76 protein-coding genes and 4 tRNA genes (1 of these 80 running past the window's edge) are annotated in these 90,834 nt (G+C 60.5%); 29 read left to right on the top strand and 51 right to left on the bottom strand.

Annotated features, from left to right (window positions below; all coding sequences use genetic code 11):
• Positions 1–538: 538 nt before the first annotated feature.
• The 4 genes from FEU76_RS14315 to FEU76_RS14300 form a co-directional block, all read right to left on the bottom strand.
• On the bottom strand, positions 539–2,344 hold the full coding sequence (locus FEU76_RS14315) for an acyl-CoA dehydrogenase C-terminal domain-containing protein (RefSeq protein ID WP_144983875.1): 1,806 nt from the start codon (positions 2,342–2,344) through the stop codon (positions 539–541).
• A 229-nt stretch (positions 2,345–2,573) separates the two neighbouring features.
• Positions 2,574–3,341, bottom strand: coding sequence for an SDR family NAD(P)-dependent oxidoreductase (locus tag FEU76_RS14310; protein ID WP_039182638.1), 768 nt, complete (start codon positions 3,339–3,341; stop codon positions 2,574–2,576).
• Between the two features lie 31 nt (positions 3,342–3,372).
• Positions 3,373–5,049 (bottom strand): AMP-binding protein, encoded by a 1,677-nt coding sequence (locus tag FEU76_RS14305; protein WP_144983873.1) that lies wholly within the window; start codon positions 5,047–5,049, stop codon positions 3,373–3,375.
• A gap of 249 nt (positions 5,050–5,298) precedes the next feature.
• On the bottom strand, positions 5,299–5,862 hold the full coding sequence (locus FEU76_RS14300; RefSeq protein WP_016914316.1) for a TetR/AcrR family transcriptional regulator: 564 nt from the start codon (positions 5,860–5,862) through the stop codon (positions 5,299–5,301).
• A 127-nt stretch (positions 5,863–5,989) separates the two neighbouring features.
• Here FEU76_RS14300 and FEU76_RS14295 point away from each other — a divergent pair, with 127 nt between their 5' ends.
• The 5 genes from FEU76_RS14295 (at position 5,990) to FEU76_RS14275 (ending at position 9,891) form a co-directional block, all read left to right on the top strand.
• On the top strand, positions 5,990–7,177 hold the full coding sequence (locus FEU76_RS14295) for an acetyl-CoA C-acyltransferase (RefSeq protein ID WP_144983867.1): 1,188 nt from the start codon (positions 5,990–5,992) through the stop codon (positions 7,175–7,177).
• A gap of 146 nt (positions 7,178–7,323) precedes the next feature.
• The gene (gene arsH, locus FEU76_RS14290) at positions 7,324–8,043 is read left to right on the top strand and encodes an arsenical resistance protein ArsH (RefSeq protein WP_039182627.1); all 720 of its coding nucleotides are present in this window, start codon (positions 7,324–7,326) and stop codon (positions 8,041–8,043) included.
• Between the two features lie 13 nt (positions 8,044–8,056).
• Complete coding sequence (gene arsB, locus FEU76_RS14285; protein WP_144983864.1) at positions 8,057–9,130, top strand: ACR3 family arsenite efflux transporter; 1,074 nt, start codon at positions 8,057–8,059, stop codon at positions 9,128–9,130.
• Positions 9,131–9,143: 13 nt separating this feature from the next.
• Positions 9,144–9,548 carry an arsenate reductase (glutaredoxin) gene (gene arsC, locus FEU76_RS14280; RefSeq protein WP_081138394.1) on the top strand — a complete coding sequence of 135 codons (405 nt, stop codon included), beginning with the start codon at positions 9,144–9,146 and terminating at the stop codon, positions 9,546–9,548.
• Positions 9,549–9,576: 28 nt separating this feature from the next.
• The gene (locus FEU76_RS14275; protein ID WP_026001749.1) at positions 9,577–9,891 is read left to right on the top strand and encodes a CC/Se motif family (seleno)protein; all 315 of its coding nucleotides are present in this window, start codon (positions 9,577–9,579) and stop codon (positions 9,889–9,891) included.
• Here the strand turns inward: FEU76_RS14275 and FEU76_RS14270 are convergent.
• From FEU76_RS14270 to FEU76_RS14230, 9 genes are all read right to left on the bottom strand, one after another.
• The gene (locus FEU76_RS14270; protein ID WP_144983861.1) at positions 9,856–11,007 is read right to left on the bottom strand and encodes an MFS transporter; all 1,152 of its coding nucleotides are present in this window, start codon (positions 11,005–11,007) and stop codon (positions 9,856–9,858) included. The two genes, FEU76_RS14275 and FEU76_RS14270, sit on opposite strands and share 36 nt — an antisense overlap.
• Positions 11,004–12,227 (bottom strand): organoarsenical effux MFS transporter ArsJ, encoded by a 1,224-nt coding sequence (arsJ, locus tag FEU76_RS14265; RefSeq protein ID WP_144983858.1) that lies wholly within the window; start codon positions 12,225–12,227, stop codon positions 11,004–11,006. The genes FEU76_RS14270 and arsJ overlap by 4 nt, the downstream gene beginning before the upstream one ends.
• A complete protein-coding gene (locus tag FEU76_RS14260; protein ID WP_144983855.1) occupies positions 12,220–13,251 on the bottom strand; it encodes an ArsJ-associated glyceraldehyde-3-phosphate dehydrogenase in 1,032 nt (343 codons plus the stop codon). The genes arsJ and FEU76_RS14260 overlap by 8 nt, the downstream gene beginning before the upstream one ends.
• Positions 13,252–13,380: 129 nt before the next feature.
• A complete protein-coding gene (gene pstB, locus FEU76_RS14255; protein ID WP_227408113.1) occupies positions 13,381–14,127 on the bottom strand; it encodes a phosphate ABC transporter ATP-binding protein PstB in 747 nt (248 codons plus the stop codon).
• Positions 14,128–14,217: 90 nt separating this feature from the next.
• Positions 14,218–15,576 (bottom strand): phosphate ABC transporter permease PstA, encoded by a 1,359-nt coding sequence (gene pstA / locus FEU76_RS14250; RefSeq protein ID WP_144983852.1) that lies wholly within the window; start codon positions 15,574–15,576, stop codon positions 14,218–14,220.
• A 6-nt stretch (positions 15,577–15,582) separates the two neighbouring features.
• Positions 15,583–16,962: a phosphate ABC transporter permease subunit PstC gene (gene pstC, locus FEU76_RS14245; protein ID WP_039182613.1), complete on the bottom strand. Its 1,380-nt coding sequence runs from the start codon at positions 16,960–16,962 to the stop codon at positions 15,583–15,585.
• Positions 16,963–17,064: 102 nt separating this feature from the next.
• On the bottom strand, positions 17,065–18,084 hold the full coding sequence (locus FEU76_RS14240) for a substrate-binding domain-containing protein (protein ID WP_039182610.1): 1,020 nt from the start codon (positions 18,082–18,084) through the stop codon (positions 17,065–17,067).
• A gap of 168 nt (positions 18,085–18,252) precedes the next feature.
• Positions 18,253–18,975, bottom strand: coding sequence for a sulfite exporter TauE/SafE family protein (locus tag FEU76_RS14235; RefSeq protein ID WP_039182659.1), 723 nt, complete (start codon positions 18,973–18,975; stop codon positions 18,253–18,255).
• A 32-nt stretch (positions 18,976–19,007) separates the two neighbouring features.
• A complete protein-coding gene (locus tag FEU76_RS14230) occupies positions 19,008–20,183 on the bottom strand; it encodes a multidrug effflux MFS transporter (protein ID WP_144983850.1) in 1,176 nt (391 codons plus the stop codon).
• A gap of 162 nt (positions 20,184–20,345) precedes the next feature.
• Between FEU76_RS14230 and FEU76_RS14225 the strand changes: the two genes are divergently transcribed.
• On the top strand, positions 20,346–22,001 hold the full coding sequence (locus FEU76_RS14225; RefSeq protein WP_144983847.1) for a methyl-accepting chemotaxis protein: 1,656 nt from the start codon (positions 20,346–20,348) through the stop codon (positions 21,999–22,001).
• Between the two features lie 25 nt (positions 22,002–22,026).
• Positions 22,027–22,965 (top strand): transaldolase, encoded by a 939-nt coding sequence (gene tal / locus FEU76_RS14220; RefSeq protein ID WP_144983844.1) that lies wholly within the window; start codon positions 22,027–22,029, stop codon positions 22,963–22,965.
• A gap of 72 nt (positions 22,966–23,037) precedes the next feature.
• Here tal and FEU76_RS14215 read toward each other — a convergent pair whose 3' ends face one another.
• The 8 genes from FEU76_RS14215 to FEU76_RS14180 all read right to left on the bottom strand — a co-directional run bounded on the left by FEU76_RS14215 (position 23,038) and on the right by FEU76_RS14180 (position 34,027).
• On the bottom strand, positions 23,038–23,553 hold the full coding sequence (locus tag FEU76_RS14215; protein WP_039182597.1) for an STAS domain-containing protein: 516 nt from the start codon (positions 23,551–23,553) through the stop codon (positions 23,038–23,040).
• The gene (locus FEU76_RS14210; protein WP_039182594.1) at positions 23,543–24,736 is read right to left on the bottom strand and encodes a PP2C family protein-serine/threonine phosphatase; all 1,194 of its coding nucleotides are present in this window, start codon (positions 24,734–24,736) and stop codon (positions 23,543–23,545) included. The genes FEU76_RS14215 and FEU76_RS14210 overlap by 11 nt, the downstream gene beginning before the upstream one ends.
• Positions 24,737–24,744: 8 nt before the next feature.
• A complete protein-coding gene (locus FEU76_RS14205) occupies positions 24,745–25,575 on the bottom strand; it encodes an MlaA family lipoprotein (RefSeq protein ID WP_039182591.1) in 831 nt (276 codons plus the stop codon).
• A gap of 84 nt (positions 25,576–25,659) precedes the next feature.
• On the bottom strand, positions 25,660–26,784 hold the full coding sequence (locus FEU76_RS14200) for a beta-ketoacyl-ACP synthase III (protein ID WP_039182588.1): 1,125 nt from the start codon (positions 26,782–26,784) through the stop codon (positions 25,660–25,662).
• An 11-nt stretch (positions 26,785–26,795) separates the two neighbouring features.
• Complete coding sequence (gene hrpA, locus FEU76_RS14195; RefSeq protein WP_144983906.1) at positions 26,796–30,827, bottom strand: ATP-dependent RNA helicase HrpA; 4,032 nt, start codon at positions 30,825–30,827, stop codon at positions 26,796–26,798.
• A 94-nt stretch (positions 30,828–30,921) separates the two neighbouring features.
• Positions 30,922–32,592, bottom strand: a complete 1,671-nt coding sequence (locus FEU76_RS14190; protein WP_039182583.1) for an AMP-binding protein — start codon at positions 32,590–32,592, stop codon at positions 30,922–30,924.
• 195 nt (positions 32,593–32,787) lie between these two features.
• On the bottom strand, positions 32,788–33,573 hold the full coding sequence (locus FEU76_RS14185) for a class II glutamine amidotransferase (RefSeq protein ID WP_039182579.1): 786 nt from the start codon (positions 33,571–33,573) through the stop codon (positions 32,788–32,790).
• A 28-nt stretch (positions 33,574–33,601) separates the two neighbouring features.
• Entirely contained in the window at positions 33,602–34,027 is a 426-nt protein-coding gene (locus FEU76_RS14180; protein ID WP_039182577.1) for a hypothetical protein, read from the bottom strand.
• 62 nt (positions 34,028–34,089) lie between these two features.
• Here FEU76_RS14180 and FEU76_RS14175 point away from each other — a divergent pair, with 62 nt between their 5' ends.
• Positions 34,090–36,192: a S9 family peptidase gene (locus FEU76_RS14175; protein ID WP_167385717.1), complete on the top strand. Its 2,103-nt coding sequence runs from the start codon at positions 34,090–34,092 to the stop codon at positions 36,190–36,192.
• On the opposite strand, the gene FEU76_RS14170 is transcribed toward FEU76_RS14175, so the two are convergent.
• The 4 genes from FEU76_RS14170 to FEU76_RS14155 form a co-directional block, all read right to left on the bottom strand.
• The gene (locus tag FEU76_RS14170; RefSeq protein ID WP_144983841.1) at positions 36,152–36,739 is read right to left on the bottom strand and encodes a biliverdin-producing heme oxygenase; all 588 of its coding nucleotides are present in this window, start codon (positions 36,737–36,739) and stop codon (positions 36,152–36,154) included. The genes FEU76_RS14175 and FEU76_RS14170 overlap by 41 nt on opposite strands.
• Positions 36,729–38,213 (bottom strand): GAF domain-containing protein, encoded by a 1,485-nt coding sequence (locus tag FEU76_RS14165; RefSeq protein WP_144983838.1) that lies wholly within the window; start codon positions 38,211–38,213, stop codon positions 36,729–36,731. The genes FEU76_RS14170 and FEU76_RS14165 overlap by 11 nt, the downstream gene beginning before the upstream one ends.
• Entirely contained in the window at positions 38,210–42,760 is a 4,551-nt protein-coding gene (locus FEU76_RS14160; RefSeq protein WP_186299154.1) for an EAL domain-containing protein, read from the bottom strand. Before FEU76_RS14160 ends, FEU76_RS14165 begins: the two co-directional genes overlap by 4 nt.
• A 92-nt stretch (positions 42,761–42,852) precedes the next feature.
• The gene (locus FEU76_RS14155; RefSeq protein WP_186299153.1) at positions 42,853–44,379 is read right to left on the bottom strand and encodes a methyl-accepting chemotaxis protein; all 1,527 of its coding nucleotides are present in this window, start codon (positions 44,377–44,379) and stop codon (positions 42,853–42,855) included.
• Positions 44,380–44,625: 246 nt separating this feature from the next.
• Here FEU76_RS14155 and FEU76_RS14150 point away from each other — a divergent pair, with 246 nt between their 5' ends.
• Together FEU76_RS14150 and FEU76_RS18610 are read left to right on the top strand one after the other, a co-directional pair.
• A complete protein-coding gene (locus tag FEU76_RS14150; protein WP_144983833.1) occupies positions 44,626–47,844 on the top strand; it encodes a putative bifunctional diguanylate cyclase/phosphodiesterase in 3,219 nt (1,072 codons plus the stop codon).
• Between the two features lie 180 nt (positions 47,845–48,024).
• Positions 48,025–48,183 (top strand): hypothetical protein, encoded by a 159-nt coding sequence (locus tag FEU76_RS18610; RefSeq protein ID WP_186299152.1) that lies wholly within the window; start codon positions 48,025–48,027, stop codon positions 48,181–48,183.
• Between the two features lie 59 nt (positions 48,184–48,242).
• On the opposite strand, the gene FEU76_RS14145 is transcribed toward FEU76_RS18610, so the two are convergent.
• Genes FEU76_RS14145 through grxD form a run of 8 tightly spaced genes read right to left on the bottom strand, consistent with a single transcriptional unit; the run spans position 48,243 to position 54,087 of the window.
• Positions 48,243–48,701 carry a YcgN family cysteine cluster protein gene (locus FEU76_RS14145; RefSeq protein ID WP_144983830.1) on the bottom strand — a complete coding sequence of 153 codons (459 nt, stop codon included), beginning with the start codon at positions 48,699–48,701 and terminating at the stop codon, positions 48,243–48,245.
• A 42-nt stretch (positions 48,702–48,743) separates the two neighbouring features.
• A complete protein-coding gene (locus FEU76_RS14140; protein WP_039182559.1) occupies positions 48,744–49,325 on the bottom strand; it encodes an acyl carrier protein phosphodiesterase in 582 nt (193 codons plus the stop codon).
• 10 nt (positions 49,326–49,335) lie between these two features.
• Complete coding sequence (locus FEU76_RS14135) at positions 49,336–49,629, bottom strand: YcgL domain-containing protein (RefSeq protein ID WP_096922690.1); 294 nt, start codon at positions 49,627–49,629, stop codon at positions 49,336–49,338.
• On the bottom strand, positions 49,626–50,759 hold the full coding sequence (gene rnd, locus FEU76_RS14130) for a ribonuclease D (RefSeq protein WP_167385714.1): 1,134 nt from the start codon (positions 50,757–50,759) through the stop codon (positions 49,626–49,628). The genes FEU76_RS14135 and rnd overlap by 4 nt, the downstream gene beginning before the upstream one ends.
• A 51-nt stretch (positions 50,760–50,810) precedes the next feature.
• Positions 50,811–51,416, bottom strand: a complete 606-nt coding sequence (gene recR, locus FEU76_RS14125) for a recombination mediator RecR (protein WP_081138363.1) — start codon at positions 51,414–51,416, stop codon at positions 50,811–50,813.
• A 3-nt stretch (positions 51,417–51,419) separates the two neighbouring features.
• Positions 51,420–51,746, bottom strand: a complete 327-nt coding sequence (locus tag FEU76_RS14120) for a YbaB/EbfC family nucleoid-associated protein (protein ID WP_016914346.1) — start codon at positions 51,744–51,746, stop codon at positions 51,420–51,422.
• A gap of 38 nt (positions 51,747–51,784) precedes the next feature.
• A complete protein-coding gene (dnaX, locus tag FEU76_RS14115; RefSeq protein WP_144983827.1) occupies positions 51,785–53,704 on the bottom strand; it encodes a DNA polymerase III subunit gamma/tau in 1,920 nt (639 codons plus the stop codon).
• A 32-nt stretch (positions 53,705–53,736) separates the two neighbouring features.
• On the bottom strand, positions 53,737–54,087 hold the full coding sequence (gene grxD, locus FEU76_RS14110) for a Grx4 family monothiol glutaredoxin (protein ID WP_039182647.1): 351 nt from the start codon (positions 54,085–54,087) through the stop codon (positions 53,737–53,739).
• Positions 54,088–54,307: 220 nt separating this feature from the next.
• Between grxD and argF the strand changes: the two genes are divergently transcribed.
• Positions 54,308–55,228, top strand: a complete 921-nt coding sequence (gene argF, locus FEU76_RS14105; RefSeq protein WP_039182544.1) for an ornithine carbamoyltransferase — start codon at positions 54,308–54,310, stop codon at positions 55,226–55,228.
• Positions 55,229–55,370: 142 nt separating this feature from the next.
• On the opposite strand, the gene FEU76_RS14100 is transcribed toward argF, so the two are convergent.
• Positions 55,371–55,446: transfer RNA gene (locus tag FEU76_RS14100), tRNA-Ala, on the bottom strand.
• A 173-nt stretch (positions 55,447–55,619) separates the two neighbouring features.
• Here FEU76_RS14100 and uvrY point away from each other — a divergent pair.
• The 7 genes from uvrY to nadB all read left to right on the top strand — a co-directional run bounded on the left by uvrY (position 55,620) and on the right by nadB (position 60,942).
• Positions 55,620–56,270 carry a UvrY/SirA/GacA family response regulator transcription factor gene (gene uvrY, locus FEU76_RS14095; RefSeq protein ID WP_039182542.1) on the top strand — a complete coding sequence of 217 codons (651 nt, stop codon included), beginning with the start codon at positions 55,620–55,622 and terminating at the stop codon, positions 56,268–56,270.
• A 46-nt stretch (positions 56,271–56,316) separates the two neighbouring features.
• Positions 56,317–58,131 carry an excinuclease ABC subunit UvrC gene (gene uvrC, locus FEU76_RS14090; protein WP_144983825.1) on the top strand — a complete coding sequence of 605 codons (1,815 nt, stop codon included), beginning with the start codon at positions 56,317–56,319 and terminating at the stop codon, positions 58,129–58,131.
• Between the two features lie 100 nt (positions 58,132–58,231).
• Complete coding sequence (pgsA, locus tag FEU76_RS14085) at positions 58,232–58,780, top strand: CDP-diacylglycerol--glycerol-3-phosphate 3-phosphatidyltransferase (protein WP_039182535.1); 549 nt, start codon at positions 58,232–58,234, stop codon at positions 58,778–58,780.
• Positions 58,781–58,866: 86 nt separating this feature from the next.
• Positions 58,867–58,941, top strand: a tRNA-Gly gene (locus FEU76_RS14080).
• Positions 58,942–58,967: 26 nt separating this feature from the next.
• Positions 58,968–59,041, top strand: a tRNA-Cys gene (locus FEU76_RS14075).
• Positions 59,042–59,072: 31 nt separating this feature from the next.
• Positions 59,073–59,159 (top strand) — tRNA-Leu (locus FEU76_RS14070).
• A gap of 187 nt (positions 59,160–59,346) precedes the next feature.
• Positions 59,347–60,942: an L-aspartate oxidase gene (gene nadB, locus FEU76_RS14065; RefSeq protein WP_144983822.1), complete on the top strand. Its 1,596-nt coding sequence runs from the start codon at positions 59,347–59,349 to the stop codon at positions 60,940–60,942.
• Here the strand turns inward: nadB and FEU76_RS14060 are convergent.
• Positions 60,939–61,337 carry a hypothetical protein gene (locus FEU76_RS14060; protein ID WP_260851407.1) on the bottom strand — a complete coding sequence of 133 codons (399 nt, stop codon included), beginning with the start codon at positions 61,335–61,337 and terminating at the stop codon, positions 60,939–60,941. The genes nadB and FEU76_RS14060 overlap by 4 nt on opposite strands.
• Positions 61,297–61,590 carry an FAD assembly factor SdhE gene (locus FEU76_RS14055; RefSeq protein ID WP_039182528.1) on the bottom strand — a complete coding sequence of 98 codons (294 nt, stop codon included), beginning with the start codon at positions 61,588–61,590 and terminating at the stop codon, positions 61,297–61,299. Before FEU76_RS14055 ends, FEU76_RS14060 begins: the two co-directional genes overlap by 41 nt.
• Before the next feature lie 165 nt (positions 61,591–61,755).
• Here FEU76_RS14055 and FEU76_RS14050 point away from each other — a divergent pair, with 165 nt between their 5' ends.
• The 3 genes from FEU76_RS14050 (at position 61,756) to lapB (ending at position 63,714) form a co-directional block, all read left to right on the top strand.
• On the top strand, positions 61,756–62,109 hold the full coding sequence (locus FEU76_RS14050) for an integration host factor subunit beta (protein ID WP_254893852.1): 354 nt from the start codon (positions 61,756–61,758) through the stop codon (positions 62,107–62,109).
• A 99-nt stretch (positions 62,110–62,208) separates the two neighbouring features.
• A complete protein-coding gene (locus FEU76_RS14045) occupies positions 62,209–62,514 on the top strand; it encodes a lipopolysaccharide assembly protein LapA domain-containing protein (protein WP_039182525.1) in 306 nt (101 codons plus the stop codon).
• Entirely contained in the window at positions 62,515–63,714 is a 1,200-nt protein-coding gene (gene lapB / locus FEU76_RS14040) for a lipopolysaccharide assembly protein LapB (RefSeq protein WP_144983818.1), read from the top strand.
• 16 nt (positions 63,715–63,730) lie between these two features.
• Here the strand turns inward: lapB and pyrF are convergent, their stop codons facing one another.
• Positions 63,731–64,432 carry an orotidine-5'-phosphate decarboxylase gene (gene pyrF / locus FEU76_RS14035; protein ID WP_144983815.1) on the bottom strand — a complete coding sequence of 234 codons (702 nt, stop codon included), beginning with the start codon at positions 64,430–64,432 and terminating at the stop codon, positions 63,731–63,733.
• Positions 64,433–64,733: 301 nt separating this feature from the next.
• Here pyrF and FEU76_RS14030 point away from each other — a divergent pair, with 301 nt between their 5' ends.
• Complete coding sequence (locus tag FEU76_RS14030; RefSeq protein WP_144983812.1) at positions 64,734–65,018, top strand: ComEA family DNA-binding protein; 285 nt, start codon at positions 64,734–64,736, stop codon at positions 65,016–65,018.
• A 119-nt stretch (positions 65,019–65,137) separates the two neighbouring features.
• On the opposite strand, the gene prpF is transcribed toward FEU76_RS14030, so the two are convergent.
• The 5 genes from prpF to FEU76_RS14005 form a co-directional block, all read right to left on the bottom strand.
• Positions 65,138–66,316, bottom strand: a complete 1,179-nt coding sequence (gene prpF / locus FEU76_RS14025; RefSeq protein WP_144983809.1) for a 2-methylaconitate cis-trans isomerase PrpF — start codon at positions 66,314–66,316, stop codon at positions 65,138–65,140.
• Positions 66,317–66,408: 92 nt separating this feature from the next.
• Positions 66,409–69,051 carry a Fe/S-dependent 2-methylisocitrate dehydratase AcnD gene (acnD, locus tag FEU76_RS14020; protein WP_144983807.1) on the bottom strand — a complete coding sequence of 881 codons (2,643 nt, stop codon included), beginning with the start codon at positions 69,049–69,051 and terminating at the stop codon, positions 66,409–66,411.
• A gap of 32 nt (positions 69,052–69,083) precedes the next feature.
• Positions 69,084–70,211: a bifunctional 2-methylcitrate synthase/citrate synthase gene (prpC, locus tag FEU76_RS14015; RefSeq protein ID WP_096922684.1), complete on the bottom strand. Its 1,128-nt coding sequence runs from the start codon at positions 70,209–70,211 to the stop codon at positions 69,084–69,086.
• 57 nt (positions 70,212–70,268) lie between these two features.
• Positions 70,269–71,171 carry a methylisocitrate lyase gene (gene prpB, locus FEU76_RS14010; protein ID WP_144983804.1) on the bottom strand — a complete coding sequence of 301 codons (903 nt, stop codon included), beginning with the start codon at positions 71,169–71,171 and terminating at the stop codon, positions 70,269–70,271.
• Between the two features lie 4 nt (positions 71,172–71,175).
• Positions 71,176–71,922, bottom strand: a complete 747-nt coding sequence (locus FEU76_RS14005) for a GntR family transcriptional regulator (protein WP_144983801.1) — start codon at positions 71,920–71,922, stop codon at positions 71,176–71,178.
• A gap of 252 nt (positions 71,923–72,174) precedes the next feature.
• Here FEU76_RS14005 and pabB point away from each other — a divergent pair, with 252 nt between their 5' ends.
• Positions 72,175–73,533, top strand: a complete 1,359-nt coding sequence (gene pabB, locus FEU76_RS14000) for an aminodeoxychorismate synthase component I (RefSeq protein ID WP_144983798.1) — start codon at positions 72,175–72,177, stop codon at positions 73,531–73,533.
• A 133-nt stretch (positions 73,534–73,666) separates the two neighbouring features.
• The gene (locus FEU76_RS13995) at positions 73,667–74,287 is read left to right on the top strand and encodes a phosphoadenosine phosphosulfate reductase domain-containing protein (protein ID WP_039182500.1); all 621 of its coding nucleotides are present in this window, start codon (positions 73,667–73,669) and stop codon (positions 74,285–74,287) included.
• Between the two features lie 128 nt (positions 74,288–74,415).
• On the opposite strand, the gene cysB is transcribed toward FEU76_RS13995, so the two are convergent.
• A complete protein-coding gene (cysB, locus tag FEU76_RS13990; protein ID WP_096922681.1) occupies positions 74,416–75,390 on the bottom strand; it encodes an HTH-type transcriptional regulator CysB in 975 nt (324 codons plus the stop codon).
• A 336-nt stretch (positions 75,391–75,726) separates the two neighbouring features.
• Here cysB and trxA point away from each other — a divergent pair, with 336 nt between their 5' ends.
• Entirely contained in the window at positions 75,727–76,050 is a 324-nt protein-coding gene (trxA, locus tag FEU76_RS13985) for a thioredoxin (RefSeq protein WP_016914369.1), read from the top strand.
• Between the two features lie 59 nt (positions 76,051–76,109).
• Here the strand turns inward: trxA and FEU76_RS13980 are convergent, their stop codons facing one another.
• Entirely contained in the window at positions 76,110–77,222 is a 1,113-nt protein-coding gene (locus FEU76_RS13980) for an AI-2E family transporter (RefSeq protein WP_039180972.1), read from the bottom strand.
• 195 nt (positions 77,223–77,417) lie between these two features.
• Here FEU76_RS13980 and FEU76_RS13975 point away from each other — a divergent pair, with 195 nt between their 5' ends.
• The gene (locus FEU76_RS13975) at positions 77,418–78,266 is read left to right on the top strand and encodes an SIMPL domain-containing protein (protein WP_081195683.1); all 849 of its coding nucleotides are present in this window, start codon (positions 77,418–77,420) and stop codon (positions 78,264–78,266) included.
• Here FEU76_RS13975 and serS read toward each other — a convergent pair.
• A complete protein-coding gene (serS, locus tag FEU76_RS13970; RefSeq protein WP_144983795.1) occupies positions 78,208–79,485 on the bottom strand; it encodes a serine--tRNA ligase in 1,278 nt (425 codons plus the stop codon). The two genes, FEU76_RS13975 and serS, sit on opposite strands and share 59 nt — an antisense overlap.
• Before the next feature lie 194 nt (positions 79,486–79,679).
• On the opposite strand from serS, the gene FEU76_RS13965 reads away from it, so the two are divergent.
• Positions 79,680–80,933 carry a dicarboxylate/amino acid:cation symporter gene (locus FEU76_RS13965; RefSeq protein WP_039180974.1) on the top strand — a complete coding sequence of 418 codons (1,254 nt, stop codon included), beginning with the start codon at positions 79,680–79,682 and terminating at the stop codon, positions 80,931–80,933.
• Positions 80,934–81,141: 208 nt separating this feature from the next.
• Positions 81,142–84,237: a D-2-hydroxyglutarate dehydrogenase YdiJ gene (gene ydiJ / locus FEU76_RS13960; protein WP_144983792.1), complete on the top strand. Its 3,096-nt coding sequence runs from the start codon at positions 81,142–81,144 to the stop codon at positions 84,235–84,237.
• A 76-nt stretch (positions 84,238–84,313) separates the two neighbouring features.
• Here the strand turns inward: ydiJ and FEU76_RS13955 are convergent, their stop codons facing one another.
• From FEU76_RS13955 to FEU76_RS13930, 6 genes are all read right to left on the bottom strand, one after another.
• On the bottom strand, positions 84,314–84,880 hold the full coding sequence (locus FEU76_RS13955; protein ID WP_039180979.1) for a phosphoribosyl-AMP cyclohydrolase: 567 nt from the start codon (positions 84,878–84,880) through the stop codon (positions 84,314–84,316).
• A 157-nt stretch (positions 84,881–85,037) separates the two neighbouring features.
• Positions 85,038–85,748 (bottom strand): response regulator transcription factor, encoded by a 711-nt coding sequence (locus tag FEU76_RS13950; RefSeq protein WP_039180981.1) that lies wholly within the window; start codon positions 85,746–85,748, stop codon positions 85,038–85,040.
• Positions 85,749–85,753: 5 nt separating this feature from the next.
• Positions 85,754–87,346, bottom strand: coding sequence for a sensor histidine kinase (locus tag FEU76_RS13945; RefSeq protein WP_144983789.1), 1,593 nt, complete (start codon positions 87,344–87,346; stop codon positions 85,754–85,756).
• Between the two features lie 51 nt (positions 87,347–87,397).
• Entirely contained in the window at positions 87,398–88,201 is an 804-nt protein-coding gene (gene trpC / locus FEU76_RS13940; RefSeq protein WP_144983786.1) for an indole-3-glycerol phosphate synthase TrpC, read from the bottom strand.
• An 8-nt stretch (positions 88,202–88,209) separates the two neighbouring features.
• Positions 88,210–89,229 (bottom strand): anthranilate phosphoribosyltransferase, encoded by a 1,020-nt coding sequence (gene trpD, locus FEU76_RS13935; protein ID WP_039180987.1) that lies wholly within the window; start codon positions 89,227–89,229, stop codon positions 88,210–88,212.
• Between the two features lie 36 nt (positions 89,230–89,265).
• Positions 89,266–89,865, bottom strand: coding sequence for an anthranilate synthase component II (locus FEU76_RS13930; RefSeq protein ID WP_186299151.1), 600 nt, complete (start codon positions 89,863–89,865; stop codon positions 89,266–89,268).
• Between the two features lie 236 nt (positions 89,866–90,101).
• Here FEU76_RS13930 and FEU76_RS13925 point away from each other — a divergent pair, with 236 nt between their 5' ends.
• Positions 90,102–90,834 carry the 5' portion of a metal ABC transporter solute-binding protein, Zn/Mn family gene (locus FEU76_RS13925; protein WP_144983783.1) on the top strand. It continues 185 nt past the right edge of the window, so the window shows 733 of its 918 coding nt (coding positions 1–733); it begins with the start codon at positions 90,102–90,104; the stop codon falls past the right edge of the window.

Below are 90,834 nucleotides of genomic sequence, written 5' to 3'. Positions count from 1 at the left end.
AGGCAACAAAAGCGGATCAAACTTGGCTCAAGGTTCAAACGAATTCACTGCGATACTCCGAAGAGTATCTTGGTGTTCGCTTGCCTTGATATTCGGTGATGATTCACCCTCATCGGCAAGCGCCCACATGAATTACCTGATCAAATTGTTAAAGAGCAATACTACTGTCATCAGTTCGCTGCGACGGGCTCGATGACCTGAACCGTGTTGCCTCAGCGAGGAAGGCGTATTCTACGCATTCCGTAGTGTTTGTCAAGGGCTGTTTTCAGCGAGTGAAGCGAGCGATCAATCCAACCAGCAGATGACGCTAACCTCCTGACAAACCGAAGGTTTTTCAACCTTCTTTACCGCTGGTAACGCTTGGCGTCCCCGGCAGCGGATGCGTACTTTACGGATTCGCTGCCGGGTTGGCAAGGGCTATTTTGAAAAAGTTTTCGTATAGCCGAGATAAAAAAGCGGCAGGCAATGCCCGAGGGCAGACCTGCCGCAAACCACCGATCAGTACCCTGACCAGAGAGTGCCTGGCAAAGGCATGGGCTCAGATCTCGAAGCCCAGGCCAAAATCTTCGCTGGAAATCGCCATCAAGCTACCGGCACCTGCCTGAATCATGGCGGCGTGCGCCTTGGTGCGTGGCAGCAGACGCTGGTAGTAGAAACGCGCCGTATTCAGTTTGGCCGTGTAGAAAGCAGCATCTTCACCCCCCTGTGCACTAGCGGCCTGCTTGGCAGCGCGAGCAAACAGATAGGCGACAGCGACATAGCCGGAGTACATCAGATAATCGACGCTGGCGGCCCCTACTTCTTCACGATCCTGCATGGCCTTCATACCGATACCCATGGTGAGCTCACCCCACTGGGCGTTGAGCTTGGCCAGCGGCTCGATGAATTCCTTGAGCGCAGGGTTGTCGGCTTCGGCCTGGCAGAACTTGTGAATCTCCTTGGTGAAGACTTTGAGGGATTCACCCTGGCTCATCAGCACCTTGCGACCCAGCAGGTCCAGCGCCTGGATACCGGTCGTGCCTTCATAGAGGCGCGTGATACGCGCATCACGTACCAACTGCTCCATGCCCCACTCTTTGATGAAGCCGTGACCGCCAAAAATCTGCACGCCTTCATTGGTACACTCGAAACCCACTTCCGTCAGGAAGGCCTTCACGATCGGCGTCAGCAGGCCAAGCAGGGTCTCGGCACGCTCCTTTTCTTCGCCTGGTGCGCCATGCTCGACCACGTCCAGCATCTGGGCGGTATACAGCACCAGCATGCGCCCGCCTTCGGCAAAAGCTTTTTGGGTCAGCAGCATGCGACGCACGTCGGGATGGACGATGATCGGGTCGGCGGCTTTATCAGGGGCCTGAACACCTGAAAGGCCACGCATCTGCAAACGATCACGGGCATAGCCGAGCGAGTTCTGGAAGCTGGCTTCCATCAGACCAAGCCCCTGGATCCCCACGCCCAGACGGGCCGCATTCATCATGGTGAACATGCAAGCCAAACCCTTGTTCGGCGCGCCTACCAGGTAGCCCGTGGCACCATCGAAGTTCATGACGCACGTTGCGTTGCCGTGAATCCCCATCTTGTGCTCGAGAGAGCCACAGCTGACACCATTGCGCTGCCCAGGATTACCCTCGGCATCGGGCAGGAACTTGGGTACGACGAACAGTGAAATGCCTTTGGAGCCTTCGGGCGCATCCGGCAGCTTGGCCAGCACCAGATGAACGATGTTCTCGGCCAGATTGTGCTCACCGGCAGAAATGAAGATCTTGGTGCCGGTGATCTGATACGCGTCACCCTCTGCAGGAACCGCACGAGTCTTGATCAGCCCGAGATCGGTACCACAATGGGGTTCGGTCAAACACATGGTGCCGGTCCATACGCCTTCGACCAGCTTGGTGAGGTAAGTGGCCTTTTGCGCCTCGGTTCCATGATGACGCAGCGCGTCTGCGGCGCCGTGGGAAAGCCCCGGATACATGCCCCACGCCAGGTTGGTGGCGCAAATCATTTCGGAAAGCATCATGGCCAGCGAATGCGGCAAGCCTTGCCCGCCCTGCTCAGGGTCCGCTGCCAGGCTTGGCCAACCTCCTTCGACATACTGTTGATAGGCTTCCTTGAAACCATGAGGAGCCTTGACCTCACCACCTTCCAGCAGGCAGCCCTCTTCATCACCGCTCTGGTTCAGTGGCAATAGCACGTCACGAGCAAAACGGGCGCCCTCCTCCAGAATCGCTCCGACGACATCGGGAGACGCTTCTTCACCGTTGGGAAGTGCCGCGTAGTGGCTAGGGTAATCAAACATTTCGTTCATCACGAAACGCAGGTCACGCAGAGGGGCTTGATAGCTGGGCATGTCACTTCTCCTAAACGGGGGGCTGAAAGAGCGGGTACTCAACAGGCGCTTTCAAACACATGTTTGAAAATTAGCGCGCACGCCCGACGCCGTCAAGCAGTCGTTTGAATTAAACCGCCAAACCGGCTACAACTTTGGTCTTTACCTTATTAACACCATGTTTTTTAAAATAAAAAAACCTGCCCGAAAAGTACGGGCAGGCTTTCCATCAGAGCTTACTGAGCGCGGATCACTGCATTCTGATACCACCGTCCAGGCGAATCACTTCACCATTGAGCATCGGATTGGTAATTATCTGCTCGGCCAGCAGCGCGAACTCGTCAGGCTTGCCCAAACGCTTGGGAAAAGGCACCGCAGCGGCCAATGCCTGGGCAGCTTCGTCCGGTATCTCGCTCATCATGGGGGTTTCGAATACCCCTGGCGCAATGGCCATGACACGAATGGCGTGACGCGACAGCTCTCTGGCGGCAGGCAAACTCATGCCCACAACCCCTGCCTTGGAGGCACTGTAGGCGCACTGCCCGACTTGCCCATCGAACGCGGCAATCGATGCGGTATTGATAATGATGCCCCGCTCACCCCCTTCGTCTGGCGGATTGCTGGCCATGGCGGCGGCCGCCAGACGCATGACATTGAAGGTACCTACCAGATTGATCTGAATGGTGCGCGCATAACTCTCAAGGTCTGCCGGGTTGCCTTGCCGATCCACCAGCTTGGCCACGCTGACCACGCCCGCACAATGAACCACTCCCGAAAGGCCGCTTTCGCCCCCCAGCGCAACGGCCTTGTTCACCGCCTCCTGCATATCGTCGGCGGAGGTAATGTCGGCGATGCAGGCGTGCGCCTGAGACCCCAGCTGCTCGGCAAGGTCCGCAACACGATCACTCATGTCGCACAGCACCACCTTCCCACCCGCCTTTACCAGTCGTGCTGCCGTTGCCGCCCCTAGCCCCGAGGCCGCCCCGGTAATCAAAAACGTACGATCCTTTACCTGCATGGCACTCTTCCTCTGAATGATGTCCTGTGAATCATGAGCTGTGGCGCACTTGCTCGGCGGCTTGAGCACGCAGTTTGAAGCGCTGAATCTTGCCGCTGGGCGTTTTGGGCAGCTCATCGACGAACTCGATGACCCGAGGAAAAGCGTGGGTAGAGAGCCGCTCGCGTACCTGCTGGCGAATCTCCTCCGCCAGCGCATCGCTAGGCTCGAAGCCATCGCGCAACACGATGTACGACTTGATGACTTCGCCACGAATCTCATCCGGCTGCCCCACGGCGGCGGACTCGGCCACCGCCGGGTGCGTCATGACGCTATTCTCGACATCCGTTGGCCCCACTCGGTAGCCCGCCGTGGTAATGATGTCATCATCACGGCCAGCAAACTGGAACGACCCATCTTCATTACGAATGACCACATCGCCGGTCAGGTAGTAGCCGTTGACGAAGGGGTCTTTCTCCTGCCAGGTATAGCCTTGGAAAAAGTGGGCTGGCGAGCGCTTGATATCCACTGCCAGTACGCCAGGCTCGCCAGGCGGCAGCTCGTTGTATTCGGCGTCGAGAATGGCCAGACGATAGCCCGGCATCGGGACGCCCATGGCCCCCACGTGCTTGGGGTGGTCCAGGGAGTGGTGGTTGTTACAGGTCATGCCCGTTTCTGTCTGGCCATAGTGATCCATCACCGGACAGCCCAATGATTTTTCCACCCAGGTGACCACCTCGGTATTGAGCGGCTCTCCGGCGGAGCTGGCCGCCCGTAGCGTCAGGGTCTGGTGAGCGTCGTCGAACAGGCCAGACGCCTTCATGAGGCGGTAGGCCGTCGGCGCGGCAGCGAAATTGGTGATCTGATGACGCTTCATGAACGCCAGCGCGCCTTCGGCACTGAAGCCCGCTTCGCAAAAGTGTGTCGTTACCCCCAACAGCAGCGGCCCGGCAATGGCGTAATACAGGCCGTAGGCCCAGCCAGGGTCGGCCATGTTCCAGAAACGATCCTCCTCGCGCAGGTCGACCGCCAGCTCCATGTAGAGCGCAAAGGCCGTCATACCCGACAGGGGCACGGCAACGCCTTTGGGCTTGCCGACCGTCCCCGAGGTAAACATCTGCAGGAATGGCTGATCCGGCGACAGCCGGGGCGGGGTATCGCTGATTGACGTATACGTCAATGCCGCCTGCCAATCATGATCCTGGGCATGCTCGCGGGTAGCGCCACCCACGGCCAGCACCGGCGGGCACTGGCTCAGGCCATCGAATTTATAGCGGTTGGCGTGATCGGTTATCACCAGCCTGGTATCTGCCCGCCCCAACCGATAATCGACCGCATCGGGCCCAAACGCGGTAAAGAGCGGCTGGTAGACCGCCCCAATCCGCCAGGTGGCGAGCACGGCCACCAGCAGCGCTGCCGAGCGCGGCAGCATGCAGGCAATGCGGTCACCCTCCCCCAGCCCCTGGCTTTTCAGCCACCCTGCCAGATGCCCACTCTGCTGCTCCAGTTCGGCATAGGTCAGCGTGTGGGTTTGGCCTTGGGTATCCTCATGCACCAGCGCCAGCACATCACCACGGCCCTGGCGTACGTGCCTTCCACAGCAAGCCTCGTAGGCATTCAGGCACCCATCGTGGTGGTCATCCAGCCTGGCGACGACGCTATCTATTGAAAAATCCTCGAGAAATGTCGAATACGCGGGAAGTGAGGTTGCTGCTGATGTCGCTGTCATGACGGCTCTCTTGTGTTGTTGGTCGTGAGCACTCGGACAGGCAGGATTCCACGTAGTATTGGTGTTATTGTCCGTTTACGTTAACGGAAGCCTACCGAATAAACCAACGCTAAAAGCATTTACTCAAGAGCGCAAGCCGCAAGCTACTCGACAGGGTTAGACGTTGGTCGATCAGACAGCGGTTGGAGAAGCCATAGGGGCCTAGAACTGTCGAGAAAAGATCAGCGAGAAAGGAGCATCAAGACAGAATTACCGAGACAGGATCATCGCGACCAGCTCATCGGCCAGGTCGTCCGGGGTGCGCGGGCCATTGGGATCATACCAGCGAACGGTCCAGTTCAAGGCGCCAAGAATAAAACGTGAAACCAGAAAGCGGTCGCCATGAATGAGCCCTGCTGCCAGAGCATCGTCGATCACCTCGACCCACATGGCCTCGTAGGCATCGCGCAAATGGCTCAGGTGAGCGCTGGCCGCTGGGTCCAGGCGACGCCATTCGAACAGCGCTACCACATGGGCATTACGGTCGGCAAACAGCGTGTCGAGGTGCGCGCGCGCCATGGCATGCAATCGCGCCTCTGGCTGATCGGGGCACGCCTGTAGCGCTGCTCTGGCGATGGTCAGTGCGTTCTGCGTGCCCTCCTCGATCACCGCTGCCAGGATTTCCTGCTTGTCCTTGAAGTGATGAAACAGACTGCCAGACTTGATGCCCATTTCCTGGGCCAGCATGCGCACCGTGGTGCGGTCAAAGCCCTCTTGAACGAATAGCTGAGCGGCTAAGCGTGTCAATTCCTTGCGGCGAGGAGAGGCATTCATTACATTCATGTCATTTACACTAGCGCTTGCTTGGTTACCTAGGAGAAGACCACAGCCCCGCCAGCGGGTCAACGCATCGCTAGCCGCTCAGCACGATAATCACAAAAAATCTATCAGGAGATAGGCCATGAGTAACGCTACCGACATCGTCTTTTTATCCGCCACCCGCACTCCCATGGGGGGCATGATGGGCAGCCTTTCCACCTTGAGCGCCCCGGAGCTGGCCGCCGTGGCCATACGCGCCGCCATCGAGCGAGCAGGCATCGACGCTGCGCTCGTCGAAGAGGGCATCATGGGCTGCGTTCTGCCTGGCGGAGTCAAGCAAGGTCCGGCACGCCAGGCCATGCGACAGGCAGGCATTCCCGATGCCAATGGTGCCACGACCATCAACAAACTCTGCGGCTCTGGCATGAAAGCGGCCATGTTGGCCCATGACCTGATCAAGGCAGGCAGTGGAGCAATAGTGCTGGCGGGCGGCATGGAGTCCATGTCGAATGCCCCCCATGTGCTGACCAAGGCACGCGGCGGCTATCGTCTGGGCCACGGTGAGCTGAAAGACCACATGTTTCTCGATGGCCTGGAAGATGCCGAAACCGGCAAGCTGATGGGGGTCTTTGCGCAAGAGGTGGCCACCGAGCGTGGCTACACCCGTGAACGGCTGGACGATTTCGCGATTGCCTCGCTGGAACGGGCCATGGCCGCCACCAACCATGGTGACCTGGATGCCGAGATGGCGCCCGTCACCGTCACGACCCGCCAGGGTGAAACCGTGGTGACCCACGATGAGCAGCCCTTTCAGGCCAAACTGGACAAGATTCGCCAGCTGCGTCCAGCGTTTGCAAAAGATGGCACCATTACCGCCGCAAATGCGAGTTCGATCTCCGACGGTGCCTCGGCGCTGATTTTATCGAGCCATGAAGCAGCACAGCGTCACGGTGTCAAACCGCTGGCCAGAATGCTAGGGCATGCCACCCACTCGCGTCATCCCAGCGAATTTACCATCGCGCCGGTAGGAGCCATCGAGAAGCTGATGAAAAAGCTTGGCTGGGGCGTCAAAGATGTGGACCTGTTCGAGATCAACGAAGCCTTTGCGGTCGTCACGCTGATGGCCATGGATGATCTGGGCCTGCCTCATGAAAAGGTCAACGTGTTTGGCGGCGCCTGTGCCCAGGGGCATCCCATCGGCTCTACCGGCTCACGCATCATCGCCACGCTGATTCATGCCTTGCGCCAGAAAGGCGGCAAACGCGGCATCGCCAGCTTGTGCATTGGTGGCGGTGAAGCAACCGCCGTGGCGGTCGAGCTGATCGACTGATTCACAGCGCGCTTCATGGCGGCAGCAATGAAGCGCGTCCAGCCTGTGGCCCATGGCTGGCAAAATGATGGGTGTTGCCACAAAATATATATGAAAATTCATATATCAATGCCAAAATGAAGGACATCGTTTTAACGGACCTTCACATGGCACACTTCGACACCTTACCCAACCTCGACCCTGCCCTGTTCAAGATTCCCAGCCCGGAATCCCTGGGGTTGACGAGCAACGGCCTCCCTTCCCCCCAAATCCTGCTGCTGTATGGCTCGCTACGCAAACGCTCCTTCAGCCGCCTGGTCGTCGAAGAAGCTGCGCGCCTGCTCGAAGCCATGGGGGCTCAAACACGTATCTATGACCCCAGCGGACTGCCTCTCCCCGATGCCGAGGATGCCAGCCACCCCAAAGTGGAAGAGCTGCGCACGCTGGCCCAGTGGGCGGAAGGCATGGTCTGGTGCTCCCCCGAACGACATGGCGCCATGACCGGCATCATGAAGGCACAGATCGACTGGATTCCTCTGGCATTGGGGGGTGTCAGACCCACCCAAGGCAAGACACTGGCGGTCATGCAGGTGTGCGGTGGTTCCCAGTCGTTCAATACGGTGAATCAGCTGCGTATTCTGGGTCGCTGGATGAGGATGCTGACCATTCCCAACCAATCCTCGGTGCCCAAGGCCTTCATGGAGTTCGATGACGACGACCGCATGAAACCCTCCCCTTTCTATGACCGCATCGTGGACGTCATGGAAGAGCTGATGAAATTCACGCTGCTGACCCGAGAGCGCAGCGACCTGCTGACCGACCGCTATTCCGAGCGCAAGGAGAGTGCCGAAGAGCTCTCCCGACGGGTCAACCAGCGCGCCATTTGAACGAGGAGTGAACATGACACAGCCACAGCCAGCCACCCCCAGCAGCGCCGACATGGGACTTTTCGAGCGCTATTTGTCGCTCTGGGTGGCCATTGCCATCATGGTCGGTATCGCCGTGGGTCAATGGGCGCCCCAGATACCGGAAACCCTGGCGCGCTTTGAATATGCTCAGGTGTCGCTGCCCATCGCCGTGCTGATCTGGGCGATGATTTTCCCGATGATGGCCCAAATCGATTTCAGCGCGGTCGCCGGTGTGCGCCGTCAGCCCAAGGGGCTGACCATCACCACCACGGTCAACTGGCTGATCAAGCCATTCACCATGTTCGCGCTGGCCTGGCTCTTCTTCATGGTGATTTTCCGCCCGTTCATCCCTGAAGCGTTGGCCAACCAGTATCTGGCCGGAGCGATTCTGCTGGGGGCCGCCCCCTGCACGGCCATGGTGTTCGTATGGAGCTACCTGACACGGGGCGACGCGGCTTACACCCTGGTACAGGTAGCGCTGAATGATCTGATCATGTTGTTTGCCTTTGCCCCCATCGTGGTTCTGCTGTTGGGCATCTCGAACATCCAGGTCCCGTGGAACACGGTGCTGCTCTCGGTCGTGCTCTACATCGTCATTCCCCTGGCCGCTGGCTATGTCACTCGCAAAGCGCTGATGGCCAGAAAAGGCGCCGAATGGTACGACAAGGTGTTCATGAAACGCCTGGCCCCGGTCACCCCCATGGGCCTGATCGTCACGCTGGTCTTACTGTTTGCTTTTCAAGGCGATGTCATCCTGAGCAATCCGCTGCATATCGTGCTGATTGCCATTCCGTTGATCATTCAGACCTTTCTTATATTCTTCATCGCCTATGGTTGGGCCAAGGCGTGGCGCGTACCACATAATATCGCCGCACCGGGGGCGATGATTGGTGCCAGCAATTTTTTTGAACTCGCCGTGGCCGCCGCCATCGCGCTGTTTGGCCTGCAGTCTGGAGCAGCCCTGGTCACGGTGGTCGGTGTGCTGGTAGAAGTGCCACTCATGCTGGCCCTGGTGCGTATCGCCAATAAGACCAGCGCGCATTTTCCTGCAGCCCAACCCTCCTGATGAGGACCCCGCCATGATCGTGATCTATCACAACCCTGCGTGTGGCACGTCGCGTAATACGCTGGCCATGATCGAAGCATCGGGAGAAACGCCCCAGGTGATCCACTACCTGGAAACGCCGCCCAGCCGAGAGCGGCTGTTGGCACTGCTGGCCATGATGCAGCTGCCCCCCAGGGCGCTCTTGCGCCAGAAAGGGACGCCTTATGATGAACTGCAGCTCGACGACCCGACGTTGAGCGATGACCAGCTCATCGACGCCATGATGGCTCACCCGCTGCTCATCAACCGGCCCATCGTCAGTACGCCCAAGGGCACGCGATTATGCCGCCCATCCGAGCAGGTATTGGCGCTCCTGGACCACCCTGTTGCACAATTTACCAAGGAAGACGGAGAGACCGTCTACTATCCCCCCACCTAACGGCCCGGCATGGGCAGCCAGGAGCGTCATGCGTCAGGTCATCGAGATGGAGCACCCTGCCGTGGCATTCATCCAGCAGCACGGAGGCGTGGTGACGGTACGCCGTTCACCACGTCATGGCTGCTGTGGCGGGACGGCACATATCGCCGTGGCAGAGCTGGGCGCGCCAAGCGACACATCGGCCTTCGAATATCATCAGTTGCCAGAGGCCGGCCTCTGGATAGAGCCGTCCCTTGCCTGGCAAGGCCTCCGATTACGAGTGGAAGGATGGTGGAAATTCAGGCGGCTGTTCCTGGATGGCGCCCCGTTAACGCCGGGGAGCCGGGATACTCAGCAGCGCTAGCGTGGCTGCCAGCATGAGCAGCGACGTCAGCCATAGCGCGGATGCGCCCCACTGGTCGATCAGCAGCCCAAACAGCAGCGGCGCCAGGGCCTGCAAGGCCCGAGCGGGCATCATGATGAGCCCCTGCCTGCGCCCAAACCCCTGCGGGCCAAACAGTGCCAGGGGCAGCGTCCCCGAGGCAATCGTCATCATGCCGTTACCCGCGCCATGCAGCAACGCAAACCCGGCGGCCGGCATGCCGAAAAACGTCAGCAACCCGGCGCCCACGGGATGCAGCGTGGTAGCGATCCTGCCTGCGAACAAGGGGTGAAAATGGCGCAGCAAAACGAACTCTCCCATGCGCGCCGCCACTTGTGCAGGCCCCACCAGAGCAGCCGCTGCAATCGCCACCGACAGAGAAACGCCACTCTCCTGCAGCAGCCTGGGAAGATGGCCGGCCATGGCCGTGGAGACGAACCAGCCCGCCGCGAACACGTACGCCAGCAGCAGCAGGGTAAAACGCGGGCGTTCAGGCGCCTCAGGCGCAGGGCTCGACGCGCTGGAGAGCGCTCGCTCGGCCTTGGGCAAGCGAGCGTTCAAGGGCATTCCCAACACGACATGGGCCAGCGCCCAGCTGGCGCAGGCAGCACGCCAGCCCCACTCGCTCTCGATGAAGGCAGTGATGGGCCAGCCAAGGGTACTGGCAAATCCTGCCACCAGGGTCACGCCGGTAATCGATGCCCTGGCGTGACTCCCCAGCAGCCGCCCCAGCGTAGCAAAGGCCGCATCGTAAAGACCCAGCGCCATGCCCACGCCCATCAGCAACCATGCCAGCACCAGTGTCACCGCCCCTTGCGCCAGCGCCAGTGCCAACAAGCCCACCGCCATGATGGCGTTCGAGGCCATCAGCACACCGCGCCCGCCCTGGCGATCGATCAAGCGCCCGACGCTGGGGCCCAACATGGCGACCAGCAGCAACGCTGCCGAAAAAGCGCCAAATACCCAGCGAGTGGACAGCCCCAATTCCAGCGCCATGGGCCCCGCCAGAATGGCGGGCAGATAGTAGCTGGATGCCCAGGCAAGGGTCTGGGCACTCCCCAGGGTGAGCGTCAGGCCAGCGCCAGGCGAGCGAATCACGCCACCTGCCTGGGCAGCGCCAGTGCCATGAGCGCGCTGGCAGCCACCAGCGCCGCCGCCACCCACAGGCACGCGCTCAAACCATAGGCCATGTAGAGCCACCCCGAGAGCAACGTGCCGACCAGGCGGCCCATGGCGTTGGCCATGTAGTAGAAGCCTACGTCCATGGACACGCCATCGGCACGGGCATAGTGGACGATCAGATAGCTGTGCCAGCTGGAGTTGACGGCAAATAGCACGCCGAAGGCCAGCAGCCCCACTACCAGCCACCCTACCTGTGCCAGGGGCAGCAGTGCCAGCAGAATGGCGAGCACGGCAAGCGCGGCGGCCCAGCCAGCCGTGAGCATGCGAGCGTCTCCACGGAACAGTGCGGTGAGCCTGGGCGCCTGGGTCTGCACGCCGCCGTAACCAATGATCCAGGCGGCCAACAGCCCTCCCACGGTCCAGTGGCTCCAGCCATGTTGATCATAGAGGAAGACCGGCAAGGCCACGACAAACCACACGTCTCGGGATGCGAACAGGCAGAAGCGCGCCGCCGAAAGCACATTGATGGCGCGAGACTTGGAGAAAATCTCGGAAAACTTTGGCTTGACCTTCTGTTTGCCGAGATCAGCCTTCAACCGCCACAGCGACAGCCCCAGCACGGCACCCAGCATCAGCGCCATGGCCACCACCGCACCGCGAAAGCCGATCAGCGTCAGCAGCACGCCGCCTACAAAAAAGCCCAGCCCTTTCAGGGCATTTTTGGAGCCGGTCAACATCGCTACCCAGCGGTACAAGGCGCTGTTGGCATTGGCGCTATCAGCTGGCACCAGCACTTTCACTGCGCTTTTGGCGCTCATCTTGTTCAAGTCTTTGGCAATCCCCGACAGCGCCTGGGCCGCCATGACCCAAACGACGGTGAGCATCCCGGCAGGCACCATGAGCATGGCAAGCGCCACGATCTGCAGCCCCAGCCCCACGTTCATGGTGCGGTTGAGCCCCAACCAGGCGCCCAACCAGCCGCCCACCAGATTGGTCACCACGCCAAACGCTTCGTAGAACAGAAACAGCATGGCGATTTGCAGCGGCGAATAACCCAACTGGTGGAAGTACATCACCACCAGCATCCGCAGGGCCCCATCGGTGATGGTAAACGCCCAGTAGTTGCCCGTGATCAGCATGTACTGGCGCACTTCGAAAGGCAGTGCGCCGATGCGTGCCCTGAGCGACTCAGCCACGGCGCGCCTGCTCCTTGCCCACCTTCCAGGCCAGCTCTGCGGTGCGGTTGGCATACCCCCACTCATTGTCGTACCAGGCGTAGAGTTTCAGCTGCGTACCATTTACCACCATGGTCGAGAGCGCATCGATGACCGAACTGCGCGGGTCGGTGCGGTAGTCGATAGACACCAGCGGCCGCTCCTCGTAACCCAGAATCCCCTTCAGGGGCCCCTCTGCGGCCATCTTGAGCGCCTGATTGACCTCCTTGACGGTCACCTCGCGCTCGAGCTCGAATACCATATCGGTCAGTGAGGCATTGGCCAGCGGCACGCGAATCGCATGGCCGTTCAGCTTGCCGGTCAGTTCGGGAAAGATGGCGGTGATTGCCTTGGCCGAACCGGTGGTGGTGGGAATCAGGCTCATGCCGCAGGCGCGCGCCCGGCGCAGATCCTTGTGCGGTGCGTCCAGAATCGTCTGGGTATTGGTAATGTCGTGCACCGTGGTCATGGAACCATGACGAATACCGAACGTTTCCAGAATGACCTTGACCACGGGGGCCAGACAGTTGGTGGTGCAGCTGGCCGCAGTGACGATGCGGTGCGTAGCGGGGTCGAACAGATGATCGTTGACGCCCACCACCACGTTGAGCACGCCCTCCTCCTTGACCGGCGCACTGACCACCACACGCTCGACCCCCTGATCCAGATAGGCCTGCAGCTTCTCCGTGGTTTTCATCTTGCCGGAGCATTCGATCACCACATCGCAACCGGACCAGTCACCTTCGGCAATCGTCTTGTGGGCGCTGTAGGCGATGCTACGGCCATCGATGGTGATCGCCTCTGGGGTAGCGTCAATGCCCTTCCCCGGCGCCCACTGGCCATGTACCGAGTCGAACTCCAGCAAATGGGCAAACGTCGCCGCATCGCCGCCCGGGTCGTTGATGCGCACCAGGGTTACCTCGTCGGCAGCGGCTCGCGCCCACAGGCTGCGCAGTGCCAGACGACCAATACGGCCAAACCCGTTGATACCAATGCGTAGTGACATGCTGAATCTCCAGAGTCAAGTGAACCGTCAATATATGAAAAATCATATATGAAAAATCAAAAAAAACCAGCCATCGAACCCGCAGGCGGCCACGCCCCCTGCGGGTAACCCGTGATCAGTACGGCGTGATCACCCGAAACGCCCCGTGATGTAATCGTGGGTACGCTGGTCTTGCGGGTTGGTGAAGATCTGGTCGGTGGTGTCCACCTCCACCAGATCCCCCATGTGGAAGAACGCCGTACGGTCAGCCACGCGTGCGGCCTGCTGCATGTTGTGGGTCACCATGACGATGGTATAGCTCTCGCTGAGCTCATCGATCAGCTGCTCCACCTTGGCCGTCGCGATGGGGTCGAGGGCCGAGCACGGCTCATCCATCAGGATGATGTCCGGGCTGACGGCCACGGTGCGAGCAATGCACAGGCGCTGCTGCTGACCACCCGACAACCCGGTGCCCGGCTGATCCAGACGATCCTTGACCTCTTCCCAGAGCCCGGCACGGCGCAGGCTGCTCTCGACGATGTCGTCCAGCTCGGCCTTGCGCTTTGCCAGACCGTGCAGGCGCGGGCCATAGGCGATGTTTTCATAGATCGACTTGGGGAACGGATTGGGCTTCTGAAACACGATGCCTACCTGGGCACGCAGCAGTACCACATCGCGATCCGGGGCATAGATATCCTTGTCATCCAGGGTGATCTTGCCCTCGACCCGACAGATGTCGATGGTGTCGTTCATGCGGTTCAAGCAGCGCAGAAAGGTGGACTTACCGCAGCCAGAAGGCCCGATGAATGCCAGCACTTCGTTTTCGTACACGTCCAGACTGATACCGTTGATCGCTTGGCTGGCACCGTAAAAGACCTTGACGTCCTGGGCGCTCATCTTGACCTTGTCGGTGGCTTTACTGGTGCGGCTCTCGCCAGCGCCTACGCTCACCAATGGGGATGTCTTGGGCTCTGTTGAAGTATTCACTTACCACCTCGTCTCGAATTTTTTACGCAGCCAGATTGCCAGTGCGTTCAGGCTCAGCATCAACCCCAGCAGTACAATGATGGCCGCTGACGTACGCGCCTCGAAGAAATTGCGCAGCTCGTTACCCTGCCATAGATAGATCTGTACCGGTAGCGCAGCCGACTGCTCCAATGGCGTGCTGGGCACGTTGGACACGAACGCATTCATGCCGATCAGCAGCAGCGGCGCCGTTTCGCCCAGCGCCTGGGCAACGCCCAGAATGGAGCCCGTCAGGATACCCGGCAGTGCCAAGGGCAGCACATGGTGGAAGACCGTCTGCACTTTCGATGCGCCGATCCCCAATGCCGCCTGGCGAATGGAGGGCGGAATCGAGCGCAGCGATGCCCTGGTAGCGATGATGATGGTCGGCAAGGTCATCAGCGTCAGCACCAGCCCGCCCACCAGCGGGGCCGACAGCGGCATGCCCAGATAGCCGATGAAGATGGAAGCCCCCAGCAAGCCGAACACGATGGAGGGCACGGCTGCCAGATTGTTGATATTGATCTCGATGAGATCGGTCAAACGGTTCTTGGGCGCGAACTCTTCCAGATAGATGGCGCTGGCTACACCGATGGGGACCGAAAGCGTGATCACGATCAGCATCATGAACAGCGACCCCATGAAGGCCCCTGCCAGACCCGCCGACGCAGGTGAACTACGCGAGTCGGTGTTGAGGAACAGCGACGTGCTGAAGGAGTTGCGGATGACGTTCTCGTCGTAAAGACGGTCGGCCCATTCACGGGTCTGAGCGCTCAACTGCTGACGTGCATCCGGCAGCGAGCGGTCGATATTGCCCTTGATCCAGACGTCGACGTTGGCCGCCGCCAGCATTTTCACTTTCACGGTCTGGCCCAACAGGGAAGGGTCCTTGATGAACTGCTCACGCAGCGAGAAACGCTCACCCGATGCCACCAGGGCACGCAGATCACGCAGCTGTCGAGGCTCGACCTCGACCCCCAGCGCCTCTTCCATGGCGCGGTCGATCAATGACTGCCAGTTGACCAGTCCTGCCTGGGTCAGCCACGCGGAATAGCGTTCATTGAACGCCGACTGGCTTTCACCGCTGGCGCGCACCGGCTTCTCTTCCAGCTGGATCACTTCGGGGTCGAAGTACACCTCCGGGTAGAGCGTCGCTTGCCAAAACGCCGGCACACCGCGCATCAGAATACTGATGAACAGAATGGCGACCAGGGTCAGGCCGGTCAAAACGGCGGCCAACCCGGCAAAGCGAAAACGCTTTTCCTGACGATGACGTCTTGCCAGCGAGTTTTCGATCGTTGTCAGGCGATGCTGACGGCGCTGTTCAATCGTAATAGACATGGTCGCTTACTCGTATTGCTGGCGGTATTTACGCACCACAACCAGTGCGATGACGTTCAGGCCTAGGGTAATGACGAACAGCGTCAAGCCCAGAGCAAAGGCCACCAGCGACTGTGGGCTGGCAAAATCCATGTCCCCGGTCAACTGGTTGACGATGGTCACGGTGATGGTCGATACCGCCTCGAACGGGTTACCGTGTAGTACCGGGTTATTACCGGCCGCCAACACCACGATCATGGTTTCGCCGATGGCGCGACTGGCCGCCAGCAGAAAGGCACCGACGATACCCGGCAGCGCAGCAGGCAATACCACCTGGCGAATGGTCTCGGACTTGGTTGCCCCCAGCCCCAGCGCACCATCGCGCAGTGACTTGGGCACCTGGGTAATGATGTCGTCAGAGAGTGACGACACGAACGGAATGATCATGATGCCCATCACCAGGCCTGCGGTGAGCGCGCTGGTGGTACGAATATTGATGCCGACCATATCGCCCAGGCTGGAAAGGAAAGGCCCGATGACGATCAAGGCAAAAAAGCCGTACACGATGGTCGGGATACCCGCCAGAATTTCGATGATCGGCTTGGCCACGTTACGCAGCCAGGGGGGCGCGTATTCGGCCATGTAAATCGCCGTCATCAACCCCACGGGGATCGCCACCAGCAAGGCAATGATGCTCACCATCATGGTGCCCCACAGCAGCGGCAACAGGCCAAACTCACCCTGTGCATCGGTTCCCGACGTGCTGAAACGCGGATTCCAGGTCGTGCCCAGGAAGAACTCTGCCGGGCTGATGAAGCTGAAGAACTTCAGCGCTTCGCCCAGCATCGACAACACGATGCCCACCGTGGTGAAAATCGCGATGGCAGAGCAGGAAGCCAGCGCAATGGAGATGACGCGCTCGACATGATTACGCGCCCGCCACTGAGGGGAAATACGGCGCCGGGCAAACACCAGCCCGACCACGGCCACCACGGCCATCAGTGCGATCAGCGTGGTGTTCTGGAAGGTCTGCAGGCGCGCCATGTGTGCGGCCGCGGCCAACTCCTCGGCGCTTCCCCCCCCAGCCACGTTACGTTCATTGGCCAGCGCGGTGATACGCCGTAACAAGGTATTCATTTCACGTTCGCTCATGCCTGCCACCAGCTCGGGAGGCAGTTGCTGAACGACCAGCATGTCAATCAACTGTGGTGCCAACAGCGACCACAATACAAACAGGGCAAGCGCTGGCAGCCCACACCACAGGGCCACCAACGCTCCATAATAACCGGGGCGCGAATGCATTCTGACATCGTGCTCTGCCGCAACCGCGCGACTGCGTGTCAAACCCAAGTGGTAAGCCAAGGCCATTATCACGAGTAGCGTGGCTATCAAGGCAATGTTACTCATTCTCTCTCCGCCCATGATTTCCTACGTTCAAGCGCCAGCACCATTTCCATGATGCCGGCGCAATACCTACCTGATCACCGCTGTGAAGCGATGGCGGCAGTCTTACTCTTCAACGCTTACCACGGTACGGGCCTGGAACTGAGCCAGTGCTTCAGCACGCTCTTCTTCGCTCATCGGGATCAGACCAGCGTCTTCCAGCGGGCTGCCGTAACCAGAGATCATGTCGTTCAGGAAGAACTCGGTGTACTCGGCCAGACCAGGAATCACGTCCAGGTGCTCGCCCTTCACGTAGAAGAACAGCGGACGAGAAACGGGGTATTCGCCAGAACCGATGGTTTCCAGGCTGGGCGTCACGCCATCCACAGTGGCCACTTGCAGGCGGTCACGGTTCTGGTCGTAGAAGCTCAGACCGAAGACGCCAACGGCATCTGCCTGGGCATCCAGACGAGCCAGCGTTTCGGTGTAGTCACCCGCGATCTCGACGATACGGCCATCGCCACGCAGTGAGTTACAGGCATCGCCTTCTACGTTGGCATCGCTTTCACAGCCAGCGTGGATGACTTTCTCTTCGAATACTTCACGGGTGCCGTGGTTGGAAGCCGGAATCACCAGCACGATTTCCTGGTCGGGCAGGCTGCTGTCGATTTCGTTCCAGCGGGTGTAGGGATTGTCGACCAGCTGACCATCTTGTGTGACTTGAGCGGCAGCGGCTTTGAATACGTGCTCAGGCGTCAGAGCGAACTCTTCACGGTCGATACGCGATGCAAACACGATACCGTCGTAGCCGAACATCACTTCGAGGATGTCGTTGACGCCATTTTCGTTACAGTTGGCCACTTCGCCACTGCGGATGGCACGAGAAGAGTTGGCGATGTCGATGGTGTTTTCACCAACGCCCTGACAGAACTGGCGCAGACCGCCACCGGAGCCACCAGAGCCTACCACTGGGGTGTTGAACTGAGAGTAGGTGTTACCAAACTCTTCCGCCACGATGCTGGCAAACGGCAGTACAGTTGAAGAACCTGCAATCTGCACGGTGTCACGAGCAACGGCAGCCGTCGATACGCCGGTAGCCAGTGCGGCAGCAACTACAACACCAAGTGTCTTTTTCGTTACTTTCATCGTCGTGTCCCCTTTGGTTTCATGCCTGGGCTATTCGATTTGAGCCGTTCGGCAATGTTGGCGATTGGCCTTTCACACCGAGGAGTTTGCACAGCGACGATTGCAGAAATATGACAGCGGTAATTTTTTTAGCGAGGAATGTTAACGAAGCGTTGGCCTGGGGCCCTATCACAGCAGCAAGCCCAGCGCCGCCAGCGTACACAGGGCCAATGAACAGCGTTGTAGCAGCACTTTATCCAACCGATGGGCCACCGCATCGGCCAGCGCATTGCCGATCAATACGGCAGGCAGAAACGTCAGCGCCAGCTTGAAATGCCAGATGCTGAGCTGCCCCGCCAGGGCTAGCGTCGCCAGGGTCAGCAGCGAGGTGATGACGAAGAAGGCCGCCAGATTGCCGCGCATGCGATCCGGCGAGAAGCCGTGCATCAACAGCACGATGGGCGGCCCACCAATGGCCGCCACGGTGCCGAAGATGCCCGACAGTACACCGGCCACGAACAGTGTGACGCGATTCACCGGCAAATGAAAACGGCACAGCGTCACGCCTACCGCAAACAGCACGATAGCGGCAATCAGCGTTTCCAGCACGGCCATGGGCGCCGCCAGCAGCAGCCAGATTCCCAGCCCGTTACCCGGCAGCCGCCCCACCAGTGCCACGCTGATCTCGCGCAGATGCACTTCGTGCCAATAGCGCCGCACCATCATCAGTGAAACCGTAAAACCGAACAGCACCAGCACTACCGGCACCAGCCGTGGCTCCAGCATCAGCAACAGCGGTGCCCCGACGACCGCCAGGCCAAACCCCGTAGCACGCTGTACGAAGGCCCCCAGCAGCAGCACGCCGGCACAGGCCAGCCATGTCGCTAGAGAAATTCCCAAGGAGAGCTCCATGGTGAGCGCCAGCCATTCGAGCTCCGCCACGCCTAGACCGCCTGGGTGAGCTTTCTCACCCCGATGTTACCCAGCAGCGCCGCGCCCAGCATGGTCAGCACCATCGGCCAAAGATGCTCTACCTGGAAGAGCCCAACCAGCACACCCGCCAGCGCGCCACAGCTGAACTGAATGCCCCCCAGCAGCGCCGTGGCCGTGGCGCTGATATGGCCGAAATGATCCAGCAGCGACGAGATGGCGTTGGGTGTGATCAGCCCGATCATGCCGGTAAACAGCATCACCAGCGCCACTACGACCGGCAGCGTGGCCAGATCGAAGGCCGTTGCGGCCACCAGTGCCAGCGCGGCACATAGCTGCACCGTCAAGCCAAAGCGCAGGTTCTGCTGGGGTGTGCGCTTGCGCAGCAGGTGGATATTCAGCCGGTTGGAGAGCGCAATCATGACCACGTTGACCCCAAATACCAGCGGGTAAACGCCTGGAGAGAGGGAGAAGTAATCGAGATAAAGAAAGGGCGACGCCGTCACGAAAGCAAACAGACCCGCAAACGAGGCTGCCACGGCGCAAATGTAACCCATGCCCTCTCGGTGGCGCAGCACGCTGGCGTAGTTACCCAGCACCTGACGAGGGGTTGCGGCGGGCAGGCCGGGGTCGCGGGTTTCAGGCAGGCGCGTCCCCAACAGCCAGAGCAAAAAGCCTGCATAGACAGCCAGAAACACAAAGATCAGCCACCAGCCTGCAATATGCAGCAGCAGGCTCCCGACCGCCGGCGCCACCAGCGGTGCCAGCATCATGATCATGGCCATGGTGGACATCACCCTGGCAGCCTCACGCCCGCTGAAACAATCCCGTACGATGGCCGCCGAATTGACCACGCAGGCTCCCCCGCCCAGCGCCTGCACGAACCGCCATGCCAGCAAGGATGTCAGGCTATCGGCGGTGGTGATCATCAAGCTGGCCAGCATGAAGACCACCAGCCCGCTGAGCAGCACAGGTTTGCGCCCCATGCGGTCCGACAGCGGGCCAAAACAGAGCTGCCCCAGCGCAAAGCCGAACAGAAACATGCTGATGGAAAGCTCAGTATGGTGGATGCTGGCATCGATACTTTCCGCCAGCACTCCCATGGCAGGCAGGTAGGCGTCTATTGCAAAAGGGGCCAACGCCGTATTGGCCGCCACCAATAGCGCTACGCGACGCGGATTGAGTTCCATAGATCTCCTTGAAAGCTACGCTGGTTGGCCGCTCGCTGGCCACTTAGATAGGACGCTAATCATACACACAACCCCAGAATCGCGCATCGCCCACTCAGAACTGAAACATTTGCCCATTAAGCTGCCCGTCAAGATTCAAATGACGCTGTCCTGGGGGCCACGATGATACTCAAAAAGCTGGAAAACATTTCGCTACGCAACCTGAGCCTGGCCGCGCTGCTATTGATGGCAGGCTGCCTGCTGATGTTCGCCGCACTGGCCTGGCATATCATGCAGCAGAGCCAGCGTGACCTGGCTTCGCTGGAGCAGGTCAATGTCCAGCAGGCCTCCTCGCTGAATCGGCTGCACATTGCCAGCCTGGAAGGTCTCAATCGCATGGACCGTGCCCTGGAGCGCCAATTGCGTCCGTCGCTCGGGGACCCCATCGCAGCGCTGGAAGCCGTCGAGTATGAATTGAACGAGATGTCCCAGGCGCTTGAAAGCTTCCTGCAGGCCACTCAGGACAGCACCTATTCAGCGTTGCGCGACGCCATTGGTGAGCGCGCCAACCAATTGCTGGCCAGTATGGATGCCCAGCGCAACGCCATTACCACCGGTGACCGCAGCGGCTATCGGCAAATCACCCTGGAAGCCATGAATCATAGCGAGGCCCTGGCAGGCCATGCTCGGGCGTTTTACCAGGTAGCCGATCAGCAGGGTGTCAGCCTGATGCAGGACGCCGAGCAGCGCGCAGGTATGGTGGCCGCTGGGCTGGCGTTGGGCATGGCGGTCTCCCTGGCCCTGATGGGCGCCTTGATCTGGCTGGGCCACTTCCAGTTGCTACAGCCCATCCGCCACTTGATCGGCCACTTTCGTCATATGGCTGAAGGAGACCTGAGTGCCGAGGTTCCGGCCCGTGGCAACAACGAAATCGGCCAGCTCTATGCGGCCCTGGGGGTCATGCAAAACTCCCTGATCGAGACCGTCAAGCAACTGCATGACAACAGCCAGCACGTGTTCCAGAGTGCTCAGCGGCTGGCTCTGGGTAACGAGGACCTGGCCACGCGCACCCATCAGCAAACCACCTCACTGGACAACACGGCCACCAACGTACATACCCTGACCGATAGCGTAGCCCACACCGCCGAGCATGCCCTGAAGGCCAAGGAACTGACCGAACACGCCACGACACAAGCTCAGCAGAGCCACCACACCATGGAAGCCTTTCTGTCGACCATGGAAGAGATCGATGCCCACGCCAAGCAGGTCAATGACATCGTCAACGTCATCAATGGCATTTCGTTCCAGACGAACCTGCTGGCCCTCAACGCGTCGGTGGAAGCGGCCCGTGCGGGCGAACAGGGTCGTGGCTTTGCCGTGGTGGCCGCTGAAGTGCGTTCACTGGCCACCCGCAGCGCAGAAGCTGCCACTCAGATTCGCAGCCTGCTGGCCTCTTCCAATACCAGTATCGAGCGCGGCAACCAGCTTTCCCGAGATGCCAACCAGCAGTTCGAGGAGATGGTCGGCTCGATCTCCACGACTCACCGCCTGATTACCGATATTGCCGAAGCCGCCCACCTGCAGCACCAGAACATCGAAGAGATCAACGAGACCCTGCAGGAGCAGACCCAGGTAACCCAGGCCAATGCGCTTCAGGTGGATGCCACCGCGCAGGACGCCATGTCGCTGGAGTCGGCTGCCGAAGGCATGCGGGAGCAGGCGGCCCGGTTCAGGATCAGCCAGCGGCCGCAGGCCGTCGGCTATCAGTGGCGAGCAGCGGATTCTTCATCATCGTCACCGATCAAGCATACTCAACGCGAGCCAGCCTTGTTAGAGTAACCATGACTCATACAAGGAGCACTGCATGGCCACTAGCCTATTAAGCCAATTGAAAGAGATGACCACCGTGGTGGCCGATACCGGGGATCTGGAAGCCATTCGTCGCTTCCAGCCCGAGGACGCCACCACCAACCCTTCGCTGATTCTTCAGGCGGCCCAGCAGGAGGAGCGCCGCGCTCGCCTGGCCAGTATCGCCAAGGAGAGCACCGACCTGGATGACGCGGTCGATCGGGTGGCAGTGGATATCGGTAGCGAAATCAGCAAGCTGGTTCCCGGTTATGTATCCACCGAGGTCAGCGCGCGTCTCTCTTTCGACAAGGAAGCGACCATCGCCAAGGCTCACTCGCTGATCGAGCGTTATGCCGAGTACGGCGTGGGCCCCGAGCGTATTCTGATCAAGATGGCCTCGACCTGGGAAGGTATTCAGGCCGCTCACCAGCTGGAGCGCGACGGGATTCGTACCAACCTGACCCTGCTGTTCGGCTTTGCCCAGGCCCAAGCCTGCGCCGATGCTGGCGTCACGCTGATCTCGCCTTTCGTGGGGCGGATTCTGGATTGGCACAAGTCGCGTCAGCCTGATGCCGACTTCAGCGGCGCACAGGACCCGGGCGTACAGTCGGTCAAAGGGATTTACGAGTACTACAAAGGCCACGGCTACCCCACCATCGTGATGGGTGCCAGCTTTCGTAACATCGGTGAGATCCAGGCGCTGGCAGGCTGCGACCGCCTGACCATCTCCCCTGCCCTGCTCAAGGAGCTGGACGAGATCGAAGCCGACCTGCCCCGCCAACTCAGCCCCCTAGGCGCCAGCAGCTCACCGGAAGAAGCCTTGGCACAAGCCGATTTTCGCTGGGCAATGAACGAAGACGAGATGGCCACCGACAAGCTGGCCGAAGGGATTCGCAAGTTCATGGCTGACCAGCGCAAGCTGGAAGAGTTGCTGAGCACGCTGAGAAAGGGCTAGGCTACGATTTTTGCGCGCCTGCTCACCAGGCGTCTTTGAACAGCCCTCTGGCGCATCACTGGCCAGAGGGCTTTATTTTGCAGGAGCCCCCTGGGCTTCCAGCATCTCCACCAGCGGCTGAAACTGCTCGCGGTTATGCTCGTTCATGTGCATCAGGATACGGTGCGCTTCCAGAATACGGCCGCGCAGCCCCTCTTCGTCGGCGGGCTCCTCGGGCAGATCTTCCAGTACCGTCTCCAGCGGCGCCGACGGCTGAATCGGTGCCGACATCAGCGTAAAGAAGCGCGCAAAACCCATCACATCCAGCATCTGCCGGACATCCGGATTATCCGCGATGATGGTTGGGGGCTGTTCCAGGCGACCTTTGACGGCCATGGCCACCTTGGCGAGAAAACCCAGCGCCGTCGAGTCGACGTTCGTGGCCTCACGCAGGTCGATCATCACGGCACGCAGGCCTGGCGTTTCCGCTAGACGCTGTGCTTGGGTATCGAGTGTGGCGCAGAGCGTGAGTCTTACATCACCACACAGCTTTAAAACAAAAACACCGGAGTCGAACGCCGCCTTGATGCGGCCCTCTTCAATCAGCATGACCAAATCCGCTCACCATCATGATTGTCAGGTCATCGGGTAAAGCATCGCGGTCCTGGTTCGCCTCATCTTCCTCGTCGCCCCCACTCAGGAGCGAGTTGGTGTTGGCTAGCCGGTCTCGCAGCTGCTCAAGCGTGACACTTTCGCTTACTAGTTGCTCAAGTTCCGTGAGCCGCGTGTCGAGCGTCTTACCCGGCAAGCATTCCAATACACCATCTGAACACAGCCACAACCTGAAGTCGGCTGGCAGCGGACAGCTAAGCGAAGGATACTCCACATCAGGGAAAAGGCCTACAGGCATTCCTTCCCCCGCCAAACGCCTCAGGTTGCCATCCGCCATCAATAGCGGCATGGGAAGCTGGGCGCCGAGCGAATAGTGCAGAGTCTTTTCCTCATGGTCAATAACACCGACAAATAAAGTGGCGTGTTTGCCGATGTCGGTATCCTGAAGTTCACGGTTCAGGGCCGATAACCAGCGGGGCGGCAGCGCCTGAGGGTCCTGGCCGTCCCACTCGTTCAACCAGCGGTTGCAGAGATATTTCAGCAGCACGGTCACGAAGGCCGAGGAGGCCCCGTGGCCGGATACATCGGCAAAATAGAACACGCTGAAGCGGTCGTCGTAGCGCTGGTAGTCGAGAAAATCGCCCGACAGATAGAGCGACGGCGCAAACCAGTAATCGTAATAGACGCCGCTGATCACCTTGGGCCTTGGCGGCAGCAGACGGCGCTGGATATGTCCCCCACTCTGCTGATCCATTCTCAGCAGGGCCAGATGCGTTTCCAGGCTTTCGTTCAGCTCCGCCAGCCGTTGCCGGTCACGATCACGCTCCTGGGCCAGTTGATGCAGCTCGATGGCCTTGCGGATCATCCTGCGCAGCAATTCGGTATGCCTGAGCGGGTGGACGATGTAATCCACCAACCCGGCGTCGATCGCCTTGATCAAATCCGCATCCTGACGGGTATCACTCACGACCAGTGCGGGCAGGCGATGGGCCAGCTGCGACCACTGCTGCCTGGGCACTGCTCTGGCATGGGCAACGATCAGCGCGGTGCCCACCGGCAGATGATCGATATTGTCTGCGGCAAACACCCACATACCATCACAGGTAATCGCCTCGGCCAGCGCATCACGCTCGCTACCGGGCTCATCGATTACCGCGATCAACTGCTTTGCGTGATCCATGTCTAGCCTCAGTCGGCGAAGTCGTCGTCACCAAAGTCGCTATCGTCGAACTCGAAATCGTCCATGGCAAAGGGATCGTCGCCCAGCTCACCATCATTGATCTCGAACTGTCGACGCTGCAAGTAAGCATCGCGAATGAATCGGTAGCGATCCCCACGAATCAGTGACTCCTGATCCAGCAGGCCCGCCCGCAAGTGCACGATATCGAGTGCAGTCAGGCCAGCACGCAGCTGGTGATCGTCCATGTAGGTGATGGGGTGCGCCGCGATATCCAGCGGGAAACCCGACGCATCGCGCAGGGTACGCGGCCCCAGCAGCGGCAACACCAGATAACGTGAATCTTCCCAACCCCATACGGCCAGGGTCTGGCCGAAATCTTCACGCTCGGCGGTGATCTCCATATGCGTCGCGTAATCCAGCAGCCCACCGACCCCTACCGTGGAGTTGATCAGGAAGCGTGACGTGGCCAGCCCCGCATTGGCGGGCTTGCCTTGCAGCAAGCTGTTGATGGCCGTGCGAATTTCCCCCAGGTTCGAGAAAAAATTACCCACGCCAGTCTGCACCGGTTGAGGGGTGATGGTCTTGTATCCCGTGGCCACAGGCTTCAGCGCATAGCGGTCGAGCACGTCATTGAAAGCAAATACGCGCCGATTGAAGCCTTCCCAAGGGTCTTCCGGATGCGCTGACTGCTCAACGACACCCTCTCCGCTCGCGTCGCCGCGCTCCTGGGTAGACGTGCTGGCACATCCACCCATGGTCAACGTGGCCAACAACAGAGCGGGGAGCCAGGGGCGCCACGTCCCAGGCGCCGTGTCTTGCTTGGCAAACAACCTCAGCATGGGGTTTCCTCTTTTCACTTCATCAACGCAACTTCAGGGTGTACAACGCCAACGATTCGCCGCTGACGTACTTATCTCAAGTACTTAGCCTTCCCGGCGAAGGATCACACTTCCCGCGCTGTACCCTGCGCCAAACGAACAGATTACCCCGATATCGCCATCCGACAAGTCTTCGCGATGCAGATGGAAGGCGATGATGGACCCCGCCGAGCTGGTATTGGCATAGCGGTCCAGGATGATCGGTGCCTGCGACACATCGGGCTCCTGGCCCAGCACCTTGCGGGCAATCAGATCGTTCATGTGGCGATTGGCCTGATGCAACCACATACGCGAAAGGTCCTCACCGCTCAACTCCAGGGAGGCCAGGTGCTCGGTGATCAGCTTGGCGACCAGCGGGCAGACTTCCTTGAACACTCGCCTTCCCTCTTGCACGAACAGCTTGTCCAGGGCCAGCGGGTCGCTGTCGGTGACTCGATTGAGAAAACCGGCATTGTTACGAATCGCGTTGGAAAATTGAGTGACCAGGCGTGTCCCCAGAATCGCATAACGCTCCTTGGCCACCGCCACCTCACTGCTTTCCAGTACCATAGCAGTACAAGCATCGCCGAAAATAAAGTGGCTGTCACGGTCTGTAAAATTCAGATGTGCCGAGCAGATCTCCGGATTGACGATCAACGCACGCTTCACCCGCCCCGCGGCAATCGCATTGGCCGCGGTCTCCAGCGCAAACGTGGCGGAGCTGCACGCCACGTTCATGTCAAAGCCGTAGCCCGACGTGCCCAGCGCTTGCTGCACTTCCACGGCCACGGCCGGGTAGGCGCGCTCCAGGTTCGAGCAGGCCACGATGACCAGCTCGATATCCGCCGCCGACACCTTGGCTGACGCCAATGCCTGACGCGCAGCTTCGGTCGCCATCTCACACTGAATCGACGGCTCGTCGTTGGCACGTTGTGGCAGTTTAGGCCGCATTCGCTCAGGGTCAAGAATCCCGGCGGCATCGAGTACGTAACGGCTCTTGATACCCGAGGCCTTCTCGATGAACTCGGTACTCGAATAGGCCAGCGCTGCCCGCTCACCCTGGGCAATGGCCTCGGCATGGCGCGCGTTCTCGCGATCTACCCATGCATTGAAGGCAGCGACCAGCGCTGCATTATCGACCGCGTGTTCCGGCGTATAGAGTCCTGTTCCGGTAATCACTGCCTGTGTCATGCCAACCTCCTTCATTGAATGCCTTGCCCGCGGGTGATCTCTTCCCAACGCTTCTCCAGGCGTTTTGCCGATACCGGCATGTGCGTGCCCAACTGCTGCGCAAACAGCGACACTCTCAATTCCTGTATCCACCAACCGAACGCTACCAGCGTCGGGTCTTCGGCCGCGCCACGGCGCTCGCTCTTGCGCCGTGCGTCAAAGCGCGCTTCGAGGGCTTGGACATCCTGCATCAGCATTTGGTCCCTGCCCCGCTCTCGGGCGGCCTTTTCCAATCGAATCAAGGCGGCTTCCATGTAGCGTGGATACTCCGTGAGCCACTCGTCCGCATCACGAATGAAGCCTGGGTAAACCAGCCGCTGCATCTGCGCACTGACATCGCTATAGACCAGGGCCAGTGCAAAATTAAGTTTCCCTTTCAGAATCTTGCTGACGGCAAGATGGCCTTTCAGCGCCTCTTCGACACGCCCCAGCACGGTCTCGGCATGGGCCACCAGTTGAGGCTGGGTCGTTGCCAGTCGCTCGGCCAGCTCACCGGCAGAACGCGGTAGCGGATGCTGTGCCACGACCTGTGTAAACACCGCCAGCAGCAAATCCTCGACCAGGGCCTGCTTGCTGCCTACCTTGGCGAACAGCAGCGCGCACTTTTCGACCCCAGGTAGCCGTTTGATGGCTTTGACCTGCTCGGGCAGCTTGGCAATGGCCAGCCGCGCCACCCCTTCCTGATGCGCAAACTGCGCCTTGGCGGGATGATCGAACAGGCTGACCTTGAAGTGCCCGCCCTCAGCGACCAAGGCCGGGTAGGCTTCCACGCGAATGCCCGCCTGGGTGGTGACACGAGATTCAGGCAGCGGCGATGCGGGCAGCTCTTCCAGCGTGGGTGCCTGGCTGGCCTGCTCGGCCAGCGCCTGGGCGCCGGCACTGGCGGCTTCCTCGAAGCGCCGCTCCAGGGTACGTACATCACGCCCTTGCCCCAGGGTCTTGCCACCATGATCGACCACCCGCACATTCATGCGCAGGTGGGGCGGCAGCAGGTCGAGGCGCCAGTCGTCGGGGTGAACCCGCGTGCCGGTACGCCGCCGAATGAACTCGCCAAGCGCTTCGGTCAGGGGGCGCTCGTCCGGCACCAGTGTTTCCAGGGCGGCATCGACCCAATCGGGGATAGGCACCACCTGGCGGCGCAGGCTTTTGGGCAGCGACTTGAGTAGCGCAATACACTTCTCGCGCAACAGGCCGGGCACTAGCCAGTCGAGGGCAGTGGCAGGCAGCTGCGGCAGCATCGCCGCGGGCACGGTAAGGGTGACGCCATCGTCCTCGGCATCCGGGTCGAAGTGATAGCTCACCGGATAGGCCACGCCCGCCAGGGTGAGGTGATCCGGGTACTGCGCCTGGGTCACGTCATGGGCATCACGAGCCTTGAGCGCCTCAAGATCGAACTTCAGAAGCTCGGGCTGTTGCTGCTCGGCCTGCTTGCGCCAGTGTTCGAAGCCCTTGCCATTGACGATGTCCGCCGGGATGCGCTCGTCGTAGAAGGCGAACAGGCTCTCTTCGTCCACCAGTATATCGCGCCGTCGGGCACGATCTTCCAGCGCTTCGACCTCTTCGATCAACGCCCGATTATGGGCAAAGAACGCGCCTCGCGTCTGGAATTCGCCTTCGACCAGCGCACGACGAATAAACAGCTCCCGCGACTCCTGGGGTGCAATGGGGCCATAGTGCACCCGGCGCCGCGCAACGATAGGCAGGCCAAACAGGGTCACCTGCTCGAACGCCACCACCTGGGCGCGCTTCATTTCCCAGTGGGGCTCGCTGTAGCTGCTTTTGACCAGATGCTGCGCCTGCGGCTCGATCCACTGGGGGTCGATTTTGGCCACGGTGCGTGCAAACAGCTTGGTGGTTTCGATCAGCTCGAAGGCCATGACCCACTTGGGGCTCTTCTTGGCCAACCCGGAGCCGGGATGGATCATGAATTTGCGGTTGCGAGCGCCCAGGTATTCGCGGTTCTCCAGCAGCGTTCCCAAATTGGACAACAGACCCGACAGCAGCGCCTGGTGCAGCTTGCCAGAAGTTTTACGCCGCGCCTGCTTGGCCTGCTCTTCGCTTTCGTCTTCATCGCGAGGCAGCGGTGGCGGCACCTCGATATCCATGTCACGCAGTAGCTGACGCAGTTGGCGGAACGTATCGTGCCACTCGCGCATGCGCAGATAGTTGATGTAGTGCTCGCGACACCAGCGGCGCAGCTGATTGCCCGAGAGCGCCTCGCGAGCATTCTCGATGCCGTGCCATAGGTTGAGCAAAGCGACGAAGTCGGAATCCGGGTCGTGCCAGCGCTGATGCGCCTGGTCGGCCGCCTGACGCTTGTCGGCAGGCCGCTCTCGCGGGTCCTGAATGGCCAGCGCCGAGACCACCACCAGCACGTCGCGCAGGCTGCCCCGTTCGGCCCCTGCCAGCACCATGCGCGCCAGCCTTGGGTCGATGGGCAGTTTGGCCAGCTTACGGCCCAGCGGGCTCAACTGATGCTTGTCGTCCACCGCACCCAGCTCGAACAGCAGCCGGAAACCATCCTTGATGAAGCGGCCGTCAGGCGGGTCGACAAACGGAAAGTCTTCGATGTGCCCCAGCTTCAGCGCCAGCATGGACAGAATCACCGACGCCAGGTTGGTGCGCTGAATTTCGGGGTCGGTAAACGCCGGGCGAGCCAGAAAGTCGTCTTCATCATATAGCCGAATGCATACCCCTTCGGCCACACGGCCACAGCGCCCCTTGCGCTGGTTGGCGCTGGCCTGGCTGATGGGCTCGATGGGCAGCCGCTGGATCTTGGCACGGTAGCTGTAGCGACTGATACGCACCAGGCCCGGGTCGATGACATAGCGAATTCCCGGTACGGTCAGCGAGGTTTCCGCCACGTTGGTGGCCAGCACGATACGTCGCCCGCGATGGGGGGCGAACACGCGATTTTGCTCTTCGTTGGACAGCCGCGCATAGAGCGGCAAAATGTCGGTGCCTTTCAGGTCGGCACGGCGCAGCGTATCGGCGGTTTCCCGAATGTCACGCTCACCGGGCAGAAACACCAGCACGTCCCGGGGGCCGTGGAGCCAGCCTTTCTGGCGCTCGATGGTCTCGATTTCCTGCACGGCATGAAGAATACCCTCTTGCAGCGTGCGGTCTTCCTCGTCCTCTTCGCTGCGCACCAGCGGGCGATAAAGGACATCCACCGGGTAGGTACGGCCCGAGACTTCGACCACCGGAGCCGGCGCGTCAGGCGTGCCGAAGTGGGCCGCAAAGCGCTCGACGTCGATGGTGGCGGAGGTGATGATCACCTTCAGGTCCGGGCGTTTAGGCAGCAAACGCTTCAGGTAGCCCAGCAGAAAATCGATATTGAGGCTGCGCTCGTGGGCTTCATCGATGATCAGGGTGTCGTAGCGCAACAGCAGCGGGTCGTGCTGGGTTTCGGCCAGCAGAATCCCGTCGGTCATCAGTTTGACCAGCGTCGTGGGCGTGCTCTGGTCATTGAACCGTACCTGATAGCCCACCTGCTCACCCAGTGCCACCTCCAGCTCATCGGCAAGCCTGGATGCCACGCTGCGTGCTGCCAGCCTGCGCGGCTGAGTGTGGCCAATCAGGCCCTGGCGTCCGCGCCCCAGCTCCAGACACATCTTGGGCAACTGGGTGGTTTTACCCGAGCCGGTTTCACCGGCCACGACCACCACCTGGTGCTCCCGAATGGCCGCCAGAATGTCCTCGCGACGCTCGACGACGGGCAGCTCATCGGGGTAGTTCAAGGCAACACGCAAGGCTTCCCGCTGGGCCAGCAGCTGCGTGGCCTTTGCCATGTCGCGGCGCAGCTCGTTGACACCACGGTCGACCGGCTTGTTGTCACGCTGCCGTCGCTTCAAGCCCGACACACGCCGGGCCAGGCGCTCACGGTCGCGAAGCATGACATCACCCAGCGATGCGTCGAGTACCGCCAGCAAAGCAGCAGGATCTTGCGGGGATTCAGTGCGAGAAGAGTGCGTGTCGGTGGTCACGTTAGGCTCGGTTTCCATCTCAGAATAAAACGTCGGCCCACTCATGGAGTGGGCCGACCATTGTACCGCTTTCAATCACGTGACGCCTAACGCCAGCCAATATGGCAATGTATCAGGCCTTGCTGGCTTCCTGGTCGCGCAGCTGGCGACGCAACACTTTACCCACATTGGTCTTGGGCAGCTCATCGCGGAATTCAACGTACTTGGGTACTTTGTAAGCGGTCAGCTCCTTTTTGCACCAGGCGCGCAGCGTCTCGGCATCCAGCTGACTGTTTTTCGACACGACGAAGAGCTTGATGGCTTCGCCGGCGTTTTCATCGGCCACCCCGACGGCAGCCACTTCCAGCACGTCGGGATGCGCGGCCACGACGTCTTCCACTTCGTTGGGATAGACGTTGAAACCGGACACCAGAATCATGTCCTTCTTGCGATCGACGATCTTGATATAGCCATCGTCTTGAAGGATGGCGATGTCACCGGTGTGGAACCAGCCCTGCTCATCGATGGAATTACGCGTTTCGTCTTCACGCTGCCAGTAGCCTTTCATGACCTGAGGCCCTTGCACGCACAGCTCCCCTGGCTCACCAAACGGCACGTCGTTGCCCTCGCTGTCCACCACCTTCACCGCCGTACCTGCCACGGGTTTGCCGATGGTGCCCAGTTGAATGGCGTCGTTGGGGTTGAAGCTGACGATGGGAGAGGTCTCTGTCAGCCCGTAGCCCTCGGCAATCGGGCAGCCGGTGGTCTCTTCCCAGCGCTGAGCGGCTGCCTTGGTCAAGGCCATGCCGCCGGAAATGGTCAGCTTGAGTTTCGAGAAGTCGAGCTGGCGGAAATCATCACGGTTGCACAGGGCATTGAACAGCGTGTTCAAACCAATGAAACCGGTGAACGGCAGCCCTTTCAACTCCTTGACGAAGGCTGGCAAGTCACGAGGATTGGTAATCAGCAGCGAGTGGTTGCCGGTTTCCATCAGGAACAGGCAGTTAACGGTAAACGTGTAGATGTGGTACACCGGCAGCGGCGCAATGACCAGCTCTTCACCGTCGGTCAGATGCTCGCCAATGGCCGAGCGAGCTTGCAACATGTTGGCCACCAGGTTGCGGTGCGTCAGCATTGCCCCTTTGGGCATGCCGGTGGTGCCACCGGTGTACTGCAGCGCGGCCAGATCTTCCTGGGTGCGATCTACCGGGCGATGGGTGAGCGAAGCGCCCTTCTTCAGCGCATCGCGAAAACCAACTGCGCTGGGCAGCGAGTAGGCGGGCACCATTTTCTTGACGTGCTTGACCACGGCATTGATCAGCCAGCGCTTGGGCACGTCATGCAAGTCCCCCAATTGAGTGACCAGCACGTGCTTGATGTCGGTCTTGTCCAGCACCTTCTCGAGCTTGTCGGCCATGTTGGCCAGAATCAGGATGGCCTTGGCGTTTGAGTCCTTGAACTGATGAGCCATTTCACGCTCGGTGTAGAGCGGGTTGGTATTCACCACCACCAGACCAGCACGCAGTGCGCCGAAGACGGCCACCGGGAACTGCAGTACGTTGGGGAGCTGGATGGCGATCCGATCCCCCGGCTCCAGATCGGTTTCATGCTGCAGCCAGGCGGCGAAATCCGCTGACAAGCGGTCCAGGTCGGCAAAGCTGAGCGTCTTGCCCATGCAGGTAAAGGCTGGCTTCTGGGCGAAGCGCTTCACTGCCGAATGGAATACATCGGTGACCGAGTCGTACTGCTCCAACCCTTCAAGCGCTGGGCCGCGTAAAATGGGGGTGCTGGCGTGTTCGCTCATGGGGAATCTCCGCTATCCGTGTCGATGCTGTACCGACCTTGTTATTGTGGCGAGGCTATCAAGTGGTTCATGAACGCCAACGATATACGACGTCCAGCAGACTGTAAAACGAACGATTGAAACTTGCGTTTCAACTTTAGCTTAAAGCCCTTCGACCCTCACCACCGTTCTGGTCATGCCATTTCTTTAGCATAGTCAGGATTTTGGACCATAACGGGCACGGATTTCTCCCCCACGCCATACCAACAGTTCACCTGGCGCCATACGCTGCCAGGCTTCGTTGTGGGTCAGGGGCTCGGTGGCCACCACCGAAACGATATCGTTGGGCGTGGTGTGCTCGACGAAATTGACCGTCATCTCGGCATCCGAGAGCTCCGCCTGCCCAAACGGTGCCCGTCGAGTGATGTGCGCCAGTTTGGTAGAACAGTAGCAATAGAGATAGACACCGTCCGAGAGCAGCAGGTTGAACACCCCCAGCCCGCGCAGCCGTTCGCAGAGCGCATGCAGCCGCTCCCAAAGTGGCTCTGGCGATTCAGGAGGCGAAGGAAAATGGCGCCGCAGCTCGCCCATCAGCCAACAGAAGGCGTGCTCACTGTCGGTACTGCCCACGGGGGTGTAGAGCCCCAGCGGCAGTTGCTGCCAGTCACTCAGTTGACCGTTATGGGCGTAGCACCAGGGCCGCCCCCACATTTCACGAGTAAAAGGGTGCGTATTGGCCAGCCGAACGCCCCCAACGTTGGCCTGACGGATATGGCTGATGACCACGTGCGACTTGATCGGGTAGTCGCATATCAACCGCGCGATAGGCGAATCCACGGAAGGGTGAGGGTCGCGAAACTCGCGATAACCGCCCTCTTCATAGAACGCAATGCCCCAGCCATCGCGGTGGGGCCCCGTACCGCCGCCCCGATGCAGAAAACCCGAAAAGCTGAAGCAGATATCCGTGGGTACATTGGCGCTCATACCCATCAACTCACACATGAAGACGCCTCCCCGGCCAGTTTGGAGATCAACGGATCACCGGCTCACGACGGCGGACAGGCTGAGGCTCTTCGACACTCTGACGGCGTGCAGGGGCTTCTTCGACCGGCATCGGACGCCGCCACCACCACAGCGCAATCCCCACGCAGGCGCCCAGCGCAATGCCCAGAATGGCCCACAGCAGGCCATTGCGCAGGCCACTGGCGCTATGTTCGAAAAACGCCACCGCCGCGACCATGGCCGATGGCGCCCAGCCGGTATAGAACTCACCCTCTTCCACCAGCGGCAAGCGGTAATTGGCCGGCATCCACATGACGCCCGCCACGCCCCAGGTAATGACAAGACGAGGCAGGCGCGGCAACCAGGCCAACGCAAAATAGATGGCCAGCACGACCAGCAGCGAAAGTCCGTAATAACTTAGCCACAGCAGTGACATTGAGTCAGCAAACAGCATAATACCCCTCATGTGGGTGGAAGCACCCGACGTTGATTTCCCGTTATGGTACCTGTCAATTTATGAAAGCACAGCCTGGTATGCACGAAGGCTCGCCCGTAGCACGCTATTATCGCGCCGATGACCCTGAATGGCACTGGTTGGAATCTCGTGACGCACCAGACGTTCAACCTTTTTTAGCCGACGCCAACCAGCAGCATGCCGACTGGTTTCGCCCCTTGGCGCCGCTGGCCGACGCCCTCTACCATTCACACTTGGCACGGCGCGAGCTGGCGGTCAAAAGCCTGGCCACGGTATTGGATCACTTCACCTGCTGGAGCGAAACGGGAGCCGACGACGACTACCCCTGCTGGTGGCGACATCCCAACGGCCAGCCCCAGCGTGCCGAGTGCTTTCTGGATGTGCGCGAGCGTGCCGCAGAGCAGCCGTTCTATGACATGGGGGACATGGCCCTCTCCCCCGACGAGCAGTGGCTGGCCTGGACCGAAGACACCCAAGGGGACGAACGCTACACCCTCTGGCTGAAAGCGTTGCCCAGCGGCACTCCCCGCCAGTTGCTCGAAGACATCGGGCCGTCGGTGTGCTGGGCAGAGGACCAGACAACCCATGGCGCGACGCTGCTGTTTACCCGCTTCGACGACACCCAGCGCCCCGATAGCTTGTGGCGACTGTGGGTAGGGCTCAATAGCGACGCCCAGGTAGACACCGACGCTCAGGCTAGCGCACCGACACTGATCCTGCGTGAAGACGACCCGGAGTTCTGGCTGGGCGTTGGCAAGACCCGTTCGCGTCAATGGCTGATCATCGAGAGCGGCTCGAAAGATACCACGGAGGTCCACGCCCTGCCCGCCCACCAACCCGCCGCGAGCCCAGTATGCCTGCATGGGCGCACGAATGGCGTGGAGGTCAGCATCGACCATCGGCCGGGGGCTTTCTACCGGCTACACAATCAGGCAGGGCCACACTTTGCCCTGGATACGCGTGCCGACACGCTGGAAGATACGGGCTGGAAAAGCCTGCTGCCCCCGCGGGAGGACGCCACGCTGGAAGGGGTAGATGCATTCGCCTGGGGGCTGGTCGTGGCCGAACGCAGTCATCAGGAAGCTCAGGTGCGGTTGAGGCAACTGAGCCTGGCCGAAGATGGCCATACGCTCATCGAAGATCACTACCTGGCGCTACCCGACACGCCTGTCTCGCAGCTTCTGGAGGACATGCCCCACTTCGATGCACGCACGCTCCACCTGCGGGAAGAGTCTTTTACCCACCCTCCCCGCTGGTTTGCGCTGAACCTGGACAGCGGTGAGCGCACGCTACTCAAGCAAGTACCGGTACACGGCAGCCTCTCCCCTGAGCAACTGGTCAGCCGACGGATCTGGGCCACCAGCCACGACGGTGAACAGGTGCCCGTTTCCGTGGTCATGCGTGCCGATCTGGTCGGGCAGCCTCTGCCGACGCTGCTATATGGCTACGGCGCCTATGGCGAAGCGCTCGACCCCTGGTTTTCGATTGCCAGGCTAGAGCTCCTTGAGCGTGGCGTGGCCTTTGCCGTGGCCCACGTACGCGGCGGCGGCGAGCGCGGCGAACCGTGGTACCTGGCAGGCAAGATGGCCAACAAGGAAAACAGCTTTCATGACTTCCTGGCTGCCCGCGAGGCACTGGTGTCCGAGCAGGTCAGCCAGCCTGAACGGATCGTCGCCTGCGGTGCCAGCGCGGGCGGGCTGCTGGTGGGTACCTGCCTGAACCGGGCACCAGAGGCGTTCTGTGCTGCCGTGCTCGACGTGCCCTTTCTGGATGTACTGCGCACCATGCAGAATCCCGAGCTGCCGTTGACCACCGCCGAGTACACCGAATGGGGCAACCCTGAGAGCAACGACGTCCGCGAGCGGATCGCTGGCTACTCTCCCGTGGATAATATTCGCCCTCAGCGCTACCCGGCGCTATGGATCGAGGGCAGCTGGTTCGATACCCGGGTCAGCTATTGGGAGCCCGCCAAGTTCTATGCTCGCGTGACCCAGGCTCAGCAGGGAAGCGCCCCGATTCTGCTGCACACCGACATGACCAGCGGTCACGGCGGCGCCTCCGGCAGATTCAAGGCCTGGCGCGATGCGGCACGCCAGGATGCCTTCATTCTATGGGCGTTGGGTCTCGTGACAAGGCCTGAATAAAGCCCTCGAAGGCCTGCTCGGCCCCTTGGCGCACACAAGGCCAATCGGGTTCCGGGCAGGCCGCTTCTGCCTGGCGCCATAACGCGGCCCAGGTGTCAGCCGCCAGCGGCGTGGCACCAAAAAAGCGACAAGGTACCGAGGAGCCCAACTGTTGGTTCACGCAACGCGCGATCACCTCCCCTCCCAACCGAGACCCTTCCAGCACGTACAGCATGCCCACCATTTCCGCCTCGTTATGCGGTTCAGGGAATCGCCAGCGGGCAGTCAGTGGCTGACCAAGTGCTTGCAGGTCCTGCTCTAGCAGGGCCGCACGCGTCACCAAAGGATAGCGCCAAGACCATTCGCCAAGCGCCGCCGCCAGCGTTTGCTCCAGTCCTGATATCGCCGGGTAAAGGCGGGTCAGTGCCTGCCCATAGACCTCCAGGCTCAGCCTTGGTCGAAGGAGAGGGCTAAGCACAGGGTGATGATCAACGCGCTGGTGAGCCGTACGCGTCGTGTTCTTGAGCCACTGGGCCAACGTCGTGGCAGCGAAGGGCTCACGCGTCATCTTTACCCCACGGCAAGCTCTTGGCCTGCTGAAGCAAGGCACGCAGTTTCAACAGGTAGAGCCGGGTGCTGGAAGACCAGGGGCGGCTGTGGCCTACCCGCTGCTCCACCCACGCTTCGAAGGAGCGGCGGGGCGACACCGTGCTTTGACCATCACGGTAGTCGACGGGCTTGTCCGGATTCCCACCCCAGGTAACTTCGTACAAATGCTCGACACGGCACAGATACAGATTGACGCGATGATGGGAGTCCAGCGGCAGATCTCCGATCACTGCCACCCCCGCGACCTCACTAAGCGGCATGGATGCACAGTCCCGCTGCAGGCTGTCGCTTAACCAGACATTCGAAGGCTCGCTGACGACCTGTTGGCTAATCGCCTGAATGGCGGCGGGGGTCAGTCCAACGCCGCTCAGGTAGTATTCGTCATCCATCTGCAGCAGCACGCCATCCACGGCAAACGTCGTCATCAGCCAGGCGCTGAGTTCATCCCAGGCGCTCTCCAGACCACCATGGCGCATCAGGACTGCCTTGGCCTTGTCGAAGTGCCGCTCCATGCCATCGAGTATCTGCAGGCGCCGACGCGCCTTGAAGTCTCGCAAACGCAAGTTGAACGCTTCGCTCACGGCGGCCATCTGCCGAAGCTGACTGACGGTGAGTTGGCGCGGCGTGGCACAGTGGCAGGAAATCAACGCCTCCAGCTCACCTGACTGAATGATGGGTAGCGAAATGGCGCCTTCCACTCCCATGTTGGCCATGTATTCAAGATGCACGGGCGAAGCGCTGCGCAGATCGACGTAGCCAAGATCAGGCACCGCCCCGGCCGCCAGGGCATGCACGGGCACAGGGGAGGCAGTGGCATCCGGTATGGTACGCCAGGGGTTCTTGAGATAGAGCTGCCGCGCGATATAAGGGATATCGCTGGCCGGGAAGCGAAGCCCTTGATAGCTGCCCTTGATGCCTGGGCGCCGCGCTTCGCAAAGCACTTCGCCATCGCCTGCGGGGATGAAACGGTAGTAAAGAACACGGTCAAAGCCGCTCATGGTCAACAGTTCGTCCATCAGTTGCTGACACTGGGCATTGAGCTCATCGCTGCTATCAGGCACGGCGACAGAGGCACCGGTCATCGTCATGGTGTCTCCGTGGGCATCCACTGGATAGAATTCCAGCGCCACCCCCTCGCCGTGCGCAGTGGCCACGAGATCGAACTCCTGACGTTCGCTATGACACTGGCCGTAGTGCCGCTCACCCTCCGCCAAGGCAGGCAAGCTCAGCAAGTAGTCCCGAAAATGGGCAGGCAAGCGCTGCCCCAGGCGGCACGTGCCCTGGGCATCGTCCAGTCGCTCGCTGTTGGCGGACAGATGTGTGATGCGGCCTTCGGCATCGACGATGACCAGCACTCCATGGGGCTGTATCGCCCCCGTCAGGTGCAACGCCTCTTGTTCACACTGGTGGATGAAACCACGCTCGTCAGTCATTGGTGTAAATCCGATGAAAGAAGTTCGGCCTTGCCATTCACACGTATCAGCTCAGCATAGGCGTCCAAGGCAAGAGGCCGTGAAAGGTAATACCCCTGAACGAAGTCACAGCCATTTTCTACCAGCCAGGCCAACTGCGCGGCCGTCTCGACGCCTTCTCCCACGGTACGGATCCCCAGCGCGCTGGCCATGCCCAGGATGGCTAGCGCAATGGCTTGATCGCTCTCGTCTCTGCCGCCCAGGCCATCGACGAAGCTCTTGTCGATTTTCAGCTCTGCCAGTGGCAGACGCTTCAGGTAAGCCAGCGATGAATAGCCCGTTCCAAAATCATCCACCGCCAGCTTGATGCCTGCCTCGCGCAGCTTTTCGATATTGCCCAGCGCCGAGCTGGAGCGATCGACCAGCGTGCTTTCGGTGATCTCTACCTGAATGAGCGCGTGAGGGACGCGGTACTGTTTCAGACAACCAAACAGGTGGGTAATGAAGCGCTCTTCTTGAAAGCTGCGTGCCGAGACGTTCATGGCCACGGGCAGCGGCTGCAGCCCTTGCTCGCGCCACTGGGCGATCTGCCTGATCAGCATCAGAGCAACATGGCGATCCAGGTCCAGAATCAGCCCGGTGGCTTCCGCCACGGGAATGAAGTCCACGGGGCTGACAGCGCCCAGTACAGGGTCCTGCCAGCGCAGCAGCGCCTCGGCCCCCGCTAATTGGTGGCCATCTTTGCAGGTATATTTGGGCTGATAGACCAGATGAAGGCGCCCGCGCTCCATACCTTCACGCAGGGCCTGCCCAATCGCCACATCGCGCATCAAGCGAGCCTGCAGCTCGGGCTTGAACAGTTCGAAGCGGTCACGGCCATTCTCCTTGGCACGGTACATGGCGGTGTCGGCAGCTTTGGTCAACCCTGCCACGTCATCGCCATCGTCAGGGCAGAAGGCCAACCCGATGCTGGACGTCACGAACAGCGTGTGGCGTCGCACATCGAAGGGCTTGGCGATGGCCTCCACGATGCGTTTGGCCACTTGTTCCGCCCCTTCGATGGAGGTTTCCATGAGGATGATGGTGAACTCGTCCCCTCCCAGGCGCGCCACGGTGTCCATATCGCGTACCAGCTCTTTCAGACGACTGGCTACCTGGATCAGCAGCTCGTCGCCCACGTCGTGCCCCAGGGTGTCATTGATACTCTTGAAATTGTCCAGATCCAGGAACATCAAGGCACTGAGCTGGTCACTACGCTTGGCTGCAGCAATGGCGATCTGTAACCGATCCTGAAACAGCGTCCGGTTGGGCAAGCCGGTGAGCGCATCATGGGTGGCCAAGTACTCCGCCTGCCGCTGGGTATCCTTGATGTGGCTGATATCGGAAAACACCGCCACATAAAGGGTTTCTTCGGGCGTCTCGGCCACGATCCGGTTAAGCGTCAACCATTGGGAAAACACCACGCCGTCATGGCGTTTGTTATAGACCTCACCCTGCCAATAGCCCGTCTGCTGCACGATTTCCCACACCACCTGACAGCCACCCGAGCAGGAATGGTCAGACGGTGTGTTGTCCTCACAATAGAGCAGTGGCAGTGCGGGGTGACCGACGACCTCGTCTGAACGGTAGCCGGTAATGCGGCTGAAGGCTGCATTGACAGACTGCACCTCACCCTGCGCAGTGATGACGACAATGGCCTCCCCTGCCTGTTCGTAAACCTTGGCCGCCACCTGCATGTCCCGCTCGGCGTACTTGCGAGCCGTGATGTCTTCCGACTCGGTGAGGATCAAATAGGGGTGGCCATGCTCGTCGCGGAGCAACTGGTGAACGCACGTGAGCACACGAGGGTGGCCCTCTTCCGTGGGCAACACATGCTCGGCGCTCACCTTGTTCTGATAACGCAGTGCTTCGAGATCCTTCGCCCATACCGAGCCCGCATAGGTATCCGGAAAAAGTTCGAAAACATTACGCCCGATCAGCTGCTCCTGGGTCAGCCCGAACGATTCCAGAAAGCGTGGGTTGGCAAAGGTATAGCGCCCATTCAAATCCTTGAGGGCAATCATGACCGTACTGTTTTCCATCAACGCATGGAGCTGGGCCTGGGACTGACGCAGCTTGGCCTGGACATGGCTAAGGTCTGTCACGTCCATCAGCGTCACCACCAACAGCTCGACGCTCCCCTCCTGGTTGATGCCAGGGGTCACCAGGCGCTGCAACAGCCTGCCCTCGAGCTCCAGGATACTTTCGACCGGCGATGCCTGCTCACCGACCTCCAGAAGAACATCCTCCAGATCGTTAAGCACGGCAGGCAGCCGCAGCCCGGCCACATGGCGCTGCAAGGCCGTGGGGCGCAGGCTGAAATAACGCGAGGCCGGGGCATTGTAGCGTTTGAGACACAGCTCTCCATCGAACACCAACAGCGGAAAATCGAGCGCGTCATAGAGGTAGGCATACTCATCGTTGAGCTTGCTCAGCTCGCCGGTTTTCACGTTAAGTTCTTCGTTGAGGCTGATCAGCTCTTCGTTGGTGGCCTGCAACTCCTCATTGGCAGCTTCCAGTTCCTCGTTGGTGGCCTGCAGTTCTTCATTGGAGGCTTGCGCCTCTTCGTTCAGCGACTGCATTTCCTCATTTGCCGTGGCCAGCTCTTCGATCAACGACTGCAAGTGCTCTCGCGTGGCTTCAAGCTCGTCTTCCAGGCTATCGATACCCTGCAGCTCTGGCAGCATGAGTTTGTCCAGCGACGCGTCCGGTGTGCGCTCGCTCTCCAACGAGGGTGCCAGTACCACGAGAAGACGATGATCGTCAGCCTGTTCGGTCAGACCGCGAACACTCAACTGCCACCACTCGCCTTCGAAACGCCGACGCCTACCCATTTGCGTCGCGTGGGTCTTGTGAAACTGATGCAACAGCGACATCAGCTCGCCGCGAAACAGATCACTGACCACATCCTGAATACCGACCTGAGTACGACCAGAAGGGAAGCGCAAAAAGCGTTTGACGTCACCAGCCGTATGCTGGACGTTGCCCTGTGCATCGCACAGCACCACCGTGACGCCGACATGCGCCACCAAGGCATCCAGCAGTTGCTGCATGTCTCGATCACGTCGCTTCAAAGGCGATACATGTCGCAGCATCGCCGAGGAGTGCTCTACCACTTCCGCGCTGTTGCCCTGCTTGACGAACAGGCGCTCCCGCCGATCGAGAGGTTTGAACAGCGCTTCGGAATGGGCAATGCTCTCCGAGCGCCCCAAAAACAGCACACCTCGCTCTCGCAAACCGAAATGAAACCGTTGCAGCACTCTTGTCTGCAAATCATTATCGAAATAGATCAGAACATTACGACAAGTAATCAGATCAAGACGCAGGAAGGGAGGATCATCGACCAGGTTGTGCTTGGCAAACACGATCATGTCACGCAAGGTCTTGCTGACCTCATAGACATGGTCGTGGGCGATAAAGTAGCGTGACCGCCACTCGTCGGGCAGTGCGGCCAGCGCCGCACCGATGTAGCGACCTCGGCGCGCAATTTCCAGCGCATCGTCATCGATATCCGTGGCAAACAGCTGCACGACCGCCTGACTTTCCAGCTGCCGTTTGGCCTCTGCGACCAGCAAAGCAATGGAGTAGGCTTCCTCGCCTGTGGCACACCCCGCCACCCAGATACGCAGGGGGCCGCTATTGGCTGACTCGACGATGCCTCTGACGGCTTTTTCCACGGCCTCGAAAGCACTGGTATCCCGAAAAAATGCCGTCACCGAGATCAGGATGTCGCGACCCAGCTGTTCGAGTTCGGCCGGGTTGCTCTCTACCAGCTCGATGTACTGCTGCATGTCGGACACGTTGCTCGCCACCAGTCGACGACGAATGCGCCGACTCAAGGTTCCTTGCTTGTAGCCCGAAAAATCAAGCTGTCGACGCTCCTTGAGCAGCGTCAACAGACGCTGGGGCACCGAGACCTGATTTCCTTCCAGGCTGGCACACTCAAGGCGGGCAAGCTCTGCCAAACGCCCTCCCATCTCCTCCACATCCAGAATGTAGTCGATGACACCCGCATCGATGGCCGACTGCGGCATGCCGTCGTATTTTGCTGTGTGCGGCGTCTGCACCATGGTGACGCCCCCTGCGGCCAGAATGGCACGCAGCCCAGCCGTCCCATCGGAGCCGGTGCCAGAAAGCACGATGCCCACGGCAGATTCGTGGGCATCGCTGGCTAAAGAGGTAAAGAAATCGTTGATTGAGGGCTTGGGCACGACATGAGGCAACGCGGGTGTGGTGTAAAACACGCCCTCTCTTATCGTCGCATTCATGTTGGCGGGCACCACATAGATGACGCCGGCTTCCGGGCGCTGCTGATGCTCCAGACGCGTCACCCGCAACCGGGTCTCACGCGCAAGAATATCCACCAGCATGCTTTTGTGGGCAGGAGAGACATGCTGCAGCACCACATACGCCAGCGGTAGCGCAGGATCCAGGGGGCGTATCAGCCTGGTAATGGCTTCGAGCCCACCCGCAGAGGCGCCAATACCCACGACAAGCGGTGATACTGGCGCTGGCGTTGCAGCAGTCATGGCGTTCCTTTGAATCATGGTGAGGCGTTTCGACAGTCTACACAGCTTGGCAACAAAGCAATACGTCACCCGCCATTAAACCATTAACGCTATTACTGTTTATCGGCGATGAAGTCCTTTTCGGCAAGTGCCGTTCGAGGCGTTACAGAAAGTGAAGCCACGCTTCCTGCCACCCTCAGTGGCGGGAGGTGGAAGCCACTCACGGCTTCCAACAGGGTGTCTGCGGTGTTAGAGAGCTTCTCGGCCATCTCATGTGCATCACTGACCGAACGATTGGAGCGTTCCAGTGCATCATGGATTTCGGTAACACTGTGCTCCAGGGCATCAATACCTTGGTGCTGCTGCTGTAGCGCACCGTCTATACTACCCAGCCGTCGAGCGACTTCCGCAAACGAGGCCTCCAGCCGATGCGTGGTCGCACTGGCCGCCTGGCTCTGGGTAACGCCACTGGCAGTCTGTCGGGTAATGTCTTCCACATTGCCTCGAATACGCTCAGCGGTTTGTTGCGTATTGCCTGCCAGTTTACGTACCTCACTGGCGACCACCGCAAAGCCCCGGCCTTGCTCACCAGCACGGGCGGCTTCCACTGACGCATTCAAAGCCAGCAGGTTGGTTTGAAAGGTAATGTGGTCAATTTCAGCCAGCATGCTGCTTATGGAATCTGCCTGTTGGGCCAACTGATGCATCATATCCTGCAGGGCATTTACCTGACGGTCGTTCTCCTCCATGGCGGCCTGCGCGTCCTGCGCAAGTCGGCGGACATGTTGAGACTCCATGGCCGTATCGCGGGTGAGGCCCGCAAGCTGGGTGGCATTGGTGGAGATTTTTTCCGTTTGGCTGACATTGCGGGCAATCTGTTCACTCAGCGTATCTTGAGCACAAAACAGCTGCTCACTGAGTTGGGAAGCCGCCTGAGCGGCCGCCTGGGTCTTGTGCAAGCTGCCTGCGACCTGATCACGCATGGTCAACACAGCGGCCACGGCGGGCAAGCGCTGCTGCTGGGGAGTAAAGGTAGTATCCAGATGCCCTTTGCCTGCCTTGTGGGCAAAGCGGGTGACATGCAGGCCCTCAGCCACCGTGCGCGACAGCACTTTCGCCAAGTAGCCCAGAATGCCGACCTGCACTACCACCGCACCACCGTGCATCAACAGGCAGGCGACCAGCTCAGCGCCCGAATGATCATGATCGTGACCACTCCCCACCATACCGCTGTAGAGATGCACGTACCCCAGGTGTTGCAACCAGCTGAACGCCGCGTGATGCAGTGCTACCACGAGACCACCGAAGGCAATCACCCGCCAGTCGCTGTAGAGAATCAGTGCGGCCAGCAGGATGAAGATGCTGAAATGCGCCTCGATCAGACCGCCACTCTGCTCGATGAGCACGGCCGCCCAGCCCATCATGACCGCCGCTTTGATGAAACCGTTGAAAATGAGCCCAGGCCACTTCCATTGTAACCAGGCGGCCAAGGGTAGCGTGGCCAACGCGTAGGCGATGGCGATCCACAGCGTTTGGGTAAACGACCCAACGATAAGGCACAGAGCGCCTATCAAACCAATAGGCAGCCACATGAGACGGTCGGCATGGGCAATATGACGTGCGAAAAGCTGTCGAGACATGAGTCTCCTTCTGTGGGAACAAGGGTCAGGCGAGGATGAGGGGAGCAGACCGAGGGGGACGGCCTGATAATCGGACTATAGAAACCTTGTAACACTTTTTCAATACTCTGCTTTACAGATTTGTCACACTTTACCACTATTAGATTACACTGAATTGGCCAAGCCGTTGCTTCACCTCTCCGGCTCTCCCGCAGCATAATAAGACTCACAATACTTCCACCTCCTGCTTCAGAAGACACACACCCAATGGATGTACACAATCGTGAGCTGGCCCTGCAAACAGGGCTGCTGATGCTACTGGCGACCACTGTCATCATCGGCGGGGCCAGCCTGCTGTTCGGTGTCATCCCTCATTTGCCGCAACCCCAGGCACTCGCCATCCTTCCGGATAGCGCACTGGTGATCCTGCTGTCCGGGCTGGGCCTGAGTGCGGTGATGGCCAATCTTGCCTACTGGCGGCGGGTGACGTCGGTATCACTGCTACTGCTGTGCCTGTATACACTGGCGCATAATCTCCTGGCGGGCACGTCAGGGCTGTCGCTCTTGACGGGACAGCCTCGTTTACCTTCCCAGGCATTGCCGACGCTGACCCTGGCCGCCTTTTGTTTATGGGTTGGCCCTGTTGGCGGCTGGCAACGGCGCATGTGGCAAACCGGCGGCATCCTGCTCTGGGTCATCGGCATCATCACCTTGGCAGACCAGGCAGGTGCCGCACTACCCCACTGGCTACCTAGAGCCAGCGCCCTCTTGCCAGGTCTGCTCTGCTTCTCCTTTGGCCTGGCCATGATCATGGTCAGCCGCCACATTCCTCACTTGACCACCTCGCTCAGCAAGACCGCCGTCCTGGCCGGGCTTCTGGGTGTCAGCATCAGCATGGCCAGCTGGTTTCTGATCAGTTGGAACCAGCATCAGAGCGTGCGCACCGAGGCGCACCATATCCTGGAGAGTGTCACGACGAGCGTGGAGAGAGCGCTGACATCGCGCGCACTGGTACTGAAACGCTTGGCTGAACGATGGCAAGGGGTCTTTATCGATGCGTCTTCTCGTCAACGCGAAGTGGTTCGTTACTGGAATGATTACCCCAGTTTCTTGGCCATGGCCTACCTCGACCCTTCCTCACGAGAAACGTGGCGAAGAGCCCAACAGGGAAATGACCTACTCTGGCTGGATGAGCAACTGACAAAGCCAACAGTGCTGCGCTGGCTGAATCAGCAGCGTGCTACCGAACAATGGCTGCTTCCCGACGCAGCCAGACCCGATATCGCGCTCCTGGCACTGATGCCTTCCAGCGAGCCACGATTCCAGCTCATCGTCATGATAGATATCGACTTTTTGATCGGTAAAGAAACCACCATCGCAGAACAGGCGTTTGCCCTGAGCATTTCGCATGACAACGGGGAAATGGTCAATTTGCGGGGCCTGGACTCGAACCCTGATCACCATGAAGGCACTCCGCTCAGTGAAGAAATACTGCTCCTGCCAGAGGACACGGCTCTCCACCTGAGCCTGTGGCCAAGAGGTTCTGCCAGCTTCGAACTGGGCAATTTCATTGCCGCAGGCGTGGGAATTTCCGGGCTTTTGCTGACCTATCAGCTGGTGCTCAGTTTAGCCCTGATGGCCGCTCGGGCTCAGCGCTCTGTCGAGCTTACCCAAGCAAAGGAGGCATTGGAGGACCAGCATCGGATCCAGGCCATGATTGCACGCGACGAGCCGTGCAGCGCAACGCTACTGCAAATATGCCGCCTGCTAGAGCACCAGAATCCTCAGTGGGAGGTCGCCATCTGGCGCCTGGAACCATCGTCAGCACGCCGAATAGAACTGCTTTCGGCCAGCCTCCCCGCCGCGTTGCAGAGCGACCCCAGCCTCAACGAAAGCCTGATGCGCCTGGCTAGCGAGCTGCAATTGCAGCAACGCTCCACCGTGGAATGGAGCCTCGACGAGCCGTCTGCAGAAGAGTTTTCCAGGCTGTTATCGGACTATGGCTATCGACGCGCTTCATTGCACCTGCTGGATGGCAGCGATAGCCATGCCCTGGGAGCGGTGGTGCTGCTATCGAAGCATGCCAACGTGACCTCACCCGATCCCGGCGCCCAAAGCTCCCCTTCACTGCTGGCCAGTGCTCTGCGCCTGATGCGCCTGGCCATCGAGCGCCATAACCACCAGCAAACGCTGCTCTTTCACGCGACCCACGATACCCTGACGGGGCTGGGCAACCGAGCCCTGTTCGAGGATCGCTTACGTCACGACGTTGCCTTGGCCCAGCGCCACCAGCAGCAGCTTGCGGTACTCTTCATCGACCTGGACGACTTCAAGCCCATCAACGATACCCTGGGTCATGCCGTGGGAGATAAAGTGCTGATTCACGTCGCCAAGCGGCTGGAAGCCATGATTCGCCCCTCCGATACGCTATGTCGACTGGGCGGGGACGAATTTGTCCTGCTGTTACCCGATCTGGTCAACGCAAGGGACGCGGAAGAGGTCGCGGAAAGGCTGCTGGTGGAGTTGGCCAAACCCTATCGCATCGATCGCCACGAGCTGTATCTTTCAGCCAGTATCGGGATCGCCCTGAGCGACGAAACGCTGGAACAGCCTGCCGCGCTGCTGCAGCAAGCCGACATGGCCATGTACAAGGCCAAACAGCAGGGCCGCAATACCCAACAGACCTTTACCCATGATATCAATCACAAGTTGACCCAGCGGGTGACCTTGCGCAACGAGTTGCAGGAGGCCATGGCCCAAGAGCAGTTCGAACTGCATTATCAGCCGCTGTTGACGCGTGATGGGAAGGTACACGGTTTCGAGGCCCTGGTACGTTGGAATCACCCATTAAAGGGCGCCATTTCCCCTGGGTTATTCATCCCCATCGCCGAGGAGACGGGGCAAATCATTGGTTTGAGCGCTTGGGTCATGGAGCGCGCTGCGCGAGACTTCTGCCTGCTGCGCCCCCTTCTCGCCGGGCAGCCGCGCGTGGCCATCAATCTCTCGCCGCTGCAGTTTCATCGGCCAAGCTTCTTGAACACCCTCCGCCAGACCCTCGCAGAAACCGGCCTCCCCCCTGGCGCGCTGGAACTGGAGCTGACCGAGGGAATCCTGATGAACGACACGGAAGCCGCCATCGAGACGCTGAATGCGCTGCGCGAGCTGGGCGTCAGCATCGCCATCGATGACTTTGGCACCGGCTTTTCCAGCCTGAGCTACCTTCGCCACTTGCCCATCGACAAGATCAAGATCGACCGCAGTTTCATCATGAACATCGACCACCACCGCAAGGATGCCGCCGTGGTCCAAGGCATCATCGCTCTGGCACACCACCTGGATCTGACCGTGGTCGCCGAAGGCATCGAAACAGACGCCCAGCAACAGCAGCTGTTGCTGCTGGGCTGCGATGTGTTGCAAGGCTATCTTTTGGCCAGGCCCATGCCGTTCGACACGCTGAAGTCATGGCTGGCAGAACGCCAAGGCTGACAAGAAGATAGCCTCCTGACGACTTTTTCCTGCAGGCAGCGCTCAGCGCTGCTTTTTTATGCCGATAATTTTTATGAAAACATTTTCCAAAAATACTTTTCAAAACGCCTTTCTTTGGGCATACTCGCCCTACGTCTTATAGACCAACGTCTAAAACCATCTCTCCATCAGGAGTCTGTCATGAAATATCAGGAACAATTTCTCACTATCTGGGACACCCCGACCAAGGCCTCCGCACCTCAGCCCAAAGCCGCTCCCCAGGCATCGCGCACTCCGCTGAAAGAGATGTTCTTCACCATCTGGGATAGCGCCAAAAACAAAACCGCCAGCCCACGATAAGGTGAGCCAGCGGTGTCAGCCCTGCCATGGATGGCAGCGCATTGCGTGTTGGTCGGCGGTCAAGACATGGGAATGACCGCAATGATATGCTCTTCGAGATGCCGTTCCGGCACCTCATCCTGCGATACCGCAAAGCCTCTGACGCTTACACCTTTGCGATGCACGCGCTCGGCGTCATTGCTCAACAAGGGATGCCATCCCGCCAACTTGCGCCCTTCGGCCACCCTGCGGTAGCCACAGGTATGCGGCAGCCAGGTAAACTCTTTTACCAGCGCTGGCGTCAGCTGCGTGCAGTCCGGCACGCTGGCAAAACGATTCTCGTAATCACTGCATTGGCAGCTGTGTAGATCCAGCAGGCGGCAAGCAACGTTCAGAATGGCCAATTCCTGAGTGTCATCGTCATGCAGCTTCAATAGGCAGCACTGGCCACAGCCATCGCAGAGCGCTTCCCACTCTGGCGCGGTCAACTCCTCCAACGAGTAGCGCTCCCAGAAGCGCTCACGCAACGTGGTTTCCATGTTCGGTTCTCTCTCGGGTAGGTGCATGATCGCCGACGCCGATCAATGGGCGCTGGTATCGTTGCCGCTGCTGGTCAAGTGCGCCTGACATTCGCGCCACAGCACGCTGAAGTCAGCCTCAAGAAGGGCGTAATCATCGTATAGCCAAGGGACCAGCTCGGCCAAACGGTTCGGGCCTGTCAACCGCTTGCCGATGCCTGCCACGGCCTGACAGGTGAAGTCGAAATCCGCATAGCGGCGCAGCCAGTCCTGCTCGACCAGTACGGGCATCATGGTGGCCAACCGTTGGGGAGCAGGCCTGGCCGACAGCAGTTGATAACAGCGCTCGATGAGCTGATGCTGCCGCTCACCCGCTTGCTGCTGGGCAATGAAGTGATCCCACACCAGGTCGAGGGCAATACCGGCATAGCGGCGCTGCTGCCTGGGCGCGCGTTGACGCGCAGCCAGTACCCGAGGGTGCTGATCCACCCAGGCATCCACACGGCGGTGATGGCGAATGCCGTCCGCCACGCTGGCTGGCCAGCCGGAGAGATCACTGCCCTTGACCCCATCGGCAATCAGGTTGCCATAGAGAAAACCATCGTTGCCGGGGCGTGCCAGCCAGGCATGGGCCAAAAAATTCATTTTGGCATCATCACGAGCGGCTGGCAGATTCAGCGCGGTGCAGGTCCAGCAGGTACGGCTCCTTGGCGGGGGGCATCTGCAGGTAGAACCCCTGCTCTTCAATGGCCGCCATGACATCGCGGGCGGCCACACGTGCCAATGACTTCTCCTCGGTCAGGATCATGGTCAGCACCGGGACGGGCTTGCCGAAAGTCGCCATCAAGGCCTCGGGCACGTCTACCATGCCCTTGCGCTTGTCCACGTAAAGGTACATCTCTTCTTTTCGTGAGCTTCTGAAAATTTCGCAAAGTAGCTTCTCGCTCATTCCGACGCTTCCTCTAAGGCTCGTTGAAGGTCCTGACCCAGGCAAACTCCGCGCCAACCGTGCAGTTCATCGAGCGGCTCCCCGGCCATGGCCTGCATGACCAGCGCTTCGATATCACGACGACGAAGCAGCATTTCCGGCGCAATCCCCAAGGCCGCCGCTTTGTCCGCCACGACCTGTTTGATGGCCTTGAAGCGTCGCTTGAAGGGCGGCTGCATGGGGTCAGGCCAACGGGCAGGCAGGGCACTTTCAGCACAGTGTTGCGCCTGCTTCACCCACCCCAGCAAGGCATCGCCCTCTTTCTTGACCAGTGGTGGCTTGACGCCCTCTACCTCTGCCAGTTCATAGCGATTTGCAGGCATTTTTTCGGCCACGGCAAACAGCAGCTTGTCACTGACCAGCCAGTTGCGTGGCAGGTCACGCCGCCGGGTTTCACCTTCTCGCCAGATGGTCATCAGACGATAGGCTTCCAGCTGGCGTGGCGTCAGGCGCCACAGCTGACGCTGGCGGGTGTACCACTGGCCGTCGCTCTCTTCGTCACGACCCGCTTGTTCGATGAGTGATGCACACTCTTCCTCGACCCAGCCAAGCCGCCCTGACTCAGCCAACTGGATGGCCTGGCGCTTCCAGACCTGAAGCAGGTAGGTCACGTCCAGCGCCGCATACTCGCATTGAGAAGCCGTCAAAGGCCGCTCCAACCAGTTGGAGCGAGTCTCTTCCTTGGGCAGCGTGTCACCTATCCAGTGCTCCACCAGCTTCTGATACCCCATTCCCGGGTTCTCACCCAGAAACGCTTGCGCCACTTGGGTATCGATCAGCGGCGTCGGAAGCGTTCCTGCCCAGTGCTGAAATACTTCTAAGTCTTCACTGCAAGCATGCAGCAGCTTAGGCACCTGGCTTTGCAGAAGAGCCTTGAAAGCGGGCGTACAAGGGGTCACCAGCGGGTCCACCAGGTACGCTTTTTCCCCTGCGGCAAACTGGATCAGTGCAGGCACGGGAAAGAAGGTGTTTTCACGAAAAAACTCGGTATCCAGTGCAATGACCTCTGCACTGGCCACCTGTTGGCAGGCGGCATCCAACGCCTCGGCGCTGTCGATCCATTGATACAAGGAGGAGGTTGAAGAGGACAATTCGGTCTTCCAGGTTGTCACAACCGCCTTGGCGCTTGCGTTTTATCCGACTTAATCGCTAGCAAAAGGCTGACGACCGTTAAAGGCACGACTCAAGGTGCCACCATCCACATACTCGAGTTCCCCCCCCATCGGGACACCGTAGGCGAGGCGAGAAAACGCCACACCGTACTGAGCAAGCTGGGCTGCGATGTAATGCGCCGTCGCCTCGCCTTCTACCGTAGGGTTGGTGGCCAGCACGATCTCGCGAATGTGCCCTTCGGCCACTCGGCTTTCCAGCAGCGCCAAGCCCAAGGCATCAGGGCCTACACCGTCCAGCGGTGAAAGGTGACCATGCAGAACGAAGTAGCGACCCTGAAAGCCGCCCGCCTCTTCGATGGCGAGCTGATCCGCTGGCGACTCGACCACGCACAGCAAGCTGTCGTCGCGGCGCGGGCTCTCGCACAAGGCGCATATGTCGGCCTCGGTCAGCGTGCGGCAGTGCTGGCAATAACCCACGTCTTCGATGGCACGCAAGATCACCTCGGCAAGCCGCTGCCCGCCGGGGCGCTCACGTTCCAGGAGGTGCATCGCCATGCGCTGGGCCGTCTTGGGCCCAACGCCGGGCAGCACACGAAACGCATCCATCAACTGCTCTACGAGGGGGGAAAAGCGCATGGATCAGAACGGCATCTTGAAGCCGGGCGGAAGGTTAAGGCCCGCCGTTGCCTCTTCCATTCTGGCTTTCGAGTTGGCTTCTACCTTGCGCACAGCGTCGTTGACGGCCGCAGCCAGCAGGTCTTCCAGCAACTCCTTGTCTTCCTCCATGACGCTTTGGTCGATGGCCACGCTGATCACATCGTGGCGGCCGTTCATGACGACCTTCACCATGCCAGCGCCAGCCTCACCATGCACTTCTGCCTTGGCGACCTCTTCCTGAGCGCGCTGCATTTTTTCCTGCATTTCCTGGGCTTGCTTCATGATGTTGCCCATTCCGCCTTTGAACATGCGGTGATCTCCTGAGTGATATGACTGAAGTGATGGGGTCAAGAGTGCGATGCGGGTTTTACCGTCGACTCAATCAGCGTAGCCCCAAAAGCGTGACGTAACTTCTCAATATTGGGGTCACGATAAAGTAGATCAACCGCTTCGGCATGCCGCTCCTGCTGGAGACGCTCTTCCTGCTGCCGCGGGGTCTCGATTCCCGTGTCCAGCGCCGCTACCTTGAAGTGCACTTTTCTGGGCAGCCCAATCCCGTTCAACGCGCGCTCGATGCGCTGGTTGTGCACCTCAGCCTGCATGGCCGACTGCGATGGGTCCAGGCGCAGCACCAGCGTGGCGCCATCATCGCTTTCCACCTGACAGTGTGCCGCGAGGTTACGCGTCAGCCCCCCCAGGCCCAACGCATCAAAGCAGCCCAGCCACCCGGCCTGATCCAACGGGCCTTCCAACGAGGGTGAAGATGACGAGGAAACCATCGACGCTTGATGAACTGGCTCTGGCTCTGGCTCTGGCTCTGGCTCTGGCTCTGGCTCTGGCTCTGGCTCTGGCTCTGGCTCTGGCTCTGGCTCTGGCTCTGGCGAAAGCATGGCGGCCTGATTCACTTCGTCAAGCGACCAGGGGGGCGGCTCCTCTGCTGGCTGTGCCACAGCCACGTTACTTTCTGGTGGGCGACTCTCTGATGCGTTTTGGGGCGGCTCAGCAGATACCCGCGCAACAGGTGTTTGCGGCGGTGCAGCCTGCGCAGCGGGCGGCGCAGGCTCAGGCTTTTTTGCCTCGGGCTCAACGGCCGGGGGCTGAGCAACCGAGTCCACCGCCGGTTCACGACGTAGCGGTAGCGGCACCGTGGGTGGTTTTGGAACCCCCTGCGGGCGAAACGCCAGCATCCTCAACAGCGTCATCTCCAGCGCGCTGCGCAAGTCGGGCGCATGCACCATGTCGCCTCTTCCCTGGATACCGATCTGGTAGTAAAGCTGCAGATCTTCGGCGGTAAAGCGCCCGGCAAGCTGCTGAATCTGGGCGCGGTCACCGTGACTGTTATCCACCGCGTCAGGCACCATCTGGGCAACGGCCAGCCGGTGCAAAATGGCGGTCAGCTCATCCAGCACTGCGGCAAAGTCCGGCCCCTGCTCGGCGAGCTGAGCAACCTCCTGCAGCAGTTGTTGAACGTCCACGTTCGCCAGCGCCTCTACCAGCGCCAGTACGTGGCGATGATCCAGCGTACCCAGCATGGCCGCAACATCGCCATGGCGTACCGCCCCCTGACCAAAAGCAATGGCTTGATCGGTCAGGCTCATGGCATCACGCATCGAGCCCGCAGCGGCTTTGCCCAGCAGCCAAAGCGCACTTTCGTCGTATTCGACGCCTTCTTCACCCAGCACGAAGCTGAGGTGTTCGACTACCCTCTCAGGCGGCATGTGCTTCAGAGTGAACTGCAAGCACCGGGAGAGCACGGTGGCAGGCAATTTTTGCGGGTCGGTGGTCGCCAGCAGAAACTTGACGTGGGGCGGGGGTTCTTCCAGTGTCTTCAGCAGCGCATTGAAGCTGCTGGTCGACAACATGTGCACCTCGTCGATCAGGTACACCTTGTAACGCCCTTGGGTAGGCGCGTACTGAACGTTGTCCAGCAGCTCGCGGGTATCTTCGACCTTGGTTCGCGACGCGGCATCGACTTCGATCAGGTCGACGAAGCGCCCCTGGTCAATCGCCTCACAGCTGGGGCACTGGCCACAAGGTGTCGACGTGACGCCCTCGTCACCACGGCCATTGGCCGTGCAGTTGAGGCACTTGGCCAATATCCGTGCCAGGGTGGTCTTGCCTACACCCCGCGTCCCCGTAAACAGGTAAGCGTGGTGCAAACGCCCCTGGTCAAGAGCATTGACCAGGGCGCGTTGGACATGGGCCTGCCCCACAAGCTCGTGAAATGTGCGTGGCCGCCACTTGCGGGCCAGAACTTGATAGCTCATGGAGCAAAACTTCCTTGGGCGCTGTTCTTGGGTTAGGCGTCAGTGCCGTTCTCAGCAGCGCCTGCACGCTGGGCAGCTTCTTTGATCAACTTCTCGAGATCGCCGCTCTGGTGCATTTCCATCACGATATCGCATCCGCCGACCAGCTCGCCTTCTACCCACAGCTGCGGGAAGGTGGGCCAGTTGGCAATCTTGGGCAGTTCGGCGCGAATATCAGGGTTATCCAGCACGTTGACGAAAGCGAAACGCTCGCCGCAGCTCATCAGCGCCTGAACGGTCTGTGCAGAAAAGCCACACTGCGGCAGCTGAGGCGTGCCTTTCATGTAGATGAGAATCGGGTTTTCAGTGATTTGACGCTGGATATTGTCAGCCGTGGTGCTCATGGGATGCTCCTCGATAAAAGATGTGGTCTCTTCCAGTGTACGCAATTCGGCCACTGGCTTTAACCCTGCGACCGGGTAATCGTCAGTCTTGATCATGCACGTCAATACCTGAGCAAACGACTCGGTCATATTGCGTGGCGCATATTCTACGCATGCCGCTTGCGTTGCGCATCCCCTGCGGCCTCGCTAGGATGGTGTTTTTGCGCGGAGAGACGTCACCATGGCGACACGCCATTTCCTTACCCTGCTGGATTTGACCCCTGAAGAGCTGGACTATCTGATTCAGCGCGCCATCAAGATCAAGACGGATCTCAAGGCCAACGGACCGGTTTACACGCCGCTGCCCAACCGCACTCTGGCGATGATTTTCGAGAAGTCCTCCACGCGAACCCGTGTTTCCTTCGAGACCGGCATGGCCCAGTTTGGTGGCCACGCCCTGTTTTTGTCTCCGCGCGACACCCAACTGGGCCGCGGCGAGCCCATCGAAGACACCGCCCGCGTGCTGGCTGAAATGGTCGACGCGGTGATGATCCGCACCTTCTCCCATGCAGGGCTGGAAGCGTACGCCAGCGCCAGCAGCGTGCCCGTCATCAATGCGCTCAGCGACGACTACCACCCCTGCCAATTGCTGGCAGACGTCATGACCTGGACCGAGCTGCGCGGCAGCGTCAAGGGCAAGACCGCCGTATGGATCGGCGATGGCAACAACATGTGCCACTCGTGGATCAATGCTGCCCGCCAGTTCGGTTTCCACTTGAGAATTTGCTGCCCGGAAGGCTACGAGCCCCGCGACGACATCATGCAAGCCGCCGGCGACTGCATCACTCTGTTGCGCGACCCACAGCAAGCCGCTCAAGGCGCTGACCTGATCACCACCGACGTCTGGGCCTCCATGGGCCAGGAGCAGGAACAGGCGAAGCGAGAGGCCGATTTTGCGGGCTTCCAGGTAACGGAAGCGATGCTCGACAGCGCTAACGCGGACGTCCTGTTCTTGCACTGCCTGCCGGCACATCGCGGCGAAGAGATCAGCCACACGCTGCTCGATGACCCGCGCTCGGTGGTCTGGCAAGAGGCAGGCAACCGCCTGCACGCACAAAAAGCCTTGATCGAGTTCCTGCTGCTGGGCAAGGTCGACGGCTAGCCCACAGCGGCGCCCGCTCACTCATGAACGGGCGCCGATTGCAGCGCAGCAATAGAAGGAGTTCAAATGAGAGGCTACATGACAAGCAAAATGACAGGCAAAACAAAAAGCGCCGCGTAAGATACGCGGCGCTTCGAAATCTTGGTGGAGCCTAGCGGGATCGAACCGCTGACCTCAACACTGCCAGTGTTGCGCTCTCCCAGCTGAGCTAAGGCCCCACATGCTGCCATTGCGGCAGCGGTGCGAATATTACTCCAGGGTTTGCGCGAGGTCAAGAATTAAAGTGAACAAGCATTAACTAATTCTCCTTTGCCAAGAGCTGTGGCACTCTATGTCAACGCAGCGTGCGTATCGCCCCAGTCCACGATGATTACCTGCAGGAGCCAGCCCCTTGATCAACGTTTTAATTGCCGATGATCACCACCTGGTGAGAACCAGCATCGCCCACCTCCTGAACGAAGAGAGCGATATCAAGATCGTGGGTGAAGTGGATGATGGTGAGAACGCAGTCACACAGAGCCGACAACTGAAGCCTGACATCGTACTGATGGACATTCGCATGCCAGGCATTGGCGGTCTGGAAGCGACCCGCCGCATCTACCGCACGCTTTCGGACGTCAAAGTCATCATCCTCACGGCACATCTGGAAGACAGCGTCTTGCGGCGCATGCTCGAAGCAGGGGCGTCAGGCTTTCTCAGCAAGGGTGCCGATGCAACGGAAATGACCGATGCCATTCGCCAGGTCTTTCACGGGCGCCGCTATGTCAGCCAGGAAATCGCCCAGCGGCTGGCACTCTCCCATTTCGACGATGAAGACAACCCTTTCAGCCACCTCTCGCATCGTGAATTGCAAATCGCCCTGATGATCGTCAATTGCCAGCGCGTACAGGATATTTCGGACCGATTGCACCTAAGTCCCAAAACCGTCAACACCTACCGCTACCGCCTGTTTGACAAGCTCCAGGTAGCCACTGACGTAGAGCTGACCCACTTGGCGTTACGCCATGGACTGGTCGAGGGCTTTGACGCCATCCTGGGATAGACCTACCATCGCTGCTTCAGCCGACAAGAAGCGCCGTTGATACGCCATGTCCTTTGATGCCAAGCAGTTCCTCAGCTCCGTCAGCGCCTCTCCTGGCGTCTATAAAATGCTGGATGAGCAGCAGAATGCGCTCTACGTCGGCAAGGCCAAGCGCCTCAAGTCGCGTCTGGCCAGCTACTTTCGCGGCCAGCTCAATGCCAAGACCCAGGCCATGGTCTCGCGCATTGCCGACATCCAGATCACGGTCACGCGCAGCGAGACCGAAGCGCTGCTGCTGGAACAGACCCTGATCAAGGAGCTACGTCCGCCCTACAACATTCTACTGCGCGACGACAAATCCTACCCTTTCGTATTCGTGACCGACCGCCACCCATACCCTGCCCTCGAGTACAAGCGAGCCCGACAGCGGCGCGGTGACGGCAAGTATCTTGGCCCCTACCCCAGCAGCGGCGCAGTCAGAGAAAGCCTGACCCTGATGCAGAAAATCTTTCGTATCCGCAACTGCGAGGATAGCGTCTTCGCCCATCGCTCTCGCCCGTGCCTGCAATACCAGATCGAGCGCTGCAGCGCCCCTTGCGTGGACTACATTTCACAGCCAGAGTACCAGCGGGATGTCGACCATGCCGTCATGTGCCTGGAAGGCAAGAGCGAACATGTGACGCAACTGCTTACCGAAGAGATGGAGGCAGCGAGCCGGACGCTCAACTTTGAAGAAGCCGCCCGCCTGCGTGACCAGATCCAGCAGTTGCGCCAGATGCAGCAACGCCAGTTCGTCGACAACGAGAGCGGCGATGCGGATATTTTCGCGCTGGCTCAACGCCCTGGCGCGCTGGGCATCTCCATCCTCAGCGTACGCGATGGGCGCCTGCTGGGTGCACGACATCACATGCCCAAGAACGACCTGGATCTTTCCCCCGAGGCACTGCTCACCGAAGTGGTCAGCCAATACTATTTTGGTCAACCCCACAGCGTGCCCAGTGAAGTGATCACCAATCTCCCGCTTGAAGACGGCACACTGATTGCCGACGCGCTTGCCCAGCAGGCGGGCAAAAAAGTCCGCGTGACCCATCAGGTGCGCGGGCACCGCGCCCAGTGGCAGCATTTGGCCATGACCAATGCCGAACAGCAGCTCGCCTCGCAGCTGGCCAACACCACGCAGCTCACCGAACGCTTCACGTCACTGCAGCAAGCGCTGGGGCTACCCTCACTGCCGGAGCGCCTGGAGTGCTTCGACATCAGCCACAGCCAGGGCGAAGCCACCGTGGCTTCCTGCGTGGTGTTCGACCACCAAGGGCCACGCAAGAGCGACTACCGCCACTTTCGCATCGAAGGCGTGGCCGCAGGCGACGACTACGCCGCCATGCAACAGGCGCTCACGCGACGCCTCAAGCGCGTCAAAAGTGGCGAAGCCATTGCGCCTGACGTGCTGATCGTGGATGGCGGCAAGGGCCAATTGAACATGGCACGGCAAGTGCTGACCGACCTGCAGGTGCCAGGCATCGTCCTGCTGGGCGTGGCCAAAGGCACTACCCGCAAGGCCGGGCTCGAAACCCTGTTTCTGGAAAGTAGCGACAACCCGCTGGTACTGGCACCAGCCTCTCCCGCCCTGCACCTCATTCAGCATATTCGCGATGAATCGCACCGCTTCGCCATCGCGGGGCACCGAGCAGCACGCGACAAGGCGCGACGCACCTCTACCCTGCAGGACATTCCCGGCATCGGCCCCAAGCGGCGCCGCGAATTGCTGAAGTTTTTTGGCGGCCTGCAGGGCGTGCAAAAGGCCAGCCGTGACGAACTCACTCGGGTGCCGGGCATCAGCGCCGCCCTGGCGGAGACGATTTATGTCACTCTGAACGGATAAAGCGGTGGTTAACATGGATGCAATGCGCCAAGGGGGATAGAATGACCGGGCACATTACATTCCGACTTTCATGATTCTCCGGCAAGGATCGCGCCCTGCGATGAATATACCCAACATACTGACACTGGCACGAATCGCGTTCATCCCACTTCTGGTAGTGCTCTTTTACCTGCCCTTTGGCTGGAGCATGCCAATGGCGGCCGGGCTGTTTGCCCTGGCATCGGTGACGGACTGGCTGGACGGCTATCTTGCCCGCCGCTGGAACCAATCGACACCGTTTGGCGCATTTCTGGACCCGGTGGCCGACAAGCTGATGGTCGCAGTGGCACTGGCGCTGCTCATCGAGCGCTTCGACACGCTGGTATTGACGCTCCCCGCTCTGGTCATCATCGGTCGAGAAATCGTCATTTCCGCCCTTCGGGAGTGGATGGCCGAAATGGGCAAACGCGGCATGGTGGCCGTGTCGTGGATCGGCAAGCTCAAGACCACGCTGCAGATGGTCGCCATTCTCGTCTTGCTCGCCTTCCCGCCCGGACACGACGTTGCGCTGCTGGGCGTGGTCATACTGTATGCAGCAGCGACCCTGACCCTGTGGTCCATGATCCAGTACCTGCGCGCCGCCTGGCCGCACCTCAGTCGTTCGATGTAGGCTGGGTAAGCTCGCTTTTTTAAGCACTTAACGAATTGATTGATTGACAATCGCTGGGCGATGCGTATAATTCGCCCTCGAGTCAAGCGGGAATAGCTCAGTGGTAGAGCATCGCCTTGCCAAGGCGAGGGTCGGGAGTTCGAATCTCCTTTCCCGCTCCAATTTGGTTCAATCCAATGACTTGTCAGGCTGGATGGCAGAGTGGTTATGCAGCGGACTGCAACTCCGTGTACGCCGGTTCGATTCCGACTCCAGCCTCCATTTCCCAGTGTATCGATCTCTTCGACACACTGCCCGGATGGCGAAATTGGTAGACGCAAGAGACTTAAAATCTCTCGGAGGTAACTCCGTGCCGGTTCAAGTCCGGCTCCGGGCACCAATATGAAAGACGACGACGCTGCGAGATCATCTGATCGACGCGGCTTTTTTTGTGTCTGGCCACCGCCTACCATCTCTTCCTGTTGTCGATGCATCGCCCGACATCCTCAGTCGCGCTATGATGCCGAGCGAACGATGGCGACGCTAGCCACCCACTTGTACTTGTAAGTCATGGAGGAGCGGGCCCAATGAGCACGTCAACATCCGACATCGTCATTATTGGTGGGGGCGTCGCCGGCTTGACGCTGGCACTGGAAGTGGCCGACCAACGCTCGGTGCTGCTGGTGCGCCCCGCCCAGGACGACAAAGGGGCCAGCCGCTGGGCCCAGGGCGGGATTGCTGCCGTCCTGTCACCCGACGACCAGCTCGAAGACCATGTCCAGGACACGCTCATTGCCGGTGACGGCCTGTGCGATGAAGCGGCCGTACGCTTTACGGTCGACCACGGCCCCCAGGCCATTCAGTGGCTCATCGACAATGGCGTGCCGTTTACCCCAGACCCGGACCCCGGCGCCCGTTACCCCTTTCACCTCACCCGAGAGGGCGGCCATAACGCAAGACGCATCATCCATGCCGACGATGCCACGGGTCGCGCCGTGGTCGATACGCTGCTGGATAAAGTCGCTGCCCACCCCAACATCACCCAGCGCAGCGACCTGACCATTCTGCACCTGCTCCAGAACGCCTCTGGCCACTGCCTGGGCGCACTGGGCATCGACAGCGGCGGCAATCTTCACCACCTGCTGGCTACGCATACCGTACTGGCAACGGGCGGCGCCAGCGGCCTGTATCGCCATACGACGACCCCCGCCCCCAGCAGCGGAGAAGGCATGATGATGGCCGCCGAGCTGGGCGCCACCCTGTGCAACCTGGAGTTTCAGCAGTTTCACCCTACCTGCCTGTTCGACCCCAACGGCCCTGCGTTTCTGATCAGCGAAGCCGTGCGAGGAGAAGGTGGCCACCTGCTGAACGAGGCGGGAGAACGCTTCATGCTGGCGCTGGATGCGCGTGCCGAACTGGCCCCCCGTGACATCGTGGCCCGCGCCATCGATGCCAACATTCAGCGGGGCACGCTGGGGCATGTCTGGCTCGACGTGCGCCACCTGGGCGACACCAACCTACGCCACCACTTCCCGACTATTCTGGCCCACTGCGCCTCACGGGGCATCGACATCACCCGGGAACCCATTCCCGTCGTACCCGCCGCCCACTACAGCTGCGGCGGCATTGCCACCAACAGCGCAGGCGCAACCGACGTGCCCAACCTTTACGCCATCGGCGAGACCGCCTATACCGGCTTGCATGGCGCCAATCGCATGGCCAGCAACTCCCTGCTGGAGTGCCTGGTCTACGCCCGCAGCTGCGCCCTGCATCTGCTCAGCCAGCCGCAGACGGCGCCTTGCCAACTATCTGAAGCGCTGGCTGACAGGCCCATTGATGCATACATCAAGGTGGATCGGAACGCCCTCGACGAGCTGCGCCACGCCATGCGCAGCGTGATGAGCCAGCATGTTTCCATCGTGCGCAGCGAGCAGGGCTTGAACAGCGCCCATGCGGCGCTGGAGAACATGGCGCAGAACCTGAAAGCGCTGGATCCTGAGCGGCAGCACCCCGACAGCCTTCAGCTTGGCCAGGCACTGGCCCTGGCACAGCTGACCACCCTGGCAGCCCTGCGACGCCATGAGTCACGCGGCCTGCATTACTCCACCGATTGGCCCTCGGCCCAGCCAGACAGCCAACCTTCCCGACTGACGCTGGACGACCTGCCCAACGCCAGGCGCTAACGACCAGGACGGTGCAGGCAGCGGCGCAGCTGGCGCTGCTCTGAGGCAGGCAGGCTGTCAGGCCATATCCAGATACGCTGGCTGCCGACACGCAGCCCCGCCAACCAGGGCCCCAAATAGTCACAGCGCACAGGCTGCTCAGGGCCCAGTTCACCAGTAGGCAACAACCAGCTTGCCGCCCAGTGTTGCCCTGTATGCACGAGCTGCAATGTTCCTGCCGGCTGACGGCAGCGGCTGACCCACCACACCGCCAACCCCACTACCAAGGCCGCCCCGATCCAAGCAGCGCTGACGAGGAGCATCAGCAACGTCATGCAGCCCATCAACAATGCTGCATGAACGCCGCTGGCCACGTTAGAGCGTACGATAGGCAGCGTTATCGGTGGTTTCTGCATGTTCGACGATCATTTGGACCATTTGACGCAACTCCGGGTCTTCCGGCCACTCGCGGTGCATCAGCCAGACGAACAGATCCTGGTCTTCCTCTTCAATCAACCTTTGATAGGTCAGTTGCTGCTCATGACTGAGCGACTCGAAGCGTGCTTCCAGAAACGGAATCAACAGCAAGTCCAACTCCCACATGCCACGACGGGAGTGCCAATAGAGCCGCTTGCGCAGCACAGCTGCTGGGGATGTATCGTCGTTCAACGCCACTTCTCCACGTAAAGGGAATGAAAAGGCAGTATACCGGAGCGACAGGGTCGCGCCAGCGCCCGGCTTCGCCTATGCTGTTACTCAGCCTTGAGCTCACCAAGCTAGTACCTTGTTTTATCTGAATTGTTTTATGCCGTTTGGCGAAGTATGCTGATTTCGATGGTATCGAGGTCGCATGCGCAAGAACGGCCTTTAACGTTTGCAGGGAGCCAACCGATGACCAAGTCTGAACTAATCGAACAAATCGCGATGCGTCAACCGGAGCTATCCGCCAAGGAAGTCGAAACGGCAGTGCGTATCATCCTGGATGATATGACCGATGCCTTGTCCAGCGGCGGGCGAGTAGAAATACGGGGCTTTGGCAGCTTTTCACTTCACTACCGCGAGCCACGCACCGGCAGAAACCCCAAGACGGGCGACCCGGTAGAACTGGACGGCAAATATGTCCCCCACTTCAAGCCCGGTAAAGAGCTGCGGGAACAGGTAGACGCCAGCCGAGCGCTGGGCTATTGAGCCTGAGCAAACGCCCCCTTCGACGTTCTTCGGGATGACGTCACGCTTAGACTCAGACACAATAGCACTACCGCGAACGCCACTAACCAGGAAACACACATGCGTTGGATCAAAGGGCTGATTCTGGCCATCATTCTACTGATAGTGCTGCTGGTCGGCATTCTTTTTGCCGTCAACAACCAGCAGACCATTGCCTTGAACCTGATCTGGACAGAGCTGCCTGCCGTCTCGCTGTCGGTCTGGCTGCTGGCAACGCTGACGCTGGGCGTGGTGGTCGGCATGATCGCCATGCTGGGCGTGTACGTACGCCTGAGAGCCAAGCTGGTGCGTAGCGAACGCCACAACAAGCAGCAGCGCAAGGAGCTCGACCGCCTCCGCACCCAGGAGTTCAAGGAACTGGCATAAATGCAAGATGCCGTGCTGCTGGGCGTGCTGTTGACCGCCATTGTGCTGGGCTTTGCGCTTGGGGTCAGACATGCGACCAGGCGCCAGCGGCAGGCCCCTTTGTCACGCCCACCCGATCTATCTCGAGAGTACTTCGTCGGGTTGAACTATCTGCTCAACGAGCAGCCCGACGAAGCCATCAACACCTTCATTCATGCCCTCGACATCAATAGCGAGACGGCAGAAACACATATTGCCCTGGGCAAGCTGTTTCGCGCTCGCGGTGAAGCCGACAAGGCCGTCAGTATTCATCAAAACCTGCTGGCCCGCCCCGCCCTGTCGGCAGAGACCAACGAACACGTTCAACTGGAGCTGGCGCGAGACTTCATCGCTCTGGGCGTGCATGATCGCGCCCAGCGGCTGCTGCGCAGCGTGCTCGATCACTCGAGCAGCGAGCCTTTGTGCCTGGAAGCGCGCCGACTGCTGATCGACCTGCTGGAAAGGGAAAACGACTGGCATGAAGCGCTGGAGACCGCCCAGCCCCTGATGAAGCTGCAACCTGCCATGCGCCGACCCGCCGCCCACTGGCTGTGCGAACTGGCAGAACAGGAGATCGCCCAGGCAAGCCGCCCGCTGGCCCGCAAACATCTGAAAAAAGCGCTGCAGTTCGATGAGCGCTGCGTCAGAGCTACCCTGCTGTTGGCCGAGCTCGATATGGAAAACGGCCATCATGACAAGGCCATCGAGCGGCTCGACCATATACCTCAACAGGATATCGCCCACGTCCCCACCATGCTGCCGGTCCTGCAACGGGCCTATACCCGCAACGATGACCTGGACGGCCTGGAAAACCACCTGTATCGGCTGTTGGGGCAAGCCCCCTACACCAGCGTCATGATTACCCTGGGGGCCCTGATCCACCAACGAGAAGGAGTCGACAACGCCATCGAACGGATCGGCACGTGGTTACGAGAAGCGCCGAGCCTGGGTGGCCTCGACTATCTGGTGGATCTTTATCTCGAAAGCGAGAAACTGTCCGGCAAAGCTTCTCCCGACACACGCTTGCTGCTGCTCAAGCACCACACTGACCAGCTGCTGTCCGACCGACATCGTCACCGCTGCCGCCGCTGCGGTTTCAACAGCGACAGCCTGAGCTGGCAGTGCCCCAGCTGCAGACGCTGGGGCACCATCAAACCCGTCACGGGCGTTCAGGGCGAATAGCCGCTCGCATCCAGCCTCAGACGCTCGCCAGCTCGCTTTCGATAGCGACCAATGCCGCCATCGGGTCTTCTGCCTGAGTGACCGGCCTGCCGATGACCAGATGAGTGCTACCGGCCTGCATGGCTTCTGCAGGCGTCATGATCCGCTGCTGGTCATTGGCTGCGGCGAAATGGGGACGAATTCCCGGCGTCACCTTGAGGAAGGCATCGCCATACCGAGCCTTCAGAGGTGCCGCCTCGTGGGCAGAACACACCACTCCCGCCAAACCACTGGCATGTGTCAACGCCGCGAGACGATCCACCTGGGCATCGATCCCGCCGCTCACGCCGGCGCTGGCCAAATCCTCTTCCTGCATGCTGGTCAACACGGTGACGGCTATCAAGTGCGTCTTCAAACGATGCTCCGCCAGCCGCTGGGCCGCGGCCTCCATCATCTTGCGCCCACCAGAGGCATGCACATTGACCATCCACACGCCCTGCTCTGCCGCCGCCTGCACCGCACTGGCGGTGGTGTTGGGAATGTCGTGAAACTTGAGGTCCAGGAATACCTCGAAGCCCCGACCATGCAATGCCTCCAGTACTGCTGGGCCGCTGCGCGTGAACAGCTCCTTGCCGACCTTCACACGGCAACGCACCGGATCGAGCTGGTCAGCCATGCACAGGGCCGCGTCAAGCGAAGGGTAATCAAGGGCAATGATGATAGGTGAGTCGGTGGACACGCGCTTACTCCGTGCTCGTTAGATCAACAATGGAAAGGTTCATGTCTGTCACGAACCCGTTCAATGGGCGACGGTCTGCCGCTTGCCTAGTGTAACAGCCCTCGTCACGCGGCTGTGTAAGCGATTACCGACATCCCTCATGGCAAACGGATTACAAAAACTGTCGGCAATGGCTTACAGCGCGAGGCGCGCCAAAAGATTAAGTTGACTAAGGACGCAAGCAATTCGGTCATGCTGGCGATCAAGGAGGCTTGGCTCTTGGCGAGCCGAGCGACGAACCAACACCGATGAGGTACTTCACATGCAGAAAACGTTCAAGGGATTTCTAGCCGCACTCGTGATGTCACTGTGCCTGGGCTTGTCCAGCGCCGCGCTGGCCCAGGCAATCGCCCCCATCAATGTCAATAGTGCCGACGCCGAGCTGCTGGCGGAACTGCCGGGCATTGGCCCCAGCCGGGCGGCCGCCATCATCGAGGAGCGCGAAACCAACGGCGCTTTCGAGAGCGCTGACGACCTGACACGGGTCAGCGGCATTGGTCCGGCCACCGTTGACCGGATGCGCGACCAGATCGTGGTAGAGGATTAATCACATCACACGCGACACCATGACCACCCCGCCCGTCACGGCAAGCCTTACGCCCATACCGTGACGGGCACCACTCAGCAAGTGGCCACCAGGGTGGTCAAAGCAGTGCCTGCCGTCGATTACAGCACATCACCAGGCACACGCACTCGCCCTTCCATCAATACCCGAGCACTGCGGCTCATGACCGCCTGATCGATTTGCCAGCGTCCCTCCACCAGGCTGGCCTTGGCGCCTACCCTGAGCGTGCCGGAGGGGTGGCCAAAAGTGACCGACTCCCGTTCGCTGCCGCCTGCCGCCAGGTTCACCAGTGTCCCCTGAATGGCCGCTGCCGCGGCAATGGCCACGGCCGCAGTGCCCATCATGGCGTGATGCAACTTGCCCATGGAGAGCGCCCTGACCAACAGATCGATCGACTCGGCCTCGACCCGCTTCCCACTGGAAGACGTATAGCCAGCCGGTGGCGCCACGAACGCCACCTTGGGCGTGTGCTGACGACTGGCGGCCTCGTCCACATGGGTAATCAACCCCATCTTGACGGCCCCATGGGCGCGTATTCTTTCGAACCTGGCCAGTGCATCCGAGTCGCCGTTGATCGCCTCTTGCAGCTCACAGCCGCTGTAGCCCAGGGCTTGCGCATCGATGAACACGGTAGGAATACCCGCATTGATCAGCGTCGCCTTGAGCACTCCGATGCCGGGCACCTCCAGCTCATCCACCGGCTGCCCGGTGGGGAAGATCGCCCCCTCACCGTCGGCAGGATCCAGAAACGCCACAGGAATCTCGGCAGCAGGAAAAGTGACGCCGTCCAGCTCGAAATCCCCGGTTTCCTGAACGGCGCCGTGGCTGATCGGCACCTGGGCAACGATGGTTTTCTGTATGTTGACCTGCCAGATGCGCACTTCCACGACGCCGTTTTCAGGCACCCGCGCGGGGTCGACCAGCCCATTGGCCACGGCATAGGGCCCCACCGCCGCAGACAAGTTGCCGCAGTTGCCGCTCCAGTCCACGAAAGGCTTGTCGATGGACACCTGTCCAAACAGGTAATCCACATCATGCTCCGGGGAAGTACTTTTCGAGAGAATCACCGCCTTGCTGGTGCTGGACGTGGCACCGCCCATCCCATCGATCTGTTTTTCATAGGGGTCGGGGCTACCCATCACCCGCAACAGCAGCCTGTCTCGCGCCTCGCCCGGCTGCTGCGCAGCGGGAGGCAGGTCACTGAGGGTGAAAAACACCCCTTTGCTGGTGCCACCTCGCATGTAGGTGGCGGGAATACTCATCTGCGCTGCGTGCGCCATGGTCACTCTCCTGACAACGGCCTGACACGCGTCAGGCCGTCGATGTTCACTCGTTGGGCTTTCCCTTCCGGTGCTACGCTGGGACAACGCGGCTAGACAGCGGCGCTGGATTCCAGAAAATCCTGCGCAAAGCGCTGAAGCACACCACCGGCGGAGTAGATGGTGACCTCCTCGGCGGTGTCCAGACGGCACACCACCGGCACACGCTCCACAGCCCCCTGCTGGCGATGGATCACCAGCGTCAGTTGGGCTCTGGGTGCAGGCGTTCCTTCCACGTCGTAGATTTCGGTGCCATCCAGCGCCAGCGTTTTCCGAGTCGTGCCCTCCTCGAATTGCAGCGGCATCACGCCCATCCCCACCAGATTGGTGCGGTGGATACGTTCGAAGCCCTCTGCCACGATCGCTTCGACCCCGGCCAGAGCCACGCCCTTGGCCGCCCAGTCCCGAGACGACCCCTGGCCATAGTCGGCACCCGCGATGATGATCAGCGGCTGTTTGCGCGCCATATAGGTTTCGATGGCTTCCCACATGCGGGTCACGGTGCCTTCCGGCTCGATACGCGCCAGCGAGCCTTGCATGACCTTGCCCTGTTCGTCGTGCACCATCTCATTGAAGAGTTTGGGATTGGCCAGAGTGGCCCGCTGGGCGGTCAGGTGGTCGCCGCGATGGGTGGCGTAGGAGTTGAAGTCCTCCTCCGGCAAACCCATGGCATGCAGATACTCGCCAGCGGCGCTGTCCATGAGGATGGCATTGGACGGCGACAGGTGGTCCGTGGTGATGTTGTCCGGCAGGATGGCCAGCGGGCGCATGCCTTTCAGCCCCCGCTCCCGGGCCATGTTGCCCTCCCAATAGGGAGGCCGCCGGATATAGGTGCTCTGCGGGCGCCACTCGTAGAGGGGGCTCACCTGAGGTCCGGCACGCTTGTCCAGGTCGAACATGGGAATGTAGGTTTCACGGAACTGCTCCGGCTTCACCGACGCCTTGACGATGGCATCGATTTCGCTGTCTTCCGGCCAGATGTCCTTGAGGGTGACCGGATGGCCCTGGGCGTCGTGACCCAGCACGTCCTGCTCGATATCGAAACGGATGGTGCCCGCAATGGCATAGGCCACCACCAGTGGCGGCGAGGCCAGAAACGCCTGTTTGGCGTAAGGGTGGATACGCCCATCGAAGTTGCGGTTACCCGACAGCACCGCCGTGGCATAGAGATCGCGACGAATGATCTCCTCCTGGATACTCGGCTCCAATGCGCCGGACATGCCGTTGCAGGTGGTGCAGGCGTATGCCACCACGCCGAAGCCCAGCGCTTCCAGCTCGCCCATCAGCTCGGCTTCTTCCAGGTACATCTTGACCGTCTTCGACCCCGGAGCCAGCGAGGTCTTGACCCACGGCTTGCGGGTCAGGCCAAGGCGGTTGGCGTTTCGGGCAATCAGGCCTGCCGCCACCATGTTGCGTGGATTGGACGTATTGGTGCAGCTGGTGATGGCCGCAATGATCACCGCCCCATCGGGCATCTTGCCTGCGGCCTCCTCTTCCCGAGCCTTGTCCAGCCCGACGGCAATGCCGCGCTTGGCAAGCTCCGTGGTAGGCAGGTGGGCATGGGGGTTGGAAGGCCCCGCCAGGGTACGCGTCACGCTGGACAGGTCAAAGCGCAGGATGCGCTCGTAGACAACCTGCGTCAGGTCATCGGCCCAGAGCCCGGTATGCTGGGCGTAGGCCTTCACCAGGGCTACCTGCTCATCGTCGCGGCCGGTCAGCTTGAGGTAGTCGATGGTCTGGTCGTCGATATAGAACATCGCCGCCGTGGCACCGTACTCCGGGGTCATGTTGGAGATGGTCGCCCGATCTCCCACCGACAGCGCGTCGGCACCTTCCCCGAAGAACTCCAGATAGGCACCGACCACGCGCTCGCGGCGCAGGAACTCGGTAATCGCCAGCACCATGTCGGTGCCAGTGATACCGGGCTGCAGCTTACCCGTCAGCTCGACACCCACGATATCGGGCAAGCGCATCATGGAGGCGCGCCCCAGCATCACGCTCTCGGCTTCCAGCCCCCCGACCCCCACGGAGATCACGCCCAGCGCGTCCACCATGGGCGTGTGGCTGTCGGTGCCCACGCAGGTGTCCGGGTAGGCCACCTGCACGCCCTGCTCATCAGGGCGGCACTGCACCACCGGAGACATCTTTTCCAGGTTGATCTGGTGCATGATGCCGTTGCCGGGAGGAATCACGTCGACGTTCTCGAACGCCAGCTTGGTCCAGTTGATGAAGTGAAAGCGGTCGTCGTTACGCCGATCTTCCACCTGACGATTCTTCTCGAAGGCGTCCTTCTCGAAACCGGCGTGCTCCACGGCCAGCGAGTGGTCGACGATCAGCTGCGTCGGCACCACCGGGTTCACCTTGGCAGGGTCACCGCCCTTCTCCGCAATGGCGTCGCGCAGCCCGGCAAGGTCGACCAGCGCGGTCTGGCCCAGGATGTCATGGCACACTACCCGGGCCGGGTACCAGGGAAAGTCCAGCTCCTGCTTGCGCTCGATCAGTTGCTTGAGGGCGTCGGTCAGCAGCGCCGGATCACAGCGCCGAACCAGCTGCTCGGCCAGCACCCGAGACGTATAGGGCAACTGGGCATAGGCACCGGGCTGGATCTCCTCGACGGCCTGGCGCGTATCGAAAAAGTCCACTGGTGCGCCCGCCACCGACACATTCGGCAGCGGCTTGCGATAATTCGTGTTCATGATGCCTCTCACTTGGTCACAGAGCCAAACGCCTAGTCACGGGCTTCAATGGGCACCCATTCGCTCTTCTCCGGGCCGATGTAGTCGGCGCTGGGGCGAATAATGCGGTTATTGGCACGCTGCTCGAACACGTGGGCGGCCCAGCCGGTCAGCCGCGACATGACGAAGATGGGCGTGAACAGCTTGGTCGGAATATCCATGAAGTGGTATGCGCTGGCGTGGAAGAAATCGGCATTGCAGAACAGCTTCTTCTCCCGCCACATGACCTCTTCGCAACGTACCGATACCGGGTAGAGCACGGTGTCGCCGACGTCGTCCGCCAGCTTCTTCGACCACTCCTTGATGATCGCATTGCGCGGGTCGGACTCACGATAGATGGCATGACCAAAGCCCATGATCTTCTCTTTGCGCTCCAGCATGCCGAGCATCTCCTGCTCGGCTTCTTCGGGCGAGCGCCAGTGCTCGATCATCGCCATGGCCGCCTCGTTGGCGCCACCGTGCAGCGGGCCGCGCAGGGAGCCAATCGCCCCCGTGACACAGGAGTGCATATCCGACAGCGTCGAGGCACACACCCGCGCGGTGAACGTGGAGGCATTGAATTCGTGCTCGGCATAGAGAATCAGCGAGACGTTCATGACCCGAGCATGCAGCTCGGAAGCGGGCTCACCACGCAGCATGTGCAGGAAGTGACCGCCCACCGAGTCATCATCGGTCTGGGTGTCGATGCGCACGCCGTCGTGGCTGAAGCGGTACCAGTAGCAGATGATCGACGGCAGCACTGCCAGCAGCCGATCCGCCACGTCCTGCTGCTGATCGAAGCTCTCTTCGGTTTCCAGATTGCCCAGCATGGAGGCACCGGTACGCATCACATCCATGGGATGGGCGTCCTTGGGAATCTGCTCGAGCACCGTCTTCAGGGCCTCGGGCAGCCCACGCAGACCTTTCAGCTTGGTAATGTAATGATCGAGCTCCGCCTGATTGGGCAGCTTGCCCTTGAGCAGCAGGTACGCTACTTCTTCGAACTTGGCCTTCTCAGCCAGCTCCTTGATGTCGAAGCCGCGATAGGTCAAGCCGGAACCGGTTTTACCCACGGTACACAGCGCCGTCGAGCCCGCACTCTGCCCACGTAATCCTGCACCTGCTAGCGGTTTATCAGCCATGGTAGTCTCCTGACGTACTCAGTATTGTCACTGTTATTAGGTGTATTGCCTGCGCACTCAAGCGTCTTTTTGTTCAGCGAACAGCGCATCGAGCTTCTGTTCGAAATCGTGGTAATTCAAGAAGTCGTACAGCTCATCGCGTGTCTGCATGGTGTCGACCACCTCGCGCTGATGGCCATGCTCCAGAATGCTCTGGTAAACCTTCAGGGCCGCCGCGTTCATGGCGCGGAAAGCCGACAGTGGATAGAGCACCATTCGACAGCCAACGTCCCCCAGCTCCTGCTGGCTGAACAGCGGCGTGGCGCCAAACTCGGTGATATTGGCCAGAATCGGCGCATTGACGCGCTGGCAGAAGGCGCGATAGTCGTCGAGGGTATGCACGGCCTCGGCGAAGATGGCGTCGGCTCCCGCTTCCACACAGGCGTTGGCGCGCTCGATGGCGGCATCGAGCCCCTCTTTCTGGAAGGCATCGGTGCGTGCAATGAGATAGAAATCCGAATCCAGCTTCGCATCGGCCGCAGCCTTGATGCGGTCCACCATCTCCTGCTGGGAAACGATCGCCTTGTTGGGGCGATGACCACAGCGCTTCTGAGCGACCTGATCTTCAAGATGCACTGCGGCGACTCCGGCGCGCTGCATCTCTTTCACGGTGCGCGCAATGTTGAACGCGCCGCCCCAGCCGGTATCGATATCCACCAGCAGCGGAAGCTCCGTGGCAGCACAGATGCGATGTGCATCCTCGACCACATCGTTCATGGTCGTCATGCCCAGATCCGGCAGGCCGAAGGAGGCATTGGCCACGCCGCCGCCGGAGAGGTAAATGGCCTGGTGCCCCACGCGTTCAGCCATCATGGCCGTATAGGCATTGATGGTGCCCAGGATGGGCAGCGGGCGCTGGGCTTCCAGCGCGGCACGAAAGCGCCCACCGGGGCTCAGGCGAGAAGTGGATGAAGCGGTCATGACATCAGCTCCTGTCTTCGGTTGTTGTTTGTTGTTCAAGAATGGCGGCGTAGCGGTCTGCCACGTTCGCCCGTGACGCGCTGACATGGCGACGCATCAACAGCTCGGCCAGCTCGGCATCGCCGGCCTCGATGGCATCGACAATCCGGTGGTGCTCCACGAACGCCCGCTGAGGGCGGGTACCACTGGCGCTGAACTGCGTGCGATAGAGGCGCACCAGGTAGTAGAGGTCGTCACACAGCAGGTTCATCAACATTTTGTTGTGGCTGCCCTGAACGATGCGATAATGGAAATCGAGATCGCCTTCGCGCTGGTAATAGGCTTCCCCACGCTTGAGGTCGCTCTGGCTTTCGTGCAGCGCCAGAACGTCTCGCAGCCCCTGGATTTCCTGGGCAGACATGTGCTCGGCCGCCAGCCGCGCCGCCATGCTTTCCAGCGCCTCGCGCACGTCGAAAAGCTCCAGCAGCTCTTTCATGGAGAGCTTGACGACCCGGGCGCCCACATGGGGCACGCGCTCGATCAACCGGTGCGCTTCGAGACGCCGCATGGCCTCGCGCAGCGGCCCCCGAGAGATACCGTAGGTCTTCGAGAGCCCAGGCTCGGTGATTTTGCTGCCGGGTGCCAGTTCCCCACGGACAATGGCGCTTTGCAACTGGTGAAACACACGCTCGGCCAGTGTGCGTACTTCTGGCGAGACGACGTCGCTGGCGTCGCCGTCCGGCAGTGGTGAAGTGGAAGCAAGTAAGGTCATGGCTAATTGTCGACAATTAAGGAATGATGAAACTTTAGCCCTCCCCTTTTCTGACGTCAACCTCGGAAAATAAGCGTTTTTATTCACCTTTCGTTGCACGCCTGACGAGACCTCCTGCACAAATGTCTACAATCTCTTGTGCGGCATCCTCTCACCGCCTGCTTACGTGAGAACGCCGTCGATAAACGCGGCTGGTGTCCTTGGCGCGAGCACCCTAAAATGTGCCGCCCTTTCCGGATTGGCGTTTGCTTCATGACAACGGCGTTGACGATATCCGCTCTGCCCTATTTCTCTGACCCGCTGGCCACCTTTGCCCGATTACGGCAACGGCCAGGGGCGGTGCTGCTGGACAGTGGCCGACCCGTGGCCACCAGCGGCCGTTACGACATTCTCAGCAGCGACCCGCTGGCCACGCTGGAAATCTTCGCAAACCGCCAAGCACAGCTCAGCTCCACCACGTTGACGCTGCCAGCTCATCTCGACGATGACAGCACGGCGCAACAGCAGTGGCTGCTGGAACAGCTTCCCGCGCCCGCTCTCGACAGCGACCTGCCCTTTCTGGGCGGCTTGATCGGCTACTGGAGCTACGACCTGGGCCGCCAAGGCTGTTCGGTGCCCAGCCAGCACCCGCCCGCCACCCAACTGCCGCTGGCCCGCCTGGGCCTGTATGACTGGTGCATCACCTTTGACCACGTCACCCGACAAGCCTGGCTGGTAGCCAGCGATGCGCGCCGTCGAGAGGTGCTGGCCTGGCTGGAAGCAGCCCCGCCAGCAGGCGAGCCTTTCACGCTGACGCAGCCGTTCAAGGCCCAGCTCAACCAGGCCGAATATACCGAGCGCTTCGAGGCCGTACAGCGCTATATCCGCGCTGGTGACTGCTACCAGATCAATCTTGCACAGCGCTTCTCTGCCCGCTACGAAGGGGATGAGTGGCAAGCCTATCTGCAGCTGCGACACGCCACACCGACGCCTTTCTCGGGGTATATGGCCTGGCAGGGCCAGGCGGTGCTGTCGCTGTCGCCCGAGCGCTTCATTCAGTGCCGTGATGGCCGTGTCGAAACTCGCCCCATCAAGGGCACCAGACCCCGCGGCGATACGCCCGCAAAAGACCAGGCGCTAGCCGAGGAGCTGCTCGACAGCTCCAAGGATCGAGCCGAGAACGTGATGATCGTCGACCTGCTGCGTAACGATCTCGGGCGGGTATGCACCCCCGGTTCGATACGTGTGCCGCAGCTTTGCCAACTGGAAAGCTACCCCAACGTGCACCATCTGGTCAGCGTCGTTCAGGGGGAGTTGGCGCCCGCACACTCACCGCTTTCGCTGCTCACGGCGGCCTTCCCCGGCGGCTCGATCACCGGCGCACCCAAAATACGCGCCATGCAGATCATCGATGAGCTGGAACCCTGCCAGCGTAGCGTCTATTGCGGAAGCCTGGGCTATATCGACACCCGCGGCAGCATGGACACCTCGATTGCCATTCGCACCATGCTGGCCGATCATGGCAGCCTGCATGTATGGGGCGGCGGCGGACTGGTCGCCGACTCTCAGGCAGACGAGGAGTACACGGAAACCCTCGACAAGATCCGTCACCTGATCGGTGCACTGGAATAGATCAGCGCTTTGGAATAACAAAGAAGCATTGTTACATCAGAAAGGAATATAAAACCCAAACCAAACGGTATTGGGGCACCGCACAGGGCTTTGGTAGCCTAAGGGCATCGCACGCTTTTCAACAGGAAACAGCATGTCCTCAGCTCTCGAAGCCATTCATCAAGAGTACGCCAACGACCCGCAAGGGTTGATCGAGTGGGCGTTTCGTCAGGGCGAGCGCCCTATTTGCACCACCAATTTCCGCCCGTTCGAAGCCGTGATTCTGCACATGGTGACGCAGGTTCGCCCTGATATCCCTATTGTCTGGATGGACAGCGGTTACAACACCGAGGCTACCTACCGGTTTGCCGATGACGTGATTCGACGGCTCGACCTCAACCTGGTGAGCTTTTTACCCCAGCGCACCCGCGCGCACCGGGAGGCCCTGGACGGCCCCATGCCGGGCATCGACGACCCGCGCCATGCGGCGTTCACTCAGGAAGTGAAGATCGAGCCGTTCGAGCGCGCCCTGGCCACCATGCGGCCCGACATCTGGTTCACCGCCCTGCGCGCCGAAGACACGCCGGAGCGAGCCAAGATGCAGTCCGTTAGTCGCAACAGCGACGGCCTGCTGAAAGTGGCGCCGCTACTGAAGTGGACCGCCAAGGACATGTACGAATACCTGCAGGCCCATGACCTGCCCAACAACTTCGACTACTTCGACCCCACCAAGGTGGAAGAGAAACGCGAATGTGGGCTGCACCTGCAGCATTGATATTGATATAGTCACCTGACGAACTCACCGTCCTGTTCACCACACCATGGGGGCGGTGAACAGGGCGGTGAGTTAGTCGGTGAACAGAACGGTGAGTTGGTTTATCAACCCTGAATCGCTGGCCGCGCTCAATATTCGGGGAGTTCGACACCTTCGAACAGCGCGTGCTCATGGCGGGGCCCTGCCGTGAGCGCTTCATCCACTCGGTCGCGGGTCAGGTGGGGGGCAAAGCGCGCCAGGAAGTCATACATGTACCCGCGCATGAACGTGCCACGACGAATGCCGATCTTGGTGGTGGAGCTGGCAAACAAGTGGCTGGCGTCCAGCGCCACCAGGTCGTCATCCTGCGTAGGGTCCACCGCCATATGGGCCACGATGCCCACTCCCATGCCCAGGCGCACATAGGTCTTGATGACGTCGGCATCGGCAGCCGTCAGCACGACGTTGGGGGTCAACCCCTTGGCCTTGAAGGCATCGTCCAGCTGCGAGCGCCCGGTGAAGCCAAAGACGTAGGTCACCAAGGGATACTCGGCCAGAGCATCAAGGGTGAGCGGCCCCTCCAGCGAAGCGAGCGGGTGCTCCTTGGGTACCAGTATGCAGCGATTCCAGCGGTAGCAGGGCAGCAACACCAGGTCGGTAAACAGCTCCAGTGACTCGGTGGCAATGGCAAAGTCCGCCTGCCCTTCACTCACCATCTGGGCAATTTGCTTGGGCGTACCCTGCTGCATGTGCAGCGCCACGTCTGGGTACTTGAGCGTGAATTCGCTGATGATGGGTGGCAAGGCATAGCGGGCCTGGGTATGCGTAGTAGCGATGGCCAGGCTGCCACGGCGCTCGTCGCTGTGCTCCTGGGCTACCTGCTTGATGTTTTCGGCAAGCTTGAGCACTTGCCCGGCCAGTTCGATGATCGACTGGCCAGCGGGGGTGACACGCGTGAGATGCTTGCCACTGCGAGCAAAGATCTCCACGCCCAATTCGTCTTCCAGCAGGCGAATCTGCTTGGAAATACCTGGCTGAGAGGTAAACAGACTCTGGGCAGTTGCTGACACATTCAGGTTATGTCGATTGACTTCCCAGATATAGCGAAGTTGCTGTAGCTTCATATCCTCACCTAATGTTCGATGCCGGGAAACGTTCCAAAACGCCCCGCGCTGCTGCCACTGCGTACCTGCCCGATGCTCGGAGCATGACGCTCAACGAGCATAATTGTGAATAAAAAAACGATCTATAATTCCCATATAGTATAAAAAATCATCACTATCAGCATCCATTAATTTTTTCTATTTCAGCGCAAAACGCATCTGGAATTTGCCAGCATCCGCCGTGACCGCTAACATCTGGCAACTTGGCGCGGTGAAAGAGCGCTGGTAAATCGCGTATAGACCGTTGCTCCATTTGAGGCAACGTAACTGCAAGAGCAACGCAAACGGGAGAAGCAAATGGCTAACAATGTTGATGTCACCAACGCCAATTTTGAGCAAGAAGTCCTCAACGCCGAACAGCCTGTCCTGCTCAAATTCTGGGCCCCCTGGTGCGGCCCATGTAAAGTCATGGCACCTGTGGTCGATGAAGTCGCTGCCGAGCGCGGCGACAATCTGAAAGTCGTCAGCGTCAACGTAGACGATGCACCGGAAATTGCCGCTGAGCAGGGTGTACGTGGCGTGCCCACGGTCATGCTGTTCAAGTCGGGCACCAAGGTCGCTTCGCTGGTCGGCGCGCAGTCCAAGTCGCAACTGACTCAGTTCATCGACCAGAACGCCTGAGCACTTCCAATCACCGCTGGCCTCGCCAGCGGTGATTGCCCCTCCCGCCCTTGCCTGCCCTACTGCTCCTGCTTGTCCCGCTTCAGCGGTGGCCGCCGCGCATCGCCCGGCTGAAGAGTCGAACGGCGCTGCTTGCCAGGCCCTAACAGGTGCGCCATCCAGCGCGTTTGTGGATGACTGTCCAAGGCAATCTTGAGCGTCATGGTCAGCACTACCGACAGCAACATACCCGCCGCGCCGAAAATCCAGCCCCATACCACCAGGGAAAGAAACGCCACGAAGGTGGATAGCCCCAGCGCCTGCCCCATGACCCGCGGCTCGACCAGATTGCCCAGAATGAAGTTGATGACCAAATAGGCCGACGCCAGCATGAATGCCTGCAGCACACCGCCATCCTGAGACACCAGCAGCAGCAAGACAGGAGGAATGGCCGCCAGAGCAGAGCCAATGTTGGGAATGAAGTTGAGGGCAAAGGCCAGCACCCCCCAGAGCAGCGGGAAATCGACCCCTACCATCAGGCAGGAAAGCCACACCAGAACACCGGTGGCCAGGCTGATGACCGTCTTCACGGCCAGATAGCGCTTCAGGGTCAAGCTGAACTCGCTGAAACGTTTCAGGCTAGGCGCAGGGTTTTCCAACGCGCGCGAGACCTTGTCACGAAAGTGCAGCGTCTCGAACAGCATGAAGATCACCAACAGCGCCACGATGGTGCCCTGCATGAACAGCGAGCCCAGCTCTCCCAGCAGCAGGGCAACCCATGAGCCATCGTCTTCCATGGCAAACGCCGAACTCAGCTGTTCCGGGTTGATCGCCAAGCCATGGGACGCCAGCGTATTGAGCAAATTCCAGTAATGCTCGTACAAGCGCGCCTCGATGTCCGGCAGCGCTTCCACGAAAGTGCCGAAGCTGTTGACCACCAGCAGGCCAATCAGGGAAATGAAGGCCAGTAGCACCAGCAGCGTCAGCATGGCTGCCGTACGCCGGCTCAGCCCCCAGCCATGCAGCCACTGCACTGGCGACGTGCACACCACCGCAATGAACACCGCCAATAGCAAAGGTACCAGCAGATCGGCACCTACTTTCATTCCGGCAACGATGACCACCAGCGCGGCCAGCGCCAGGGTAGCGTTAAGTGGAATACTGCGATAATCCTCATCTGACAACTTCGACATAGCCTGATCCTTAGCATGTTATCCGTACATAATGGCTGCTGGCGTGACAATGCACAAACCGTGCATCTATTGAGAAAGACGTCATCACGACTCATTAGCCTGTGAACTTTCCGTGTATCTCTGCTTCAAAGCTGCGGGTAATGACCCACATTCGCTCTCACAACACATTGGCTCTCTCAGCAAGGAAGTGACTCCATGAACACCCAGCTCAACTCCGTCAATCGGCTGCGCCACCCTGTCAAACGCCTTCGTCATGGCGTGTTGGGAGGCGCCTTGCTCGCACTGTTGGTCGCCCCCATCACCCAGGCGGCCCCCCCTCCCCCTGGCGTCTTCGTGCAAGCGCAGTCGTGGGTCGAAGTCGAGCCCGACAAGGCGACGCTCAGCGCACGCCTGTGGGAAAACACCTCTGCCGTGTCTGCCCTGGAAGATACCCGAAGCGATGAGCTGAGCGACGCCCGGCAGCGCCTGGAGCAGCGCGCCAGTGAGCTGATTGCGGCCATCGAGGAAGCGGGCATCGAGCAGCGCGCCATCACGGCGGGCTCGCTCAACGTCTACCCCGAGTACGTGGCAGGCCCGCGTAGTGACGACGGCGAGCAGGAGAACCTGATGCGTACGCGTCTCGAACGCCCGTTCAGCGTCGAACTGGCTGACGTAGAACAGTTGGGGGATGTGCTGGACGCGCTGATCGGCGCGGGGGTCAATGCCCTGGATGGCGTGCAGTTTGACCTGCACGACCGCGACGCCGCCACCGATGAGGCATTGACCAAGGCACTGGAGAAGGCCCGTCACAAGGCCGATCTGATGGCCACCACCCTGGGTGTGGAGCTGGGCCATGTCCAGCGTATCGAAGAGACCCAGGCGCCCATCTTCCAGCCACGCATGATGGCCATGCGGGCCGAGAGTGACGCCGTGGGTAGCGGCTCAGCCAGCGACTATCGCCCCGGCACCATTCGCATCGATGCTGGCGTGAACGTCGAGTGGGCCATTACAGGGCAAGACGCTCCTGACCGCCCAGATAGCGCTGAAGAGGCGCCGGCACGCTAATCGAGCCATCGGCCTGCTGGTGGTTCTCCAATACCGCCAGCAGGCACCGCCCTACCGCCAATCCAGAGCCGTTCAACGTATGCAGCAACAGCGGCTTTTTCGAATCCGGGTGGCGGTAGCGGGCCTGCATGCGACGCGCCTGGAAGTCTTCGCAGTTGGAGACCGACGAAATTTCCCGGTAGGTGTTCTGGCTGGGCAGCCACACTTCCAGGTCGTAGGTTTTCGCTGCCCCAAAGCCCATATCCCCTGTGCAGAGCGTCACGACCCGGTAAGGCAGTTCCAGAGCCTGCAGGATCGCCTCGGCATGCTCGCGCATCTCCTCCAGCGCCGCGTAGCTCTTGTCGGGCTCGACGATTTGCACCATTTCGACCTTGTCGAACTGGTGCTGACGAATCATGCCCCGGGTATCGCGCCCATGAGAACCAGCCTCGCTGCGAAAACAGGGCGTGTGCGCGGTCAGCTTCATGGGTAGCGCCGACAGCTCGACGATCTCGTCGCGCACAAAGTTGGTCAGCGGCACCTCGGAGGTGGGAATCAGGTGGTACTCTCGCTCATCGACGAGCTTGAACAGGTCTTCGCCAAATTTCGGCAGCTGCCCCGTTCCCATCAGCGAATCGCGATTCACCATGTAGGGCACATAGCACTCTTCGTAACCATGCTGCTGGGTTTGCGTATCCAGCATGAACTGTGCCAGTGCACGATGCAGACGCGCAATCGGCCCACGCATGACGGCAAACCGCGCTCCGGTCAGCTTGGCTGCCAGTTCGAAATCCAGATAGCCCGAACGCTTGCCCAGGTCCACGTGGTCCAGCACCTCGAAGTCGAACTCACGGGGCGTGCCCCAGCGGTGCAACTCGACGTTGTCGTCTTCGTTCTTGCCTTCCGGCACGCTGTCATGGGGCAGGTTCGGAATACCGCTGATGGCATCGTCCCACTCCTCCTGGACCTCAGCCAACTCTTTCTTGGCCTTGTCCAGGCGGTCGCCCAGGTCACTTACTTCATCCAGCAGCGGCTGAATGTCTTCGCCGTTGGCCTTGGCCTTGCCAATCGCCTTGGAACGCATGTTGCGCTCGTTTTGCAGCTGCTCGGTCTGAGTCTGCAACTCACGACGGCGCGACTCCAGCGCCTGCAGTGCCGCTGTATCGAGTTCGAAGCCCCGCCGGGCCAGTTGTTGCGCCGTCGTCTCCAGATCACCGCGCAGCAGTTTCGGATCGAGCATGAGGTATCCCTTGGCCAGAATTCAATGACACGCGCCGCCCAGGGCGCGACAAAGGCGACCATTGTAGGCAAAAGCGCGGACGGGAGCCATGGCAACAGCGCCTTGATAGGTCACCCCATTAGCCAAAAGTGGTAGAGTGCGCGACGATTCGCTTTACGAATCGCTAATAATGGTGACCTAACAGGAGAATCGCAGTGCAGGAAACAGCACAGCAGGGAAAGTTTGCGTGGTGGCGCGGTATCGCGCTGTGGAAGAAAATTCTGGCGGGCCTGGCGCTGGGTATCTTGGCCGGGGCGTTGCTGGGCGAGACGGCCAGCATCTTCAAGCCGCTGGGTGATATTTTCATTAACGCGATCATGATGCTGATCGTGCCGCTGGTCTTTTCGACGCTGGTGGTGGGCATCACCTCCATGCGCGATCCGCAGAAAATGGGCCGTATCGGCGCGCGAACCATCGCGCTGTATCTGGTGACCACGGCCTTTGCCATCAGTATCGGCCTGATTCTGTCGACGCTGCTGCAGCCGGGCACCGGTGTAGGGTTGAGCTTCGACGCAGAGGTGTCGCCCAACGAGGCGCCATCGCTGATGTCCATTCTGATCAATCTGGTGCCGCGCAACCCCATCGATGCGCTGGCCAACGGCAACATCATGCAAATCATCGTGTTTGCCATTGGCCTGGGCATCTCGCTGACGCTGATCGGTGAGAAAGGCGAGCCGGTCATGAAGGTCTTCGACAGCTTCGCCGAAGCCATGTACAAGCTGACCGGGCTGGTCATGGCGTTTGCCCCGTTTGGCGTGTTCGGCTTGATCGCCCACGTCTCCGGGCAATACGGGCTGGAGATCCTGCTGCCGCTGGCCAAGCTGATTGGCGTGGTCTATCTGGCCAGCATCCTGCACGTGCTGGTGGTCTACTCCGGGTTCATTTCGCTGATTGGCCGCCTGAACCCGGTGCGCTATCTGAAAGGCAGCCTGGACGCCATCGTCGTGGCGTTTTCCTCGGCGTCGTCGGCGGGCACGCTGCCGGTGTCCATTCGCTGTGCCCAGAAAAATCTGGGGGTTTCGGAAGGCGTCTCGGGCTTCGTGCTGCCGGTAGGGGCCACCATCAACATGGATGGCACGGCGCTTTACCAAGGGGTGGTGGTACTGTTCATTGCCCAGATGACCGGCACGGACCTCACCATGGTGGATTACGCCATGATCGTCGCTACCGGCACCCTGGCCTCGATTGGCACCGCTGGGGTGCCTGGCGCAGGCTTGATCATGCTGTCGATCGTGATGGCGCAGATTGGCCTGCCGCTGGAAGCCATCGCCGTCGTTGCCGGTATCGACCGCATCCTGGACATGGCCCGCACCAGCGTGAACGTGGCGGGCGACCTGATGGTCACCACCCTGGTGGGGAAAAGCGAAGGCGAGCTCAACGAAGAGACCTACAACAACAGCCGCACCTGATAGCGACATGAACGTCAGGGCATGCGCGTCAAGACATGCCCTTCAAGCGCCCACCGCCCATGGCGGCGGGCGCTTTTTCATGGCCGCTCGCCGGCGCTCTCTCACGGTCTCGCCAGCGCCAGCGGCCAGGCAAGATGCACGCCTGGAGTAGCTGGGGTAAAGTACGCTATTCCCCTATTCGCTCCCAGCAGTGACGGCTCGATTCACCATGATTGCATCCCTGGATACCCGCACGGCCCCCGCTGAACGTTTGAAGGGCCACTACGTCCGCTTCCTCGACGCCCTGCGCGCCCGCGGTTTCGAGGGCGAAATCGCCCCGGACTACGCCAACCGCACCGTGCTGGCCACCGACAACTCGATTTATCAGCGCTTGCCCCAGGCAGCGGTCTTCCCCAGGCACGCCGAAGACCTGGAGCGCCTGGCCAAGCTGGCTGCCGAGCTGCCCCACCGGGAAGTGGTGCTGACCCCCAGAGGTGGCGGCACCGGCACCAATGGCCAATCGCTGACCGACGGCATCGTGGTGGACGTTTCCCGCCACATGAACCAGATCCTCGAGATCGACGTGGCGGCCAGGCGGGTGCGGGTGCAGGCCGGGGTGGTCAAGGACCAGTTGAACGCCGCTCTGAAACCCCACGGGTTGTTTTTCGCCCCCGAACTGTCCACCTCCAATCGGGCCACCATCGGCGGCATGATTTCCACCGATGCCAGCGGCCAGGGCAGCTGCGAATACGGCAAGACCCGCCATCATGTACTGGCGCTGGATACCATCCTGCTCGGTGGGCAGCACCTGCACAGCCGCCCGCTGAGCGAGGAAGAGGAGCAGCAAGCACTGGCCGAGGAAGGCGTACTGGGGAAAGTACACCGTACCGCTGCCACCATCATCGACCAGCAGAAGGCGTTGATCGACGCCAAGTTCCCCCCGCTCAACCGCTGCCTGACCGGCTATGACCTGGCCCATCTGCGTGAGGACGGCCAACTCAACCTGAACAGCCTGCTGTGTGGCTCCGAAGGCTCGCTGGGCTTCCTGAACGAGGCGGTGCTGAACGTACTGCCGATTCCCAGGCACGCAACGCTGGTGAACGTTCGCTATGCCAGCTTCATGGATGCGCTGCGCGATGCCAAGGCGCTGATGGCCAGTAGCGCCCGCCCTACCTCCATCGAGACCGTGGACGACACCGTGCTGCAGCTGGCCATGGAAGATTTCGTCTGGGACAGCGTGGCCGAGTTCTTCCCGGCGGGCAGCACGCCCATACAGGGCATCAACCTGATCGAGTTCAACGACGATGACGCCGATACGCTGGCCGAGCGAGTGGCGGCGTTCACCCGGCACCTTGGCCAGGACACCCGCGTCGAGCGGCTGGGCTACACCCTGGCGGAAGGCCGCCCGCAAATTCAGAAAGTCTACGCCATGCGCAAGCGCTCGGTGGGCCTGCTGGGCAATGTGCAGGGGGAAAAGCGCCCGCTACCCTTCGTGGAAGATACCGCCGTGCCGCCGGAACACCTGGCCGAGTTCATCGCCGAGTTCCGCGCGGCGCTGGATGCTCGCCAGCTCTCCTACGGCATGTTCGGCCATGTGGATGCGGGGGTGCTGCACGTGCGCCCGGCACTGGACATGAAAGACCCCGAGCAGCAAGCGCTGATTCGGGAGATTTCCGATGAAGTGGTCGCCCTGACCCAGAAATATGGCGGGCTGCTGTGGGGTGAACATGGCAAGGGCGTGCGTTCGGAGTATGGCCCCACCTTCTTTGGTGAGCTGTACCCTTGCCTGCAGCAGATCAAGGCGGCCTTCGACCCGCATAACCAGCTCAACCCTGGCAAGATCGCCTCGCCCGCTGAAAATGCCCCGCTGATCGCCAAGCAGAGCGACCCGGAACTGCTGCGCGTGGATGGCGTAACGATGCGCGGCCAGCTGGACCGCACCATCGACGAACGCGCCTGGCAGGCCTACGACGCAGCGGTTTACTGCAACGGCAACGGCGCCTGCTACAACTACGATGTGGACGACCCCATGTGCCCGTCGTGGAAGGCCACCCGCGACCGCCGACACTCTCCCAAAGGCCGTGCCAGCCTGATCCGTGAATGGCTGCGCTTGCAGTCTCAGGCAGGCATCGACGTGGTCGAAGAGTCGCGCAAGAAGAAGGCAGAACGCAGCTGGGGCTTTATCAAGAGCTTTCCCAAGCGAGTGATGAACACCCTCAGCCGTCAGCAGCACCACGACTACTCCCACGAAGTGTACGATGCCATGGCAGGCTGCCTGGCGTGCAAATCCTGCGCAGGCCAGTGCCCGATCAAGGTGAACGTGCCTCAGTTCCGCGCGCAGTTCCTGGAGGTCTATCACGGCCGCTATTTGCGCCCGCTGCGCGATTACGTGATCGGGGGCACCGAGTTCATGCTGCCCGCGCTGACCAGGATCGCCCCTCTATACAACGCCGTCCTGGGGCAGCGCTGGGTCAACCAACTGATGCACAAAGGGCTCGGTATCAGCGACTCCCCCACGCTCTCCCGCGCCAGCGTGAAAAAGCAGCTGCGCGCCTGGGGGGTGGCGGAAGCCACGCCTACGTCACTGGCCCTGCTCACCGAGCAGCAGCGCGCGCAGAGCGTGATCATCGTGCAGGACGCGTTCACGACTCACTTCGAAGCCAGGCTGGTGATGGATGTCGTAGAGCTGCTGTCGCGGCTGAACCTGCGCGTGTTCGTGATGCCGTTTTCCGCCAACGGCAAGCCGCTCCACGTACAAGGCTTTTTAGGTGCCTTCGAGCGCACCGCGGCCAAGCAGGCCAGGCGCCTGCGGGCGCTGAGCGAGTTCGACGTGCCCATGGTAGGCATCGACCCAGCCATGACGCTGACCTATCGCCAGGAGTACGTCAAAGCGCTGGGCAGCGAACAGGTGCCCACGGTGCTGATGCTGCAGGAGTGGCTGGCTACCCGTGTCAACACGCTCAATCCCAGCCCGGTGAAGCTGAATGACCCGGGCTACAAGCTGCTTTCCCATTGCACCGAAAAAACCAACGCGCCGGGCAGCCCCAAAGCGTGGCAGCAGGTGTTTGCTGCCTTTGGCTTGCAGCTGGAGCTGGCCACCACGGGCTGCTGCGGCATGTCGGGTACTTACGGCCATGAAAGCCGTAACGTCGCCACCTCCAAAACCATCTACGCCCAGTCTTGGCAGCCTCAGGTAGAGGCCGAAGAGAACGCAGGCAAGCTGCTGGCCACCGGGTACTCGTGCCGTAGCCAGGTGAAGCGTTACTCAGCGCAAACGCTGGCTCATCCGCTTCAGGCGCTGCTCCACTGCCTGCGTAGCCAATAACCGCCTCGAACCGCAACGCGAAGGGCCTGCTGTCTCCAGCAGGCCCTTTGGTTTTCCGGCGTTCGCCGCTAATCCGTTAGCTCTCTTCCTGCTGATAAGGCAGCGAAGAGTGGTGCAGCACGATGCGCAGACTGCCCTCGTCATCCAACTGATAGCCCCAGGTCTTGTCGACCGTGGTGACGTTACCATCGCTGTCGGTCATGGCCACATGGCCCATGGTGAGGGCCGTATCACCACTGATGAAAATGGCCGCATTGTCGATCTCAACCGCTTGCCAGCCTTTCAGCGCGAAGCCGCTGTCTTCTGCAAACTCATCGCTATGGCCCACGAAGTAGGCCAACGCACCGTCAGCCGTGGTACGGAAGGTTTGTGGCTCGCTGGCCAGCGTGGGTTTGAAGAGTACCGGGCCCATCTCATAGCCATAGGCTTCGTCGATGATCGTGCTGGCCAGTTCGCGGGCCGCATCGATGCCGTCGTTTTCATAGGTGGTGGCAATCGCCACCAGCGCCTCACCCCACGCCTGCTGAGCCTGCTTCACCTGCTCGGGAGTAATGTCTCCCCCCAGATGGGTCACTTCGGTGGCCTGGGCCAAAGAAGCGGCGCCAAGCCCTAGTGCAGTACCGAGTAGGATTTTTTTCAACATGGTGTCGTCTCCGTGGTGTGTTCGACGGTTACAGCTGTTGCGACGTGACATGCAACAGGGATGACGTTCACTATACGGGGCCAACACTTACATTCAGGTCACCAGAGTATTAACAGAGCGCGAGTTTTAGATTAATACAAGGTGAATAACCACGTTGTCACGGGGAGGGCGCGGGGTCCAGACGGTACCCAAAACCACGCTGGGTCGTGATCAACGACTCCCCGGCGCCGTGCACGTCCAGCTTGCTTCGCAGCCGACGGATGTAGACATTGACGATATTGGTCAGCGGATCTTCGTGGGCTCCCCATACGCTGGCCAGAATGCGCTCTCGGCTGTACAGCTTGCCGGGCGTGCTCATCAGCAGTTCGAGGATTGCCAGTTCCTTGGGGGTCAGCTCGATCCGCTGGCCACCCCGGGTCACGCTACGCTGCTCACGGTTCAGGCACAGGTCGCCCACCCGCAGCTCGTTCACTTCCTGGCTAGCCGGATGGCCCCACGAACGGCGCTGCAGGGCGGCAATGCGCGCCAGCAGCTCCTCGAAGGCAAACGGCTTGACCAGATAGTCGTCGGCCCCGGACTCCAGGCCCGAGACACGGTCCTCGATGCTGTCCAGCGCGGTCAGCATCAGGATGGGAAACGCCACCCCCGCCGTGCGCAAACTGCGACAGATATCGGTGCCGGTAATGTCCGGCAACAGCCGATCCAGAATGACCACCGGCTGCCGATCAGGCTCCCGGGCACACTGCACGAGGTGCAGCAGCGCCACCTGCCCTTCACTGAACGCTTCTACCTGATAACCTTCGGCCGCCAAGCCTCTGCTCAAGAAGTCGCGAATCCTGGGGTCATCTTCGATGACGACTATATGCATCCTGATTACCTCATGACGCTCAGCGCGGGGCCAGCCTGGGCGTGCACCGGCAGTTGCAGCAGCGCCTCACAGCCGCCTGCAGGGGCTGCCCCCAGGCTGAGCGTACCTCCATGTAAACGCGTCAACAGCATGGCAATGGCCAGCCCGACGCCTTGCCCATCGGGGCGGTGCGAACGCGCCTTCACGCCGCGGTAGCCGCGCTCGAACAGCCGCGGAAGCTCGTCTTCCGCCACCCCGATACCATCATCACGCACCCGCAATGCCCACACTTGCTTGCCTTGCAGCACCTCAGTGGTAGCGCTCACTTCCACCATGCCCCCCGCGTGGGAATAGTGCACGGCGTTATCCAGCAAAATACCGAATATCTGCTGTAACCGCTGAGGGTCTCCCAGCACCGTGGCCTGGGCAGTGACGTCTCCTTGGAGGGCAATACCACGCAATCTTCCTAACGTCGAAGCCTGCTCCATGGCATCGGCCAGCGGCACGGCAGGGTCCAGCAGCTGGCGTTTCACCTGCCACTCGACGATATCGCTGCGCGCCATGGTCAGCAGGTCGCTGATCACGTCCGAAAGCCGCTTGGCATCGGTGGCGATTCGCTCCAGGGCCTGGCGGTACTCGGCTTCGCTGCGCATGCCGCCGCGCAGGGTGATCTCGGCTTCCCCACGAATCGACGTGGTGGGGGTGCGCAGCTCGTGGCTGATATCCTCCAGCAGCTGCTGGCGCTGCTGACCCAGCTGGCGCAAGCTATCCAGCGCCGTGGCCAGCTCCCGGGTACGCACCGCCACTAGGTCTTCCAGGTGCTGCTGGCGGTCCTGCTCTGTCTGGCGATGTTGTCGAAGCTCGTCTGCCATGAGGTTCATGCGGGTAGCGACATGGCCGAACTCATCGCTCATGCGCTCATCCAGCCGATGGGCAAGATCACCGCGCTGAAACGCCTGGGCACCATTTACCAGCTCGAGGATGGGCCGCTGCAGGGCGCGGGCAAAATAGCCGAACACGGCCATGATGGTCAGCATCAAGGTGAGCGTGGCGCCAATCGCCAGGGTGATCAGCTGCTGCAGAGAGTGGTCGGCGTCGCTGCGCTGTTGTGCCAGCAGCGTGCGCTCCCGGGCCAGCGCATCGTAGAGCACCATGCGCAGGCCCTGGCTGTCGACCAGTTCGAACTGCTCCGCAGCCGGGATCATGGAGGTCGCCAGTACTGCCCGCTCAAGGGCGTGAAACAGTTTATCGAAGGTCGCCAGCGCCGCCTGGCGCTCCTCGACCAGCGCAGCCGTCAGCTCACTGGAGGGCTGCATCCTGGCCGCCAGGCGGTCGCTGTTGATATGCAGACGCTCAAGATGGGAGTGCATCTCGTGAAGAATGAAATCGCGCTCTTGCACGTCGGCAGGCTGGCCGCCCTGTTGAGCGTTGGCCAGCCAGGTACGCAGCTGGTTCTTGCTGTCGGAAAACGCCAGAAAACCCGCGTGAAGGTCACTGGAAAGCCTGCCCAGCTCTACCTTCTGCCGGGCGCCGTCGATGGCCCACACGGCCACGCCGCCCTGAGCGAGGGTCAGCACGATCAACACCAGCAGTGCCACCAGCAGGCGACGCTGAAACATCGGCAGCTCTCCTGAAAACCGCTTCCCGCAGCGCTTGTTCGACCCCCAGGATCAGAAGAACAGACGCTTCAATGCAAGGCCCGGGTCCTCTTCACGCATGAAGGCTTCCCCTACCAGAAAACCGTTGACGTCGTGATCACGCATGCGCTCCACATCGTCACGGGAATGAATCCCCGATTCGGTGATCACGGTGACGCTGTCCGGAATGCGCGTCAGCAGGTCCAGTGTGGTATCCAGGCTGGTATCGAAGGTATGCAGGTTGCGGTTATTGATGCCGACCAGCTTGAGATTCAGCGCCAGAGCACGCTCGAGTTCATCGGCATCGTGCACTTCGACCAGCACGTCCATGCCCATGGCGTTGGCCTGCTGATGCAGGTCCCGAAGCTTCGCATCGTCCAGCGCCGCCACGATCAGCAGGATACAGTCTGCGCCAATGGCTCGCGCTTCCGTCACCTGATAGCCGTGGGTAATGAAGTCCTTGCGAATGACCGGCAGTTCGCAGGCATCCCGCGCGGCGATCAGATAATCTTCGTGGCCCTGAAAAAAGTCGGCATCCGTGAGCACCGACAGACAAGCGGCGCCGCCCTGGGCATAGCTGCGGGCGATGTCGGCAGGGTGGAACTTCTCGCGCATGACTCCCTTGGAGGGGGACGCCTTCTTCACTTCGGCAATCACCGCAGGGTCACCCGCCTGGATGCGCTGATTCAACGCCTCGATGAAGCCGCGCGGCGCGCTCTGCTGACCCGCCAGTGCCAACAGGTCCTGTTCGGAAACCGCCTGCTGGCGCTCGGCGACCTCCTGGTCCTTGCGAGCCAGAATGCGCGTGAGAATGGTGGGAGTAGCCTGCTCTGTCATGGCATTGATCATCCTTTGAAAACACTGGTGAAGTGCGAAAGCTCTCTGAGCTTTTCGAGGGGCAATTTGGAGGCCTGCGCATCCTGGGCCACCATCACGCCCTCTTTCAAGCTGTCGGCTATGCCGGCACAGTAGAGCGCGGCACCGGCGTTCAGGGCCACGATATCTGCCGCTGCGCCTTCGCCACTCAGGGCAGCCTTTACTAGCCGCAGGCTATCTTCGGCACTGGTGGCTTTCAGCGCCGCCAGGCTCTGGCGCTCGATGCCCAGCGCTTCGGGGGTAATGGTGTAGCGGGTGATCTCGCCCTCTTTCAGCTCGGCCACCTGGGTGGGGGCTGCCAGGGAGATTTCGTCCAGGCCATCATCGGAGTGGACGACCATCACGTGGCGACTGCCCAGTTTGCGCAGCACTTCGGCCATCAGCGGCACCAGTTCGGCGGAATACACGCCCAGCACCTGATTGGGCGCACCGGCCGGGTTGGTCAACGGGCCAAGAATATTGAACAGCGTGCGCACGCCCATTTCACGACGCGGCCCAATCGCATAGCGCATGGCCGGATGGTGGTTGGGGGCAAACATGAAGCCGACCCCCACCTGCTCGATACAGCGCGCCACTTGCTCCGGCTTCAAATCAAGGTAGATGCCCGCGATATCGAACAGGTCCGCACTGCCAGATGACGAGGAAACGCTGCGATTACCGTGCTTGGCCACATGGGCACCGGCTGCAGCCGCCACAAAACTGGCCGCCGTGGAGACATTGAACAGATTGGCGCCGTCACCGCCGGTGCCGACGATATCCACCACGTTATCGGCATGCAGCGTGACGCGCTTCATCAGGTCGCGCATCACCTGGGCGGCGGCGCTGATCTCCTCGGCGCTCTCACCCTTCATGGCCAGCCCCACCAACAGGCCGCCAATTTGTGCATCGGAGGCCTCGCCGGTCATGATCTGGCGCATCAACGCGTGCATGGCATCGAAAGAGAGGTCTTCGCGGCGCATCACCGCGTTAATTGCGTCTCGCATTTGCATGAGCAGATAAGCCCCTAAAGCGTATGAATTTGGCGATCAGCCGCGTCGCAAGAAATTGGCCAATAACGCATGGCCCTGGCGCGTGAGTATCGACTCCGGATGAAACTGCACGCCCTCGACGTCCAGGGTGCGGTGACGAAACCCCATGATGAGCCCCGGCGTCACGTCACTCTCTGCGGTCCAGGCGGTGACTTCCAGGCAGTCGGGCAAGCTGTGCTGGTCGACCACCAGCGAGTGGTAGCGCGTGACTTCCAGCGGATTTTCCAGACCGTCAAACACCCCGGCTCCACCATGTACCACCGCAGACGTCTTGCCGTGCATCACCTGAGGAGCGCGCACCACCTTACCACCGTATACCTGCCCGATGGCCTGATGACCCAGACAAACCCCCAGAATGGGCAGTCGGCCCGCGAAGTGTTCGATGGCAGCCAGCGAGACGCCCGCCTCATTCGGGGTACATGGCCCCGGCGAAATCACCAGATGGGTAGGCGCCAGCGCTTCCATTTGCGCCAACGTGATCTCATCGTTGCGGTAGGTCATCACATCGGCATTCAGCTCACCCAGGTACTGGACGATGTTGAAGGTGAAGCTATCGTAATTATCGACCATCAATACCCGTTGCATTGCCTTCGCCATCGTCCCACTTACTCCATGACACCCATAGAACTACGTGCCTGGCATGATACCCCAACCAAAGGCCTACTTGCAGTGGCTACCGGTGACTAATGCCAGGGCGACAGGACACCCCTGCCACTCGATGAATAGGCGGGGCAGCGTTCATCGACTACCCTGCATAGGAAGTGGCCGACACTGGCAACACTGCCCAACACTCTTTATGATCTGCTGTTTTTTTAACGGGTTAGGAGCGTGACATGGATAGGCGATTCCCTGGGACGATCACGCTGTTACTCTTGGCACTGCTTGCTGCCCCTCCCGCCTTCGCGACCGCCACCATCAACGTGATTGCATCGTTCTCGATCATCGAAGACCTGGTGAAACGCGTGGCAGGCAGTGACGTGCGCATCGTGACCATCGTACCGCCCGGTGAGGATGTTCACCGCTGGGAACTGACGCCCCCCAACGTGCTGGCCCTGGAAGAGGCCGATATCGTGTTTTACAACGGCTATGGCCTGGAGCCCTGGCTGCGCCATGTACAGGCCATGGCGGATGACACACTGACACTGACTGCTCTGGCGGAGAACGCGGCCATGTCGCCGCTGACCATTCCCATGGGCCAGTACAAGGGCAACCCCGACCCGCATATGTGGATGGACCCCAAGGGCGCTGCCGCCTACCTCGATGTGATTGCCGAAACGCTGAGTGAGCACTACCCGCACAAGGCCGACGCCTTCCAGCAACGCGCCGCTGAAGCCAGGGAAGCCCTGCTGGCGCTGGACCAGCAGGTACGAGAGCGGCTGCAGGGCATCCCGCAGACCAACCGCACCCTCATCACCAGCGAAGCCTCGATGGGCTACTTTGCCCGCGCCTACGAGTTCGAGTACAGCGCCATCTGGGGCCTCAATAGCGAAACCCAGGGCAGCGCATCGGCCATGGAGACCATGAGCAAGCACCTCACCGAGCAGCGTCCGCCTGCGCTCTTTTATG

Source organism: Halomonas sp. C22 (assembly GCF_007655045.1).
GTDB classification, from domain to species: domain Bacteria; phylum Pseudomonadota; class Gammaproteobacteria; order Pseudomonadales; family Halomonadaceae; genus Vreelandella; species Vreelandella hamiltonii.
Note: the sequence above shows the minus strand (reverse complement) of the source record. Positions and strands in the feature narration are given on the sequence as shown.

What these genes read in the sequence shown, in the direction of transcription:
- recR (WP_081138363.1), bottom strand. Translation starts at nt 51,416, where the DNA reads ATGCGCTTTTCCCCCCTCGTAGAGCAGTTGATGGATGCGTTTCGTGTG.
- nadB (WP_144983822.1), top strand. Translation starts at nt 59,347, where the DNA reads ATGAGCACGTCAACATCCGACATCGTCATTATTGGTGGGGGCGTCGCC.
- FEU76_RS14295 (WP_144983867.1), top strand. Translation starts at nt 5,990, where the DNA reads ATGAGTAACGCTACCGACATCGTCTTTTTATCCGCCACCCGCACTCCC.
- FEU76_RS14060 (WP_260851407.1), bottom strand. Translation starts at nt 61,337, where the DNA reads ATGCAGAAACCACCGATAACGCTGCCTATCGTACGCTCTAACGTGGCC.
- FEU76_RS14190 (WP_039182583.1), bottom strand. Translation starts at nt 32,592, where the DNA reads ATGAGCGAACACGCCAGCACCCCCATTTTACGCGGCCCAGCGCTTGAA.
- FEU76_RS14315 (WP_144983875.1), bottom strand. Translation starts at nt 2,344, where the DNA reads ATGCCCAGCTATCAAGCCCCTCTGCGTGACCTGCGTTTCGTGATGAAC.
- FEU76_RS14205 (WP_039182591.1), bottom strand. Translation starts at nt 25,575, where the DNA reads ATGCTGAGGTTGTTTGCCAAGCAAGACACGGCGCCTGGGACGTGGCGC.
- FEU76_RS14215 (WP_039182597.1), bottom strand. Translation starts at nt 23,553, where the DNA reads ATGCTGATTGAAGAGGGCCGCATCAAGGCGGCGTTCGACTCCGGTGTT.
- FEU76_RS14300 (WP_016914316.1), bottom strand. Translation starts at nt 5,862, where the DNA reads ATGAATGCCTCTCCTCGCCGCAAGGAATTGACACGCTTAGCCGCTCAG.
- FEU76_RS14200 (WP_039182588.1), bottom strand. Translation starts at nt 26,784, where the DNA reads ATGACACAGGCAGTGATTACCGGAACAGGACTCTATACGCCGGAACAC.
- prpF (WP_144983809.1), bottom strand. Translation starts at nt 66,316, where the DNA reads ATGGCGCACGCAGCGCAGATGAGTATTCCCGCCACCTACATGCGAGGT.
- FEU76_RS14155 (WP_186299153.1), bottom strand. Translation starts at nt 44,379, where the DNA reads ATGTCTCGACAGCTTTTCGCACGTCATATTGCCCATGCCGACCGTCTC.
- FEU76_RS14140 (WP_039182559.1), bottom strand. Translation starts at nt 49,325, where the DNA reads ATGAATTTTTTGGCCCATGCCTGGCTGGCACGCCCCGGCAACGATGGT.
- uvrC (WP_144983825.1), top strand. Translation starts at nt 56,317, where the DNA reads ATGTCCTTTGATGCCAAGCAGTTCCTCAGCTCCGTCAGCGCCTCTCCT.
- ydiJ (WP_144983792.1), top strand. Translation starts at nt 81,142, where the DNA reads ATGATTGCATCCCTGGATACCCGCACGGCCCCCGCTGAACGTTTGAAG.
- cysB (WP_096922681.1), bottom strand. Translation starts at nt 75,390, where the DNA reads ATGAAGCTACAGCAACTTCGCTATATCTGGGAAGTCAATCGACATAAC.
- arsB (WP_144983864.1), top strand. Translation starts at nt 8,057, where the DNA reads ATGACACAGCCACAGCCAGCCACCCCCAGCAGCGCCGACATGGGACTT.
- acnD (WP_144983807.1), bottom strand. Translation starts at nt 69,051, where the DNA reads ATGAACACGAATTATCGCAAGCCGCTGCCGAATGTGTCGGTGGCGGGC.
- FEU76_RS13930 (WP_186299151.1), bottom strand. Translation starts at nt 89,865, where the DNA reads ATGGCGAAGGCAATGCAACGGGTATTGATGGTCGATAATTACGATAGC.
- FEU76_RS14210 (WP_039182594.1), bottom strand. Translation starts at nt 24,736, where the DNA reads ATGGATCACGCAAAGCAGTTGATCGCGGTAATCGATGAGCCCGGTAGC.
- grxD (WP_039182647.1), bottom strand. Translation starts at nt 54,087, where the DNA reads ATGAGCACCACGGCTGACAATATCCAGCGTCAAATCACTGAAAACCCG.
- FEU76_RS14235 (WP_039182659.1), bottom strand. Translation starts at nt 18,975, where the DNA reads ATGGAGCTCTCCTTGGGAATTTCTCTAGCGACATGGCTGGCCTGTGCC.
- trxA (WP_016914369.1), top strand. Translation starts at nt 75,727, where the DNA reads ATGGCTAACAATGTTGATGTCACCAACGCCAATTTTGAGCAAGAAGTC.
- FEU76_RS13945 (WP_144983789.1), bottom strand. Translation starts at nt 87,346, where the DNA reads ATGTTTCAGCGTCGCCTGCTGGTGGCACTGCTGGTGTTGATCGTGCTG.
- FEU76_RS14045 (WP_039182525.1), top strand. Translation starts at nt 62,209, where the DNA reads ATGCGTTGGATCAAAGGGCTGATTCTGGCCATCATTCTACTGATAGTG.
- serS (WP_144983795.1), bottom strand. Translation starts at nt 79,485, where the DNA reads ATGCTCGATCCGAAACTGCTGCGCGGTGATCTGGAGACGACGGCGCAA.
- arsH (WP_039182627.1), top strand. Translation starts at nt 7,324, where the DNA reads ATGGCACACTTCGACACCTTACCCAACCTCGACCCTGCCCTGTTCAAG.
- FEU76_RS14185 (WP_039182579.1), bottom strand. Translation starts at nt 33,573, where the DNA reads ATGTGTGAGTTGATGGGTATGAGCGCCAATGTACCCACGGATATCTGC.
- FEU76_RS14225 (WP_144983847.1), top strand. Translation starts at nt 20,346, where the DNA reads ATGATACTCAAAAAGCTGGAAAACATTTCGCTACGCAACCTGAGCCTG.
- FEU76_RS14030 (WP_144983812.1), top strand. Translation starts at nt 64,734, where the DNA reads ATGCAGAAAACGTTCAAGGGATTTCTAGCCGCACTCGTGATGTCACTG.
- FEU76_RS14150 (WP_144983833.1), top strand. Translation starts at nt 44,626, where the DNA reads ATGGATGTACACAATCGTGAGCTGGCCCTGCAAACAGGGCTGCTGATG.
- arsC (WP_081138394.1), top strand. Translation starts at nt 9,144, where the DNA reads ATGATCGTGATCTATCACAACCCTGCGTGTGGCACGTCGCGTAATACG.
- FEU76_RS14175 (WP_167385717.1), top strand. Translation starts at nt 34,090, where the DNA reads ATGAAAGCACAGCCTGGTATGCACGAAGGCTCGCCCGTAGCACGCTAT.
- FEU76_RS14050 (WP_254893852.1), top strand. Translation starts at nt 61,756, where the DNA reads ATGGTATCGAGGTCGCATGCGCAAGAACGGCCTTTAACGTTTGCAGGG.
- FEU76_RS14180 (WP_039182577.1), bottom strand. Translation starts at nt 34,027, where the DNA reads ATGCTGTTTGCTGACTCAATGTCACTGCTGTGGCTAAGTTATTACGGA.
- pstC (WP_039182613.1), bottom strand. Translation starts at nt 16,962, where the DNA reads ATGAGTAACATTGCCTTGATAGCCACGCTACTCGTGATAATGGCCTTG.
- dnaX (WP_144983827.1), bottom strand. Translation starts at nt 53,704, where the DNA reads ATGAGCTATCAAGTTCTGGCCCGCAAGTGGCGGCCACGCACATTTCAC.
- pgsA (WP_039182535.1), top strand. Translation starts at nt 58,232, where the DNA reads ATGAATATACCCAACATACTGACACTGGCACGAATCGCGTTCATCCCA.
- FEU76_RS14145 (WP_144983830.1), bottom strand. Translation starts at nt 48,701, where the DNA reads ATGGAAACCACGTTGCGTGAGCGCTTCTGGGAGCGCTACTCGTTGGAG.
- lapB (WP_144983818.1), top strand. Translation starts at nt 62,515, where the DNA reads ATGCAAGATGCCGTGCTGCTGGGCGTGCTGTTGACCGCCATTGTGCTG.
- prpB (WP_144983804.1), bottom strand. Translation starts at nt 71,171, where the DNA reads ATGACCGCTTCATCCACTTCTCGCCTGAGCCCCGGTGGGCGCTTTCGT.
- FEU76_RS14170 (WP_144983841.1), bottom strand. Translation starts at nt 36,739, where the DNA reads ATGACGCGTGAGCCCTTCGCTGCCACGACGTTGGCCCAGTGGCTCAAG.
- FEU76_RS13950 (WP_039180981.1), bottom strand. Translation starts at nt 85,748, where the DNA reads ATGCATATAGTCGTCATCGAAGATGACCCCAGGATTCGCGACTTCTTG.
- pabB (WP_144983798.1), top strand. Translation starts at nt 72,175, where the DNA reads ATGACAACGGCGTTGACGATATCCGCTCTGCCCTATTTCTCTGACCCG.
- hrpA (WP_144983906.1), bottom strand. Translation starts at nt 30,827, where the DNA reads ATGGAAACCGAGCCTAACGTGACCACCGACACGCACTCTTCTCGCACT.
- FEU76_RS14005 (WP_144983801.1), bottom strand. Translation starts at nt 71,922, where the DNA reads ATGACCTTACTTGCTTCCACTTCACCACTGCCGGACGGCGACGCCAGC.
- FEU76_RS13955 (WP_039180979.1), bottom strand. Translation starts at nt 84,880, where the DNA reads ATGTTGAAAAAAATCCTACTCGGTACTGCACTAGGGCTTGGCGCCGCT.
- FEU76_RS14120 (WP_016914346.1), bottom strand. Translation starts at nt 51,746, where the DNA reads ATGTTCAAAGGCGGAATGGGCAACATCATGAAGCAAGCCCAGGAAATG.
- FEU76_RS14275 (WP_026001749.1), top strand. Translation starts at nt 9,577, where the DNA reads ATGCGTCAGGTCATCGAGATGGAGCACCCTGCCGTGGCATTCATCCAG.
- trpD (WP_039180987.1), bottom strand. Translation starts at nt 89,229, where the DNA reads ATGCAAATGCGAGACGCAATTAACGCGGTGATGCGCCGCGAAGACCTC.
- FEU76_RS14240 (WP_039182610.1), bottom strand. Translation starts at nt 18,084, where the DNA reads ATGAAAGTAACGAAAAAGACACTTGGTGTTGTAGTTGCTGCCGCACTG.
- FEU76_RS13995 (WP_039182500.1), top strand. Translation starts at nt 73,667, where the DNA reads ATGTCCTCAGCTCTCGAAGCCATTCATCAAGAGTACGCCAACGACCCG.
- FEU76_RS13975 (WP_081195683.1), top strand. Translation starts at nt 77,418, where the DNA reads ATGAACACCCAGCTCAACTCCGTCAATCGGCTGCGCCACCCTGTCAAA.
- tal (WP_144983844.1), top strand. Translation starts at nt 22,027, where the DNA reads ATGGCCACTAGCCTATTAAGCCAATTGAAAGAGATGACCACCGTGGTG.
- trpC (WP_144983786.1), bottom strand. Translation starts at nt 88,201, where the DNA reads ATGACAGAGCAGGCTACTCCCACCATTCTCACGCGCATTCTGGCTCGC.
- prpC (WP_096922684.1), bottom strand. Translation starts at nt 70,211, where the DNA reads ATGGCTGATAAACCGCTAGCAGGTGCAGGATTACGTGGGCAGAGTGCG.
- FEU76_RS14310 (WP_039182638.1), bottom strand. Translation starts at nt 3,341, where the DNA reads ATGCAGGTAAAGGATCGTACGTTTTTGATTACCGGGGCGGCCTCGGGG.
- FEU76_RS18610 (WP_186299152.1), top strand. Translation starts at nt 48,025, where the DNA reads ATGAAATATCAGGAACAATTTCTCACTATCTGGGACACCCCGACCAAG.
- FEU76_RS14260 (WP_144983855.1), bottom strand. Translation starts at nt 13,251, where the DNA reads ATGTCACTACGCATTGGTATCAACGGGTTTGGCCGTATTGGTCGTCTG.
- FEU76_RS14165 (WP_144983838.1), bottom strand. Translation starts at nt 38,213, where the DNA reads ATGACTGACGAGCGTGGTTTCATCCACCAGTGTGAACAAGAGGCGTTG.
- pstB (WP_227408113.1), bottom strand. Translation starts at nt 14,127, where the DNA reads ATGAGCGCCCAGGACGTCAAGGTCTTTTACGGTGCCAGCCAAGCGATC.
- FEU76_RS14160 (WP_186299154.1), bottom strand. Translation starts at nt 42,760, where the DNA reads ATGACTGCTGCAACGCCAGCGCCAGTATCACCGCTTGTCGTGGGTATT.
- argF (WP_039182544.1), top strand. Translation starts at nt 54,308, where the DNA reads ATGGCGACACGCCATTTCCTTACCCTGCTGGATTTGACCCCTGAAGAG.
- FEU76_RS13980 (WP_039180972.1), bottom strand. Translation starts at nt 77,222, where the DNA reads ATGTCGAAGTTGTCAGATGAGGATTATCGCAGTATTCCACTTAACGCT.
- FEU76_RS14135 (WP_096922690.1), bottom strand. Translation starts at nt 49,629, where the DNA reads ATGAGCGAGAAGCTACTTTGCGAAATTTTCAGAAGCTCACGAAAAGAA.
- FEU76_RS14305 (WP_144983873.1), bottom strand. Translation starts at nt 5,049, where the DNA reads ATGACAGCGACATCAGCAGCAACCTCACTTCCCGCGTATTCGACATTT.
- pstA (WP_144983852.1), bottom strand. Translation starts at nt 15,576, where the DNA reads ATGTCTATTACGATTGAACAGCGCCGTCAGCATCGCCTGACAACGATC.
- FEU76_RS14230 (WP_144983850.1), bottom strand. Translation starts at nt 20,183, where the DNA reads ATGGAACTCAATCCGCGTCGCGTAGCGCTATTGGTGGCGGCCAATACG.